This is a genomic window from Rhizobium centroccidentale (assembly GCF_030182565.1).
Lineage (GTDB): Bacteria > Pseudomonadota > Alphaproteobacteria > Rhizobiales > Rhizobiaceae > Rhizobium.
Window position 1 is genome coordinate 56,578 of the sequence record NZ_JAQJCG010000008.1, and the last position, 113,560, is coordinate 170,137.

112 protein-coding genes and 1 tRNA gene are annotated in these 113,560 nt (G+C 59.8%); 64 read left to right on the forward strand and 49 right to left on the reverse strand.

The annotated features are described in order from the left end of the window. The first annotated feature begins 4 nt into the window (after window positions 1-4). On the forward strand, window positions 5-553 hold the full coding sequence (locus PH562_RS12740; protein ID WP_285173437.1) for a CGNR zinc finger domain-containing protein: 549 nt from the start codon (window positions 5-7) through the stop codon (window positions 551-553). Next, window positions 550-1,071, forward strand: coding sequence for a hypothetical protein (locus PH562_RS12745; protein ID WP_285173439.1), 522 nt, complete (start codon window positions 550-552; stop codon window positions 1,069-1,071). Before PH562_RS12740 ends, PH562_RS12745 begins: the two co-directional genes overlap by 4 nt. A gap of 277 nt (window positions 1,072-1,348) precedes the next feature. Here the strand turns inward: PH562_RS12745 and ndk are convergent, their stop codons facing one another. Beyond that, a complete protein-coding gene (ndk, locus tag PH562_RS12750) occupies window positions 1,349-1,771 on the reverse strand; it encodes a nucleoside-diphosphate kinase (protein WP_113229569.1) in 423 nt (140 codons plus the stop codon). A 192-nt stretch (window positions 1,772-1,963) separates the two neighbouring features. On the opposite strand from ndk, the gene PH562_RS12755 reads away from it, so the two are divergent. From PH562_RS12755 to dctP, 6 genes are all read left to right on the forward strand, one after another. Continuing rightward, window positions 1,964-2,473 (forward strand): DinB family protein, encoded by a 510-nt coding sequence (locus PH562_RS12755; RefSeq protein WP_285173442.1) that lies wholly within the window; start codon window positions 1,964-1,966, stop codon window positions 2,471-2,473. A 156-nt stretch (window positions 2,474-2,629) separates the two neighbouring features. Continuing rightward, on the forward strand, window positions 2,630-3,130 hold the full coding sequence (locus PH562_RS12760; RefSeq protein WP_285173444.1) for a hypothetical protein: 501 nt from the start codon (window positions 2,630-2,632) through the stop codon (window positions 3,128-3,130). A 49-nt stretch (window positions 3,131-3,179) separates the two neighbouring features. Then, window positions 3,180-5,069 (forward strand): ABC-F family ATP-binding cassette domain-containing protein, encoded by a 1,890-nt coding sequence (locus PH562_RS12765; RefSeq protein ID WP_285173447.1) that lies wholly within the window; start codon window positions 3,180-3,182, stop codon window positions 5,067-5,069. Between the two features lie 104 nt (window positions 5,070-5,173). After that, the gene (locus PH562_RS12770) at window positions 5,174-6,067 is read left to right on the forward strand and encodes a polysaccharide deacetylase family protein (RefSeq protein WP_285173449.1); all 894 of its coding nucleotides are present in this window, start codon (window positions 5,174-5,176) and stop codon (window positions 6,065-6,067) included. 118 nt (window positions 6,068-6,185) lie between these two features. Further along, on the forward strand, window positions 6,186-8,246 hold the full coding sequence (locus tag PH562_RS12775) for a prolyl oligopeptidase family serine peptidase (RefSeq protein ID WP_285173451.1): 2,061 nt from the start codon (window positions 6,186-6,188) through the stop codon (window positions 8,244-8,246). Window positions 8,247-8,391: 145 nt separating this feature from the next. Beyond that, window positions 8,392-9,501 (forward strand): TRAP transporter substrate-binding protein DctP, encoded by a 1,110-nt coding sequence (dctP, locus tag PH562_RS12780; protein WP_015339378.1) that lies wholly within the window; start codon window positions 8,392-8,394, stop codon window positions 9,499-9,501. Window positions 9,502-9,607: 106 nt separating this feature from the next. On the opposite strand, the gene PH562_RS12785 is transcribed toward dctP, so the two are convergent. Together PH562_RS12785 and PH562_RS12790 are read right to left on the reverse strand one after the other, a co-directional pair. Continuing rightward, on the reverse strand, window positions 9,608-11,377 hold the full coding sequence (locus PH562_RS12785; RefSeq protein WP_285173455.1) for a TRAP transporter large permease: 1,770 nt from the start codon (window positions 11,375-11,377) through the stop codon (window positions 9,608-9,610). Beyond that, window positions 11,377-11,952, reverse strand: a complete 576-nt coding sequence (locus PH562_RS12790; protein WP_113229562.1) for a TRAP transporter small permease subunit — start codon at window positions 11,950-11,952, stop codon at window positions 11,377-11,379. The genes PH562_RS12785 and PH562_RS12790 overlap by 1 nt, the downstream gene beginning before the upstream one ends. Window positions 11,953-12,179: 227 nt before the next feature. On the opposite strand from PH562_RS12790, the gene PH562_RS12795 reads away from it, so the two are divergent. Both PH562_RS12795 and PH562_RS12800 read left to right on the forward strand, forming a co-directional pair. Beyond that, window positions 12,180-13,103, forward strand: a complete 924-nt coding sequence (locus PH562_RS12795) for a Gfo/Idh/MocA family protein (RefSeq protein WP_285173458.1) — start codon at window positions 12,180-12,182, stop codon at window positions 13,101-13,103. A 75-nt stretch (window positions 13,104-13,178) separates the two neighbouring features. Then, on the forward strand, window positions 13,179-13,724 hold the full coding sequence (locus PH562_RS12800; protein WP_015339373.1) for a GrpB family protein: 546 nt from the start codon (window positions 13,179-13,181) through the stop codon (window positions 13,722-13,724). Window positions 13,725-13,750: 26 nt separating this feature from the next. On the opposite strand, the gene PH562_RS12805 is transcribed toward PH562_RS12800, so the two are convergent. Together PH562_RS12805 and PH562_RS12810 are read right to left on the reverse strand one after the other, a co-directional pair. Then, entirely contained in the window at window positions 13,751-14,200 is a 450-nt protein-coding gene (locus PH562_RS12805) for a DNA polymerase III subunit chi (protein WP_285173460.1), read from the reverse strand. Between the two features lie 131 nt (window positions 14,201-14,331). Beyond that, a complete protein-coding gene (locus tag PH562_RS12810; protein ID WP_285173462.1) occupies window positions 14,332-15,828 on the reverse strand; it encodes a leucyl aminopeptidase in 1,497 nt (498 codons plus the stop codon). 211 nt (window positions 15,829-16,039) lie between these two features. Here PH562_RS12810 and PH562_RS12815 point away from each other — a divergent pair, with 211 nt between their 5' ends. The 7 genes from PH562_RS12815 to rsmA all read left to right on the forward strand — a co-directional run bounded on the left by PH562_RS12815 (window position 16,040) and on the right by rsmA (window position 24,704). Beyond that, window positions 16,040-16,822, forward strand: coding sequence for a phosphatase PAP2 family protein (locus tag PH562_RS12815; RefSeq protein ID WP_285173463.1), 783 nt, complete (start codon window positions 16,040-16,042; stop codon window positions 16,820-16,822). A gap of 102 nt (window positions 16,823-16,924) precedes the next feature. Next, window positions 16,925-18,103 carry an LptF/LptG family permease gene (locus PH562_RS12820; protein WP_113229557.1) on the forward strand — a complete coding sequence of 393 codons (1,179 nt, stop codon included), beginning with the start codon at window positions 16,925-16,927 and terminating at the stop codon, window positions 18,101-18,103. Continuing rightward, window positions 18,100-19,185: an LPS export ABC transporter permease LptG gene (lptG, locus tag PH562_RS12825; protein WP_285173465.1), complete on the forward strand. Its 1,086-nt coding sequence runs from the start codon at window positions 18,100-18,102 to the stop codon at window positions 19,183-19,185. The genes PH562_RS12820 and lptG overlap by 4 nt, the downstream gene beginning before the upstream one ends. Further along, a complete protein-coding gene (locus PH562_RS12830; protein ID WP_285173467.1) occupies window positions 19,186-21,591 on the forward strand; it encodes an LPS-assembly protein LptD in 2,406 nt (801 codons plus the stop codon). A 309-nt stretch (window positions 21,592-21,900) separates the two neighbouring features. Further along, entirely contained in the window at window positions 21,901-22,845 is a 945-nt protein-coding gene (locus PH562_RS12835) for a SurA N-terminal domain-containing protein (protein ID WP_483315344.1), read from the forward strand. 6 nt (window positions 22,846-22,851) lie between these two features. After that, window positions 22,852-23,877: a 4-hydroxythreonine-4-phosphate dehydrogenase PdxA gene (gene pdxA / locus PH562_RS12840; protein ID WP_285173469.1), complete on the forward strand. Its 1,026-nt coding sequence runs from the start codon at window positions 22,852-22,854 to the stop codon at window positions 23,875-23,877. Next, on the forward strand, window positions 23,877-24,704 hold the full coding sequence (gene rsmA, locus PH562_RS12845; protein ID WP_285173471.1) for a 16S rRNA (adenine(1518)-N(6)/adenine(1519)-N(6))-dimethyltransferase RsmA: 828 nt from the start codon (window positions 23,877-23,879) through the stop codon (window positions 24,702-24,704). Before pdxA ends, rsmA begins: the two co-directional genes overlap by 1 nt. Before the next feature lie 6 nt (window positions 24,705-24,710). Here the strand turns inward: rsmA and gmk are convergent, their stop codons facing one another. The 7 genes from gmk to fabD form a co-directional block, all read right to left on the reverse strand. Beyond that, window positions 24,711-25,373 carry a guanylate kinase gene (gmk, locus tag PH562_RS12850; protein WP_015339363.1) on the reverse strand — a complete coding sequence of 221 codons (663 nt, stop codon included), beginning with the start codon at window positions 25,371-25,373 and terminating at the stop codon, window positions 24,711-24,713. 3 nt (window positions 25,374-25,376) lie between these two features. Then, complete coding sequence (locus PH562_RS12855) at window positions 25,377-26,264, reverse strand: YicC/YloC family endoribonuclease (RefSeq protein WP_285173473.1); 888 nt, start codon at window positions 26,262-26,264, stop codon at window positions 25,377-25,379. A gap of 110 nt (window positions 26,265-26,374) precedes the next feature. Beyond that, on the reverse strand, window positions 26,375-27,589 hold the full coding sequence (gene mltG / locus PH562_RS12860) for an endolytic transglycosylase MltG (RefSeq protein ID WP_285173475.1): 1,215 nt from the start codon (window positions 27,587-27,589) through the stop codon (window positions 26,375-26,377). 213 nt (window positions 27,590-27,802) lie between these two features. Further along, complete coding sequence (gene fabF, locus PH562_RS12865) at window positions 27,803-29,065, reverse strand: beta-ketoacyl-ACP synthase II (RefSeq protein ID WP_113229550.1); 1,263 nt, start codon at window positions 29,063-29,065, stop codon at window positions 27,803-27,805. A 114-nt stretch (window positions 29,066-29,179) separates the two neighbouring features. Next, window positions 29,180-29,416 (reverse strand): acyl carrier protein, encoded by a 237-nt coding sequence (locus PH562_RS12870; protein ID WP_004122114.1) that lies wholly within the window; start codon window positions 29,414-29,416, stop codon window positions 29,180-29,182. Between the two features lie 286 nt (window positions 29,417-29,702). After that, the gene (gene fabG, locus PH562_RS12875; protein ID WP_047627181.1) at window positions 29,703-30,440 is read right to left on the reverse strand and encodes a 3-oxoacyl-[acyl-carrier-protein] reductase; all 738 of its coding nucleotides are present in this window, start codon (window positions 30,438-30,440) and stop codon (window positions 29,703-29,705) included. Window positions 30,441-30,465: 25 nt separating this feature from the next. After that, complete coding sequence (gene fabD / locus PH562_RS12880; protein ID WP_285173482.1) at window positions 30,466-31,410, reverse strand: ACP S-malonyltransferase; 945 nt, start codon at window positions 31,408-31,410, stop codon at window positions 30,466-30,468. Between the two features lie 194 nt (window positions 31,411-31,604). Between fabD and PH562_RS12885 the strand changes: the two genes are divergently transcribed. After that, window positions 31,605-32,648 carry an aldo/keto reductase gene (locus PH562_RS12885; RefSeq protein ID WP_285173484.1) on the forward strand — a complete coding sequence of 348 codons (1,044 nt, stop codon included), beginning with the start codon at window positions 31,605-31,607 and terminating at the stop codon, window positions 32,646-32,648. Between the two features lie 78 nt (window positions 32,649-32,726). Here the strand turns inward: PH562_RS12885 and PH562_RS12890 are convergent, their stop codons facing one another. Then, the gene (locus PH562_RS12890; protein WP_285173486.1) at window positions 32,727-33,470 is read right to left on the reverse strand and encodes a histidine phosphatase family protein; all 744 of its coding nucleotides are present in this window, start codon (window positions 33,468-33,470) and stop codon (window positions 32,727-32,729) included. A 391-nt stretch (window positions 33,471-33,861) separates the two neighbouring features. Here PH562_RS12890 and rpsF point away from each other — a divergent pair, with 391 nt between their 5' ends. From rpsF to rplI, 4 genes are all read left to right on the forward strand, one after another. After that, entirely contained in the window at window positions 33,862-34,308 is a 447-nt protein-coding gene (gene rpsF / locus PH562_RS12895; protein ID WP_015339354.1) for a 30S ribosomal protein S6, read from the forward strand. Between the two features lie 12 nt (window positions 34,309-34,320). Continuing rightward, window positions 34,321-34,569, forward strand: coding sequence for a 30S ribosomal protein S18 (rpsR, locus tag PH562_RS12900; RefSeq protein ID WP_004122103.1), 249 nt, complete (start codon window positions 34,321-34,323; stop codon window positions 34,567-34,569). A 165-nt stretch (window positions 34,570-34,734) separates the two neighbouring features. Continuing rightward, window positions 34,735-35,709 (forward strand): YybS family protein, encoded by a 975-nt coding sequence (locus PH562_RS12905; protein WP_285173488.1) that lies wholly within the window; start codon window positions 34,735-34,737, stop codon window positions 35,707-35,709. Window positions 35,710-35,729: 20 nt separating this feature from the next. Then, the gene (rplI, locus tag PH562_RS12910; RefSeq protein WP_113229545.1) at window positions 35,730-36,308 is read left to right on the forward strand and encodes a 50S ribosomal protein L9; all 579 of its coding nucleotides are present in this window, start codon (window positions 35,730-35,732) and stop codon (window positions 36,306-36,308) included. A gap of 162 nt (window positions 36,309-36,470) precedes the next feature. On the opposite strand, the gene PH562_RS12915 is transcribed toward rplI, so the two are convergent. Genes PH562_RS12915 through PH562_RS12925 form a run of 3 tightly spaced genes read right to left on the reverse strand, consistent with a single transcriptional unit; the run spans window position 36,471 to window position 39,654 of the window. Continuing rightward, entirely contained in the window at window positions 36,471-37,538 is a 1,068-nt protein-coding gene (locus PH562_RS12915) for an HlyD family secretion protein (protein ID WP_113229544.1), read from the reverse strand. A 17-nt stretch (window positions 37,539-37,555) separates the two neighbouring features. Further along, entirely contained in the window at window positions 37,556-39,202 is a 1,647-nt protein-coding gene (locus PH562_RS12920; protein WP_285173490.1) for an MFS transporter, read from the reverse strand. Between the two features lie 8 nt (window positions 39,203-39,210). Further along, complete coding sequence (locus PH562_RS12925) at window positions 39,211-39,654, reverse strand: MarR family winged helix-turn-helix transcriptional regulator (protein WP_092710521.1); 444 nt, start codon at window positions 39,652-39,654, stop codon at window positions 39,211-39,213. Window positions 39,655-39,984: 330 nt separating this feature from the next. On the opposite strand from PH562_RS12925, the gene PH562_RS12930 reads away from it, so the two are divergent. Beyond that, on the forward strand, window positions 39,985-41,481 hold the full coding sequence (locus PH562_RS12930) for a replicative DNA helicase (RefSeq protein WP_113229541.1): 1,497 nt from the start codon (window positions 39,985-39,987) through the stop codon (window positions 41,479-41,481). A 68-nt stretch (window positions 41,482-41,549) separates the two neighbouring features. Here PH562_RS12930 and PH562_RS12935 read toward each other — a convergent pair whose 3' ends face one another. The 3 genes from PH562_RS12935 to PH562_RS12945 all read right to left on the reverse strand — a co-directional run bounded on the left by PH562_RS12935 (window position 41,550) and on the right by PH562_RS12945 (window position 43,569). Further along, window positions 41,550-41,852, reverse strand: coding sequence for an AzlD family protein (locus PH562_RS12935; RefSeq protein WP_285173498.1), 303 nt, complete (start codon window positions 41,850-41,852; stop codon window positions 41,550-41,552). Beyond that, window positions 41,849-42,553, reverse strand: coding sequence for an AzlC family ABC transporter permease (locus PH562_RS12940; RefSeq protein ID WP_285173500.1), 705 nt, complete (start codon window positions 42,551-42,553; stop codon window positions 41,849-41,851). The genes PH562_RS12935 and PH562_RS12940 overlap by 4 nt, the downstream gene beginning before the upstream one ends. A 194-nt stretch (window positions 42,554-42,747) precedes the next feature. Further along, window positions 42,748-43,569 (reverse strand): AraC family transcriptional regulator, encoded by an 822-nt coding sequence (locus PH562_RS12945; protein WP_285173643.1) that lies wholly within the window; start codon window positions 43,567-43,569, stop codon window positions 42,748-42,750. A 213-nt stretch (window positions 43,570-43,782) separates the two neighbouring features. Between PH562_RS12945 and PH562_RS12950 the strand changes: the two genes are divergently transcribed. Together PH562_RS12950 and alr are read left to right on the forward strand one after the other, a co-directional pair. Next, window positions 43,783-44,283: a GFA family protein gene (locus PH562_RS12950; protein WP_285173503.1), complete on the forward strand. Its 501-nt coding sequence runs from the start codon at window positions 43,783-43,785 to the stop codon at window positions 44,281-44,283. 285 nt (window positions 44,284-44,568) lie between these two features. After that, window positions 44,569-45,732 (forward strand): alanine racemase, encoded by a 1,164-nt coding sequence (alr, locus tag PH562_RS12955; RefSeq protein WP_285173504.1) that lies wholly within the window; start codon window positions 44,569-44,571, stop codon window positions 45,730-45,732. 20 nt (window positions 45,733-45,752) lie between these two features. Here the strand turns inward: alr and PH562_RS12960 are convergent, their stop codons facing one another. After that, window positions 45,753-46,388, reverse strand: a complete 636-nt coding sequence (locus PH562_RS12960; RefSeq protein ID WP_113229536.1) for a LysE family translocator — start codon at window positions 46,386-46,388, stop codon at window positions 45,753-45,755. 149 nt (window positions 46,389-46,537) lie between these two features. On the opposite strand from PH562_RS12960, the gene radA reads away from it, so the two are divergent. The 12 genes from radA (at window position 46,538) to rarD (ending at window position 58,450) form a co-directional block, all read left to right on the forward strand. After that, the gene (gene radA / locus PH562_RS12965; protein WP_285173508.1) at window positions 46,538-47,941 is read left to right on the forward strand and encodes a DNA repair protein RadA; all 1,404 of its coding nucleotides are present in this window, start codon (window positions 46,538-46,540) and stop codon (window positions 47,939-47,941) included. A 91-nt stretch (window positions 47,942-48,032) separates the two neighbouring features. After that, on the forward strand, window positions 48,033-48,638 hold the full coding sequence (locus PH562_RS12970; protein ID WP_285173510.1) for a CvpA family protein: 606 nt from the start codon (window positions 48,033-48,035) through the stop codon (window positions 48,636-48,638). Window positions 48,639-48,801: 163 nt separating this feature from the next. Continuing rightward, the gene (purF, locus tag PH562_RS12975; protein ID WP_285173511.1) at window positions 48,802-50,286 is read left to right on the forward strand and encodes an amidophosphoribosyltransferase; all 1,485 of its coding nucleotides are present in this window, start codon (window positions 48,802-48,804) and stop codon (window positions 50,284-50,286) included. A gap of 71 nt (window positions 50,287-50,357) precedes the next feature. Continuing rightward, the gene (locus PH562_RS12980; protein ID WP_285173514.1) at window positions 50,358-51,098 is read left to right on the forward strand and encodes an SDR family NAD(P)-dependent oxidoreductase; all 741 of its coding nucleotides are present in this window, start codon (window positions 50,358-50,360) and stop codon (window positions 51,096-51,098) included. Window positions 51,099-51,321: 223 nt separating this feature from the next. Further along, the gene (cysS, locus tag PH562_RS12985; protein WP_285173516.1) at window positions 51,322-52,713 is read left to right on the forward strand and encodes a cysteine--tRNA ligase; all 1,392 of its coding nucleotides are present in this window, start codon (window positions 51,322-51,324) and stop codon (window positions 52,711-52,713) included. 200 nt (window positions 52,714-52,913) lie between these two features. Beyond that, complete coding sequence (locus PH562_RS12990; protein WP_285173518.1) at window positions 52,914-53,282, forward strand: endonuclease domain-containing protein; 369 nt, start codon at window positions 52,914-52,916, stop codon at window positions 53,280-53,282. Further along, on the forward strand, window positions 53,279-53,761 hold the full coding sequence (locus tag PH562_RS12995; RefSeq protein ID WP_285173520.1) for a GFA family protein: 483 nt from the start codon (window positions 53,279-53,281) through the stop codon (window positions 53,759-53,761). The genes PH562_RS12990 and PH562_RS12995 overlap by 4 nt, the downstream gene beginning before the upstream one ends. Further along, window positions 53,758-54,249, forward strand: a complete 492-nt coding sequence (locus PH562_RS13000) for a GFA family protein (protein ID WP_285173522.1) — start codon at window positions 53,758-53,760, stop codon at window positions 54,247-54,249. The genes PH562_RS12995 and PH562_RS13000 overlap by 4 nt, the downstream gene beginning before the upstream one ends. Beyond that, window positions 54,242-54,718, forward strand: a complete 477-nt coding sequence (locus PH562_RS13005) for a GFA family protein (protein ID WP_285173523.1) — start codon at window positions 54,242-54,244, stop codon at window positions 54,716-54,718. Before PH562_RS13000 ends, PH562_RS13005 begins: the two co-directional genes overlap by 8 nt. Beyond that, window positions 54,715-55,674, forward strand: a complete 960-nt coding sequence (pip, locus tag PH562_RS13010; RefSeq protein ID WP_285173525.1) for a prolyl aminopeptidase — start codon at window positions 54,715-54,717, stop codon at window positions 55,672-55,674. Before PH562_RS13005 ends, pip begins: the two co-directional genes overlap by 4 nt. A 139-nt stretch (window positions 55,675-55,813) precedes the next feature. Further along, a complete protein-coding gene (cimA, locus tag PH562_RS13015; protein WP_285173527.1) occupies window positions 55,814-57,430 on the forward strand; it encodes a citramalate synthase in 1,617 nt (538 codons plus the stop codon). Between the two features lie 108 nt (window positions 57,431-57,538). Further along, the gene (gene rarD / locus PH562_RS13020; RefSeq protein ID WP_113229525.1) at window positions 57,539-58,450 is read left to right on the forward strand and encodes an EamA family transporter RarD; all 912 of its coding nucleotides are present in this window, start codon (window positions 57,539-57,541) and stop codon (window positions 58,448-58,450) included. Window positions 58,451-58,478: 28 nt separating this feature from the next. Here the strand turns inward: rarD and PH562_RS13025 are convergent, their stop codons facing one another. Further along, window positions 58,479-59,102, reverse strand: coding sequence for an LOG family protein (locus PH562_RS13025; protein ID WP_285173529.1), 624 nt, complete (start codon window positions 59,100-59,102; stop codon window positions 58,479-58,481). 155 nt (window positions 59,103-59,257) lie between these two features. Here PH562_RS13025 and PH562_RS13030 point away from each other — a divergent pair, with 155 nt between their 5' ends. From PH562_RS13030 to PH562_RS13055, 6 genes are all read left to right on the forward strand, one after another. Continuing rightward, window positions 59,258-61,324 (forward strand): LysM peptidoglycan-binding domain-containing protein, encoded by a 2,067-nt coding sequence (locus PH562_RS13030; RefSeq protein WP_285173530.1) that lies wholly within the window; start codon window positions 59,258-59,260, stop codon window positions 61,322-61,324. Window positions 61,325-61,529: 205 nt separating this feature from the next. Continuing rightward, window positions 61,530-63,416 (forward strand): ABCB family ABC transporter ATP-binding protein/permease, encoded by a 1,887-nt coding sequence (locus PH562_RS13035; protein ID WP_113229524.1) that lies wholly within the window; start codon window positions 61,530-61,532, stop codon window positions 63,414-63,416. Between the two features lie 134 nt (window positions 63,417-63,550). Continuing rightward, a complete protein-coding gene (locus PH562_RS13040) occupies window positions 63,551-64,249 on the forward strand; it encodes an acid phosphatase (RefSeq protein ID WP_285173532.1) in 699 nt (232 codons plus the stop codon). A gap of 305 nt (window positions 64,250-64,554) precedes the next feature. Beyond that, a complete protein-coding gene (locus PH562_RS13045) occupies window positions 64,555-65,253 on the forward strand; it encodes a phosphatidylserine decarboxylase (RefSeq protein ID WP_285173534.1) in 699 nt (232 codons plus the stop codon). Window positions 65,254-65,273: 20 nt separating this feature from the next. Continuing rightward, window positions 65,274-66,134, forward strand: coding sequence for a CDP-diacylglycerol--serine O-phosphatidyltransferase (gene pssA, locus PH562_RS13050; protein ID WP_095434375.1), 861 nt, complete (start codon window positions 65,274-65,276; stop codon window positions 66,132-66,134). Between the two features lie 327 nt (window positions 66,135-66,461). After that, a complete protein-coding gene (locus PH562_RS13055; protein WP_168192548.1) occupies window positions 66,462-66,602 on the forward strand; it encodes a hypothetical protein in 141 nt (46 codons plus the stop codon). 75 nt (window positions 66,603-66,677) lie between these two features. On the opposite strand, the gene PH562_RS13060 is transcribed toward PH562_RS13055, so the two are convergent. Then, window positions 66,678-67,442, reverse strand: a complete 765-nt coding sequence (locus tag PH562_RS13060) for an SOS response-associated peptidase (protein WP_285173546.1) — start codon at window positions 67,440-67,442, stop codon at window positions 66,678-66,680. Window positions 67,443-67,485: 43 nt separating this feature from the next. Next, window positions 67,486-67,806, reverse strand: coding sequence for a YnfA family protein (locus PH562_RS13065; protein ID WP_113229520.1), 321 nt, complete (start codon window positions 67,804-67,806; stop codon window positions 67,486-67,488). A gap of 163 nt (window positions 67,807-67,969) precedes the next feature. Between PH562_RS13065 and PH562_RS13070 the strand changes: the two genes are divergently transcribed. From PH562_RS13070 to PH562_RS13100, 7 genes are all read left to right on the forward strand, one after another. Continuing rightward, window positions 67,970-68,389, forward strand: a complete 420-nt coding sequence (locus PH562_RS13070; protein ID WP_113229519.1) for an NUDIX hydrolase — start codon at window positions 67,970-67,972, stop codon at window positions 68,387-68,389. A 94-nt stretch (window positions 68,390-68,483) separates the two neighbouring features. Further along, on the forward strand, window positions 68,484-68,918 hold the full coding sequence (locus tag PH562_RS13075; protein ID WP_113229671.1) for a TIGR02301 family protein: 435 nt from the start codon (window positions 68,484-68,486) through the stop codon (window positions 68,916-68,918). 104 nt (window positions 68,919-69,022) lie between these two features. After that, window positions 69,023-69,280 (forward strand): hypothetical protein, encoded by a 258-nt coding sequence (locus PH562_RS13080; protein WP_034507811.1) that lies wholly within the window; start codon window positions 69,023-69,025, stop codon window positions 69,278-69,280. Window positions 69,281-69,296: 16 nt separating this feature from the next. Beyond that, window positions 69,297-70,055, forward strand: a complete 759-nt coding sequence (locus PH562_RS13085) for a hypothetical protein (RefSeq protein ID WP_285173556.1) — start codon at window positions 69,297-69,299, stop codon at window positions 70,053-70,055. Window positions 70,056-70,231: 176 nt separating this feature from the next. Then, window positions 70,232-71,071: a CAF17-like 4Fe-4S cluster assembly/insertion protein YgfZ gene (gene ygfZ / locus PH562_RS13090; protein WP_285173558.1), complete on the forward strand. Its 840-nt coding sequence runs from the start codon at window positions 70,232-70,234 to the stop codon at window positions 71,069-71,071. Next, complete coding sequence (locus PH562_RS13095) at window positions 71,068-71,685, forward strand: YfbR-like 5'-deoxynucleotidase (RefSeq protein WP_113229517.1); 618 nt, start codon at window positions 71,068-71,070, stop codon at window positions 71,683-71,685. Before ygfZ ends, PH562_RS13095 begins: the two co-directional genes overlap by 4 nt. After that, window positions 71,682-72,200: a tyrosine phosphatase family protein gene (locus PH562_RS13100; RefSeq protein WP_285173561.1), complete on the forward strand. Its 519-nt coding sequence runs from the start codon at window positions 71,682-71,684 to the stop codon at window positions 72,198-72,200. The genes PH562_RS13095 and PH562_RS13100 overlap by 4 nt, the downstream gene beginning before the upstream one ends. A gap of 116 nt (window positions 72,201-72,316) precedes the next feature. On the opposite strand, the gene PH562_RS13105 is transcribed toward PH562_RS13100, so the two are convergent. Together PH562_RS13105 and PH562_RS13110 are read right to left on the reverse strand one after the other, a co-directional pair. Further along, on the reverse strand, window positions 72,317-72,829 hold the full coding sequence (locus PH562_RS13105) for a superoxide dismutase family protein (RefSeq protein WP_113229514.1): 513 nt from the start codon (window positions 72,827-72,829) through the stop codon (window positions 72,317-72,319). A gap of 147 nt (window positions 72,830-72,976) precedes the next feature. Continuing rightward, window positions 72,977-73,315, reverse strand: coding sequence for a hypothetical protein (locus tag PH562_RS13110; RefSeq protein WP_285173562.1), 339 nt, complete (start codon window positions 73,313-73,315; stop codon window positions 72,977-72,979). Between the two features lie 295 nt (window positions 73,316-73,610). Between PH562_RS13110 and PH562_RS13115 the strand changes: the two genes are divergently transcribed. The 3 genes from PH562_RS13115 (at window position 73,611) to PH562_RS13125 (ending at window position 77,950) form a co-directional block, all read left to right on the forward strand. Continuing rightward, on the forward strand, window positions 73,611-76,370 hold the full coding sequence (locus PH562_RS13115) for a DUF2339 domain-containing protein (protein ID WP_483315346.1): 2,760 nt from the start codon (window positions 73,611-73,613) through the stop codon (window positions 76,368-76,370). 68 nt (window positions 76,371-76,438) lie between these two features. After that, the gene (locus PH562_RS13120) at window positions 76,439-77,092 is read left to right on the forward strand and encodes an HD domain-containing protein (protein ID WP_483315345.1); all 654 of its coding nucleotides are present in this window, start codon (window positions 76,439-76,441) and stop codon (window positions 77,090-77,092) included. A 9-nt stretch (window positions 77,093-77,101) separates the two neighbouring features. Further along, the gene (locus tag PH562_RS13125; RefSeq protein ID WP_285173564.1) at window positions 77,102-77,950 is read left to right on the forward strand and encodes an MOSC domain-containing protein; all 849 of its coding nucleotides are present in this window, start codon (window positions 77,102-77,104) and stop codon (window positions 77,948-77,950) included. Window positions 77,951-77,980: 30 nt separating this feature from the next. Here PH562_RS13125 and recO read toward each other — a convergent pair whose 3' ends face one another. The 11 genes from recO to rpoZ all read right to left on the reverse strand — a co-directional run bounded on the left by recO (window position 77,981) and on the right by rpoZ (window position 87,228). After that, window positions 77,981-78,760 carry a DNA repair protein RecO gene (gene recO / locus PH562_RS13130; protein ID WP_285173565.1) on the reverse strand — a complete coding sequence of 260 codons (780 nt, stop codon included), beginning with the start codon at window positions 78,758-78,760 and terminating at the stop codon, window positions 77,981-77,983. A 58-nt stretch (window positions 78,761-78,818) separates the two neighbouring features. Further along, the gene (locus PH562_RS13135) at window positions 78,819-79,190 is read right to left on the reverse strand and encodes a response regulator (protein ID WP_113229509.1); all 372 of its coding nucleotides are present in this window, start codon (window positions 79,188-79,190) and stop codon (window positions 78,819-78,821) included. 329 nt (window positions 79,191-79,519) lie between these two features. Beyond that, complete coding sequence (locus PH562_RS13140; RefSeq protein WP_113229508.1) at window positions 79,520-80,275, reverse strand: Crp/Fnr family transcriptional regulator; 756 nt, start codon at window positions 80,273-80,275, stop codon at window positions 79,520-79,522. Between the two features lie 87 nt (window positions 80,276-80,362). Beyond that, entirely contained in the window at window positions 80,363-81,307 is a 945-nt protein-coding gene (gene era / locus PH562_RS13145; RefSeq protein WP_113229507.1) for a GTPase Era, read from the reverse strand. A gap of 20 nt (window positions 81,308-81,327) precedes the next feature. Further along, entirely contained in the window at window positions 81,328-82,047 is a 720-nt protein-coding gene (gene rnc / locus PH562_RS13150; RefSeq protein WP_285173566.1) for a ribonuclease III, read from the reverse strand. Then, window positions 82,044-82,790: a signal peptidase I gene (gene lepB / locus PH562_RS13155; protein WP_113229506.1), complete on the reverse strand. Its 747-nt coding sequence runs from the start codon at window positions 82,788-82,790 to the stop codon at window positions 82,044-82,046. Before lepB ends, rnc begins: the two co-directional genes overlap by 4 nt. Window positions 82,791-82,904: 114 nt before the next feature. Beyond that, window positions 82,905-83,309 (reverse strand): holo-ACP synthase, encoded by a 405-nt coding sequence (gene acpS / locus PH562_RS13160; RefSeq protein WP_285173567.1) that lies wholly within the window; start codon window positions 83,307-83,309, stop codon window positions 82,905-82,907. A gap of 39 nt (window positions 83,310-83,348) precedes the next feature. Then, entirely contained in the window at window positions 83,349-83,936 is a 588-nt protein-coding gene (locus PH562_RS13165) for a DUF2062 domain-containing protein (protein WP_069616144.1), read from the reverse strand. A gap of 220 nt (window positions 83,937-84,156) precedes the next feature. Then, window positions 84,157-84,306, reverse strand: coding sequence for a DUF3563 family protein (locus PH562_RS13170; protein ID WP_015339295.1), 150 nt, complete (start codon window positions 84,304-84,306; stop codon window positions 84,157-84,159). Window positions 84,307-84,497: 191 nt separating this feature from the next. Beyond that, window positions 84,498-86,729, reverse strand: a complete 2,232-nt coding sequence (locus PH562_RS13175) for a RelA/SpoT family protein (protein WP_113229504.1) — start codon at window positions 86,727-86,729, stop codon at window positions 84,498-84,500. A 100-nt stretch (window positions 86,730-86,829) separates the two neighbouring features. Then, window positions 86,830-87,228: a DNA-directed RNA polymerase subunit omega gene (rpoZ, locus tag PH562_RS13180; RefSeq protein WP_069616142.1), complete on the reverse strand. Its 399-nt coding sequence runs from the start codon at window positions 87,226-87,228 to the stop codon at window positions 86,830-86,832. Window positions 87,229-87,538: 310 nt separating this feature from the next. On the opposite strand from rpoZ, the gene PH562_RS13185 reads away from it, so the two are divergent. Beyond that, window positions 87,539-88,123, forward strand: coding sequence for a LabA-like NYN domain-containing protein (locus PH562_RS13185; RefSeq protein WP_285173568.1), 585 nt, complete (start codon window positions 87,539-87,541; stop codon window positions 88,121-88,123). Between the two features lie 296 nt (window positions 88,124-88,419). Here the strand turns inward: PH562_RS13185 and smpB are convergent, their stop codons facing one another. Continuing rightward, the gene (smpB, locus tag PH562_RS13190; RefSeq protein WP_015339291.1) at window positions 88,420-88,899 is read right to left on the reverse strand and encodes an SsrA-binding protein SmpB; all 480 of its coding nucleotides are present in this window, start codon (window positions 88,897-88,899) and stop codon (window positions 88,420-88,422) included. Window positions 88,900-89,035: 136 nt separating this feature from the next. After that, window positions 89,036-89,920: a 4-hydroxy-tetrahydrodipicolinate synthase gene (gene dapA / locus PH562_RS13195; protein WP_285173569.1), complete on the reverse strand. Its 885-nt coding sequence runs from the start codon at window positions 89,918-89,920 to the stop codon at window positions 89,036-89,038. A gap of 216 nt (window positions 89,921-90,136) precedes the next feature. Between dapA and PH562_RS13200 the strand changes: the two genes are divergently transcribed. Then, window positions 90,137-92,188, forward strand: coding sequence for a lytic transglycosylase domain-containing protein (locus tag PH562_RS13200; RefSeq protein ID WP_285173570.1), 2,052 nt, complete (start codon window positions 90,137-90,139; stop codon window positions 92,186-92,188). A gap of 126 nt (window positions 92,189-92,314) precedes the next feature. After that, the gene (locus PH562_RS13205; RefSeq protein ID WP_285173571.1) at window positions 92,315-93,208 is read left to right on the forward strand and encodes an alpha/beta fold hydrolase; all 894 of its coding nucleotides are present in this window, start codon (window positions 92,315-92,317) and stop codon (window positions 93,206-93,208) included. A 125-nt stretch (window positions 93,209-93,333) separates the two neighbouring features. Here PH562_RS13205 and PH562_RS13210 read toward each other — a convergent pair whose 3' ends face one another. The 4 genes from PH562_RS13210 to PH562_RS13225 all read right to left on the reverse strand — a co-directional run bounded on the left by PH562_RS13210 (window position 93,334) and on the right by PH562_RS13225 (window position 97,504). Next, window positions 93,334-94,401 carry a porin gene (locus tag PH562_RS13210; RefSeq protein ID WP_113229499.1) on the reverse strand — a complete coding sequence of 356 codons (1,068 nt, stop codon included), beginning with the start codon at window positions 94,399-94,401 and terminating at the stop codon, window positions 93,334-93,336. Between the two features lie 447 nt (window positions 94,402-94,848). Next, window positions 94,849-95,910, reverse strand: a complete 1,062-nt coding sequence (locus PH562_RS13215; protein ID WP_113229498.1) for a porin — start codon at window positions 95,908-95,910, stop codon at window positions 94,849-94,851. A 535-nt stretch (window positions 95,911-96,445) separates the two neighbouring features. Then, window positions 96,446-96,703, reverse strand: coding sequence for an Atu4866 domain-containing protein (locus PH562_RS13220; protein ID WP_285173645.1), 258 nt, complete (start codon window positions 96,701-96,703; stop codon window positions 96,446-96,448). Window positions 96,704-96,775: 72 nt separating this feature from the next. Then, complete coding sequence (locus PH562_RS13225; protein WP_285173572.1) at window positions 96,776-97,504, reverse strand: SDR family oxidoreductase; 729 nt, start codon at window positions 97,502-97,504, stop codon at window positions 96,776-96,778. Window positions 97,505-97,623: 119 nt separating this feature from the next. Here PH562_RS13225 and PH562_RS13230 point away from each other — a divergent pair, with 119 nt between their 5' ends. Beyond that, window positions 97,624-98,538: a LysR family transcriptional regulator gene (locus tag PH562_RS13230; protein WP_285173573.1), complete on the forward strand. Its 915-nt coding sequence runs from the start codon at window positions 97,624-97,626 to the stop codon at window positions 98,536-98,538. Between the two features lie 72 nt (window positions 98,539-98,610). Here the strand turns inward: PH562_RS13230 and PH562_RS13235 are convergent. The 3 genes from PH562_RS13235 to PH562_RS13245 all read right to left on the reverse strand — a co-directional run bounded on the left by PH562_RS13235 (window position 98,611) and on the right by PH562_RS13245 (window position 101,309). Continuing rightward, window positions 98,611-98,700: transfer RNA gene (locus PH562_RS13235), tRNA-Ser, on the reverse strand. Window positions 98,701-98,829: 129 nt separating this feature from the next. Then, complete coding sequence (locus PH562_RS13240; RefSeq protein WP_285173574.1) at window positions 98,830-100,047, reverse strand: NAD(P)/FAD-dependent oxidoreductase; 1,218 nt, start codon at window positions 100,045-100,047, stop codon at window positions 98,830-98,832. 143 nt (window positions 100,048-100,190) lie between these two features. Continuing rightward, window positions 100,191-101,309: a Gfo/Idh/MocA family protein gene (locus PH562_RS13245; RefSeq protein WP_285173575.1), complete on the reverse strand. Its 1,119-nt coding sequence runs from the start codon at window positions 101,307-101,309 to the stop codon at window positions 100,191-100,193. Window positions 101,310-101,542: 233 nt separating this feature from the next. Between PH562_RS13245 and PH562_RS13250 the strand changes: the two genes are divergently transcribed. The 5 genes from PH562_RS13250 (at window position 101,543) to iolB (ending at window position 108,362) form a co-directional block, all read left to right on the forward strand. Continuing rightward, on the forward strand, window positions 101,543-102,415 hold the full coding sequence (locus PH562_RS13250) for a MurR/RpiR family transcriptional regulator (RefSeq protein WP_285173576.1): 873 nt from the start codon (window positions 101,543-101,545) through the stop codon (window positions 102,413-102,415). A 179-nt stretch (window positions 102,416-102,594) separates the two neighbouring features. After that, complete coding sequence (locus PH562_RS13255) at window positions 102,595-104,529, forward strand: bifunctional 5-dehydro-2-deoxygluconokinase/5-dehydro-2-deoxyphosphogluconate aldolase (RefSeq protein WP_285173577.1); 1,935 nt, start codon at window positions 102,595-102,597, stop codon at window positions 104,527-104,529. A 25-nt stretch (window positions 104,530-104,554) separates the two neighbouring features. Continuing rightward, on the forward strand, window positions 104,555-106,405 hold the full coding sequence (iolD, locus tag PH562_RS13260; protein WP_285173578.1) for a 3D-(3,5/4)-trihydroxycyclohexane-1,2-dione acylhydrolase (decyclizing): 1,851 nt from the start codon (window positions 104,555-104,557) through the stop codon (window positions 106,403-106,405). A 66-nt stretch (window positions 106,406-106,471) separates the two neighbouring features. Continuing rightward, the gene (gene iolE / locus PH562_RS13265) at window positions 106,472-107,389 is read left to right on the forward strand and encodes a myo-inosose-2 dehydratase (RefSeq protein WP_285173579.1); all 918 of its coding nucleotides are present in this window, start codon (window positions 106,472-106,474) and stop codon (window positions 107,387-107,389) included. 175 nt (window positions 107,390-107,564) lie between these two features. Beyond that, on the forward strand, window positions 107,565-108,362 hold the full coding sequence (gene iolB / locus PH562_RS13270; RefSeq protein ID WP_285173580.1) for a 5-deoxy-glucuronate isomerase: 798 nt from the start codon (window positions 107,565-107,567) through the stop codon (window positions 108,360-108,362). A gap of 62 nt (window positions 108,363-108,424) precedes the next feature. Here iolB and PH562_RS13275 read toward each other — a convergent pair whose 3' ends face one another. Both PH562_RS13275 and PH562_RS13280 read right to left on the reverse strand, forming a co-directional pair. Then, complete coding sequence (locus PH562_RS13275; RefSeq protein WP_285173581.1) at window positions 108,425-109,792, reverse strand: MATE family efflux transporter; 1,368 nt, start codon at window positions 109,790-109,792, stop codon at window positions 108,425-108,427. Between the two features lie 65 nt (window positions 109,793-109,857). Beyond that, window positions 109,858-110,292 (reverse strand): glyoxalase superfamily protein, encoded by a 435-nt coding sequence (locus PH562_RS13280; protein WP_112398188.1) that lies wholly within the window; start codon window positions 110,290-110,292, stop codon window positions 109,858-109,860. A gap of 310 nt (window positions 110,293-110,602) precedes the next feature. Here PH562_RS13280 and PH562_RS13285 point away from each other — a divergent pair, with 310 nt between their 5' ends. Beyond that, a complete protein-coding gene (locus PH562_RS13285; protein WP_207899585.1) occupies window positions 110,603-111,001 on the forward strand; it encodes a PilZ domain-containing protein in 399 nt (132 codons plus the stop codon). 16 nt (window positions 111,002-111,017) lie between these two features. Here the strand turns inward: PH562_RS13285 and PH562_RS13290 are convergent, their stop codons facing one another. Beyond that, on the reverse strand, window positions 111,018-111,926 hold the full coding sequence (locus PH562_RS13290; protein WP_285173582.1) for an AraC family transcriptional regulator: 909 nt from the start codon (window positions 111,924-111,926) through the stop codon (window positions 111,018-111,020). A gap of 97 nt (window positions 111,927-112,023) precedes the next feature. Here PH562_RS13290 and PH562_RS13295 point away from each other — a divergent pair, with 97 nt between their 5' ends. Beyond that, complete coding sequence (locus PH562_RS13295) at window positions 112,024-112,776, forward strand: SDR family oxidoreductase (RefSeq protein ID WP_285173583.1); 753 nt, start codon at window positions 112,024-112,026, stop codon at window positions 112,774-112,776. Window positions 112,777-112,902: 126 nt separating this feature from the next. Here PH562_RS13295 and PH562_RS13300 read toward each other — a convergent pair whose 3' ends face one another. After that, window positions 112,903-113,502: a formyltransferase family protein gene (locus tag PH562_RS13300; protein ID WP_285173584.1), complete on the reverse strand. Its 600-nt coding sequence runs from the start codon at window positions 113,500-113,502 to the stop codon at window positions 112,903-112,905. Window positions 113,503-113,560: the final 58 nt, after the last annotated feature.

Here is a 113,560-nt window from a genome sequence, read left to right on the forward strand (position 1 = left end):
CGTCATGAGCTTTACCTGGACCCCACATCGCTTCTCCGGTGGCGCGCTTGCGCTCGACGTTGCCAACAGCGTGATCCTGCGCCATGACGACGAGCGCCGGATCGACCGTTTCGAGGCGGCAGGGCAGATGGATAGCTTTCCGAAGGCGGCAGCCAATTTCTGCGCGGAGCGGGCGCTCTTCGGCGATATCCTGCCGGTGAAGCGGGAAAATCGCGCCGATTTCATCGCCCTCCGCGAATTGATCGATCGTTATTTCCGGGCGCGTGTTCTCGGAGAGGCTGCGGATCTGCTGCTCGCCGATCTGCTTGCGGCATTGGCTGGGGTCCTGAAGCGCGCCTCATCCGATGGGCTCGATGCCGCGACAGTCCATTCGACCTTGCGCCTCATCGCCATGCCCGATCAGGAACGAATGAAAATATGCCGCAACTGCGGCTGGCTTTTTATCGACCGCAGCAAGAACAGGAGCCGCGCCTGGTGCGACATGGCGGTTTGCGGCAACCGGGCCAAAGCCAGCCGGCACTACCGGCGCAAGAAGGAGGAGACTGCGCCATGACAATAAGAAGGATTGTGCTGACAACGATAAGTGTCGCGATCATCGCCGGCCTAGGACTGGCCGGCTGCCAGCGGAAAGACGATGAGGGACCGACCCAGCTTACCGGTCGCCTCTTCGTCTTCAACTATCGGGTGGCGAGCGCTAGCTACATGATCACACTCAAGAAGATCGCCCCGATCCCTGAAGGAACAAAGGCGATCGCGGAATTTGAAAATCCGGCCGGCGGCGATCCGCTTGTCGTCAACCAGAAGATCTATACGTTCTGGGACAAGATAACGCTGGAAAGCCCGGATCTCCATTGCGTCCGCAAGGACCGCCCTTACTCCGTCTCGATCAAGCTGATCGATGCCAGCGACAAGACGATCCAGACGATCAAGACCGAGGTCAAATCCGATCTCGACCAGACGGTGCTGCCGACGAAGCCGCTGGTCGTCGGCCCGGTCTATACCGCCAATCCAGATGTCTTCAAGGGCGATGGCAGCGCCGATTACGGGCATGATGCCTCATGTCCGGCATGAAGGGTGCGGAATAGTCCCCTCCCCCACCCGCGGGGAGAGGGTTAGGGTGAGGGGCCGTTCGCTGGAGGCAATAAAGGTGCGTGAACAGCTGCTCTTCCCACGCGGAACAGATCACGATCTTCCATCCAGCCGATAGTCTGCTGCCCCTCACCCCAGCCCTCTCCCCGCGGGCGGGGAGAGGGAGTCTATCGTGCCCAGCATGAAAAAAGCCGGGATGCGAAGTCCCGGCTTTCATGAGTCAATTCAAATCGTTCAGCGCAGAAGCTGAAAGGCTGATTCAGCCGACGATTTCGGTTTCGGAGAACCAGTAAGCGATTTCGACAGCAGCCGTTTCCGGAGCGTCCGAGCCGTGAACGGAGTTTTCGCCGATCGACAGAGCGAAGGTCTTGCGGATCGTGCCTTCGGCAGCGTTGGCCGGGTTGGTTGCACCCATGATCTCGCGGTTCTTCAGGATGGCGTTTTCGCCTTCCAGAACCTGAACGATGGTCGGGCCGGAGGTCATGCCTTCGACGAGTTCGCCGAAGAACGGACGTTCCTTGTGAACGGCGTAGAAGCCTTCTGCTTCGCGCTTGCTCATCCAGACGCGCTTGGAGGCGATGACGCGCAGGCCGTTATCTTCAAAAACCTTGGTGATGGCGCCGGTCAGGTTGCGCTTCGTCGCATCCGGCTTGATCATCGAGAAAGTACGTTCAATCGCCATGGGTCCATTCCTTGTAATCAGAGAAAAGTGGGCGGTCTTTACCTGCCCCAAGGCCCGAAAACAAGGGGGATCGGCCAATTTCACGCCGCTGTCACAGTCGGAGCGGTCGATTCGCGATCCGCTGGGCGACGAAGCAGCTGCCCGCCACCGAACTTCGCGATAACATCACCGCCACTATAAGAGGAGACGCATATGCTCAAACATTTCAGGATGCTTGCCGACTATAATCGTTGGGCCAATGTTCAGGTCTACAATGCCGCCGCCGAACTCAGTGCTGCCGAATTCAATGAAAACCGCGGCGCCTTCTTCGGCTCGCTCCACGGAACGCTGAACCATCTGCTGATAGCGGACCGGCTGTGGATGCACCGTTTTAACGGCACCGGCGGGGTGCCGGCGTCACTCGATACCGTCCTGCATGACACGCTTGAAGGACTCTACAGCCTACGGGAGGCGGAAGACCGAAATATCATCACCTGGCTGGAAACGCTCGATGCCGATGCGCTTGCTGTCGACATCACCTATACCTCGATCCTGCGGCCGGGCGCCATTACCGTTCCCCTCCATGCGGCGGTGTCCCATATGTTCAATCACCACACTCATCACCGCGGCCAATGCCATACCATCCTTACATCCATGGGCAAACCGTCGCTGGTGCTGGACCTGCTGAACTTCCTGCGCGGTGAAGGGACACGCTGGATGTGAGCGAGAAGCGAACGGCTATTTTCCGCTTTCGCCAAAGCGTTGAGCACCTGCCTCATTTTGTTGCGACACAGCGTGAATAAGGCATTTTGTTCATGTTCCCTTAACCTGCGAACCTGCAAATTGACGAGATATATCAGCTCACGGTCAAAGGCAGGCATGAAGAACTCGCAGACAAGCGTTTCGGCATATTCCATCGATGATGATGAAACGGAAACCGAGCTTGAGATCATCGGCCGCTTCATGACGCGGCTGAAGATAAAGAACCTGCCGCGAAATTATCAGCTCTTTTACGAGGCGCTTTATGGGCAGGATCGCCGTCTTGCCGAAGAAATCGAGGCGCTTGGCCCCCTTCCCTCGCAAAGCGGGCTCGACGAGATCGGCCTGAAGTATCGCCTCGTCAGCCATTGCGGGCTGGTGGCGCGCAAATCGGAAAGCGATGCGGCCGAAATGCTGCGCGAAGTCGCAGATCAGCTTGCCAAGGGACTGATGAAGAAGCAGCATTTTGCTCGGAAGATCGACGCGACCCCTCATGCCGATGCTGCACTCGACAGTCTCAATGCCTCGCTGAGCAACCTCATGCTCTATGAGACGGAATTGATGGAGCGGCTGCGCAACTGCGCCAACCTCTCGAAATCCTCGCAAAAGGCCGGCACCTAAGCGCCTTCCCACTCTTGCCTTCGGCGCCGAGTTCGGCCAAAACCGCGCCATGATTTCGATTTCAGACCTTTCCGCCCGCATTGCCGGCCGCCTTCTCATCGATCATGCCAGCGTGACGCTTCCGGCGGGCACGAAGGCTGGCCTCGTCGGCAAGAACGGTGCTGGCAAATCCACGCTGTTCAGGATCATCACCGGCGATCTCGCAGCCGAAAGCGGCTCTGTCTCGATCCCTCGCAATGCCCGCATCGGCCAGGTCGCGCAGGAGGCCCCCGGCACCGAGGAGCCCCTGATCGATATCGTCCTCGCAGCGGACAAGGAGCGCTCCGCTCTGCTCGCGGAAGCTGAAACCGCGACCGATCCGCACCGCATCGCCGACATCCAGACGCGGCTTGCCGATATCGACGCACATTCGGCCGAAGCACGCGCCGCCAGCATCCTTGCCGGCCTCGGTTTCGACCACGAGGCGCAAAAGCGCCCTGCCTCCTCCTTCTCCGGCGGCTGGCGCATGCGCGTCGCGCTCGCGGCTGTCTTGTTTTCCGAGCCGGATCTGTTGCTGCTCGACGAACCGACGAACTATCTCGACCTTGAAGGCACGCTCTGGCTGGAGGACTACATCCGCCGCTATCCGCACACGGTCATCATCATCTCGCACGACCGCGATCTTTTGAACACGGCCGTCAACTCCATCGTGCATCTCGACCACAAGAAGCTTACCTTCTATCGCGGCTCCTACGATCAGTTCGAGCGGCAGAAGGCTGAAGCCGACGAGTTGCAGATGAAGGCGAAGGCGAAGAACGACGCGGCGCGCAAGCATCTGCAGAGCTTCATCGACCGCTTCAAGGCCAAGGCCTCGAAGGCGCGGCAGGCACAGTCGCGCGTCAAGGCGCTGGAGCGGATGGGAACGGTCGCGGCTGTCATCGAAGATCATGTGATGGGCTTCAGCTTTCCGGAGCCGGAGAAGCAGCCCGCCTCACCGATCATCGCGATCAGCGGTGGTGCCGTCGGCTATGAGCCGGAAAAGCCGATCCTGAAACGGCTGAACCTGCGTATCGACGCCGACGACCGCATCGCGCTGCTCGGCTCCAACGGCAACGGCAAATCGACCTTCGCGAAGTTCATTTCGGGCCGGCTGGGCGCGGAGAGCGGCGAAGTCAGGCTAGCGCCGAACCTGAAGATCGGCTTCTTCGCCCAGCATCAGCTCGACGATCTCGTCCCCAACCAGACGGCTGTAGAACATGTACGCCGCCGCATGCTCGAAACGCCGGAAGCCAAGGTACGAGCCCGCGTTGCGCAGATGGGCTTGGCGACGGAGAAGATGGACACGCAGGTCAAGGATCTCTCCGGCGGCGAGAAGGCACGCCTTCTGATGGGCCTTGCCGCCTTCGACGCACCGAATCTGCTGATCCTCGACGAACCGACGAACCATCTCGATATCGACAGCCGCAATGCGCTGATCCAGGCGCTGAACGATTATTCCGGCGCCGTCATACTGATCTCGCACGACCGCCATCTGATCGAAGCCACCGTCGACCGGCTCTGGCTGGTGCGCGATGGCACCGTCACGACCTTCGACGGCGACTTGGAAGAATACCGCAGCCTCGTTGTCGCCAGCCCGAAAGCCAAGGACGACAAAGCCAAGGCGAGTGCGGGCGACGATTCCGTTTCAAAGGCGGATCAACGCAAGCTTAATGCCGACCGTCGTGCTTCGCTGGCGCCGCTCAAGAAGAAGATCAACGAAATCGAATCCTTGACCGGCAAGCTTGAGAAACTGATTCAGACTCTTGATGCAGAACTTGCGGATCCCGCCCTCTACGAGAAGACGCCGGCAAAGGCTGCGGAAAAGGCAAAGCAGCGCTCTGATGCTGCTGAAAAGCTCGCCGCGGCCGAGGAGCAGTGGCTGGAACTTTCATCGGAATATGAAAGCGCGATGGCCGGCTGAAACTGACAACTGGTTAAGGAATTCGCGGCCGCTCCTAACCGATCATTAACCATAACTGCAGAAAATGCGCTCAACTTTCATAGACATATTGTTGAGCGATTCTGATGAACTACCGTGTGTTGCTGGCTGGTCTCGCCGTGTCTCTGGCTCTTGGAGGATGCGCCACGAAACCAGGCAATGAAGCGTCGCTCAAGAGCAGCTATGCCGCCGAAGAGCCGCGTCACAAGCCTCTGAAGGCCAATGATCCCATCGAGATGGAGCCGAAGAAATGGCTCGTCGCCGATCTCGAAACCCGGGATGATTTGACAGGTATGAGCGGCCCGCACAATCTTGCCGGCCGCACGCTGGAAGTCTCTTCGCTCAAGGATATCAGGCTCGCCGACAAGGAGGTCATCCTGACCTTCGACGATGGCCCGGCTCCCGGTAAGACGGAGCGCATTCTCGCTACGCTCGACAAATTCGGCGTCAAGGCCGCCTTCATGATGGTCGGCGAAATGGCGCAGGCTCATCCGGCGACGGCACGCGAGGTGCTTGCGCATGGCGATGCGATCGGCAGCCACACCTTCCGCCATCCCGATCTCGACAAGATGACCTTCGATGCGGCGATGACCGAGATCGCCCGCGGCAAGGATGCTGTCACCAAAGCGATCGGCACAGATGTTCCCTTCTTTCGCTTCCCCTATCTTGCCGACTCCAAGCGCCTGCGCTCCGCCATCGCGGCCCGCGACATGATCGTCATGGACGTGGATATCGACAGCAAGGATTACTTCACCTCGACGCCCGCCTCGGTGGTCGATCGCACCATGAAGCAGCTCCATCAGCGCGGCCGCGGCATCGTTCTGATGCACGACATCCATCAGCGCACTGTCAGAATGCTGCCTGTTCTCCTGCGCCGGCTGGAAAATGAGGGCTACAAGGTCGTCACGCTGAAATACAAGCGCGAACCGGCCCCGGCGACCAATCTGGTCGCACAGGCTGATACCAAGATGGTCCGCTAAGGCGGGTCAATACCGAAAAATCCATGGACAATAAGGGCGCGGATGCACGGTTGCTTCTGCGCCCTTATTTTGATTTGCTGATGCCTCATCACTATCAGCAATAGAATCCGGAGCCGCCATGCACCTCCACCTTGAACGCGACGACGATCCGCAAACCTTGCAATTCGTCGCCAAAATGGATGCGGACTCCGAGCGGCTGCTGAAGACGCCGGAATTCGAGGCGGATCGCAACGCGATCAAGGAGATGATCGAACGCGAGGATCGGCTGATCACTACCACCCGGCGCAGCAACTGGCTGTTCGATTTTCATCGCAGCGCCGATCATCCGCTCGGTCGCTGGTATCGGCTACCGGCCGATCTTGCCCCTCTGCCCGATGCTCCCTGGGAACCGATCTTCGATCTCGACGCCTTCTGCGCAAAAGAGGGCAGGAAATGGCTCTGGCGCGGCGCCATCACCTGCCCCTGGGAGCCGACGCGGGTGCTGCTTTGCCTTTCCGATGGCGGCTCCGATCCCATTCGCATGCTCGAATTCGATTGCGAGACGAAGAGCATCGTCGAAGGCGGCTTCGACACGCCGGCCGTGCGCAGTCACGCGACCTGGCTCGGCCGCGACGAAATCGCCTATTTCGGCTCCATCGACCGCGAATCCTCGACGCGTTCCGGCTGGCCGCGCGTCGGCCGCCGCCTGAAACGCGGACAGTCGCCGGCGGATGCGCCGGTGCTCTATGCCGCCGATGACAGCGACATCTATGGCTCCTGTTCGATCTTCGATCCGCAGCTTGCCGGTCTTGCAGCGGAAGGTGAGGCCAAGCCGATCCGGATCTTCAGCGCGGGTCATGAAATCGGCAGCGCCAGCCACTTCATCGAGAACGGGGACGGTTCGCTGCGACGGATCGACCTGCCGAAGGATGCCGAGTTCAGGTTCAACCATTCCCATCTGATCTGGCTTGCCAAGACCGACGAACGGCTTCCAGCCGGCAGCCTGGCCCTGCAGCCCCTACCGCGGGAGGCCGGCGAGACCGATGCTGATGAAAGACGCATCCTGTTTTCGCCCAATGAGCGGCAGTCGGTTTCGCAATTCCTGCTGCTGCGCGAATGGTGCGTCTTCATCGTCTCGGACAATATGCAACCGCATCTCTTCGTTCTCGATCTGACCAGGACCGATGCCGAAATCCGCGAAATCGCGCTGCCTGCGGATGTTCAGACGGTGTCGGTCGCACCGCTTTATTCCGATCTGCATCTCGGCGACGATACGCTGCAGGTCTATGGCGCCGGCTTTCTGCAGCCGCCCTCCTCCTACAGGTTGGATCTTGGCGATCGGCAGACTCCGCTTGAACTCAAGCACATTGCCAGTTCGCCGACCTATTTCGACAGCGAAGGCATGAGTTCCATCCTGCTGGAAGCCACTTCCGAAGACGGCACGAAGGTACCCTATCATATCGTGCTGCCGAAGAACTGGACCAAGGGCGAGTTGCCGGTGCTGATGTATGGCTATGGCGGCTTCGACGTCTCACTTGGCCCCTATTATTCCGGCGTCATTGGCCGCTGGCTGGAGCAAGGCAACGCCTATGTCATGGCCTATATTCGCGGCGGCGGCGAATTCGGGCCGAACTGGCACCGTGCCGCCAAAGGGCACGGGCGCCACAAAGCGTTCGCGGACTTTGCGGCTATTGCCCGCGATCTCGTCGCCCGCGGCTACACCAAGCCATCGCGCATTGCCGGCAATGGCGGCAGCAATGGAGGTTTGCTGACCGGCGTCATGACGACACGCTATCCGCAGGATTTCGGCGCGATTTGGTGCCAGGTGCCTGTCTTGGACATGACCCGCTTCCATGTCTTCCCGGCTGGAAAAGCCTGGATCGACGAATATGGCGATCCCGACAATCCGGCGGACCGCGATTACCTGCTGACCTATTCGCCCCTGCACAATGTCAAGCCCACCTCCGAGATCACTTATCCGTCGATCTACATCGAAAGCTCGAGCAATGACGACCGGGTTCATCCCTCGCATGCCCGGCGGTTTGGGGCCCAGTTGGAAGCGCTCGGCCATCACCCGCTGTTCCACGAATTCGGCTCGGGTGGCCATGGCGGCGACGGCGCTTCGACGGAACGCGCGACACGTACCGCGCTGGGCTACAGCTTCCTGCGGGAAACGATCGTGAAAGGCAAAAACCTCTAGGCCGCCCCTCTTCCGGATTCGAGCAAAAATCAATGGTTGCACGAGCTTCCGATACGCTTGAAACGCGTCGAGGGGCGTGATTAGCTGCAGCCGTGATCACGAAGAGCGGGCGAGCCCGCCCGCTCGTATCCGGGGGGAGTAATAGATGGATCGTCGTTCATTTCTGCGCAAGGCCGGCGTCGCCGGTGCTGGTTCGGTGGCAGCTGCCGCAACGCTTGCTGCTCCGGCCATTGCCCAGAGCAATCCGAAGATCAATTGGCGCCTGACATCGTCGTTTCCGAAATCGCTCGATACGATCTATGGCGGCGGCGAAGTGCTGTCGAAATATGTGTCTGAAGCCACAGACGGCAATTTCAACATCCAGGTGTTTGCGGCCGGCGAAATCGTGCCCGGTCTGCAGGCGGCCGACGCGACCTCGGCCGGAACCGTCGAGGCCTGCCATTCGGTCGCCTATTATTATTGGGGCAAGGATCCGGTCTGGGCCTTGGGAGCTGCCGTTCCTTTCGCGCTCAACGCCCGCGGCATGAATGCCTGGCAATATCACGGCGGCGGCATCGACATGTTCAACGAATTCCTGGCGACGCAGGGGCTGATCGGCTTCCCGGCCGGTAATACCGGCGTGCAGATGGGCGGCTGGTTCCGCAAGGAAATCAACACGGTTGCCGATCTCAAGGGCCTGAAGATGCGCATCGGCGGCTTTGCCGGCAAGGTGGTCGAACGCCTCGGCGTCGTGCCGCAGCAGATCGCCGGCGGCGATATCTATCCGGCGCTTGAAAAAGGTACGATTGATGCGGCCGAATGGGTCGGCCCCTATGACGACGAGAAGCTCGGCTTCTACAAGGTTGCACCCTATTACTATTATCCCGGCTGGTGGGAAGGCGGCCCGACGGTGCATGTCATGTTCAACAAGGCCGCCTATGAAGGCTTGCCGAAGGCCTATCAATCGCTGCTGCGCACGGCCGCGCAGGCGACGGACGCGAACATGCTGCAGAAATACGATTACCTGAACCCGGCCGCCATCAAGCGGGTCGTTGCCGAAGGGGCGAAGCTTAGGCCCTTCAGCACCGAGATCATGAATGCCTGCTTCGACAAAGCCAACGAGGTCTATGCCGAGATGGAAGCCAACAACCCGACCTTCAAGAAGATTTGGGAATCGATCAAGGGCTTCCGCGGCCAGCACTATCTCTATACCCAGGTCGCCGAATACAGCTACGACGTCTACATGATGACGCTGCAGCGCTCTGGGAAGATTTGATCGAATAGCCGATCCCAAAAGAGGAAACCTCGGAGCGGGGTCAGTTCACGCTCCGGGGTTTTTCGTTGTGTTGGGTCGACAAGCAGGCCGATGCGCGCCGTGTGCATCAATTAAAAGACGGAGGTTGGCTGAGATCGTTGGCTGGCGGCTTCGGCTGATTGCCGCCGCCCTGATCCGCCGGCTTGCCGTCAAGGGGATTGCCGCCTGGAAGCTGCAGACCCGGCAGACCGAGGCCGCCGCCATTGTCCTGGCCGGGTACGCCGAAGCCGGGGACGTCGATCTTGATCGTGTTGGGATCGATACCCGTTCCCGCTCCCTTGTAGTGCATGACCATCTGCGGGAACATGATCGTCAATGCCACCATCAGGATCTGGATGCCGACGAAGGGCACGGATCCCCAATAGATCTGGCCCGTCGTGACGGGCGCGATCTGCTTGCCCGTCACCCTGTCGAGATAGGGCACGCGGGCAGCGACCGAGCGGAGATAGAACAGCGCGAAACCGAAGGGCGGGTGCATGAAGCTCGTCTGCATGTTGACGCCGAGCAGGACACCGAACCAGATGAGGTCGATGCCGAGCTTGTCGGCCGCAGGCGCCAGCAGCGGCACGATGATGAAGGCAAGCTCGAAGAAGTCGAGGAAGAAGGCCAGCACAAAGACGAGGAGGTTGACAGCGATCAGGAAGCCGACCTCGCCGCCGGGCAGCGACACCAGCAGATGCTCGACCCAGACATGGCCGTTGACGCCATAGAAGGTCAGCGAAAAGACGCGCGAGCCGATCAGGATGAACAGTACGAAAGCCGAAAGCCTTGTCGTGGAGGTCAGAGCCGAGCGGATGACCTCCATGTTCAGCCGGCCTTTGGCAGCGGCCATCGCCAGCGCACCCACTGCCCCCATGGCGCCACCCTCCGTCGGCGTCGCGATGCCGAGAAAGATCGTGCCTAGAACGAGGAAGATCAGCGCCAATGGCGGGATGAGGACGATGATGACTTGCTGCGCCAGCCGGGACATCACGTTGAACTTCAGCCCCTTGTCCAGGACTGCAATGGCATAGATGAAGGCAACGCCGACGGTGGCACCGAGAATATCCGCATCCCCGCCATAGGTCGGGGTCAGATAGATGTGGGCGGCATAGGCCACGCCGGCGCAGATCAGCAGGGCGACGAGCAAAGAGGTAACGCCGGAGCCGAGCGAGCGAGCCTCCTTCGGCAAGGCCGGCATGGAGTTCGGCTTCACGATCGACATGATCAGCACGTAGAGCATGTAGAGACCGGTCAGCACCAGGCCGGGAATAAGAGCGCCGGCATACATGTCGCCGACGGAACGGCCGAGCTGGTCGGCAAGCACGATCAGGACGAGCGACGGCGGGATGATCTGCGCCAGCGTGCCCGAGGCGGCGATGACGCCGGAGGCGACCCGCCTGTCATAGCCATAGCGCAGCATGATCGGCAGGGAGATCAGACCCATGGCGATAACCGAGGCCGCAACGACACCAGTGGTAGCCGCCAGCAACGCACCGACGAAAATCACCGCATAGGCAAGACCGCCACGGATCGGCCCGAACAGCTGGCCGATCGTGTCGAGCAGATCTTCGGCCATGCCGGATCGCTCCAGCACGATACCCATGAAGGTGAAGAACGGGATCGCCAGCAACGTATCGTTCGACATCACCCCCCAAAACCGATCGGGAAGAGCATTGAGGAGCGGCCATGAGAGATTGATGGTGCCTCCCGAATAGGGGGCGAGCTCGACGCCGATCCAGAAGAACAGCAGCCCATTCGCAGCAAGCGCAAAGGCGACCGGATAACCCAGAAGCAGGAAAATAATGAGCGAGGCGAACATGATCGGCGCCATGTTCACGGCAATGAATTCGATCATCAGCGCGCCTCCCCGGCCGGGGTTTCGACATCGAGCGGCGCATGCGTCGGCACATAGGGTGTCGGATCATCCATATCGCCGCGCATGACTGCGATCTTCTTGATGATCTCCGAGATCCCCTGCAGCGCCAGCAGAAAGAAGCCCGCCAGCAGCAGCGCCTTGCCCGGCCAGATGATCAGGCCGCCGGCGCTCGAGGAAACCTCTCCCGACAGGAAGGAGGTGCGGACATAGGGCACGAGATCGTAGACCATCAACAGCACGAAGGGCATCAGGAACAGGCAGTGGCCGAGGAGATCAATCCAGTGCTGCACGCGGCGCGGCAGCGAGCCATAGACGATGTCGATGCGGATATGCTCGTTTTGGCGCAGCGTATAGGCGGCGGCGAGCATGAAGGCGGCACCGAACAGATACCATTGCGCTTCAAGCCAGGCGTTGGATGAAGTGTTGAAAATCTTACGGACAATCGCGTTTCCGGCGCTGACCAAGACGGCAACCAGGATAAGCCATGAGACTGATTTTCCAATGATCTCAGTTACATAGTCAACGATTCGGCTGAAGCCGAGCAATGTTTTCATGATTTCCCCCCGCAGCGATTCTTCCCGGATCTTTTGGCTGCACAGCGGAAGAGTGCCGATTTCAGGCTGTGAATCAAGAGCCGGTACCCGTTTTCCAAGCATGATGACGCATGGGTACAATGGTCTAAGATTAGACCCGATGCCTGCATTTGCGATTTGCCGCCCTTGCCCACATCAGGCATTCTGATAAAGATCGCTTCAATAATCATACTAATCGAGAGACATCCATGTCCCCCATCAACCTCGCTATCGTCGGTGTCGGCAAGATCGTCCGCGACCAGCATCTTCCGTCCATCGCGAACAACGCGGATTTCAAACTGATCGCCACCGCAAGCCGTCACGGCACCGTTGACGGAATTCCGGCCTTCACCACGATCGAAGCCATGCTGGATGCCGTGCCTGACATCGATGCCGTTTCTCTCTGCATGCCGCCGCAATATCGTTATGAAGCCGCCTACAAGGCACTCTTAGCCGGCAAGCACGTTTTCATGGAAAAGCCGCCGGGTGCGACGCTGAGCGAAGTCGCCGACCTCGAAAACCTCGCCAAGGCCAAGGGCGTATCTCTCTTTGCCAGCTGGCACTCGCGCTATGCCCCGGCAGTGGAGGCGGCAAAGAGCTTCCTCGCCAGCACCAATATCCGCAGTGCTCACGTGATCTGGAAGGAGGATGTTCGCCACTGGCATCCGAACCAGGAATGGATATGGCAGGCCGGCGGGCTCGGCGTCTTCGATCCGGGCATCAATGCGCTGTCGATCGTCACCCACATCCTGCCACCGCTCTTCCTGACCGGCGCGACACTCGAATTCCCTGAAAACCGCGATTCGCCGATCGCCGCCGACCTGCACTTCAAGAGCGGAACCGGCCTTCCTGTCCGCGCCGAATTCGACTGGCGCCAGACGGGCAAGCAGAGCTGGGATATCGTCGCCGAGACGGATGCCGGCCAGATGCTTCTTGCCGAAGGCGGCTCCAAGCTTTCCGTCAATGGCGAGCTCACATTCTCGGCGCCCGAGGCCGAATATCCCTCGCTCTATCGCCGCTTTGCCGAGATCGTCAAAGCAGGGACATCCGATGTCGATCTTTCGCCGCTGCGCCACGTCGCCGATGCCTTCATGCTGGGCAAGCGCAAATTCGTTGAAGCATTTTACGATTGATGAGGCTTTCCCGGTGAAGACAATGCCGCCCGCGGCGTGCTAGCGTGGCGCATCGTCTTCACTGGAGAGATGCCTATGGCATCGGAGCATGAACAATCTTTTGGCCTCGGCGTCGGCAACAAATCCGTCAAACTCGCCGACCCGAACCAGAGCTGGCACGAAGCCTATTTGCTGGAGGAAGCTGCCATTCGCAAGGCTCTCGGAGACCTTGCCGTCGATGTCCAGCATTTCGGCAGCACCTCGATCCCAACGATAAAAGCCAAGCCGATCATAGATATCGCCGTCGGCGTGCGGCGGTTCGAGGATGGGCTTGCCTGTGTCGAGCCGATGGCCTCCATCGGCTACGTCTATGCCGGCAGCAATATCGTACCGGACGACCATATTTTCGGCCGTGACATTCAAGGGGATACGCGCACGCACCTCGTGCATGTGGTCGAATATGGCGGCCCGACCTGGCGCAACTTCCTGATCTTTCGCGACCGGTTGCGTAGGGAACCGGATCTTGCGCATGCCTATGAGGCACTGAAGATCGAACTGGCGGCAAAATATGCCAATGATCGCGCGTCCTATACGGCGGCGAAGAAGGATTTCATCCAGAAGATCCTGTCGGAAGGCGCGTAAAGCTGCTCTTCACGACGGGGGAAAGGTCAGGCCTTCTTCTCCCACCGGCCGTCCTGCGTCTGCTGCCAATAGGTGAGATTATGCCCCTCGCCCTTCAGGCGTTTCCATTGGGCGCGCGCGCTTTCCAACTGTTCCTGATCATAGCCGTCGAACATCAGCACGACGCGCTGATAAGCTCCGACATCCGTTGCCTCGGCGCCGTCGATGAAGAAACGCACCGTGGCGTTATTGATATTGTCAGAGGAAATGGTCAGCAGCACCGGCTGTTGGTCAGCCATTTCCCCTTCATCGGTGCCATGCGGCAAAAAGCTGTCCTCGCGATAGGTCCATAGATGGCTATCGAGGAGATCGCGCCGTGCCGGCTCACGCATCTGCACGGCGACCTGCCAGCCACGTTCGACACTCTTGTCGATCAGCGGCGGCAGGGCGTCTTCAAGTTTCGATTCCGTCAGATGATAGAAGAGAACGTCGGTCATGGCGCCTCTTCTAAAGCAATTCCAGGAAAAGTGCGAAGCGGTTTTCCGTTCGGAATTGCGTCACCAAAAGGATAGAGCGTTTTCGCGATTCGAAGAAAAGCGGAAAGGCTCTATCTTGCAAATCCGGCCGGTCACGATTCGTAATTGGCTCGGACCAGTTCATCGAGCAGGCGCACGCCGAACCCGGAACCCCAGGACTGGTTGATCTCGTCCTGAACCGAACCCATCGCCGTGCCGGCGATATCGAGATGGGCCCAGGGCGTGTCGCCGACGAAGCGCTTCAGGAACTGGGCAGCGGTGATCGAGCCGGCATGGCGGCCGCCGGTATTCTTCATATCGGCGAACTTGCTGTCGATCATCTTGTCGTAGTCTTTGCCAAGCGGCATGCGCCACAGTCGCTCATCGGTCGCAAGACCTGCCGCCGTCAGTTCGCCTGCCAACTTGTCGTCATTGCAGAACAGGCCAGCCTGCAGGTTGCCGAGCGCGACAAGGATTGCTCCGGTCAGCGTCGCCAGGTTGATCATGAGCTGAGGCTTGAAGCGGTCATTGGTGTACCAGAGCGCATCGCAGAGAACGAGCCGGCCCTCGGCATCCGTATTGATGATCTCGATCGTCTGGCCGGACATGGAGGTGACGATATCGCCCGGGCGCTGTGCATTGCCGTCGGGCATGTTTTCCACAAGACCGATGACGCCGATGGCGTTTACCTTGGCTTCGCGTGCGGCAAGCGTATGCATGAGGCCGGTGACGGCTGCCGCACCGCCCATGTCACCTTTCATCTCCTCCATGCCGGCAGCCGGCTTGATGGAAATGCCGCCGGTGTCGAAGACGACGCCCTTGCCGATGAAGGCGACCGGCTTGTCCTTCGCCTTGCCGCCCTTCCATTGCATGACCACCAGCCGCGGCGGCCGGGCCGAACCTTGCGCGACGCCCAGCAAAGCCGCCATGCCGAGCCGGCGCATTTCGCGCTCTGTCAGGATCTCGATCTCGACACCGAGCTTCTCCAATTCCTTGGCCTTCGCCGCAAATTCGACAGGCCCGAGAACATTCGGCGGCTCGTTGACGAGATCGCGCGCGAGAATCACGCCGCCAGCCACGGCTTCGGAGGTCGCATATAGCTTCTTGGCAGCTGCCGCTTCCTGGGTGACGATCGTCACCTTCACCGCCTTGCGGGAGGCACCCTTCTCGTCCTCATCGCCCTTCTTCGTCTTGTAGGTATCGAAACTATAGGCGCGCAACAGCATGCCCAAGGCAAAATCGGCTGCTTGCTTGGCGCCAACCTCGACGGCAGGCGCATCGATGAAGATCGCCACCTTCTCCGTATTGCGGATTTTTGCAGCTGCGGTCCCGCCGAGCTTCAGCCAGTCGTGCGCGGTCAGGCCCTTGGCCTTACCGGCACCGATGACGATGATCCGGTCGACGGGCGAGGCCTCGGGGGCGATGATATCCAAACTGCTCAACGCTTTGCTCTTGAAGCCGGATACCGGCGCCGCCTTGGCGAAAACATTCGCCGGATCGGCGCTCTCGGCACCAGCCGGCAGCTCACTGTCCGTGCCTTTCAGGAGAATGGCCAGACCGCCGCTGAGACGAGCCGACTTGGCGAAGGAAATCTCGAATTTCACAGACATTTCTGCTCCGATAATATGCGTCGTAGTGAGAGAACTTTGCACAACCATCATTCAAGGTCTGACTAAGGAATACAAGCGTTTGGCGCAGCATTCCTTATATATGGCGATAATGGCGGTCAGCGGCTTCAAATCCCTGTCATTTAGTGCGAGTAGGCTGCACGCGATGGTGTTTTAGCCGCCTCGGCGGCACAATTCTTGTCGGAAAGCCGCCTTGATCATAGATTTCAACAGCCTCAATCGCGAAGATCGCTTTCCAGAGATTCTACGACCGCGCACGGCAGGTGATGCCTTCATCGCTCTCTTCTGTCTCTGGTGGGCTTTGCTGGGTCTGTTTTCCCTTTTTCCACAGATCGATCTCGGCGTCGCAAACATGTTCTTCCAACCGCAGCAATGCCTTGGAAGCACCAGGCCCGATCAGATCTGCGGCACTTTTCCTTATAGCAGCGATCAGCACATGCGCCTGTTGAGGGAAATCTTCTTTCAACTCCCCTATGTCGTCGCCTTTCTGCTGCTCTGGATGCTTCTCAGATGCTGGCAGGATCATGGCGCGACCTTCAACGCGCTCAGAGCCCGCAATCTCAAGGTTGCACTGGGCTCTCTGCTCCTAGGCCCTGTGCTGATCGTCAATCTATGGCTGAAAGGCTTCTCCGGGCGCCCCCGGCCACGGCAGACCGATCTCTTCGGCGGCACGCTCGATTTCGTGCATGCCGGATCCTTCGCCGGCAAATGTGTCAGCAACTGTTCCTTCATCTCGGGCGAAGCGGCAGCGGCTGGCTGGCTATTCTGTCTGATCCTCATCATTCCGCAGCCGTTCCGATCGGCGGCTGCCCTGCCGATCGCGGCAGTTTCGCTGCTGATTCCGGCACTTAGAGTAGCCTTTGGCGCACACTATCTCTCCGATGCCGTCCTCGGCTGGCTTTCGTCGCTTGTCGTATTCGCCGCGCTGCTCGCTTTATCCCAAACGACACACGACAGAAGAATCTCCGGAAATTAACGAATTTTTTTCGAGTTGGTTGTCGCCAAAAAAACGTAAACAGCGTAGAGGAGGGTGAATCTCTGTCGGCTCGTTCGGCAGCTGTTGCGTTTAAGGGCCGGCATGAAGTTATTCGAGACATATATCGTACGGCGTGTCGGTATGATGTTCCTGGTAGCGCTGCTGCCGGTGCTCGCCATTATTTGGACCACCCAGGTCCTGCAACGCATCAATCTCGTGACCGATAGCGGCCAGTCGATGGGATCGTTCGCAAAGCTCGCGACGCTCATCCTGCCGACGATCATTCCGATCGTTCTGCCCTTCGCACTCGTCATCGGCATCACGCAGACCCTGACGGCGATGAACAGCGATTCCGAGCTCACGGTCATGGAGGCTGCCGGCGCGAAGCGCAGCATCATCATCCGCCCGATCATGATTCTCGCCATTGCGATCAGCGTATTCTCCTTTTTCGTCGACAATGTCGTCGAGCCGAGAGCGCGTGTCGCCGCCCGCCAGATGGTGGCCGAGGCATATGCAGATCTTCTGTCCACCGTGATCGAAGAGAAGAACTTCCGGCGCATCGAGGATGGGCTCTATGTGCAGATCTCGCAGCGCCTGTCGGGACGAATCCTGAAGGGGTTGTTCGTGGTCGATTCCCGCGACCCGGCCTTTGATCTCATCTATTATGCGAAGGAAGGTGCCGTCGATCCGAGCGGCACGTCGCTGCTGATGAAGGATGGCGAGGTGCACCGCAAAACGCCCGATGGCAGCGTTTCGGTCATCAAGTTCGATTCCTATTCCTTCGACCTGTCGGATATGACGCAAAGCCGCGGCCAAGCAAATGCCCGTGCCAGCGACCGCAGCCTTGGTTTCCTGTTCAATCCGGATACGAACGATCCGGACTACAAACAAAGAGCTGGCGATTACCGCGCCGAATTGCATCGCCGCCTCAACGACTGGGCGCTGCCGGCAATCTTTGCGCTGATATCGTTGGTGATCGCCGGTGACGCGCGATCACATCGTGAGGCACGGCTGCATCCGATGGTGTCGGCGCTGACCCTATCCTTCGCGTTGCGCTGGGCAGATTTCTACGCTGCCAACCAGATCGACCATTCAGCCAAATTCATCGGCGTTCTCTACGGGATCAATATCATCGCGGCGCTTATCGCGATCATCCTCTTGCTGCGGAACCGGAAGATGACGATGCCCGTCTCGATCCGTAACCGCCTCAGTAACTGGCGGCAAAGAGTTCAGGACCGCATGCCGACTGCACCAGGCAGCTCGAACGGGGGCGGTGCATGATATTCGGCACGCTCGGGCGCTACTTCTTCACGCGTTACATCGTGACGACGTTCTGGTTCTTCCTTGGCGTCCTCTCGATCGTTTATCTCGTCGATTTCAGCGAGACCGCCGGACGGCTTGCCGGTCTGCCCGGATATACCGTCTCCGTCGGCTTGCTGATGACGGCGGTCAGACTGCCATTCATCCTGCAGCAGACGGTACCGTTCATCGCGCTCTTCGTGGGCATGACCGTACTGATCGCGCTCAATCGCCGACGCGAGCTGGTTATCGCGCGCGCGGCCGGTATCTCCGTCTGGCAGTTCATGACGCCCTTCCTGATGGGCGCTTTCAGCGTCGGGCTTCTGACCATGCTTGCCCTCAATCCGATAGCGGCATGGGGCCAGCGACATGCCGAAGCGATCGAAGCCGATCTGCGCGGCGACCCGTCCTATCGCAATACACTTTCGATCCCGTGGCTGCGCCAGTCCAACGGAAAAGACGACACGATCATTGGTGCAAAGGCCATTCTGAACAACGGTACGACACTGACGGGCGTCGTGTTTATCCACTTCGATTCACAGGGAAATATCGTCCTGCGACAGGATGCGGAGTCGGCAAAGTTGGAAGATGGTTACTGGCTTCTTAACAATGTCGTCGAACGGCGGCCGGGCGAAATTCCGGATCACAAAAATTCGATACAGGTCCGTACGAATCTGAAACAGGATTTCGTCTCACAACGTTTGGCGCAACCGGAAACCATTGCTTTTTATGATCTTTCTAATCGAATAAAGGTCGCACGCTCCTTCGGCATCTCGACCAACGCACTTGAGACACAGTTTCATTCGCTGCTGTCACAGCCATTCCTTCTTGTGGCAATGACTCTGATTGCGGCAACCGTGTCCCTAAAATTCAGTAGATTCAATCAATCGCGCTCTGTGATTCTGGGTGGAATCCTCTCCGGCTTCGTGCTTTATGTTGTCACCGTGCTTGTAAAGGCATTCGGGAGCAGCGGAGTGGTTCCTCCCTACGTGGCGGCATGGATACCCGTGATCGTCGCATTGGCATTCGGAGCAACGATCCTGCTTCATCAGGAGGACGGCTAAGTGGCGGCAGGCAACCGCAAGAGTATCAGAAAGTATGTGGCTGCCCTCGTTACGGGCACGGCCGCGTGTGCATATATTTTGAGCCCGGTCGTCGCTTACGCCCAGGTCAATAATAATAATGCCAACAGCAACAATGGCGGCGCCGGCGCTGCAACCTCTCCTATCAAGGTGAAGGTGCCGGAAGGCGCAAAGCTAGTCCTTTCGTCCAACGAACTGGTCTACAACAAGGATACACAGATCGTCACCGCGAGCGGTGCGGTCCAGATCAACTATGGCGGCTACAGGATGGTCGCCCAGAAGGTCGAATATAATCAGAAGTCCGGGCGGATGACGGCTCTCGGCAATGTCGAGCTGATCACCCCGGACGGCAATCGCATGTACGGTGACAAAATGGACGTCACCGACAGCTTCTCCGACGGCTTCGTCAACGCCCTTCGCATCGAGATGCCTGACAACACCCGCATGGTCGCCGAAAAGGGCGAACGGGTCGGCGGCAATCAGCTGATTCTCACGAAGGGCGTCTATACGGCTTGCATGGCCTGCTCGGAACAGGGCCGTGCGCCGCTGTGGCAGGTCAAGGCCCAGCGCGTCGTTCAGAATGGCGTGACGCACACGATCCGTCTGGAGCATGCCCGCTTCGAGCTGTTCGGCCTGCCGATCGCCTATGTTCCGTGGGTCACGGTTCCCGACAATACGGTCAAGCGCAAGTCCGGCTTCCTGTTTCCGTCCGTGAGCGTTTCGCAGCGTCTCGGCGTTGGCGTAAGGGTTCCGTACTACTACGTCATCTCGCCGAGCATGGACGCGACAGTCACCGCCACGGGTTTTAGCAATCAGGGATTGTTGCTCGAGGGTGAATTCCGCCAGCGCTTCGAGAACGGAACCCACACGCTGCGTGTCGCCGGCATCAGCCAGATGAATCCGGACGCCTTCACGGCCGGTACGACCGATGCCGAGCACAAGACGCGCGGCATGATCAGCTCCAAGGCGGATTTCAGGATCAATCCTCGCTGGACGTTCGGCTGGGATGTCATGGCGCAGAGCGATAATAACTTCTCGCGCACCTATGGCCTGGATGGTCTCAACCAGAGCACCCATACCAACCAGGCCTATCTGACAGGCATCGGAAAGCGCAATTTCTTCGATATGCGCGCCTTCTACTATAACGTGCAGGACACAGACAATAACGCTACGGCGCAGAAGCAGCAGGCATATGTCTATCCGAGCATCGACTATCACTATGTCGACCCGAAGTCGGTTTACGGCGGCGAGCTCTCGGCAACGATGAACTTCACGCACCTGTCGCGCGAGAAGACATCCGCACTCGACAACGTAGGCAATCTTGGCGACGCCAACTTGAACGACCGCTTCCTCGGCCTCTCCGGCGACTATACGCGCTTGAGCACCGAACTGCAGTGGCAGCGTACCTTTACGACCGATGAAGGCCTTGTGCTGACGCCGTTGGCGGCGGCGCGCGGTGACGTCTATGGTCTGGACATGAATTCGCCCAACTCCTTCGGCGCATCGTTCAGCTATCCAGGCAATTACGACACCAGCGATTATGCCGCCCGTGGCATGGTCACGGCTGGGCTCGAAGCCAAATACCCGTTCCTGATCACGACAAACAACAGCACGCACGTGTTCGAGCCGATCGCGCAGATCTATGTGCGGCCGGACGAGCAGCTTGCCGGTCGGTTGCCGAATGAAGATGCACAGAGCTTCGTTTTCGACGCCACCAATCTCTTCGATCGTGACAAGTTCTCGGGCTTCGATCGCATCGAGGGTGGTACACGCGCGAACGTCGGGTGGCGGTACACGGCCAGCTTCGACAGCGGTTACAAACTGCAGCATATTTTCGGACAGTCCTATCAGCTCGCTGGACGCAACTCGTTTGCGACGGACGATCTGGCCGGAGTCGGTTCGGATTCGGGACTTGAAACCACCCGTTCTGACTACGTTACCATGTTCGGTCTGACGACACCCCAAGGTATCTCGCTCGCGACATCCTATCGCTTCGATCAAAAGGATTTTGCTTTCAAGCGTGGCGATACATCCGTCGGCTTCTCGAACGATGTGTTCCAGACATCCTTGATCTACACGCATATTGCGGCCCAGCCGCAATATGGTTTCACCAGCAATCAGGACGAAATCCAGTCGCGCGCGCAGATCAAGTTCAAGGAATACTGGTCCGTCTTCGGCACGGTCAGCTATGATCTCAACAGCAGTGAGATCACTCGCCAGGGCGTCGGTCTTTCCTACGAGGACGAATGCACGATCTTTACCGTGTCATTCCTCGACAAGAAGGATTCGACAGCCAGCTCGGCAAGCAATTGGTCGATCGGCGCTCGCCTGACCTTCCGTACGCTTGGCGACGTCAACCTTGGCAGCGTCCAGGACGCAACGTTCTGATCTGAATCGAAACTGCAGAGAGCCGGCTTCATCGCCGGCTCTTTTGCATGCATGCGGTTGGCCGCTGCCTACCGCGTAATTCCTTAAATCTGGATCGATTTAAGGAATTACGCGGCAGATTTAAAATACTGCAACGACCTTTGCGAGTCACATGTGACGCGCGGCGCTGTCGTGTCATTGTTTCGCCGCAAGGATTTTGCAATTCATCGCGCTTGATGTAGACATGTGGCGCAAAGTTGCCGTATTGCGCGACAGGCATAGCAAAACGGCGCAATGCTGGCGGGAAATACCTTTGGGAAGGGGTAATTGATGTTTTCTGGAAAGACACCGATGCGCGCTCTGTTGTTCGGAGCCGCGGTCTTGGTTATGGCAAGCTTCGCCGTGCCGAGCAGCGATGTTGCTTTCGCAGCAAGCGAAGTGAAGGTCCTCGTCAATAGCCAGGTGATCACATCCGGCGATATTGCCAAGCGCGTCGCCTTTCTCAAGTTGCAGCGCCAGAAGGGCGATCTGAACAAGCTCGCCAAGGAGCAGCTTGTCGACGAAACGCTGAAGCGCGCGGAGATCTCCCGCCTGCGCATGTCCGTTTCGACGACGGACGTCGATGCCGCCTTCGGGCGCTTCGCCTCCAGCAACAAGATGACACCGGCGCAGCTCAGCCAGATTCTGGAAAAGGCCGGCGTTGGCGTTGATCATTTCAAGTCTTATATCGCCGTATCCATGAGTTGGCCGCGGGTCGTCAATGCACGCTTCGGCGCAAAAAGCCGGATGTCGAACGACGATCTCGTGACCCGCATGACGGAAAACAAGACAAAGCCCGTTACGACCGAGTATTTCCTGAAGCAGATCGTCTTCGTCGTACCGGCTGCGAAGCGGAACGCCATTCTAAACCAGCGCAAGGCAGAAGCCGAAGCGTCGCGGTCGAAGTTCCCGGGCTGCGACCAGGCAAAGGTCTTCGCCGCGACCATGCGTGACGTCTCCGTCCAGGACCTTGGCCGCGTCCTTGCACCGGAAGTACCGGAAATGTGGAAGCCGCTGCTGGAAAAAGCATCCGGCAACACCACCGCTCCAATCGTGACCGATCGTGGCGTCGAATATGTTGCCATTTGCTCGCAGCGCCAGGTCAATGACGACGTTGCCGCCGCTGCCGTATTCCGTGCCGAGGATATCGGCAAGGACAAGGCAACGGGTGTGAGCGCCAATGACAAGAAATACATGGATGAACTGCGTTCCAAGGCGCAGATCGTCTATCGCTGATTGACGATGCCACCGCGCGCTTCCTTCCCCCTTGCGCTCACACAGGGGGATCCGGCTGGCATAGGCCCCGATATCACGCTCGCCGCCTGGCTTCGCCGCGGCGAGCTGGATCTGCCCCCCTTCCTGTTTCTCGGCGATGCCGCCATGCTTGCGGCACGGGCTTCTCAGCTCGGCCTGACCGTACCGCTTGCGGCCGCCGATCCGGCGAATGCGTGCGATATCTTTCCCGATGCGCTGCCGATCCTGCCCATCGAAGCTGGCATGGATGTCATCGCCGGCGAGCCGCATGTAGCGACCGCAAAAGGCACGATTGCCGCCATCGAAAAGGCCGTTTCCCTCAGCATGAGCGGCCAGACATCCGCAGTCGTCACCAATCCGATCGCCAAATCGGTGCTCTATGACGCCGGTTTCGGCTTTCCCGGCCATACGGAATTCCTGGCCGACCTTGCAACGCGCGCCACTGGAAAGCCGGTCATGCCGGTCATGCTGCTTGCCGGTCCGAAGCTTCGCGCGATCCCAGTCACCATCCATATTCCGCTGAGGGAGGTGCCTGAATCATTGACCTCCGATCTGATCGTCGAAACCTGCCGGATCACCGATCACGACCTCCGCGTCCGTTTCGGTATCTCCAAGCCGCGCCTTGCGGTTGCCGGCCTCAATCCGCATGCCGGAGAGAATGGCGCGCTCGGCAAGGAGGACGACGAAATCGTCCGGCCGGGGATCGACAGGCTCCGCTCCGAGGGCATCGACGCATTCGGCCCCCTGCCCGCCGACACCATGTTCCATGACGACGCTCGCCGACGTTACGATGTCGCAATCTGCATGTATCACGATCAGGCCTTGATCCCGGCCAAGGCGCTCGGCTTCGACGATTCCGTCAATGTCACACTTGGCTTACCCTTTGTCCGCACGTCTCCGGATCACGGCACGGCTTTCGGCATCGCCGGCAAGGGTGTTGCCAAGGAAGACAGCCTTGTCGCTGCGCTCAAGCTGGCCAGCAAAATCAGCAGCAAGACCGGAAACAATCCCTGATGGCCGCTCTCGATGGCTTGCCGCCCCTTCGCGATGTAATCCAGCGCCATGGCCTCGACGCGCGCAAAGCGCTTGGACAGAACTTCCTTCTCGACCTCAATCTCACCCAGAAGGTCGCGCGCACAGCCGGATCACTCGAGGGCGTCACCGTCTTCGAAGTTGGCCCTGGACCGGGCGGTCTTACGCGCGCCATCCTGGCGCTCGGGGCGGCCAAGGTCATCGCGGTCGAACGTGATGCGCGCTGCCTGCCGGCGCTGGCGGAAATCGCCGATCACTATCCGGGCCGGCTCGAGGTGATCGAAGGCGATGCGCTGAAGACGGATTTCGCCGCCCTTGCCCCGCAAGGACCGGTCAAGATCATCGCCAATCTGCCTTATAATGTCGGGACGCAGCTGCTGGTGAACTGGCTTCTGCCGCCGCGGTGGCCGCCCTTCTGGCAATCCCTGACGCTGATGTTCCAGAAGGAAGTCGGCCAGCGGATCGTCGCGCAGGAGGGTGACGATCATTATGGCCGACTTGGCGTGCTCTGCGGCTGGCGGACATTGGCTCACATGGCGTTCGACATATCTCCGCAGGCCTTCACGCCCCCGCCGAAGGTGACCTCAACCGTGGTGCATCTGACGCCGAAGGAAAACCCTATTCCCTGCGCCGTCGACAAGCTGGAGAAGGTGACCCAGGCCGCCTTCGGCCAGCGCCGCAAGATGCTGCGCCAGAGCTTGAAGCCGCTTGGCGGCGAAGCGCTTTTGCTGAAGGCCGATATCGACCCGCAGCGCCGCGCCGAAACGCTTTCGGTGGAAGAATTCTGCCGGCTGGCGAATTGCTTATAACCCGCTTTACAGCTTCGGCGTCTCTTCCAGCAAGTCCCGAACGAAATCGAACATGCCGTGCCGACGGTCACGGCGCAGGCGCTCGGCCTTGACGATCGACTGAACGGCATCGAAAGCAACGTTCAGATCGTCATTGACGATGACATAGTCATATTCGCGCCAGTGAGCGATCTCGGCCCGGGAGTTGGCGAGACGCATAGCGATGACCTCTTCGGAATCCTCTGCGCGGCGATGCAGGCGCGACTGCAGCTCTGTCATGGTCGGCGGCAGCACGAAGATGGAAACGACATCAGCCGGCATCTTCTCCTGCAGCTGCTGGGCGCCCTGCCAATCGATGTCGAAGAGCATGTCGCGGCCTTCCGCCATCGCGGTCTCAACGGGCTCGCGCGGCGTGCCGTAGAAATTCCCGTGCACTTCGGCCCATTCGAGCAAGGAGTCGGAATCGCGTAGACGCTCGAATTCGCGCTGCGAGACGAAATGATAGTGCACGCCTTCGATCTCGCTCGGGCGACGCTGCCGGGTGGTAACACTCACCGACAGGCTGACTTGCTTGTCCTTATCGAGCAATGTGCGCGCGATCGTCGACTTGCCGGCGCCTGAGGGCGAGGAGATGGCAAGCATCAGTCCCCGACGGGCGATCGGAATGGATGTGGATGTCGCCGGCTTCATGGCCTACTCCAAATTCTGGACCTGTTCGCGGAACTGGTCGATTACCACTTTCAGCTCGATGCCGGCGGCAGTCACGGCCGCTGCATTCGATTTCGAACAGATGGTATTCGATTCCCGGTTAAATTCCTGTGCAAGAAAATCGAGCTTGCGGCCGACGGGGCCGCCCTTGGATATCAGATCGCGCGCAGCCGCCACATGCGCTTTCAGACGATCAATTTCCTCGCGCAGATCGGCCTTGGTGGCGAGAAGGGCAGCTTCTGCATGCAGCCGGTCGCGGTCGAGGCCGGACGAGCCGTCCAGAAGCATCGAAACCTGCGCCGCCAGTCTCGCGGCAATTTCTTGCGGCGAACGGGAGGGATCACGCTCGACCGTCGATGTCAGCGTCTCGATCGTCGCGACATGACCAAGCAGAACCTTGCCGAGTGCATCGCCTTCCCGCTGGCGCATATCGCGGAGATCACCGAGCGCCGCCTCAAGGCCCGCCATGATATCGGCGTCGCGCGCGGCAACCACCTCTTCGTCTTCCTCGGTCTCTTTGAACTCCACGAGACCGCGCACGGCCATCAGGCTTTCCAGCCGCAGCGGCGCGGGATCGACGATGCCGACTAGCTGATCGCGTAGCGCCAAGACGGCCGCCAGCGCATCCTGATTCACGACGACCTCAACGCGACTCTCTTCGATGGAAAGAGATAGGCTGACCTGCAGGTTGCCTCGCGTGAGCCGATCCGCGATCGACTTGCGGACATCAGTCTCTAGGCGCTCCAGGCCTGGCGGCAGGCGCAGACGAACGTCCAATCCCTTGCCGTTCACGGAACGCAGCTCCCATGCCCAGCGGCCACGACCACTCGTTCCCTCACGCCGGGCAAAGCCGGTCATGGACTGCAACGCCATGCAAGCCTCCGATAGTTCCTATCCCCAATCCATCGAAAATCTTCGGATTACGGATCAATGTAAAGTGAATCCGCGCCGGGCTCTCTATGCTGACCTCGGCGCGGTGAGGATTAGTTGGTCTTCTTCTTCTGCTGCGCGCCCGAACCGGGGGCTATGGCAGCATCGTCCGGCTGACCATCCACGGCAATGGCACTGGGGTCTTCGCCCTTCTCGGCAACCAGCTTGCGCCAGCGTTTGACATTGGCATTGTGCTCGTCCAGCGTCGCGGCAAAGACATGTCCGCCGGTGCCATCCGCCACGAAATACAGGTCCTGCGTCTTCCAGGGGTTGGCGACCGCCTCCAGAGCGTCCTTGCCCGGATTTGCGATCGGCGTCGGCGGCAAGCCCTTGATGAGATAGGTATTATAAGGCGTGTCCTTCTTCAGGTCGGACTGATAGATGGGGCGATCGGACGGTTTTCCTTCACCACCGAAGAGGCCGTAGATGACCGTTGGGTCGGACTGCAGGCGCATGCCCTTGCCCAACCGGTTCAGGAAGACGGAAGCGACATGGGCGCGCTCGTCCGCCAGGCCGGTTTCCTTCTCCACGATGGAAGCCAGCGTGATGAAATCCTGCTTGTTCGCCAGCTGAACGCTCGAATCGCGCTTTTCCCAGATCTGATCGACCAGCTTGGCCTGTGCCGCTGCCATCTGCTGAATGATTTCGGTGCGCTTGGTACCGCGTGTGAACTTATAGGTGTCCGGCCTCAGGCTGCCTTCCGGCGGCAGAGCCGACGGCAGATCGCCCTCCAGCACGACATCGGCCTGCAGCTTGTTGAACATCTGCCGCACCGTAAGCCCTTCCGGCAAAGTCACCGAATAAAGGATCGACTTGCCGGACTTCAGCAACTCCATGATGTCCTTCATGGAAGCGCCGGCCTTGATCTCGTATTCGCCGGCGCGAAGGGTTTCACCATCATGCAGATAGCTGGCCGTCAGCCAGCGGAAGATGCGCTGATCCGTGATGATGTTATTGGATTCCAGACGGTTGGCGATCTCGCTAAGGCCAGCACCATTGCGCACGATGAAATTGGTGTTGGTCGTCAGAGGACCGGGACCCTGATAGATCGAAAACGCATAATAGGCTCCGCCGACGGCGACAACGGCGACGAAAACCGCAAGCGTCATCAGAAAGTTCAGGAAGATGACCATTTGGCTGCGGGCTTTGCGCGAACGCTTCGGCGGATCCGGAACACGCTCCGGACGCAGGGCTTCATTCGCCGATTTCGGGATAATCGGCCCTTTCTGCCCATTCGGAGTTCCGTTGCTCTGGTTCGTATCGCTCACCGGCAATCCCTTCCTTTTTGTGATTGCCTGCTCTTTGGCCAAGCAATGCGGCAAAAAGCAGGTTCAGAAGATAAGGCGGAACTCCAGGCTCCGACTTCGACCGATCAGGCGTTCCCGCACCACATTCCCGAGAAAGACGAAGGCGCAGCAACAATCAAGGATGCGGGCGAGATTGCCACAAGGCACCCTCACCCCAACAGTTACGCGTTGTTATTAAGCCTCATAACGGCGCAGGACAAGCGACGCATTCGTGCCGCCGAAGCCGAAGGAGTTCGACAGCGCGACGTTGATTTCGCGCTTGCGGGCCTTGTGCGGAACGAGATCGATGGCGGTCTCGCGCTCCGGGTTGTCCAGATTGAGCGTCGGCGGGGCGACATTGTCGCGAATGGCGAGCGTGGCAAAGATCGCTTCGATAGCGCCGGCAGCCCCAAGAAGATGGCCCGTCGCCGACTTGGTGGACGACATGGAAATCCGTGAGGCGGCATTGCCGACCAGCCGCTCGACAGCGCCGAGTTCGATCGTATCGGCCATGGTCGATGTGCCATGGGCATTGATGTAGTCGACATCATCAGGCGTCAGGCCGGCGCGCTTCAGAGCCGATGTCATACAGCGGAAAGCGCCTTCGCCGTCTTCGGACGGAGCCGTGATATGATGCGCGTCGCCCGAGAGGCCGTAGCCGACGACTTCGGCGTAGATCTTGGCACCGCGCGCCTTGGCGTGCTCCAGTTCTTCGAGAACGACGACACCGGCGCCCTCGCCCATGACGAAGCCGTCACGGTCGCGGTCATAGGGGCGCGAGGCCTTCTGCGGCGTATCGTTGAAGTCCGTCGACAGCGCCTTGCACGCAGCAAAGCCCGCAAGCGAAATGCGGCAGACCGGAGCTTCGGCACCGCCTGCTACCATGACATCGGCATCGCCGAGCATGATCAGGCGGGCGGCATCGCCGATCGCATGCGCACCGGTGGAGCATGCGGTGACGACCGCATGGTTCGGGCCGCGCAGCTTGTGGCGGATCGAGACCTGACCGGAAACGAGATTGATGAGGCGTCCGGGGATAAAGAAGGGCGAGATACGGCGCGGCCCCTTGTCGCGCAGCGTATAGCCGGCTTCGACGATGCCTTCGAGGCCGCCAATGCCCGAGCCGATCATGACGCCCGTGGCAATCTGATCCTCGTCCGTTTCCGGGTGCCAGTGGGCATCGGCCAGCGCCATATCGGCGGCCGCCATGCCGTAGATGATGAAGGGATCGACCTTGCGCTGTTCCTTCGGCTCCATCCAATCGTCAGCATTGAACGTGCCGTCGGTACCGTCGCCGACAGGAATACGGCAGGCAATCTTTGCCGCGAGGTCTTCGACCTCGAATTCAGTCACGAGGCGTGCACCGTTGTGTCCAGCGAGCAAACGCGTCCAGGACACCTCCGTGCCACAGCCCAAAGGTGATACCATGCCGGTACCCGTGATAACGACACGTCTCATCGCCCGCAGACCCCCGTCTTTTTATGATGATATGCGTATAAATAGGTTTCCGCCGGCTGCGCCGGACGAAATAGGGCGGACTCTTCAGCCCGCCCCGTCAAAAAGCGCGAAAGATTAGGCCTGGGCCTTCTCAATGAACTTTACCGCGTCGCCGACCGTCAGGATCGAGTCGGCAGCGTCGTCCGGGATTTCAACGCCGAATTCTTCTTCGAAGGCCATGACCAGTTCGACGGTGTCGAGCGAGTCCGCACCCAGATCGTCGATAAAGCTTGCGCTTTCAACAACCTTGTCGGCGTCAACGCCAAGATGATCAACAACAATTTTCTTTACGCGTTCTGCGATATCGCTCATGTCGGTTTCCTCGACCTTATATCCTGATGAGAATGCCTTGTGACATCCCTACCCTAATTCAAACCTGCAGCATCTGTTCCGACGCCGCTGGCAAACCCGTTCAACCCGGCATTGAGATCCGGTCCAGCGCCTTGAATGTGGCCCAGTCCGCCTGAATTTTCCGGACGACTGTTCACAGTCATGGCCCGCTTAACACGGTTTAAGTCCGTCGCAAAGCCAGAAAATAGCCGGCTCCGGGTTGCTCAACATGCTATTGGCGGGAAAGTTCCCCCCAACAGCAATTCCTTTAGATCATCGCCATGCCGCCGTTGACATGGATCGTCTGGCCCGTGACATAGCTCGCCTCCGAGGAAGCGAGATAAGCGACGGCGGAAGCAACTTCCTGACCCGTGCCCATGCGCTTCATGGGGATCGCCCCCATGATGGCTTCCTTCTGCTTGTCGTTCAGCTTGCCCGTCATCGCGCTTTCGATGAAGCCGGGAGCAACGCAGTTGACCGTAACGTTACGCGTCGCGATTTCCTGCGCCAGCGACTTGGTGAAGCCGATCATGCCGGCCTTGGAGGCGCAATAGTTCGCCTGACCCGGATTGCCTGTCACACCGACGACGGAGGTGATGTTGATGATGCGGCCATAGCGGCGGCGCATCATCGGATGGGTGAGTTCCCGCGTCAGGCGGAAGACGGCGGTCAGATTGACTTCCAGCACGGCGTCCCAGTCCTCGTCGCTCATGCGCACGAAGAGGCCGTCCTTGGTGATGCCGGCATTGTTGACAAGAATATCGACGCCGCCGAGTTCCTCTTCCGCCTTGGCGCCGAGAGCCTTGACTTCGTCGCGGTCAGACAGGTTGGCCGGGAAGATCTTGACGCGATCGCCGAGTTCGGAGGCCAGCGTCTCGAGCTTTTCGACGCGCGTGCCGTGCAGGCCGACGATGGCGCCCTGCTTGTGCAGGAGCCGGGCAATTTCTTCGCCGATGCCACCGGATGCACCGGTTACCAGGGCCTTCCGGCCGGTCAAATCAAGCATGTGTGTCCCTCGTTCCTTGAATATATCAGCCGAGCAATGCGGCGAGCGCCGTGTCGATATCCGCAGCATTGTTGACGGCGATGCCGTTGACCGTCTTGTCGATGCGACGGGCAAGACCCGTCAGCACCTTGCCGGCGCCAATTTCATACAATGTCGTCACATTGTTGGCGGCAAACCATTCCACCGTCTCGCGCCAGCGCACCTGTCCGGTAACCTGCTCGACGAGCAATCGCGCAATCTCATCAGCATCGGTAACCGGAGCCGCCTTCACATTGGCGATAACAGGCACGACCGGGTTGGTCTTGGCGACGCCGGCAAGCGCTTCCCGCATGGCGTCCGCAGCAGGCGCCATCAATGCGGAATGGAAAGGCGCGGAGACGGGCAGCAGGATGGCGCGCTTGGCGCCCTTGGCGGTCGCAAGCTCGGCAGCCTTTTCGACCGGAGCCTTCTCGCCGGATATGACGATCTGGCCGCCGCCATTGTCATTGGCGATCTGGCAGGCGCCAAGCGTGGAAGCTTCTTCGCAAACCGCGATGACATCGGCATGTTCGAGGCCGATGATCGCAGCCATCGCGCCGACGCCGACGGGCACGGCCGCCTGCATGGCGTTGCCGCGGATACGGAGAAGCCGCGCCGTGTCGGCAAGCGAAAAGGTGCCGGCGGCACAGAGAGCGGAATATTCGCCGAGCGAATGACCGGCGACATAGGCGACCTTGCTCTTCAGATCGAGGCCACGCGCCTGCAGTACACGGATAACTGCCATCGACACTGCCATCAGCGCAGGCTGCGCATTGGCCGTCAGCGTCAGCTTGTCTTCCGGGCCGTTGAAGATGACGTCGGAAAGCTTTTCACCGAGCGCTTCATCGACTTCCTCGAAGACGGCACGCGCCTCGGCGAAATTGTCGGCAAGGTCCTTGCCCATGCCGACGGCTTGGCTGCCCTGGCCGGGAAATGTGAAAGCAACTGTCATTATAAAGCGTCCTTTTGGGGGTCGTTTTGCTTCCCAATGACATTGTTTCCAGCGGAGTCAATAGTGCAAGACCCGCGGCCACAGGCTTTTGCGCCTGCGAAGCGCAATGATTTTTTTCTTGCGCTCGCTCAGATCGGGCCTAAATTTGCGCGACCTCATTCATTTTGACCTTCTCCCATCCCCAAGGTTTTCCCATGAAATATAAGAGATTAGGCCGCACCGATATTTCCGTTTCGCAGATCTGCCTGGGCACGATGACCTGGGGCACACAGAATAGCGAAGGCGAAGCCCATGAACAGATGGATTATGCTGTCCAGAAGGGCATTAATTTCTTCGATACCGCCGAAATGTATCCGACAACGCCTGTGGGGCCGGAGACGCAAGGCCGCACCGAGGAATATATCGGCACCTGGTTCGAGAAGAGCGGCAAGCGCAAGGATGTCGTGCTCGCCACCAAGGTCGCCGGCCCGGGCCGCGAATATCTGCGCGGCGGGCAAGGTCCGGACGCCGCCAATATCAATGCAGCTGTTGACGCCAGCCTGAAGCGATTGAAGACTGACTATATCGACCTCTATCAGGTTCACTGGCCGAGCCGCGGCCATTTCCATTTCCGACAGAACTGGCGTTATAACCCCTTCAACCAGGATCGCGAGAAAGTCATAGCCGAGATCACCGAGATCCTGGAAACGATGGGTGAATTGGTGAAAGCCGGCAAGATCCGCGCCGTCGGCCTCTCGAACGAGACGACCTGGGGCATCCAGAAATATCTGACGATTGCCGAGCAGAAGGGCCTGCCGCGCGTCGCCACCACCCAGAACGAATACAACCTCCTCTACCGCCATTTCGACCTCGATCTGGCTGAACTGTCGCATCACGAAGATGTTGGGCTGCTCGCCTATTCGCCGCTCGCCGGCGGTATCCTCACCGGCAAATATGTCGGCGGCGCCCGTCCGGCCGGCTCGCGCGGCTCGATCAATCTCGATATCGGTGGCCGCCTGCAGCCGCTGCAGGAGCCACCGGTAAAGGCCTATCTCGAAATCGCTGCCAAATACGATATCGACCCGTCGAAACTGGCGCTGGCCTACTGCCTCACCAAGCCCTTCATGACCTCGGTTATCATCGGCGCGACGACGATGGCGCAGCTCGAGACCGATGTGGCGGCCGCTTATGTGACACTGCCGGAAGAGGCATTGGCCGAGATCGAGCAGGTGCATCGCAAGTATCCGATGCCGATGTGAGGCTGGAAAAGCGCCCTGTTTCAGGGCGCCTCAACATCATAAGGTGTACCGGGCCGAACCTGCACGACAGATACTCTATTACTCCGCCTTCGGCGCAATCGCCAATTCGGAACCATGGGCCCCGCGCAACTCGTCCTGTCCTTGCACACGGTCCGCAGACTTGTGAAGCAGGATCGACCGATAGCCGTCCGAACTGCGTCCTTCGATCAAAGTGACATCGGCATTTCCCGGATTGTCGGAGCGCTCGAACCAATCGACCGGGTGGTGCAGGAAGTTCATCTCGAAAGCCCTGTTGGTGACGCCGTGGCCGACGATGATGACATTGTTTCTGCCGTTTTCGGCGTCGTGCATGACGGTCTGCAGGAACAGGCGGACGCGCTGGGCGACATCGGCGCGGCTTTCGCCATCCGGCGGACGCGCGTAGAATTTGCCGTTGTTGTTGCGCAGCCTGGCCCATTTCTCGAACTCATCAGGGAATTTCCGCTTCTGTTCGGCGTGATCGTAGATTTCGGTGAAGAGGCCGAAATCCTGCTCGCGCAGCAGATAATCCTCTCTGGTATCCCCGATGAGTTCGGCAGGCAGAACCTCCAGCAAGGCATCCTTGCTCTGCCGCGTCCTCAGGAAGGGCGAGTACCAGACGCTCAGCTTGCGTAATTCGGCTGATGGCAATGCCTTCAGATAGGCTGATATCGCCTCACCCGCCTCCAGCACCTGCCGATAGCCCCATTCCGTCAAGGGCACATTATGATCGCCGAACTGCCGATAGGACCGATCGTCTATATTGCCGAGGGATTCGCCGTGCCGAACGAGAAAGATGCGCATGAACCATCCCTGTTGCTGCAATTCGCATCCCATCATATGTGAGAGTGTGGCGGGTGCAACGCTGCGGCGGACGGGAGTTCGCGATTTGGCCCGAGCATCAAGGCCGCTCTCGGGCAAAACGGCATAATTTCGCTCGTACCCTTGCCTTTCGGAGAAAAATCCGTATAAGCCGCCCTGTTCGCAACCCGGTCTTCTGGCTGGTGGCTGAACGGAGGGCCGGTTTTCCGCAAGGGGAATCGTTCGGAACGGAAGCGTTCCAGCCTCCCGTGTCTCCGCTCTCGACCGTCTCGGAAACGCTTTTCTTGCTTGGGTTTACCCTCTCAGGAGCAGTCGTTGAGGCTTAGCCGCCGAATATCGGGTTCAGACCAACGCAAGAAAGGCAAAGCTATCCATGGCTCTTTACGAACATGTATTCCTTGCCCGGCAGGATATTTCCGCTCAGCAGGTCGACGCCCTCGTAGAACAGTACAAGGGTGTCATCGAAGCTCACGGCGGTAAAGTCGGGCGTATCGAGAACTGGGGCCTCAAGTCCCTCACCTACCGCATCAAGAAGAACCGCAAGGCTCACTACGCCCTGATGGACATCGATGCTCCGGCCGCTGCGATCCAGGAAATGGAACGCCAGATGCGCATCAGCGAAGACGTCCTGCGTTACATGACGATCGCTGTCGAGAAGCACGAAGATGGCCCGTCTGCCATGATGCAGAAGCGCGACCGTGACGACCGTCCGCGCCGCGATGGCGACCGCCCCGAGCGCAGCTTCGGCGATCGTGGTCCGCGCCCGGATCGTGGTGACCGCGAAGACCGTCCGCGCCGTCCGCGCGAAGACCGCGTATAAGGAGATTTGAGAATGTCTGAAGTTTCCTCCGCACCGGTCCGCCGTCCGTTCCATCGCCGCCGCAAGACCTGCCCGTTCTCGGGCGCCAATGCGCCGCGCATCGACTACAAGGACGTTCGTCTCCTGCAGCGCTACATTTCCGAGCGCGGCAAGATCGTTCCGTCCCGCATCACGGCCGTTTCCCAGAAGAAGCAGCGCGAACTCGCTCAGGCGATCAAGCGCGCCCGTTTCCTCGGCCTGCTGCCCTACGTCGTCGCTTAATATAAGCTGACGCCGACTGAATTAGAGGGAAGGCAGCGATGCCTTCCCTTCTCCCTTTCGCGATGGGCGCGGATCGGAACCTTGAAACCCCATGTTGGGGATAAGCTTTCACGCCCGAGTGGCGAAGGCATCCTCTAACTGCTCGATACGAAGCAGGACAGCGACGTGAAAAAGTTGAACGCAAAAGAGCTTGGCATCGGCGCGCTCGCCGGTCTGACCGCCGCCCTACTCGTGTATGGCGCGCTACGTCAGCCATTTCTCGCTATCGTGTTCATCAGTGCTTCAGCTCTTCCTATTTTGATCGTGGGTCTCGGCTGGGGAAATATCGCTGTCGCAACCGCAGTTGTTGCTGCCGGTATTTTCGGCATCGTTATCGGTCCGCTGCCATTTGCACTGACCGCAATCGTTCTCGCCGCCGTCCCAGCTTGGCTCAGCCATCTTGCAAGTCTGGCGCGCCCAGCATCTGAGCTTGGTGGCCCGGATCATCTAATGGCGTGGTATCCGCTCTCGGACATCATGCTGCATCTCTGTGCAGTTGCCTCCATCGCAATCGTCGCCGCTGGCGTTCTCATGGGCTACGGTCCAGATCTTATTGGCAAGACGATCGCTTTCAATCTGGAACTTCTGAATGATCAGCAGCAACAGGCGTTAGATGCTGCATCGATCGAAAAGTTGAAGACTATCCTGCTTTACGCAGTCCCCTTCGTATGGGGCATGTGCTGGGTCTCTGCTGTATTTGCAGCCTATTATTTTGCAACGCGTATTGTTGTCGCCTCTGGCCGCAGCCAGCGTCCGCGCGAGGACATTCCCTCGGCGTTGCGCATGAACCGCAATGCGATCTTCGTCTTTCTCGTGGCGATCGTCGCTATCTTCTTCGGTGGCGTTCTCGGCCTCATCGCCGCCGCCGTGCTTGGCGCCTTCGGCGCGGGCTTCATCGTTTCCGGCTTTGCTTCGCTGCACTACCGGACGCGGGGCAAGGACTGGCGTCTGCCGGTTCTGATCATCTGCTACCTGGTATGCTTCTTTGTGACGCTGCCGCTCTTCATCGTTCTTGTTCTCGGTCTTTACGATACCCGTAAGGCGATATCGCTCACCCCGAACAAGAATGCCGACACACCCAAACAAGACACGAAAATCTGATATCGAAAGGAACAACGAAAATGGAAGTCATTCTCCTCGAACGCATCTCCAAGCTCGGCCAGATGGGTGAAACCGTCAAGGTTCGCGACGGCTTTGCCCGTAACTACCTGCTGCCGCTCGGCAAGGCGCTGCGCGCCAACGCCGCCAACAAGGCTCGTTTCGAAGCCGAGCGCGCCACGCTCGAAGCCCGCAACCTTGAGCGCAAGAGCGAAGCCCAGAAGGTTGCCGACGTTCTCGGCGGCAAGTCCTTCATCGTCGTTCGCTCGGCTGGCGAAACCGGACAGCTCTACGGTTCGGTCGCTGCACGTGACGTCGTCGAAATCCTCGCTGCCGAAGGCTTCAACATCGGCCGCAGCCAGGTTCACCTGAACACGCCGATCAAGTCCATCGGCCTGCACGACGTTGCCATCGCACTTCATGCCGAAGTCGAAATCCACGTTCAGCTCAACGTTGCCCGTTCCGCCGAAGAAGCCGAACGTCAGGCCAAGGGCGAAACCCTCACCTCCGCCGACGCCATCTACGGCATTGACGAAGACGCGCTGCGTCCGGAAGATTTCTTCGATCCGGAAGCTGACCGCGACGGCGAAGAAGAAGCTTGATCCTCAAGTTTTCGCAGTAATGTGAATGAAAAAGCCTGGGTCTTGCGGCCCAGGCTTTTTTGCTGGTTGGAATGCACGAGCCTTCCTCGTCCTTCGAGGCTTGGCGCTTCGGGGTGAGGATGGAGCGCGCTATGCTGCCTTGCGCAGGACAAAGCGTGATTTTCAGTCGCCGGCCCTCGGCTCCGGCAATGGAGCCGAATCCTTATCGATCGAAACGACGACGGACATGCCGGGTGCCAACTGATCCGCCAGAGGCTGCCCATCCTCGATCTTGATCCTGACGCCAATACGCTGAGCGACCTTCGTGAAATTGCCTGTGGCATTGTCGGGCCTGATGACGGCGAATTCGGAACCTGCTGCCGGGGAAAAGCGCTGGATGCGCCCCTTGATCTCGCGATGCCCCAGCGCATCGACGGAGATCGTGGCGGGCTGATCGAGCTTCATCCCGTCGAGCTGCGTTTCCTTGAAATTGGCAATGACCCAAACGTCTTTCGGCACCAGGTTCATCAGTTGCGTGCCAGGCGTCACATATTGGCCGAGGCGTACGCCGACCTCCCCGAGGCGGCCATCCTGCGGCGCCCTGATGGTCGTATTGTCCAGATCGATATCGGCAAGCTGCACGGCCGCTTCGGCACCGCTGACGCCGGCCTCGAGCGAGGCGCGGTTGACGATAATCGTCGTCAGGTTCTGCTGAGAGACATCGAGACCGGCTTTCGCCTGGTTGAGCGAGGCCTGAGCCTGCTGCAGCGTCGCCTGCGCCTGTTCGGAATCGCTCGTGGTCGAGACGCCTCTCGAAACCAGTGTCGTGACGCGGTCGAAGGCAAGCTGGGCACGCTTCAGCGCTGCATTGGCGCTGTCGATCTGCGCCTGGCTGGAGACGATGCCGGCCTTGGCGGCCTGTTCCTGCTGCTGCGAATTGGCAAGCGCGGCCTTTTGTCCGTCCAGCGTGGCGTGTGCCTGCGCCACCTTCTGCTTGTAGATGCGGTTATCGATCTGGGCGAGCACATCGCCCTCCTTGACGAGCTTGTAGTCCTTGATCGGCACATCGGTGATATAGCCGCTAACCTGCGGGCTGATGGTCGTGACATAGCCTTTGACATAGGCGTCGTCCGTGGTCTCGACCGCGGTCTTGAACGGCGGCAGATGCCAGGCATAGAGCACCAGCATGACGCCGCCGATGCCGGCGAGAACGGCGATGACTTCGATTGGGGAGCGAACGAGCCTCGACATGGAGCTATTTCATATCCTCATGGGTTGGATGTCGCGACCTCTACCCGATCGCCGGCCAGGCGAGCCCTGACGACGCGAAAGAGAACATGAATGGTTAGGCCGGCAAGCGAAAGGAAGGCGATTACGGCGGCAGTGAAGAAGGCATCTCCATAGGCAAGCATGTTGGCCTCACGGCTGACCTGTGCGCCGAGCAGCGCCAGCCCCTCCCCCTTCAGAAGCGCGCTATCCCCGATCACCTTGCCATAGGAGGATGAAAGCTGGCTGACGCGTGCGGCCACATGCGGATCCATCAGCAGCACGCGCTCCGTCAGAACGGCCGAATGGAACTTCTCGCGAATGGTGATCAGCGTGCCGTAGAAGGCCGAGCCGACAAGGCCGCCGATGCTTTGCGTGAAGGTGAAGACGACGAAGAAGGTCACCAGATAGGGCGGCCCCTTCGATATAGCCTCCTTGAAGCCTACGGACATGGATGGCGGCAGAAAGAGAGCAGCGCCCGCTGCCACCAGCGCCTGGCTGAGATACATCTGCTCGGGGCGGGTCAGGTTCGTCACCTGCGAATCCATCAGCGAGCCCGCGCCCATCAGGATGAGCGCGACGAACTGGATCTGCCAGCTGAAGCCATAACTCATGAACACGGTGCAGATGAGGCCCCCGATGATGGAGAAGGCCAGGATGATCCAGTACAGAATGGAGAGCTGATCGTAGAGCAGCCCGACGGCATTCTGATAAAAGGTCATGATGACGGAGGTCTGCTCGGCGGCAATGATGCGGAAGACCAGCAGGATCGCCGTCAGATGCAGAATTTCCGGCCGAAGCAGCCAGCGAACGTCGATCAAAGGCGTCGACCGCCTCAGTTCGACGACGATGGCAACGGTCAGGGACGCGACGGCAATCGCCAGCACAACCCCGAGCCATGGTACCTCCAGCCACCAATAGAGGCGCCCGACGGACAGGGCGACGGCCAGACAGCCGAAACCGATCGCCACGAGAAGATAGCTGAAGATATCGCCCAGCACGATGACCTTGACGCGCGGCGGCGGCGTCAGCGGCAGCAGATAGATGATCGGCATGACGAGCAGCGCCAATGCCATCTCCAGCGTATAGAGGCCGCGCCATTCGCCATAATCCAGCAGCGAAGGCGACACGAGGCGGGTGATGGGCGCAGCAAGCAGCGTGTTCATCATCGCCAGGCTGACGCCGATCGTCATCTTCTTCGCCGGCTCGAAGGCCTCCAGCATATAAAGGAAGCCTAGCGTCGAGAGCGGCGCAGCAGCAATCCCGCTCACGAAACGGACGACGATCGCAGAATGCAGGTCGGAGACGAAGAGGTTGAGCAGCGAGGCGAGCACGAAGCCGAGAATGCTGACCTCGGCGAAATTTCGCACGCCATATTGAAGGCGGATCTTCACCAGCGCGATGGCGAGGCTCACATTGGGCGCCATATAAGCGGCAGACAGCCACGCCGATTCGGTGGTGGTCGCCGCGATGGTTCCCTGGATCTGGGTCAGATTGGCGAAGGCGAGATTGAGACCGAGGCCCTGTGTCAGAAAGAACATGACGGATGCCGCAATATAGAGCGGCACTTTCCAGCCCGGCATAGGCGGTGGAGCGGGCGGGACGGCGTTGGCTTGCGCATTGGCGACCGGGCCCGGTTCCCCGCTCATGCATTACCTCATGATTTGCCAATATTCTGAAGATTGGCAGTCATTGCGCGAATAACCTTGAGCGCCATGCCGACATCCTCGTCCGAAATTCCTTCCAAGATATCCGCGCGCACACCGGTGGCAAGAGCTTCGACCTCGGCGGCGACGACTTTTCCGGATTCCGTCATGAAGATCTGTTTGGCGCGACGATCGGATACGGCGGCACGACGTTCGATGAAATTCTGCGCCTCCATCGCATCGAGGATGCGCACGAGCGTCGGCGTTTCCAGCTCCAGTTCGTCGGCGAGCTCCCTCTGGTTTATTCCGTCCCGGCGCGAGAGCTTGCGAAAAACCCTTGCACGGGAAAGGGTCATGCCGTGTTCGCGAACGAGGGCGTCAAACGCTGCCCTCAGCTTGCGATTGAACGCGGAAAGGTCGTCGAAGAGTTCTTGTCTTGATGGCGCACCTGGCATTATTGCAACTTTATACTATAAGCATCCTACCCTAATTTAAGGGGAATACCCGGATTTTCCCAGCTTTTCAAGCAGGATAGCTGCAACAGTTGATGCGTGCAGCGAAAGACCCGGCTAAAATGTTCCCCACGGATAATTTGCATAAGTGATTCGTGTGTCGGTCTTTGCGTTGCAAAGTGGCCACAAGAGATTTTTTACGTGGCGGAAACTTGTCCCTGTGGACGAGTGGAACAACGTTGATAGGTCGGTATGGCCATCCGTTTGCACGGTTGACCATGACATCGGAACATCGCAAACCAGACGACACCCTAAAGCATGAAGAGATGGAAAATGAACGAAGCTGCGCGCAAGCTCGCCGCCATTGCTCCCGCCGACCAGCATTATCGCGAAGCGCCCAACAATATTGAGGCGGAACAGGCTCTGCTCGGTGCCATCCTCGTCAATAACGATGCTTATTACCGCGTCTCAGACTTCCTGAAGCCGATCCATCTTTACGAACCGCTGCATCGCAAGATCTTCGAGGTCGCCGGCGACATCATCCGCATGGGCAAAACAGCCAATCCGGTGACGATCAAGAGCTTCGTGCCGGCGGATGAGAAGGTCGGCGACATGACGGTCGCGCAGTATCTTGCGCGCCTTGCCGTCGAAGCCGTGTCGATCATCAATGCGGAAGACTATGGCCGCGCCATCTATGATCTGGCGCTCCGCCGCGCGCTGATCACCATCGGCGAGGACATGGTCAACATCGCCTATGACGCGCCGCTCGACATGCCGCCGCAAACGCAGATCGAGGATACCGAACGCCGGCTGTTCGAGCTTGCCGAGAATGGCCGCTACGACGGCGGCTTTCAGTCGTTCAATGATGCTGTCGCACTGGCGATCGACATGGCGGCCGTTGCCAAGGAGCGTGACGGCGGCCTCTCCGGCATCTCCACGGGCATCCACTCGCTTGACAGCAAGATGGGCGGCCTGCAGCGCTCCGACTTGATCGTCCTTGCCGGCCGCCCCGGCATGGGTAAGACCTCGCTTGCGACCAACATCGCCTATAATATCGCCGCTGCTTACGAGGGCGAAGTCCAAGCGGATGGCTCGATGAAGGCGAAGAACGGCGGCGTCGTCGGCTTCTACTCGCTGGAAATGTCGTCCGAACAGCTCGCCACGCGTATCATCTCCGAGCAGACGGAAGTCTCCTCGTCGAAGATCCGACGCGGCGATATCAATGACGCCGATTTCGAAAAGCTCGTTGCCTGCTCTATGATGATGCAGAAGGTGCCACTCTATATCGACCAGACCGGCGGCATCTCCATCGCCCAGCTTTCCGCGCGTGCCCGACGCTTGAAACGTCAACGCGGCCTCGACGTTCTGGTGGTCGACTACGTGCAGCTGATGACCGGCTCCGGCAAATCGAACGAGAACCGCGTCCAGGAAATCACCCAGATCACCACCGGCTTGAAGGCGCTCGGCAAAGAATTGAACGTGCCGATCATCGCGCTCTCCCAGCTCTCGCGCGCGGTCGAAAGCCGCGACGACAAGCGGCCGCAGCTTTCGGACCTGCGCGAATCTGGCTCCATCGAGCAGGACGCCGACGTGGTGCTCTTCGTGTTCCGCGAGGAATATTATGTGAAGAACCAGGAGCCGCGCGACCCGAACGACCCGAAATATGCGGAATGGGAAGCGCTGTTCGATCGCGTGAAGGGCACGGCCGATGTCATCATCGCCAAGCAACGTCACGGACCGACCGGCACGGTGAAGCTGGCCTTCCAGTCGGAATTCACCCGATTTGCCGACCTCGCCGACCCGTCTTTCACGCAGTATGAGGAACATTGACACGAAGCTTGCCGGGTCAATGTTCTGCTGGGACGGAGAACCGCTTCGCACTTTTCCCGGAAAGGACTTCAGAGTCCCGCAGCCCGCAGCAAAGCCACCGTCGCAACGCCGACAACAACGCTTGTCAGCATCGGCAAGCGGCGGGAGGCGATGGCGGTGGCCGCGCAGGCGAGCGTCTCCGCCCAGCCGGTAGTAAAAGCCGTCGGGGCAATGACAGCCATCAGCACGGCCGGTGGAATAGCTTCGATTGCGGTTCGCCGGCGCTCGTCAATCCTGACGTAGTGAATCAGGACGAGACCGCCAACACGGGTGAAGATCGTTGCGGCAGCCATGGCGAGGATGGCGAGCAGAGTGTTGAGATCGAGCGTCATGCCGCCTGCTCCCGCGCCCTGCCTTTCCAGAATGCCATTGCCAGTCCCGCCAGCGCGCCGGCCGCAATATGCCAGACACCGGGCACGAACTGATGGACAGCAACGGCTGCAATTCCGCTTGCGGCAAGCACCGCGCCGGTTTCCGATCCTTTCCAGAAGCCCATGACCAGCACGATGAAGACGGCCGGAAAGGCAAAGTCGAGACCGATGACGGCGGGGTTGCCGAGAAAGGCGCCAAGCAGAGCACCCGCAAGCGACGAGCCGACCCAGGCCAAGTAGAAGGGCGTGACAATGCCCGCATACCAGGCGGGTGTGAGCCGCAACGTGCCGGCGCGGAATTCCGCCATGGCCCAAATCTCGTCGGCGAGAAACAGCATGGCGAGATAGCGTTTGATGCCTGAGAAAGACTGCATCTTCGTGCCGATCGAGGCGCTCATCAGCAAGTGCCTGACATTGACGAGCAGGGCCGCGAAGCCGGCGCCAATCCAGCTTGCGGGATGTGTCCAGATATCCATCGCCACGAATTGCGATCCACCGGCGAAGACGAGCGCGCTCATCAGTGTGGTCTCCAGCGGCGAAAGCCCCTTGGTCGCCGAAACCGCGCCAAACACGAGGCCGATCGGCAGGACGGCGACGATCAGCGGAAAAATGGCACGCATCCCGGCTTTGAATTCGCCGGCCGGCTGGCTTTGCTGCAACATTGGCAACCCCTACTTCAACAATGACGGAGAGGTAGCCGACGGCAGCCGGCGCTGTATTGAACGAAAGTGACTAGAGTTCCATCCGGAATCCGCAAAGCGTTTTCACTATTCGCGGAAAAGCGAAAATGCTCTATATTCTTATTTCCCAGCGCATTCCGGACGTAAAATCGCTGCGCAGTTTTCCTGGAAATGCGCTAGCCAACGCGGAACTGGCCCGGGGTGACGCCGGTGCGCGATTTGAAGTGGCGCGTGAAATGCGCCTGATCGGCGAAACCGCATTCCATGGCGACGTCGGCCGGCATGCGGCCCTCCCTGAGCAATCGGCGGGCAACGATGACGCGCCGGTCGGTCAGAAAGGCATGGGGCGTAATATGATACTCCCTACGGAAAGCGCGGATCAGGTGCGCGCGGCTCAGCCCCGCAACCTTGGCCAACTCCTCCAATCCGATATCGCTGTCGAAATTCTCCATGAGATAATCGCGGGCGCGCGCGACGGCGCTACGCTCCTTCGTATCGACGGGAAGAATGATCGTGCTGCCGTAGCGCGCAAAGAGCGCCGCCAGCACCGAGAACATGCCTTCATCGGATTCCAGCGCGCCGGCGCCGCTCTCGAGTGTGCGGTGCGCCTTGTGGAAGGCGTTGGCAAGCTGAGGATCGCGCAACAACGAACGGGCGAAAGATGGCGTCGCGTTGAAGGCTTTGCCGGTGACATCTTCCAGAATGTCGACGAAGAGCTTCGTGTCCGGGTAGATCATTCGGTAGCGATAGCCTTCGCCGCCCGGAGCGCCGTCATGCACTATGCCAGGATTGATGAGATAGAGATCGCCCGGCCCGGTTTCTTCCCGCCTGCCGCGCAGTGTAGCGATCTGGCTGCCGCTCTCAATCGCCCCGATGCTGAACGTGTCGTGCGCATGCGGCGCATATTCATGCGTCACGAAGCTTGCGCTTAGACATTCCATGCCGCGAAAGCGACCGTCTCGCCAGAAGCGGGTCGATTCCACCTTGGCAAGCGGCATGGCGTCAGCGGCCTCTTTCTGCGAAACATTATGCATATCAGCACATTAGCGTCCCTGCTCCTGCGCGTCTTGAACAAAAGTGATCGCGTGTGGGAAAGACTGGTATCCGCCTGTCCGCGCTTTCTTGAGAAGGCGTGATCGGATCCGTCGTTCTGCTGGACGATCCAAAGATGAAAACCTAAAAAGCGTTAGGCCTTTGAAGGAGAAGACAAATTGAAACGCATCGAGATGAAGGTGAGCGGCGGCTGCCAGTGCGGTGCCGTGCGCTATCACGCAACTGCCATGCATGATAATTCGCATCTCTGCCATTGCCGCATGTGTCAGAAAGCCTCGGGCAACATCTTTGCCGCGCTCGTCGCCGCGCCCGATGATGCGCTCACCTGGACGCGCGGCAAACCGAGCGTCTGGAAGAGTTCCGAGCTTGTCGAGCGCGGTTTCTGCGCCAATTGCGGCACGCCATTGTTCTTCCATCACCTCGAAAACGGCCGCACCAACCTGATGATAGGTTCGCTGGACGATCCGCACGCCTTCCCGCCGCATGCCAACACCTGCACCGAGAACATGGTTAGATGGTTCGATACGATTACGGGCCTAGAAAATACCGGTATGACTGAAAATAACGGTGCCGAATGGGCTGCGGCGATCAAGACGAGCAACAACCAGCACCCTGATCGCGATACCGCCTCATGGGCGGTGAGAAGGCGTGACGACTGAGTCCTATCCGGCGATCACCCGCGGGGCACTGTCCGTTGCCGCTATTCCGAAATAACCACCATCCCGGAAACTAAAGGCCGCAACAGCCTACTTTCAGGATGATGCGCGCAGAGTGTCTGAAGGGCAGCCCTGCAGCTCATTCGTGCCTCGAAGCAGCCTCTGGTGTGGCGGCAGTTTCTGCCTAATTCCGCATACATGCCTCGCAGCACTTTTTCTTTTCATCGACGGCCAGTATCCTGATCCAAGCCAAATCACCTCCGGCCACTTCCTTATTCAGGGCGCCCCATGACAGATAATTTCAATGACGATGATGCTTTCGCTTCCGCCGGCCTGCGACTGACGGTGGATCTCGGCGCGCTCGTCGAAAACTGGCGCGACCTCGCGCGCCGCTCGGGGAAGGCCCGCACCTCAGCCGTCGTCAAGGCCGATGCCTACGGCCTGGGGATCGAGGATGTCGGCGAAACGCTTTATGCTGCAGGTGCGCGCGATTTCTTCGTCGCCACCGCCGATGAAGGCGCGACATTGCGGCTCTATGCTCCGGAAGCGCGCATCTTCGTCTTGAGCGGTATCTGGCCGGGCATGGAGCGGCGGTTCTTCGAAAACGACCTCGTACCGGTCATTGCTTCGGAAGAACAGTTGACCTTCTGGATGTCGGTTCTGTCGGATTATGGCGACTATCCCTGCGCGCTGCAGGTCGACACCGGCTTCAACCGGCTCGGCCTGCCGATGGACGATGCGATCGCGCTTGCCGATGACGTTTCCCGTCCCGCAAGCTTTGCGCCGGTTCTCGTGATGAGCCATCTCGCCTGCGGCGACGATCCTTCCAATGCAATGAACAGCCAGCAGCTCGAGGCCTTTCGCAAGGTCAGCGCTGCCTTCGAAGGCATCGAGGCAAGCCTTGCCAATTCGGCCGGCATCTTTCTCGGCGCCGACTATCATTTCGATCTCACGCGCCCGGGTATCGCCACCTATGGCGGAGAGGCCATTCCCGGCATCGCCAATCCGATGCGCCCGGTGGCAACGGCGGAAGCACGGATCATCCAGACCCGGTCCGTCAAATCGGGCGAAACCGTAGGATATGGCCGCGCGCTGCAATTGACCCGCGATAGCCGGTTGGCGATTGTCTCTGCCGGCTATGCCGACGGCTATATGCGCAGCCAGTCGAGCGGCGGCGTGCCGCTGCGCCAGACCGGCATTGCGGGCGGTCATGGCTTCATTGCCGGTCATAAGGTGCCCGTTGCCGGCCGCATCACCATGGACCTCACCATTTTTGATGTCACCGACCTGCCGGAAAACCTGGTCAGAGCCGGTGACTATGTCGAGCTTTTCGGCAGCAATATCTCGGTCGACGAGGCCGCAAGATCGGCCGGAACGATCGGCTACGAGATGCTGACCAGCATGGGGCTGCGGCACGAGCGCCGGTATATCTCGGAAGAGACCGAAGAATAGCCCGGCTATTCTCAGTTTATTTAGCGGGCGCTGATCGCCAGCCGGACGCCAAGGGCGACGAACAGCGTGCCGAGACCGCGATCGAGCCACAGGCCCAGGCTCCGATTGCGCCGGAGGGCTTCGCTCAATCGGCCGCCCAGCAGGATCAACGGCGGTTCGATGAAGGCGGCGACGACGATGATCAGGCTGCCATGCAGCAGAAGCTGCGCCCAGACCGGGCCGGCGCCTTCGACGACGAATTGAGGCAGGAAAGCCAGGAAGAAAATCGCGACCTTCGGGTTGAGCAGTGAGACCATGATGCCTTGCCGATAGATGCGGCCCCAGGAGAGCGTCTTGGCCGCCTCCTTGATCCATGCCCCCTCGCCTTTCGAGCGCAGCGCCTGAATGCCGAGCCAGATCAGATAGGCCGCGCCGATCCATTTGACCGTCGAAAAGGCCAGCGCAGAGGCAGCAAGAATCGCTGAAAGGCCGGCGGCCGCCATCAAAACATGCAGGCACGCGCCACTCCAAATCCCGAAAAGCGCCGCAAAACCGGAGCGCATGCCGCTTCGGATCGTATGGCCGAGAATGAAGGCTATATCAGGCCCCGGCGACAGATTGAGGAGGATTGCAGCGGTCAGAAAGCCCATCCAGTGCGCAAGCGAATAGTCAAACATCGGTCATCATCCATAAAACCCGGCATAAAAGCTGACACGATCGCCATTGATACGGAAATCATTAGTTTTGATAGGCCGGGAAAGACATTATCTGACTGCCCAAGCGATTCGTCGCGAAAAGCAACGCATTCGAAGTTTGAGAACATCCGATGGCCAAAGCCCGCACACAATTCATCTGCCAGAACTGCGGCACGGTCCACAATCGCTGGGCCGGCAAGTGCGACAGCTGCGGCGCGTGGAACACCATCGTCGAGGAAGATCCGATGGGCGGGATCGGCGGCGGACCGGCCAAGACGCCGAAGAAGGGCAAGCCCGTCGCGCTGACCACGCTTTCGGGTGAAATCGAGGAAGCGCCGCGCATCCATACCGGCATATCCGAACTCGATCGCGCCACTGGCGGCGGTTTCGTGCGGGGATCGGCCGTTCTCGTCGGCGGCGATCCCGGCATCGGCAAATCGACGCTGCTGATGCAGGCGGCAGCAGCCCTCGCCCGCCAGGGCCACAAGATCGTCTATGTGTCCGGCGAAGAGGCCGTGGCACAGGTTCGTCTGCGCGCGCAGCGGTTGAAGGCGGCCGACACGGAAGTGCTGCTCGCCGCCGAAACCAATGTCGAAGACATCCTGGCGACGCTTTCCGAGGGCAAGCGGCCGGATCTCGTCATTATCGATTCCATCCAGACACTGTGGAGCGAGCTCGCCGAATCCGCGCCCGGGACGGTGACGCAAGTGCGTACCGGCGTGCAGGCGATGATCCGCTTCGCCAAGCAGACGGGAACTGCGATGGTGCTGGTCGGCCATGTCACCAAGGACGGCCAGATCGCCGGGCCGCGCGTCGTGGAGCATATGGTCGATGCCGTCCTCTATTTCGAAGGTGATCGCGGCCATCATTACCGCATCCTACGCACGGTGAAGAACCGTTTCGGCCCCACCGACGAGATCGGCGTGTTCGAAATGTCCGACGCCGGGCTCCGCGACGTGCCCAACCCGTCCGAGCTCTTTCTCGGCGAGCGCAATGAAAAGTCGCCGGGTGCGGCCGTCTTCGCCGGCATCGAGGGAACACGCCCGGTGTTGGTCGAGGTGCAGGCGCTGGTCGCGCCAACATCGCTCGGCACCCCGCGCCGCGCCATCGTCGGCTGGGATTCGGCGCGCCTTTCGATGATTCTCGCCGTTCTGGAAGCGCATTGCGGCGTCAGGCTTGGCCAGCACGATGTTTACCTCAATATTGCCGGCGGCTACCGCATTTCCGAGCCGGCTGCGGACGTTGCCGTCGCTTCTGCACTGGTTTCCTCCCTAGCCGGTCTTGCTCTGCCCGCCGATTGCGTCTATTTCGGCGAAGTCAGCCTGTCGGGCGCCGTCCGGCCGGTCGCGCACACCGCCCAGCGCCTCAAGGAAGCCGAGAAGCTGGGATTTTCCGGGGCTGTTCTGCCTGCCGCTTCCGCCGATCTGCCGAAGGTCAACGGCGGACGCTGGAGTGAGATCGACAGCCTGCCGGATCTGGTGGCGCGCATTGCCGGATCGAAAGGTACGCTCAAGCGCGCGGAAGACGAAGACTGAGCCTTGCTTCAGCCGTTCTTGGCGAAGAAGAGGCTCCTGATTGAGGCCGATGCCGACCAAAAGGTCCGGCAAGTCTTGAAGTGGATTATAGATGCCCATTACGATTTTCGACGGTATTGTTATCGGCGTTCTTCTCTTCTCCGCCGTTCTGGCCATGGTTCGCGGCTTCTCGCGCGAAATTCTCTCGATCGTGAGCTGGGGCGGCGCCGCAGTCGCCGCCTACTATCTTTATCCGCTGCTCGTTCCCTACGCCCTGCAATACAAGGCCGACACCAAGATCGCGACGATCGCGTCCGCCGCCGTCATCTTCCTGCTGGCGCTGATCATCATTTCCTTCATCACCATCCGGATTGCCGATTTCATCATTGACAGCCGCATCGGTGCGCTCGACCGCACGCTTGGCTTCCTCTTCGGTGCGGCGCGCGGCCTGCTCCTGATGGTCGTCGTCGTGGCCTTCTGGAACTGGCTGGTAGCACCGGCCGCCCGTCCGGACTGGGTCAACAACGCCAAATCGAAGCCATTCCTCGATTCAATGGTCGAGAAGCTGACGGCAGCGCTTCCGCAGGACATTCAGGCAAGGCTGCCGGCCGAGATCCTCAACAAGATCGCGCCGAAGCAGCAGGGAAGCGGCGAAAACGCCACGCCGAACGATACCGCACCGTCGGATGACGCGCCTGCGCCGCAGACAAACAATTGACAGTGCGTTTACAGGCTTGACCTGCCGCCCGAGAATCGCCATTTGAGCGGCGTGACATTAGAAGATCCGGCCCGATATTTTTTCCGGCCGGATTTTGAGCTATTTTATGGTCACTCGTGACGCCGCCCCGATCCGCCCACGTTGAGAGCAAAGGCCCGCAGCCATGAACCATTCCGTTTCCTTCGAGGACGATATCGACGGCGACACGCTGCATGAAGAATGCGGCGTCTTCGGCATTCTGGGACATCCGGATGCGGCTGCCTTGACGGCCCTCGGCCTGCACGCCCTACAGCATCGCGGCCAGGAGGCGGCCGGCATCGTTTCATTCGACGGTCAGCGCTTCCATTCCGAGCGACGGATGGGTCTCGTCGGCGATCACTACACCGATCCCGCAACTCTTGCCCGCCTGCCCGGCGACCGCTCCATGGGCCATGTGCGTTATTCGACGACGGGCGACGCCGTGCTTCGCAACGTGCAGCCGCTATTCGCCGAACTGGAAGTCGGCGGCATCGCCATCGCTCATAACGGCAACTTCACCAACGGCTTGACCATGCGGCGGCAACTGATCGCCGATGGTGCCATTTGTCAGTCGAATTCGGATACCGAAGTCGTTCTTCACCTTATTGCACGTTCCAAGCAGGCTTCCTCTTCCGACCGCTTCATCGATGCCATCAGGCAGATGGAAGGCGGCTATTCGATGCTCGCCATGACGCGCACGAAGCTGATCGCAGCGCGCGACCCGATCGGCATCCGGCCGCTTGTCATGGGTGAACTCGACGGCAAGCCGATCTTCTGCTCGGAAACCTGCGCGCTCGACATCATCGGCGCAAAATACATTCGGGACGTTGAAAACGGTGAAGTGATCATCTGCGAGATCCAGCCCGATGGTTCGATCACCATCGACGCACGCAAGCCGGACGTTTCGCAGCCCGAGCGTCTCTGCCTGTTCGAATATGTCTATTTTGCCCGTCCCGATTCCGTTGTCGGCGGCCGCAACGTCTATGTTGCGCGCAAGAACATGGGCATCAATCTCGCCAAGGAAGCTCCCATCGAGGCCGATGTCGTCGTGCCTGTGCCGGACGGCGGCACGCCGGCGGCGATCGGCTATGCGCAGGAAAGCGGCATTCCCTTCGAACTCGGCATCATCCGCAACCATTATGTCGGCCGTACCTTCATCGAGCCGACGCAGCAGATTCGCGCCTTCGGCGTGAAGCTCAAGCATTCCGCCAACCGTGCCATCATCGAAGGCAAGCGCGTCGTGCTGGTCGACGATTCCATCGTGCGCGGCACGACGTCCGTGAAGATCGTGCAGATGATCCGCGATGCCGGCGCCAGCGAAGTGCATATCCGCGTCGCCAGCCCGATGATCTTCCATCCGGACTTCTACGGCATCGACACGCCGGACGCCGACAAGCTGCTCGCCAATCAGTACAGCAACCTGAAGGCCATGTGCGATTTCATCGGTGCGGATTCGCTGGAATTCCTGTCGATCGACGGGCTCTACCGTGCCGTGGGCGGCGAGCCGCGCAACAATGCGCAGCCGCAGTTCACCGATCATTATTTCACCGGGGATTATCCGACCCGCCTGCTCGACAGGGAAAGCACCAGCAACGTGCGCAAGCTTTCCGTTCTCGCCAGCAACGGCTGACACGCCCAAGTAACGGCCGAGAGGGGCATTTCGCCCCTTTCCCTTCCCTTACATATCCGGATCCAGGCAGCATGAGCGTCAACCTCAAGGACAAGATCGCCCTCATCACCGGCGCATCGCGCGGTATCGGCTATTTCACGGCGTTGGAACTGGCCAAGGCCGGCGCGCATGTGATCGCCTGCGCCCGCACGGTCGGCGGGCTTGAAGAGCTTGACGATGCCATCAAGGCTGTCGGCGGCTCGGCAACTCTGGTGCCCTTCGACCTTGCCGACATGAATGCCATCGACGCGCTCGGCGCCTCCATCTTCGAGCGCTGGGGCAAACTCGACATCCTCGTCGCCAATGCCGGTGTTCTCGGCGTGATTTCGCCGATTGGCCATGTGGAGGCCAAGGTGTTCGAGAAGGTGATGACGATCAATGTCACCGCCACATGGCGGCTGATCCGTTCCGTCGAGCCGCTGCTGATGCGCGCCGATGCCGGCCGCGCCGTCATCCTCTCCTCGGCCGCCGCCCATCGCTGCCGACCGTTCTGGGGTCCCTATTCCGCCTCCAAGGCGGCTGTCGAAGCTTTGGCCCGCACCTGGGCCGGGGAAACACAGAGCACGCCGCTGCGCATTACCAGCGTCGATCCGGGCGCTACCCGTACCGCCATGCGCGCCCAGGCGATGCCCGGCGAAGACCCGGATACGCTGCCGCATCCGCGAGAGGTCGCCCAGGCGATCGTCCCGCTCACCGGCACAGACGTCACTGAAACCGGCAAGCTTTTCGTCGTGCGCGAGAACAGGCTCGTCGACTACCGGATGCCGGAATAAAAACATCCCAGGCCTTTACCTGAGGCGCCTTATCCCTACTTGACCAAATTCATCCGGCGCGCGATAAAGCCGCCCATGAAAACGGTTATCTGCATTATCTGCCGGAAGATTATTCACTAGCGTTTCGCTGGCCTGGCCGTTTTCGTCTCCCAAAATCCAAGATGACAAACGTCCGGCCTGCCGGTGACGGTATTTTTTCGGATTTATGCCTTGGGAGAGTGATATGGCCGCCGAGCCGCAATTGAAGTTCTACAACACGCTGACGCGCGAAAAGGTCGATTTCCAGCCGATCGACCGCGACAACGTCCGCATGTATGTCTGCGGCCCGACGGTCTATGATTTCGCCCATATCGGCAATGCCCGCCCGGCGATCGTTTTCGACGTGCTGTTCCGGCTGCTGCGGCATGTCTACGGCGAGAGCCAGGTCACCTATGTCCGCAACATCACCGACGTCGATGACAAGATCAACGCGCGCGCGCTCCGCGACCATCCCGGCCTGCCGCTGAATGATGCGATCCGCCTGGTGACGGAAAAGACCGAGCGGCAGTACCGTGAGGATACGACGGCGCTCGGCTGCCTGGAGCCGTCGGTACAGCCGCGGGCGACCGACAATATCGCGCAAATGATCGCGATCATCGAAACGCTGATCGAGAAGGGCCACGCCTATCGCGCGGCCGGTGAAGTGCTGTTCGACACCAAGTCGATGGCCGACTACGGCCAGCTTTCGAAGCGCAATCTCGATGAGCAGCAGGCTGGCGCCCGCGTCGCCGTCGACGAACACAAGAAGAGCCCTGGCGATTTCGTGCTCTGGAAGCTGTCGGATGAAAACGAGCCGGGCTGGGAAAGCCCCTGGGGCCGCGGCCGTCCGGGCTGGCATATCGAATGCTCGGCCATGAGCGGGCGCTATCTCGGCAATGTCTTCGACATTCACGGCGGCGGGCTCGACCTGATCTTCCCGCACCATGAAAACGAAATCGCCCAGTCGCGCTGCGCGCATGGCACGCATGCCATGGCGAATGTCTGGATGCATAACGGCTTCGTGCAGGTCGAAGGCCGCAAGATGTCGAAATCGGAAGGCAATTTCGTCACCATCCACGAATTGCTGCAGACGGACAAGCTCGGCGGGCGGACCTGGCCGGGCGAGGTGCTGAGGCTTGCCATGCTGATGACGCATTATCGCGAGCCGATCGACTTCTCAGTGAAGCGCCTGGAGGAGGCCGAACGGCTGATCGCCAAATGGCCGTCTGCCGACCTGAGCGGCGCGGCTCCGGATGAAACCGTGCTTGCCGCACTCGGCGACGACCTTAACACCGTCGCCGCCATCCAGGCACTGCATGCCCTGGCACAGACCGCCAATGCCGATGCCAGCCTCCTGCCGGTCTTCGCGGCCAGCGCCGATCTTCTCGGCCTGCTGCCGAAGAAGGCAGAGATCGACGAAGCTGTGGTCGCAGAGATTGATGCCAAGGTGCGCCAGCGTCTGGAGTTGCTGAAGGCAAAGAACTTCGCCGAGGCTGACAAGCTTCGTGAGGAGCTGACGGCCATGGGCATCCAGCTCAAGGACGGCAAGGATGCGGCGACGGGCGAGCGCATCACGACTTGGGAGATCAAGCGGTGAACCTGGTTACCCCCCTCTGTCACTTTCGTGACATCTCCCCCACTAGGGGGGAGATTGGGGGGAGTTTGCCGCGCCTCTTCTCAAAACCAAGGAGCATAGTCTCCACGGATTCGATCTTCGTTTGTGCTGGGCGAGTGCTACGAGTTAACAATCTCCCCCCTTGTGGGGGAGATGTCCCGGCAGGGACAGAGGGGGGTAACTTGCCGCATACTCCAGTCCCGCCGAAGATCCGCAGCAGTGCCCGCCGCATGCGCAAGGTGATGACGGACGCGGAACTTCGGCTCTGGAATGAATTGCGCGCCCACCGCCTCATGGGCCTCGGCTTTCGCCGTCAGCTGCCCATCGCCGGCTATATCGTCGATTTCGCCTGCCCTTCTGAAAAACTCATCGTCGAAGTCGATGGCTCCCAGCATGGCAATGACCACGATCAGACCTATGACAAGGTTCGCACCCGCCGTCTCGAAGCCGAGGGCTGGACTGTCCTGCGCTTCTGGAATGACGATGTTCTGAAGGATATCGATAACGTCTGCATGCATATTCTCATCGTCGGCGGAAAGGATAGGTCATGACCGCCTCGACCTACACCGGCGGCTGTCAGTGCGGCGCGGTTCGCTTCCGGGTGCGGGGTGAGCTGACGGACGCCTCCATCTGTCACTGCCGCATGTGTCAGAAGGCCTTCGGCGCCTATTATGCGCCGCTGGTTTCGGTGCGCGGCACCGAGCTTACATGGACACGTGGGGAGCGGAAGGCATTTCAATCGTCCAACTTTGTGAAGCGCGGCTTCTGCGGGGATTGCGGCACGCCACTGACCTATGAGGCGCCCGATGGCATCGCAGTTGCGGCCGGCGCGTTCGACGATCCCTCGCAACTGCCGCCTGTCGTGCAATATGGTACGGAAGCCAAGATCGGCTTCGTCGATCGGCTGCATCTGCTGCCTGGACACCGGACGGAAGAGGACGCCGAGCAAGCGCCCTTCGTGCTTGAACTTGTGTCATATCAGCATCCTGATCACGATACGGCAGCATGGCCACCGGAGGGCGGCAAATGACGATGACAGCGGGACATAGCGGCGGATGCCAATGCGGTGCGGTTCGCTATCGCACCGCCAGTGCGCTCGGCTATCCGCATCTTTGCCATTGCCGCATGTGCCAGAAGGCCTCCGGCAATTACGCCCTGCCGCTGGGGAGTGCCAAGCGTGTCGATTTCGAGCTGACGCGCGGCGAACCCTCATGGTTTCATTCGTCCGATCTCGTGCGCCGTGGCTTTTGCGGCACTTGCGGTACGCCATTGCTCTATGACGTTCCAGGCACGGATTCCATCAATGTGACACTTGGCTCGCTGGACGAGCCAGCGGCGGTCCAACCCATCGCGCAATCGAACCGCGCAGGAAAAATGCCCTGGTTCCAGGCGCTCGATACGCTGCCGATGGAACCCGATGAGGATAGCTCAGATCGTGCGATATCGATCAAGCTCTCCAATCATCAACATCCCGATCACGATACCTCAAGCTGGCCAGAGGAGAAGCACGATGAGTGAAGCCATCAGAAGCGGAGGATGCCAATGCGGCGCTGTGCGGTTTCGCATTCGCGGCGAGCTCGGCCGCCCGTCGATCTGCCATTGCCGCATGTGCCAGAAGCAGTTTGGCAATTTCTTCTCCGCGCTTGTTACCGCCCCTGAAGACGGCGTGGAATGGACGCGCGGCGAGCCGACCTATTTCCAGTCCTCCGTTAACATCGATCGCGGCTTCTGCAAGAACTGCGGCACACCGCTGACATACCGTCATCCCGGCGGCCTCGAAATTGCCATCGGCGCCTTCGACGAGCGCGATGATCTCGCCCCGCAGATCCAGGTCAACCATGCTTATCGCCTGCCCTGGGTGGAGACGATCTTCGAAAAACCCGCCTATCAGGATCCGGACTTCTACTCGCGGCAGGAGCAAATCATTTCCTTCCAGCATCCCGACCACGACACGGATGTCTGGCCGGCGGAAGGGCTGAAAATATGACCGAGCTCCTGCGCACATTTTATCCGGAAATCGAACCCTATGCCTCCGGTCACCTCGATGTCGGCGACGGTCATGTGATCTATTGGGAACGCGTGGGAACGCCCGGCGCCAAGCCCGCCGTCTTCCTCCATGGCGGCCCGGGCGGCGGCATTTCGCCCAGCCATCGTCGCGTATTCGATCCCACGCTTTACGACGTGACCCTATTCGACCAGCGCGGCTGCGGGCGCTCGACGCCGCATGCGGGCCTGGAGGCCAATACGACTTGGCATCTGGTCGACGATATCGAGCGGCTGCGCAAAATGGCCGGTGTGAAGAAATGGCTTGTATTCGGCGGCTCCTGGGGCTCGACGCTGGCGCTCGCCTATGCCGAAACGCATCCGGATCGCGTTTCCGAGCTGGTGGTGCGCGGCATCTATACGCTGACCAAAGCCGAACTCGACTGGTATTATCAGTTCGGCGTCTCCGAGATGTTCCCCGACAAATGGGAGCGCTTCATTGCCCCGATCCCACCGGAAGAGCGTCATGAGATGATGGCCGCTTACCATCGGCTGCTGACGCATCCGGACAAGGCTGCCCGCCTGGAAGCCGCGAAGGCATGGTCGATATGGGAAGGCGAGACGATCACGCTTCTGCCGGAGCCGGCGGTCGGCGCCCAGTTCGAGGATGCAGAATATGCACATGCCTTCGCTCGCATCGAGAACCATTTCTTCGTCAATGCCGGCTGGCTCGAAGAGGGCCAGCTTTTGCGCGACGCCTACAAGCTGAAGGACATTCCCGGCGTCATCGTCCATGGCCGTTACGATATGCCCTGCCCCGCCAAATATGCCTGGGCGCTGCACAAGGCCTGGCCGAAAGCGGAATTTCATCTGATCGAGGGCGCAGGCCATGCCTCGTCGGAGCCTGGCATTCTCGATCAGCTGATCCGCGCGACGGATAAGTTTGCCGGGAAAGTATAATGCCGAAAAAAGCCCCTCACCCTAGCCCTCTCCCCGCTCGCGGAGAGGGAATAAGCTCACAAGACGTTCGCCCCGTGGAAACGGGGAGAGGACGGATGAGGGGCAACCCACGATCAAACCGGTTCGCCGGAGGAACAGTATGACACGCGAAAAAATCTATCTCTTCGACACGACGCTCCGCGATGGCCAGCAGACGCCCGGCGTCGATTTTTCGGTCGAGGACAAGATTGCCATTGCGACCATGCTGGATGAGTTCGGCCTGGACTACATCGAAGGCGGCTATCCCGGCGCCAATCCGACGGATACGGCTTTCTTCAACGAGAAGCGCACGACATCGGCCTCCTTCGTCGCCTTCGGCATGACGAAGCGCGCCGGCATCTCCGCCTCCAACGATCCCGGCCTTGCGAGCTTACTGCAGGCGAAATCCGACGCGATCTGTTTCGTCGCCAAGAGCTGGGACTATCACGTCAAGGTGGCGCTCGGCTGTACCAATGAGGAGAACCTCGAAAGCATCGCAGAAAGCGTCAAGGCAGCCGGCAATGCCGGCAAGGAGGCTCTCGTCGATTGCGAGCATTTCTTCGACGGTTACAAGGCCAATCCGACCTACGCGCTTGCCTGCGCCAAGACGGCCTATGATGCCGGAGCTCGCTGGGTCGTACTCTGCGACACCAATGGCGGCACGCAGCCGCCGGAGATCCGGGCTATCGTCGAGGCCGTCATCGCCTGCGGCGTTCCCGGGCACTGTCTTGGCATCCATGCCCATAATGACACCGGCCAGGCCGTTGCCAATTCGCTTGCTGCGGTCGAGGCCGGCGTTCGGCAAATCCAGGGCACGCTGAACGGCATCGGTGAGCGCTGCGGCAACGCCAACCTGATCACGTTGATCCCGACGCTGGCGCTGAAAAGAGCCTATAGCGAACGTTTCGAAACGACGATCGACGCCGAACGGCTGGTGGGCCTAACCGGCCTTTCACATGCCTTCGACGAGCTGCTGAACCGCTCACCTGACCATCAGGCTCCGTATGTCGGCGCCTCTGCCTTTGCCACCAAGGCCGGCATCCACGCCTCGGCGCTGCTGAAGGACCCGCGCACCTATGAGCACGTGCCGCCGGAGAGTGTAGGCAACTTCCGCAAGGTTATGGTCTCCGACCAGGGCGGCAAGTCGAACTTCATCAACGCGCTGAAGCGGCGCGGCATCGAGGTCGGCAAGGACGACCCCAAGCTCGACCAGCTGATCCAGATCGTCAAGGAACGTGAAGCGACAGGCTATGCTTACGAAGGCGCGGACGCGAGCTTCGAGCTTCTGGCGCGGCGCACGCTCGGCACCATCCCGGAGTTCTTCGCGATCGATGGTTTCCGCGTCATGGTCGAACGCCGCTTCGATTCCCACGGCCGGGTGAAAATCGTCTCGGAAGCGGTGGTCAAGATCATCATCGATGGCGAGACCATCATGTCGGTGGCCGAAGGTGATGGCCCGGTCAACGCGCTCGACCTGGCGCTGCGCAAGAATTTCGGCAAATACCAGCATGAGATCGACGACCTGGAACTGGCGGACTTCAAGGTGCGTATCCTCAACGGCGGTACGGAGGCCATAACCCGAGTCCTGATCGAATCCACCGATAGCGACGGCGTGCGCTGGTGGACTGTCGGCGTTTCGGAAAACATCATCGACGCGTCGTTCCAGGCGCTGATGGATTCCGTCATCTATAAGCTGATGAAAAACCGCCATATGGCAGGCAGAATAGCGGCGGAGTGATCCGCCGCCCATCAAAAAGCTTGACGATGCCGTCAAGGAAATGAATTAGCCATGCCGCATGCATTGGAGTAATCCCGTCTCAAATAATTGTGAAAGACGGGAAAATTCATGGCCACCGACGCGGTCGAACCTGAAATCAAGAACAACGACGCTATCCGCGGCTTCGGCTTTGCGATGACGGCCTATCTCTTCTGGGGCATCCTGCCGCTCTATATGAAGGCGCTGGCGCATATCCCGGCTTTCGAGGTCATTGCCCATCGCATCGTCTGGTCGGTCCCCGTCGCAGGCATCGTGCTGCTGGCGCTCGGTCGCCTGGGTGACGTGAAGGCGGCGTTTCGCAATCCGCGCACGATCGCCATGGCATCGCTGACGGCAGCGCTCGTCACCATCAACTGGGGAACCTATGTCTGGGCGATCGGCGCCGGCCATTCGCTCGATGCTGCCCTCGGCTACTTCATCAATCCGCTATTCAGCATTGCGCTCGGCGCCATCCTGCTCAAGGAAAAGCTTGCGCCGACGCAGATCGTCGCGATCTGCCTTGCAGCCGCCGCCGTCATCATCCTGACGGTGAAAGCCGGCACCCTGCCCTGGGTCGCGTTGTCACTGACCTTCTCCTGGGGCTTCTATGCCTTTTTCCGCAAGACCCTGCCTGTGGGAGCCAATCAGGGCTTCTTCATCGAGGTGCTGCTGCTCTGCATCCCGGCAGCATTTTACATCCTCTATCTGGAAGCGCGCGGCGAAGGCCACTTTTACCAGACCGGCATTTCGGATACGGCGCTTCTGCTCGGCTGCGGACTCGTGACGGCGCTTCCGCTGATGATCTTCGCCAATGGCGCGAAGCTTCTGAGAATGTCGACCATCGGCATTATGCAGTATATCGTGCCGACCATGGTCTTCCTGATCGCCGTCTTTCTGTTCAAGGAACCCTTCGGAACGACGCAGCTCGTTGCATTTTCGCTGATCTGGGCCGGTCTCGTGCTCTACAGCTGGTCGATGCTGCGTCAGAGCAGAGGAGGCTAACCAGCGGGCCTGGTTAGCAGATCCCCAATCAAAGCTTGGAAATGACGGCCTCTTCGCCGCCGCGGTCGCCATGCGTCTCGGCGGCGTGTTTGCGGATGGCCGGAATGATATCGGCGATCTTGTCGATGACGAGAGGCTGGACGCGATGGGCGGTATGGACGAAACCTTCTTCCGTCATATGGCGGATAAGCTCCATCATCGGGTCCCAGAAACCATTGATATTGGCGAAGACCATCGGCTTTTCGTGACGGCCGAGCTGACCCCAGGTCATGATCTCGACGATCTCTTCCAAGGTGCCGATGCCGCCCGGCAATGCCACGAAGGCGTCGGCGCGCTCGAACATGCCGTGTTTGCGCGCATGCATATCAGGCGTTATGATGAGTTCGTCGAGTTGACCGAGCGAATGGCGCGTCGCTTCCATATCGACCAGAAATTCCGGAATGATGCCGGTGACCTGACCGCCGTGCGACAGCACGCCGCTCGCGACAGCGCCCATGATGCCCTTCGTTCCGCCGCCATAGATCAAACGCAGGCCGTTTTCGGCAATGCTTTTGCCCAGTTCGCGGCCGGCAGCCATGTGGGACGGATCGCGCCCCGGCCGCGAGCCGCAATAGACGCAAATGGTTCGAATTGGCGTGGAATCGTCGGTCATGAATGCAAACAACTATGCTGCAGATGCTCAGTCAAGATTTTTCAAAGGAAAACTTGTGCCGGGACATGCGAAAATGGCTTAGAAAGCTTGTAAAAGCAGGCGAAATCGCTAGCAATTTCAGGAGTTGCGACGACTTCGCCGCGTGGAGATGAATGATGATGAAGAACCGTGCCGGTTGGCTGGCTCTGTTGGTATTGGCAGTGGCGACCTTGTTGATGGTCTTTTTCGTGATGCCACGCATCAACGGCGACAAGACTCCGATCGGCAATGTTGTCAATCAGGCCGGCAACGCGGTGAAGAATACCATCGACCAAAACGCGCAAAAGGCCGGCGAGACCGCCGAGAGCGCGACCAAGGCCACGCAGAATGCCGCATCGACCGCCGTCAATACTGCAGACCTCGCGAAGAAGCTGACCGACCTGACGGGCGCGGCGACCGCTTCGCTGGCCGATTTGAAGGCACTCTTCAAGGACGGCAATGCACCGGCCCAGGATGCCTTCACGGCTGCGAAGACGAAAGCGATTACCGCGCTGCAACCGATCGTCGGCTTCGCGCTCCCCGAAGGGATCGACGCAACGACGACGGGACTCGTTAAGAAAGCGCAGGACGGTGCAGGCAAGGCGCTCGCCATCATCCAATCTCTTCCGGAAAACCCAGCCGAAGCCAGTGTGGCGATCGACAAGGCTTTCGCAGCGTTGACAGGCAAACAGGCGCCCGAGACCGACGCGGCTGCCAATCCTCGCGTACCGTCATTCGACGTGTTGCGCGTCGAGCCGGATGGCTCGACGGTTATCGCCGGTTCGGCCGAGCCAAATGCCAAGCTGGAAATCGTCGACGGCGAAAAGGTCGTCACGACGATCAATGTCGGCCCGAGCGGCGACTTTGCCGCCGTACTCGACAATCCGCTGCCACCTGGAGACCACGAACTGGTACTGCGCGCCACCGGCAAGGACGGCAAGGCCGTCAATTCCGAGGAAGTCGCCACCGTCTCCGTGCCGAAGGACAATTCCACCCAGGTCCTTGCGATGGTGTCGAAGCCAGGCGCTGCAAGCCGCATCATCACCGCGCCTTCCGCCAAGCAGGGCCGCGTGACCGCCGGCGAACAGGACGCGTCGGCAGCCGACGCACAGGCCAAAGCGACGGATAAGCCGGCAGCCACGGCAGATGCCAAGCCGCAACAGGATGGTACAGCGATCGCATCCGCCAATCCTGCGGCAGGCGCGGCAACACCGCCCGCAGCGAAGGTGGAGGCGGATCAAGACGTCATGGTCAACGCGGTGGAGATCGAAAACAACCATATCTTCGTTGCCGGCACCACGAAGCCAAATGCAAAAGTCCGTGCCTATGCCGACGACAAGCTGATCGGTGAGAACGTCGCGGGTGCAGACGGTCACTTCGTCGTAGACGGACCCATGCCTCTTGCTGTCGGCGATCACAAAATCCGCGTCGATGTACTCGATGGAGCCGGCAAAGTGGTGGTGCGGACCAGCGTCAACTTCACGCGCCCCGAAGGCAATCAGGTGACGGTCGCGGCGCAGACACCCGCCGCCGCCAATGGTCAGGCGCAGGCGACCATGGCAAACATGGTACCGCTTGACGAGGGTGAGCTTACCAAGCTCAAGGAAGACGCTGGCAAAGCTTTTGCGCTGCTCAAGGGCCTCTTTACCGACGGCAAGCAGCCGAATGCAGAACAGCTCGCAGCCGCCCGCTCCGGCACGGAAATAGCGCTCAAGTCGCTGTCGGAATTCCGGCCGACCATCAGCGCCAGTGCTATGCTGAAAAAGGCTGCGGCCGACGCTTCAAGCGCGGCCTCCAGGGCGCTTGCCACCTTGGTGGCTTTGCCGAAAGATCCGAAATCGGTCGGCGCGGCGCTGCCTGGGCTCGAACAGATGATCGCTGTTATCACGGAGCCTGTTCAGACGGCACCGGCACAGCCGAACACAGAGGTCTCATCCAACGACAGCGGCCCGAAGACGATCGAGCAGGCACCGCTGTCGCAGGACACCAATGCCGTCATCATCCGTCGCGGCGATACGCTGTGGCAGATCTCGCGCCGCATCTACGGTGCGGGTGTGCGCTATACAACCATCTATCTGGCCAACGAGGACCAGATCAACAATCCGGACCGGATCCTGCCGGGACAGGTCTTCGGCCTGCCAAAGGACGCATTGCCGAATGCCGAGGAGCTTCATCGCAAGCGGCTTTCGGGTGAGCATCTCTAGCGGCAACGACCGTCCATCGTGAACATTGGCCGCGGCCAGGCTCATCAGCGACTGGCCGCTGCTTTTATACGGTATGAAAATAGTATAAGCGTCGCCCGACCCCCATAGCCTTCGCGTAATGGCCATGTCTTGGCTATGAAGGCTTGCCAGTCGGCTGTGCAAAGACTGTCACGCCCGGCTGCCCAATCATTCGCCGGAGACGGACATGGCAGGCCAGAAGAAAACCATATCGGCGGATTCCAGCAATCCATTGAACACCATCGTCAATCTCTGGCCCTATATGTGGCCGAGCGGGCGCATGGATCTGAAGATGCGGGTGGTCTGGGCGACCGTTTTCCTGCTGGTCTCGAAATTCTTCCTGCTGCTGGTCCCCTACTTCTTCAAATGGTCCGTCGATGCGCTGAACGGCAAGCTCGACATGCAAGGCATACTGCCTGCGTTCCTCGTCGGCGCTATCGCCTTGATCATCGCCACGAACGCGACACGCCTGATCCAGCTCGGCCTCAACCAGCTGCGCGATGCCCTGTTTGCAAGCGTCGGCCAATATGCGGTGCGCCAGCTCGCCTACAGGACCTTCGTGCACATGCACGAGCTCTCGCTGCGTTTCCATCTGGAGCGCAAGACAGGCGGCCTCTCGCGCATCATCGAGCGCGGCACGAAGGGCATCGAGACGATCGTCCGCTTCACGATCCTCAACACCTTTCCGACCTTCATCGAATTCCTGCTGACCGCCATCATCTTCTGGCGCGGCTATGGCTTTTCCTATCTCGCGGTCACGGCTGTCACGGTCTGGCTCTACATCTGGTTCACCGTCAAGGCGAGCGACTGGCGCATCTCCATCCGCCGGACGATGAACAACAGCGACACCGATGCCAACACCAAAGCGATCGATTCGCTGCTGAACTTCGAGACGGTCAAATATTTCGGCAACGAGGAGATGGAAGCCAGACGCTTCGATCAATCGATGGAGCGATATGAAAAGGCAGCCACCAGCGTCTGGACGTCACTTGGCTGGCTGAACTTCGGCCAAGGTTTGATCTTTGGCCTCGGCACGACAGTGATGATGGTCATGTCCGGCTGGTCGGTCCTCAACGGCCAACACACGGTTGGCGATTTCGTCTTCATCAACGCCATGCTGCTGCAGCTCTCCGTGCCGCTCAACTTCATCGGCTTCGTCTATCGCGAAATACGCCAGGGCCTGACCGATATCGAGGAAATGTTCGACCTGCTCGAAGTCCAGCCGGAGGTGGTCGATGCACCTGATGCCAAAGAGCTCGTCATCGGCAATGGCGCGATCGCGTTCAAGGACGTGCATTTCGCCTATGATCCGGCGCGACCCATCCTGAAGGGCATCTCCTTCGAGGTGCCGGCCGGCAAGACGGTCGCCGTCGTCGGGCCTTCGGGCGCCGGGAAATCGACGCTGTCGCGCCTGCTCTATCGTTTCTATGATGTGCAGAGCGGCACGATCACCATTGACGGCCAGGATTTGCGAACCGTCACGCAGAAAAGCCTGCGCAAGGTCATCGGCATGGTGCCGCAGGATACCGTGCTCTTCAACGACACCATCGCCTACAACATCCGCTATGGCCGGCCGGGCGCGAGCGAAACGGAAGTGACTGGAGCAGCGGAGATCGCCCAGATCGGCGATTTCATCCGTCAGCTGCCTGAAGGTTTCGAGACCAAGGTCGGCGAACGCGGTCTTAAATTGTCCGGCGGCGAGAAACAGCGCGTGGCGATCGCGCGCACCGTTCTCAAATCGCCGCCGGTTCTGATCCTCGACGAGGCGACCTCGGCGCTCGATACGACGACCGAGCGCGAAATACAGGCCGCCCTCGACGTCGTCTCCAAGAACCGCACGACGCTCGTCATCGCGCATCGGCTGTCGACCGTCATCGGCGCGGATGAGATCATCGTGCTGAAAAGCGGCGTCATCGCCGAGCGTGGCACACATGCCGATCTTCTGGCGCGAAACGGCCTCTACGCCTCCATGTGGAACCGCCAGCGCGAGGCGACGCAGGCCGAGGAGCATCTGAAGCAAGTGCGTGAGAGCGACGATCTGGGCGTTATCGACCGGCTGGCACCGGCAAAGTGAGAAAGCCCGAGAGACGTTGCATTCTGCGCCTCGATGGCAAGCGGGGGAACGCGGCGGTTATGCACCGATTGTTGTCACGAGACTGAGATGACAGCTTGCTAGGTACGAGGGTCTTTTTCAACGGAGCCCCCCAAATGCGTACTTTTGCCAAAGCTTTAAGCCTGTTGCTCGTTGTCGGCCTGGCCTCGCCGGTTTTCGCCGAGGATGCCAAGCCTTTCGCCGATGCCAAGGAGATCAACCTCCTCGATCTGCTGCCGCCGCCGCCCGCCAATGATTCCGCGCAGATGAAGGCGGAACTCGGCGAAATCCTGACGATCCAGGTGACCCGCACGCCGGAAATGGCGGCTCGCGCCGTGGCGGACGCCGAAGAGAACGTCTGGCGCTTCTCAGACGTCATCGACAATCCGAAATTCACCAAGGAAAATCTGCCGAAGTTCTCGGCCTTCTTCGATCGCGTCGTCGAGACTGAAGGCGCCGTCGTCGATCCGGCCAAGGATGTCTGGAAGCGCCCGCGCCCGCATCTCTACAGCGATCTGGTCAAGCCGATCGTACCGCTCTCCAAGTCCGGCTCCTATCCGTCCGGCCACACCACGGTCGGCACGCTGATGGGCATCGTGCTTGCCAACATGGTGCCGGAAAAGCGCGCCGCCATCATGGCTCGCGCCTGGGAATACGGCCATAATCGTATCGTCGGCGGCATCCACTATGCTTCCGATATCGAAGCCGGCCGCATTGCAGGCACCGTCATCGCCGAAACCATCATGACGCATGAGGACTACAAGACCGAGTATGAGGGCGCCAAGGCTGAACTGCGCGCCGCTCTCGGCCTCTGATTTCCGATCGGCCGACGCAGTACACAGGAGGCCGCCGCCATCGGCGGCCTTTTCATTGCGTCCCACACGGGTTTCCACAGGCCGCACTTTTCAAGTCAGGGGAACGTTGGCATCTTGCTCGACGCGGATTGCATTGAGGACGAGCGCGCGAAACCATTGCCCATGACAGAGTTTGCCTGTAGTCACGCTCGACTGGTATTCAGAGCAAGACCGCTTATCTTGTTCTCATTCTTTTGACTGGCATGATCTTGTCGAGGACCGAAAGTCGGTTCCTGACGGGAATGCCCTAACGGAGTAGGCCATAGATGAGCTTGATGAACAGCGTACGCAATGTCATCGTTCCCGTACACAAGGAGGGCTATCCCTTCGTTGCAGGCTTCTTCGTCGCGTCGCTGGTGCTCGGTTGGATCTTCAAGCCGCTCTTCTGGATCGGCCTGATCCTGACGCTGTGGTGCGCCTATTTCTTCCGCGATCCCGAACGCATGACACCTCAGGACGATGATCTGACGATATCGCCGGCAGACGGCAAGGTTTCGAGCGTGCAAATGGTGACGCCGCCGGCCGAGCTCAACCTCGGCAGCCAGCCGATGCTGCGCATCTCGATCTTCATGAACGTCTTCGATTGCCATGTGAACCGTTCGCCGATGCGCGGCCGCATCACAAACGTCGCCTATCGCCAGGGCAGCTTCCTCAATGCCGAACTCGACAAGGCCAGCGAACAGAATGAACGCAACGGCCTTGTCATCGAAACAAAGCATGGCGAAATCGGCGTCGTGCAGATTGCCGGCCTCGTTGCCCGCCGCATTCTTTGCTTCGTCCATCCGAACGAGCCGCTGGATGCCGGCGAGCGCATCGGTCTCATCCGCTTCGGCTCGCGCCTCGATGTCTTCCTGCCGGAAGGTGCTTCGCCGCGCGTTGCCGTCGGCCAGCGGGCGATCGCCGGTGAAACCGTCATTGCCGAATTCGGTTCGGCCAAAGGCGCAACCATTAGCCGCCGTAGCTGAAGTGTAGGAATACGAGCGAGATGAAGACGCCTTTTCCGCCTTTCGAGCCGCACGGGCCCAACGACGAAGCGCGCGGACCGCGTCTCCGGGAAATTCCGTTGCGGCTGATCGTGCCGAACATGATCACCGTGCTGGCAATCTGCTCGGGTCTGACGGGCATTCGCCTCGCTTTCGAAAATCGCTACGAACTCGCCGTCGTGGCCGTGCTGGTCGCTGCCTTCCTCGACGGCATCGACGGGCGCGTCGCGCGACTGATGAAGGCCACCTCGAAATTCGGCGCGCAGATGGATTCGCTCGCCGACATCGTCAACTTCGGCGTTGCCCCGGCGCTCGTCGTCTACGTGTTCCTCCTCGATCAGGCCCGCTCGCTCGGCTGGATCGCGGCGCTGATCTATACGATCGCCGCCGGACTGCGGCTTGCGCGCTTCAACGTCATGGCCGAGCGCGAGCATAAGGCGTCTTGGCAATCGGAATATTTCGTCGGCGTCCCCGCGCCTGCCGGCGCCATGCTGGTGCTGGCACCTGTTTATCTCGGCTTTCTCGGCCTGACGCCGGACCGCACCTTCGCCTTATGGGGTGCAGCCTACACCGTTCTCATCGGCTTCCTGCTGGTCAGCCGCCTGCCCGTATGGTCCGGCAAATCGGAAGGCAATGGCGTAAGGCGCGATCTGGTGCTGCCGATCATGCTCGGCCTTGTCGTCTATGTCGCGTTGCTGATGAGCTATACGTGGCATGTCATGGTCGTGACCGTCGTCATCTATTTGCTGTCCCTGCCCTTCGGCGCACGCTCCTGGGCGAAGAAATACGGCACCTACACCATCAATGGCCCCGCCGATCCCAATGTCGACGATTCCAACGACGATATCGGCCGGCATATCTAGCGCCGGCATATCAAACCGCTGCACAACAGTCCTCTGGCGGCACCGCAGCGCTGCAACCGCTAGTCTGTAAGTCTCCCTTATCAATCAGAGACATGACGATCGCTGATCGGCGCAATGGGAAGCCGGCTCGGCGGGATATTTCCGCAGATTCAAACATTGCGGCAGTGCGGATTCTACACGAGGTTTCGGCGCTAATCTCTCGAAATATGGTCGTTGTTTACAAAAGCTGATTGGAAAACGCCTTCGATTTGTCATGATTTACGACAAAAAGCACTACTCGACTGTGAATCGAAAAATGCTCCGAGGGAGCATGGTGAGGAGTGAAACATGACGCAGAAGAAAGACCCGCCGGCACAACCGCAGGCAAAGATCGATCCCAGCAAGCACTATCGTCCGCTGGGCCTGAAAGCCGTTCTTGCAGCCCATCTGATGCTGAAGACGAAGCCTCTCAAGAAGAAGATCGCCTGAAACTACAGTTCTGCCCGCCGCCGACCGATACCGGCAGGCAGCATTTCCGGTCACTGGCCGCCGAATGGCGGCCGCTCAGAGAAGGCTTAGCTGGCCATCATCCGGATCCGCCTTCTTCGGCGGCTTCCCGATCGGATCGAGCGTCACGGGTGTCTGCACATCCGGCCCCATATTGGCAACCTTGTTGACGCGATCCGAAACGGGGATCGCCTCGAAAAAATCCTCCTGGACCGGCTTTATCAGATCGAGGACATCGCGAGGCTCTTGAGTCTTGCAATCGAGCCAGCGGGCGAAATCTTCCGGCTTGATGACGACGGGCATGCGGTCATGGATGGACCGTATGGCGCTGTTTGCCGCCGTCGTCAGGATCGCACCCGTATCGACCTCGGAACCGTCGGCCGACGACCAGGTTTCCATCAGCCCTGCAAAAGCGATGACGCCGCCGCTGCGAGGCCGAATCCAATAGGCTTGCGACTTCTCGCCGCTTTCCTTCGACGGTCGATGCCATTCGTAGAAACCGGATGCCGGAACGAGGATACGACGATGGCGCATGGCCGCGCGAAAGGAGGCCTTGCCGATCGCCGTCTCCGCCCTCGCATTGATCAGCAGCGGGAATTCCTTGGGATCCTTCACCCAGTCGGGCATAAAGCCCCAGCGCACGAGCAGGGCGCGGCGATCCGGCAGGTTGCTGCCTGGCCGCTGCCTGTCGCCAGAGATGACAACGAGGATCGGCTGCGTCGGTGCGATATTATAGCGCGCGGGAAACCCGTCATTCAGCAGGACGCCGAGCGCTTCGCCCACCTGGTCTGCCGTCGATGTCAAAGCGAAACGTCCGCACATTGGGTCTGTTTTGCATCCGAGAAGCGGCGGGTCAAGCCCAAGGTCAGCCGCGTGGACCGAAGAGAATGATCCCCGCGCCGGCAAGGCAGATGGCGGCTCCAGAAATATCCCACCGGTCCGGCAGCCGCCCTTCGGCGAGCCAGAGCCAGAGAATGGAAGCAACGATATAGACGCCGCCATAGGCAGCAAAGGTGCGCCCGGCCGCCTCGCTCGGCACCAGTGCAAGCAGCCAGGCAAAGAGCGCCAGCGAGACGAGGCCGGGTGCGAGCCACCAGACGGGCTTCGACAGACGCAACCACGCCCAGAAGGCAAAGCAGCCCGCTATTTCGGCGAGAGCCGCCAAAGCATATAGCCCGTAGATCATCCCCGATCGTCCTTATATTCGGCGCATTGAGAATCGTCGCTTCGGCCGGGAGCGAGTTAAGGGGCTTTCCCGTGGGACAGCAAGTGCCGTTTCCTGTAGAAATGGCCGCAGATGGCTCATCGCCATCGCGCATCAATTTTCCTATCCGAATGTAAAGCGATCCATGACCTCCAATCCTCGCCCCGCGTCCTCTGCCATTCTCGAACGCAATGGTCGCTTCCTCTTGGTGTTGCGCAGCAACCCGCCGTCCGCCGATATGTACGCCTTTCCGGGAGGGCGGGCCGAAGAAGGAGAGACACCGGCCGAGGCGGCGCTGCGCGAATTCAAGGAGGAGACGGGCATATCTGCGCGCAATCCTCGCCTGTTCGAGACTTACGACCTGCGCTCCCATGCGGCAGACGGAACGCTGACGAGCCATTTCCTGCTTTCGGTCTTCCTTGTGGACGCCGATGAGGATGCGGTCGCCGAAGCCGCCGACGATGCGGCTGCCATCGGCTGGTACACGCTGGAGGAGTTGCGCACCCTGCCCGTTCCGGCCAGTGTGCTCGAATGTGTGGAACGACTTGCTGCAAAAAACGCATAGCTCGGCGCCGAAATTAACGATGCTGAGCAATATCGGCGTGGAAACCACCTGCCGCGCCTTGTTCCCGTCATGCTTGTCCGGTCAACATGGTTACATGATTCATAACAGCCTTGGCCGACCGCTTCTGATCTGCATCGCGCTTGCCGCAGCCTTCCCGGCTGCGGCACAGCCGGCAGCAAGCGCACCACCGGCACAGGCGGCCGATAATGCGAATGCCGAGCAGCCTGCGCCCTATGATGAGCAGCTCTCCCGGCTCTCCGAAATTCTCGGCTCGATCGACTATCTGCGCAATCTATGCAGCCCGACGCGGGAAGACGGATGGCGCGGCGACATGCAGCACTTGCTCGACACGGAGACCAAAAGCGAGCCGAAACGAAAGGAAAGGCTCACTGCGGCCTTCAACCGTGGATATCGGTCCTTTGCATCGGTTTACACGAATTGCACGCCGCAGGCCCGCACCGCGGAAGAGCGATACCGTAACGAAGGTGCAACACTGGCGACAGAAATCACCGCACGCTTTGGAAATTGACGATTTATTAACCTCTTTTCATAGCGAGCCGTGTCGTTTTGGGAAAAGGCTGATAGAGTTATTAAGCAAGTGGTAAGGACATGAACGTCTCGAGGAAAGAAACAATGGAAACCAGCCTGAACGAAATCGACGACATGATCGTTCATGAAAAGATGCAGGCAGCGCTGGAATACCAGAATGAAGCTTGGGCCGATGGCATGGCAGATGGCATCGAGCCCGAAATCATCGCCGACGCAGCCATCGCACACGCGATTCGCGAGACGATCCGGATTCAAGGGGAACAGGGCGCTGAAGCCTTGCTCGAATCACTGCGTGAACGCATGCTCGCTGGCGAATTCTCTCCGAACCGCACCCTGCAATAACAACCAGAGATTGCTAATGCGTATCTTTTCAGGCAATGCGCTCACCTGTTCCATTGCCTCCTTCGCTGCCGTAACCCTGTTTTTGGGCAGCACGGTCCTGCCGCTACCGGCCAGCGCCTTTTCTCAGCTCAATCCGCCAGCCCCCCAGGCGAAAGATACAGCACAGTCCGTACAGCAGAAGAACGAGAAGCCGATCGAGCAGGCGTTGGAAGCACCCGCCAACAATGCGCTGCCGGCGCCCGATCCATTGATCAACAAGCAGGCCGCCCAGAGCAGTAGTGGCGCTTCCAGTACCGGCAAATCGGTCGAATTCCTCTACGATATCGACAAGGCGCCGGAGCCGGTAAAGAAGCTGCGCGCGGCGATCGTCGAGGCCGCCGCTTCCGGTGATTTAGAACGCCTGCGCCCGCTGATGAATATCGGGGCGGGCCTGAAGCAGACGCAGGTTACCGCCGACGACCCCGGCGAAGATCCGATCAAGACGCTGCATGACCTTTCAGGCGATCCAGACGGCATCGAGATCCTGTCCATCCTCCTCGATATCATGTCGACGGGCTTCGCCCATGTCGGCCAGGGAACCCCTGATGAGGTCTATGTCTGGCCTTATTTCGCCGAGAAGGACATCAAAACGCTCTCCACGCCGGAGAAGGTCGATCTGATGCGCATCGTGACGGCCGGCGATTATGCCGACATGCTGGAATTCGGCGGTTATAATTTTTATCGCGTCGGCATCACGCCGGACGGCCGCTGGAAATTCTTCACCTCGGGCGAATGATCCGAAGGGGGAACTTGCGGTTCCCCGCCGAAGGCCCTACCTCTGCGTGATGAAGCATGTCGCGCAAAAGTGCGCAGCGGTTTTGCGGCAACGACATGCGCAAGATCAAAGACCTGAAGCGCAGGAAGCGATCTGAAAGATCGCAACGTGCTTTAGGTCAAATCAGCGGAACCATCATGTCAGCCGTATTCCTGAGAGAGCGCTCCTTCATCCGCATTGCCGGCGCGGAGGCGGAGACGTTCCTGCACAATCTCATCACCACCGATCTTGCCTCGCTCGGCACCGACGAGGCGCGCCCGGGCGCGCTGCTGACCCCGCAGGGCAAGATCCTGTTCGACTTCATGATCTGGCGAGATGGCACAGGATTTCTACTCGAAACTGACACGGCACAGCGGGAGGCTCTGCTGAAGCGTCTCACCATGTATCGCCTGCGCGCCAAGGTCGATTTCGTCGCGGAGGATACCCAGGGCGTTACGGTCGCGTGGGGAGATGACGCAACGCATGGACCGAAGGACAGCCGCTTCGCCAAGGCGGAAATTGTGCTGACCCGGACGCCCGGCGAGCACGGCAGCGACCCCGAGGCACTTTATGATGCGCTGCGGATCGCCAACGGCATCGCCGTTTCCGGCCGCGATTTCGCATTGCAGGACGCGTTCCCGCATGATGTGCTGATGGATCTGAACGGCGGGCTAGGCTTCCGCAAGGGCTGCTATATCGGTCAGGAAGTGGTTTCCCGCATGCACCATCGCGGAACGGCGCGCAGGCGTGTCGTCATCGTCAACGGCAGCGCCGAGTTGCCGCCTCCCGGTACGGAATTGATTGTCGGCAGCAAGCCGATCGGAACGCTCGGCTCGACCGCCGGCAATATGGGCCTTGCCATCGTCCGCATAGACCGGGCCGGCGAAGCCATCGCCGAAGAGGTTCCGATAAAGGCTGGCGAGGTCGACGTCACCGCGTCTCTTCCGGTCTGGTCCGGCCTCTCCTTCCCCACCCGCGCCGACGAGGCGTCGGCATGACATCGGCGACGGCCGCGCGCGCCTGGCAGCGCATGTTATCCGGACGCAGGCTCGACCTGCTCGACCCCTCGCCGCTCGATGTCGAGATCAGCGACATCGCGCATGGACTTGCCCGTGTCGCACGCTGGAACGGCCAGACCTCCGGCGACCATGCCTTTTCGGTGGCGCAACACAGCCTTGTGGTGGAGGCGATCTTTCGCCATCTCAATCCGGCAACGCCTGACGAACTGCTTGCCGCCTTGCTGCATGACGCACCGGAATATGTGATCGGCGACATGATCTCACCGTTCAAGTCCGTCGTCGGCGGTGATTACAAGCTCGTGGAGAAGCGGCTCGAAGCAGCCATCTACCGGCGCTTCGCCCTGCCTCCGCATTGCGCGCCGAAACTCAAGGAAAAGATCAAGAAGGCCGATACGATCTCTGCCTATTTCGAGGCGACACTGCTCGCCGGCTTCACGCCCGATGAAGCCCGCAAATTCTTCGGCCAGCCGCGCGACATCACGCGCGAGATGCTGCCGATTGACCCTATGCCGGCAGTCGAGGCGCAGCGGTTGTTTCTCAAGCGCTTCGAAGCGATCGAGGCAGAGCGCGCTACCATGAGGGTTGGAGCGTGACCGCGATCGTCATATCGCCGCTTGCGCGCATCGCCGAAATAGCCGTGCGCCATGGCGCGCGCGAGATGATCAGCCTGATGGCCAAGGAGCACAGCTTTCACCGTCCCGCGGTCATCCAGGCGGACCGGCATCTGCTGCTCAATATGAACGACATCAGCTTTGCCGGAACCGGCGATCTCGTCGCCCCGCAGGAAACGCATGTTCGCGCCATCATCGATTTCGCGACTGGCTGGGATCGTAGCGCGCCCTTGCTCATCCATTGCTGGATGGGCGTCTCGCGGTCGCCCGCGGCAGCACTGATCGCGGCTCTGTCCGTTCACCCGGAAGAAGACGATCTAGTGCTGGTACGCCGCCTGCGCGCGAGCTCGCCATTCGCCACGCCGAATGCCCGACTGGTCGCCATCGGCGACGACATGCTTGGACGCCGCGGGCGTTTGGTTGCTGCAGTCAAAGAGATCGGCCGTGGCGCAGATGCTGACGGCAATGCGCCTTTCATGTTGCCCTTGGACAGCTAGCACGTCGACGGCCATCAAATCATCGCCAGCAGGCACGCCCTCGGCAGAACAATCGCTGCTGGACACCGACCGCGTCGATAGCTGGATTCACCCTCGATTGTCTGGCCGCCGGCCTTCTATTGAATGACGGCACATGCCAGGCGCTTGCCGGCGCCGCCGACGGGCTGGCTGCGATAATCATCCGAGTCGGCATGGATCATTAGCGTGCGGCCGCGGATGCCGTTCTTGCCGTTCAGCGATACCATGCCATTGAAGACCTGGGCGCGCAGCTTGCCATCCTGATCGACATATTGGTTGGGCATATCGCCGGCATGCGGGCCGTTGGCGGCCAGAAAGCCATGTTCCGCCTTGGTGGGATTGAAATGACCACCGGCTGACTCGAAGCCGTGCGTATGGTCGCAACGGCTATTTTCATGAATGTGGAAGGCGACCCAGCGATTGGCGGGCATGCCGGACACTTCCATCTCGATCAACACGCCCTTTTTGCCCTCGGTCAACGTCGCTCGACCGGCTTGTTTACCGTCGATGCCGACGAAATCAGCAGTGGCGGTGTTTTGACTTTGAGTTTGCGCTGCCGCGGGCGCGGCTGCAGCAAGGGCAAGAATTGCAACGATCGTCATCCGCTTCATGGAACACCCTCCCTGTTCTGCGTGGCAATTGCCCAACGCGCGGCGGGCATGAGGGTTCCGGCGAATGGAAAAAATGGCCCTAATCAAAAAGATAAGGCGACTTGCCGGCATTCCGGCAGGTCGCCCTACATCGGATGGACGTGCTTGTCAGGCCGCCATGCTGTCGACGTCATACTGGCCGTATGTGCTGTTGTAGGCCTCCATCGGCGACAGCAGATCCAGGTCGAAATTGACACTGGATTCCGGTGACTTGACCGCAGAGGCGGTATCGGCGCTCGGCAATTGCATGAGCTTGGCAATCAGGCCGCTCAATGCACCGCTCGAACCATCGGCAGCAGCGTCGGTATTGTTAGCCTCGAGAATGCCGGGGCGCTCGTCCACCGCGCGTTCCTCTTGGCTCAAAAGGCCATCGCCATTCGAATCGAGACGCGAAAGCGTGCCACGATACGGGTAAGAGTTGTTGGATACGGAAGAAACATGGGACATACAAACCTCCTAGGGTAGGAGCCGCCTCATGCGACGTCGTTTGTACACAATACATTCAGAGTTGGACTATGAACTCGCTTTTAAGCTGCTTCGCGCTGCCGGTAAAGACAAATTGTTAATGAGTATTAACCATAGTCCCCAGGTGGCAAATCTGAATTTCCTAATGTTTCCCTTGCAATCCGTTATAAGATAATCCGGCATAATCCACTGGAATCATAGGGGAATCTGACCATCCGACCTTACCCGGCGGGCGGTTTCGTATATGCTACGGATGATCGCCCATGGAGAAGGCATGATGGAATTGTTACCGCTCGTCATCCTGGTCGTCGGCATCCTGGTACTGCGGGGCCACAACCTAAGGATAAAGCAGCTGGAAGCGCGCGTTCAGGAGCTGCAAAATGCTCTCGCGGGCAAGGTGCTGACGACGGAAACGGGCGAATCGGCTCCCGCGACGGATTCGATGGCTCTTGCTGCCGCGCAGCCTGTCGAAGAGGAGCCGAAAGCGGCGATCGAAGCCACTTCCGCGCCTGATATCGAGCAGCCGGTCCTCGCCGCAAACAATGTCGCCGATGCGGTCGAGGAAGAGGCCGACCCTCTTGCCGCCCAGACATCCGTGCAGACCAAGGAAAGCCTGGAGAGCACGATCGGCGCGCGCTGGGCCGTCTGGGTCGGCGGCATTGCGCTGGCGTTCGGCGGCATCTTCATGGTCAAATATTCGATCGAGAGCGGTCTTCTCAGCCCCGGTGTCCGGCTTGTTCTTGCGGCGCTCTTCGGTCTCGTCCTGATTGCCGCCGGCGAAGTGATCCGTCGCCGCGCCGCGCCGGTTCTGAACAATGCTTTCCAGAATGCGATGATCCCCGGCGTCTTGACGGCGGCCGGCGTCGTCGCCCTGTTCGGCTCTACCTATGCGGCGCATGCCGTCTACGAATTCATCGGCCCCACAACCGCCTTCATTCTTCTCGCGCTGATCTCGCTCGTCACCCTCGGCCTATCGCTGCTGCATGGGCAGGCGCTTGCCGGCCTCGGCCTGCTGGCGTCGATGGCAACTCCCGCCCTGATCGCATCGACTGCGCCAAGACCATGGATTCTCTTCGGCTATCTCGTTCTGACCTGGCTTGCGACCCTGCTGGCGTCGCGCCTGCGCCGCTGGGTGATTGTCCCATCCCTCGCGAATGGGCTACTGAGCCTCTGGCCCCTGCTCTACATCACCTTCAGCACCGCCGTTGATCTGACGCCGGTTACGCTTACCATGCTGGCCATGATCGGCGGTACCATCTTCCTTTGGCCGGGGCGCTATCCGATCTCAGAAGCGGAGAAAGAAGACGCAACAACGACACCGGCCGAAGATATGCCCCAGCGAGTAAGCGCCGGCATGGAATGGGCGGCATTTCTCGCCCGACAGCCCCTCGGCATGACGCTGACGGCCGCGATCGGTGCGCTCACGGTATCTCTCTGCCTCATCACCTACAGCCTTCAACAGGGATATCCTATTGTCGACGCCACGTTCATGTTCGCAGCGATCGTTGCGGCGGTTGCGGCCTTCGGTGCCGGTCGCCTGCACGCGGCCTGGGCAACGATCCTGTCCGCGCTTGTCGCCGTCGTCGGCGCGTCCGGCATTCTGACCAACTGGATTGCCGGGATCGGATCCACGGGTACGGATGGAACTGCCAGCCTGCAGAGCACGGTGCTCTATGAGGTCCTCGGCCTCGGCGCCCTCTTTGTACTGATCGGCGCCTTCTTCCTCCGGCGTTTCGCCGCGCATGAGAAACCCTATGCCGCGCTTTGGAGCCTTGTCATGGCCGCCACGCCGCTGGCGATCGCGACGATCAGCTTCGTCAATTTCGGCAACTGGACGCTCGACTGGCTGCATGGGCTCTACGGCATCGGACTGGCACTAGTTCTTATCGGGCTTGCCGAATGGCAGGATCGCCGCGGCGAAGAGGGGCTGAACCTGCCGACGAACATCCTCGCGGCCGGCTCGTTTGCCGCGGCCGTCTTCGCCGTGCATACGCTTGCACATCATGCCACCGCGACGATCCTGCTGCCGATTCTCGGTATCGCCTATCTTTTGGCGGGGCGCTTGCGCAATTGGCTCGTTCTGCCCTGGACCATGGTTGCCGCGCTCGTCATCGCCATGGGGCGCATCGCCTGGCAGCCGACGATCGTCGATCCGTCGGAACTTGGGACGACGCCGGTCTTCAACATGCTGCTTGCCGGTTACGGCATTCCGGCCGCCCTTGCCGTCCTTGCGGCGTTCATCACGCGTGATTCGCCGAGCCTGCGGCTGCGCAATGCTTTGCAAGCGCTCGCCTGCTTCCTCGTGTTGTCGACGATCGCCATCCTCGTGCGCCACGCCATGAACGGCGGCGTTCTGAACGATGCGGCTCCAACGCTCGGGGAACAGTCGATCTACACGCTGCTGGCAATCGGTGCTTCGGCAACGCTGATGGCGCTCGATCTCAGCGCCGCAAGCCCTGTCTTCCGTTACGGCGGCATGGCCCTCGGCGTCGCTTCGGTCTTAATGATCCTCACCCTGCATCTGCTAAGTCTGAACCCGTTCATGACGGGCGAGAGCACGGGTCGTATCCCGCTCTTCAACCTGTTGCTGCTCGCCTATCTCCTCCCTGGTATCGCTTATGGCGGCCTGGCGCTCTTTGCCCGCAATCGTCGTCCTCTGCCCTATGTCGGCATGCTGGCGGTCGCGGCGGCCGTGATGGCCTTCGCATGGGCAACCTTGTCAGTGCGCCGCTTCTGGCAGGGTGAGTACATTCCCTTCTGGAACGGCTTCATTCAGGGCGAACTCTATTCCTATTCCGTCGTCTGGCTGCTGATCGGCATCGCGCTTCTCGGGCTCGGCGCCCGTTTCGAGGCCCGGACCCTGCGCATCGCCTCGGCGGTGCTGGTCTTCATTGCCGTCGTCAAGGCCTTCCTGATCGATATGGCGAATCTCGAAGGCTTCCTGCGGGCGCTGTCGTTCATCGGCCTCGGCGCCGTGCTGATCGGTATCGGCCTATTCTACCAGAGGATCCTGACGCGCAAGAAGAAGACGCAGTGATTGCGGCGAATCCTTTCGCCGGGTAGGACGGAAACCTACCGACTGATCACTCCGGAGCAAGCGCAACAATGGATACTGACAAGATGGCGCGGGCATTTGCCCCGTTCGAAGCGCTGGCTGCGGATCTCATCCCCTACGCAGCGGATGGCGATGATGGTTCGCATGATATTGCCCATATTCTGCGCGTCTTCCGCAATGCCATGGCCATCCAGGCCGAAGAAGGCGGCAATGCGCGCATTCTCGCCGCGGCCGTGCTGCTGCATGATTGCGTCGCCGTCGAAAAGAATTCGCCGCATCGCGCGCAGGCCTCGCGGCTTGCGGCCGAGAAAGCTTCGGGCATCCTGCGACAGCTCGGCTGGTCGGAAGAGGATATCGCGGCCGCCGCGCATGCGATCACCACGCATAGTTTCTCCGCCAACCTGCCGCCGGAAACACTGGAAGCGAAGACCCTGCAGGATGCCGACCGGCTGGATGCGATCGGCATGGTCGGTGCGGCACGTTGCTTCTACATTGCAGGCCGTCTCGGCTCCGGCCTTTACGACCCCTTCGATCCGCTTGCGAAAGAGCGGTCGCTTGACGACAAGCGCTTCGCCATTGACCATTTCGAGACAAAGCTGTTCAAACTGGCGGATGGATTCCAGACCGAGACCGGAGCCAGGTTTGCCGGTGCACGGCATGACCGGCTGAAGACCGTGCTGGCAATGTTCATCGACGAAATCTGAGGGCCACCCATGCGCGTCAGCGATCTTTTCATCTATCCCCTCAAGAGCGCCCGCGGCATCGCCATTCCGTCGGCGGCCATCGATGCTTTCGGTCTTGCGGGTGATCGCCGCGCCATGCTGGTCGATCCCTCGGGCAACTTCATCACCCAGCGCGAATTGCAGGCATTGGCGCGGATCGATATCCAGCCGGCGCCTTCCCATCTGCGTCTGAAGATGGAGGGCAAATCCGACATCATCGTGCCGCCGCCACACCCCGACAACCGCATGGACATCATCGTCTGGAAATCGGCCGTCAACGCATCCGTCGCGGATGAGGAAACCAACAAGGCCTTGTCGGCCTGGCTGGATCGCGAGGTCAGGATGGTCTTCTTCGACAGGCTCGCGAAGCGCATCGCTAACCCGGAATGGGCCGGCGAGGATACACCTGTCACCTTTGCCGACGGATACCAGATTCTCGTCACGACGACCGGCTCGCTGAACGCGCTCAACGCCGAGCTCGCCGCTCACGGCGAAGGCGCGGTCGGCATGGAACGCTTCCGGCCCAACATCGTCATCGATATCGACGAGGAGTGGCCGGAGGATCGCTGGGCCGCCATCGAAATCGGCGGCATCCGTCTCGATCTTGTCAAGCCTTGCTCGCGCTGCATCATGACGACGCAGGATCAGCAGACCGGCTCGCGTGACGTACCGAACCCCATGCCCGCCATGGGCCGCATCCGCATGTCCGCCGACCGGCGCGTACCCGGCCCGCTCTTCGGCTGGAACGCCGTACCGCGCGGCGAAGGTACCGTGAAGATCGGCGATACCGTGACGGTGCTCGAGGAGCGGTCGGAGGGCTGGGCGCTCAAGCGGCGCTAAAACTGATCCTATGTGCAGGTCTTTTCCAGCTCAGCCTTTGGCGACAAGGCCCGGCGATGCGATACCCTCGTTCAGCGAAGCAACAGCAACCGCCTTCAAGGCGGCCTGCATGAAACCGTCGCGCGCCGCGGCGATCTCGATGCCACGCGGCTCGTAGACGTGGCGATGCAGAAAGTAGCCGGTCAGCCGGAAGGCGGCGGAAAGGCTTTCCCGATCCGCGGCTATCATGGCTCCGGTCGTCAAAAACGGCGGCAATGCCAACATCTTGTCCGCCCAGGGCATGCCGGCCGCCCGGCAAACGGCGCGGCCGGACTTCGGCGAGACGAAAGCCAGATCCTCGCGCACGCCGGTTGCCGCACATTCCGTCAAATCGAGGCCGAAACCAAGATCGTTCAGCACGGCAAGCTCGAAGCGCACGAAGAGTTCGCCGGCATCTGCGGGATTCTGCAGGTTTTCAAGGATGACATCGAGCGCATCGTAGAGATGTGGATGCGGATCACGCTCCGGCAGCAGCCGCAGCAAAGCGGCCATCGCCTGCACGCCATAGACGGCGGTCGCTGTCTCCATCAGCCGTGCAGCCCTCAGTGTCACCGGCTCCATGCGAAATTCGCCGAGATGCTCATGCAGTCTCGCCCGCCAGGTGACTTCGACGAGATTGCCGGCCTGCAGTACCGGCTGCATGGCACGCGAGCGGCCGGACCGCACCAGTCCCATATGGCGACCACGGGCACGCGTCATCACCTCGGCGACGACGCTGGTCTCGCCGAGACGTTTGACACCCAGAATGATCGCATGGTCCTGCCATTGCATTGGCCGGCTGCCCCGAAAGATTTCTGCGATTCGAGTTTAGGACAAATGGCTGCCGCTGTCACATGGCGAGCGGAGAGTTGCCGGCCAGCGTCTCGACGAAGAGGCGCATGGATTGCTCATCGAAAGGCTTGTTCAAAAGCGGCACATGCCGCAGATCAGCCGGAAAATCGAGCGTATCGGAATAACCGCTGACGAAGCCGAAGGAAATGCCGCGTTCCATCAGCAATCGGGCGAAGCCGAAACTCGTCGACTCCCCGAGATTCACGTCAAGCATCGCAAAATCATAATGTTCGGAATGGATCGCGTTGACCGCCTGTTCCAGATTCGAAGCAATCTCAATCTGCTGAATGCCTACAAGACGAAGGATTTCCTCGGTCTCCATTGCAATAATGAGATTGTCTTCCAGTATAAGCACGCGCTGAAACGTCATATCAGCGCCATCCCTGTACGCATACGCCCACCGGCGCCGCCCGTAAAAAGTCCCGCATCTATCCCTCCGGCGCCAATCATCGGCCCGTATTGAATGGATGGTTTGCTCCATCCGTCTTGGCTCAGTCTCTTGTGGCATGACTTTGCCTCCAACCCGCTTCGCACTTTTTGCACTGCGGTACTATGGGCTCGTCACCATGCTCCAATCGCTTCTTCAGCCGGGGTTAGTAAAAGGTGAAACTGGTAGAAAAGTGACGATGACGATAGTCTATGCTGATACAGTTATTGTCGGCATTTAAAAAAGACATGCCGTCTGTCAAAAGACCGAGCTCAGATGAAGGGGCGCTTGCCCGAATCAAAACCGTCCCAGCCTGCAAGTTCTGCAAGCCCCTTCCCATCCAGAACCTCGCAGCCCCTCTCCTGCCAAAGGAGCAACCCTCGAGCCGCCAGCTTTTTCAAAGTCTTATTGGTATGGACGACCGAGAGGCCGAGCGTATCGGCGACATGCTGCTGCGTGATGGGGATGACCTTGCTGCCGTTGAAAAGGCGCAGAGTGCTGGCGCGCTGGTGCAGATATGCAATGAGATAGGCTGCCCGCTCCATCGCGGAGCGGCGGCCGATGCTCAGCAGATGCTCATCGAGAATCCGCTCCTCGCGCGATGCGATCCAGGTCAGATCATAGGCCAGCGAGGCATGAGAATTATAGAGCGTCATCAGCTCCGTGCGCTCGAAAACACAGAGCGATATTGGCGAGAGTGCTTCCGTCGAATGCTGCATCTCGCCCATGATCGACCCCTGCAATCCGATGAGATCGCCGGGCATTACGTAGTTCAGGATCTGGCGGCGGCCGTCTTCCAGTGTCTTGTACCGGAAGCCCCAGCCGGAGAGGATGGTGAAAAGGTGAGCGCTATGCGCGCCTTCGAGGAAGATCGTGGCACCGGCATCGACAAGAAGCTCACCCTTCTTGAAGCCGCTGATGAAATTCAGCTCGTCACGCTCGAACTCTCGGAAATGAGGCAGGGATCTCAGCGGACATTGCTGGCAAGGCGTGCGCCGTCCATGGACCGTCCCGGCTGCCTTCGCCATGATACAACCCCTCAAATTACAGCGGCAAACAGAATATGCCCCTATAAGCCACTGTAATATAAAGCGTTCGAGGAACGCAAGCGCAGATCAATGCGGGAAGTCGAGGCCCATTTCTCGGAAGCGCTCGGGGTCATCGCCCCAGTTTTCGCGGACCTTGATGAAGAGGAAGAGGTGCACGGGCTGCTCCAGAATTTCGGAGAGTTCCTTGCGCGACGCGGTCGAAATCGCCTTGATCGTCTCGCCACCTTTGCCGAGCGCAATCTTCTTCTGGCTATCGCGCTCGACATAGATCACCTGTTCGATGCGAACCGAGCCATCCTTTCGCTCTTCCCATTTCTCGGTCTCGACATGCGAGGAATAGGGAAGCTCCTGGTGCAGGCGCAAAAACAGCTTTTCCCGGGTAATTTCGGCGGCGAGCTGGCGCATCGGCAGGTCCGAAATCTGATCCTCAGGATAATACCAGGGACCTTCCGGTAGGGTCTTTGCCAGATAGTCCATCACGTCGTCGCAGCCAGAGCCGTTCTCCGCCGAGATCATGAAGGTCTGCTCGAAAGCGATCTTCTCATTGGCGGCGGCAGCAAGCGCCAGCAGGTCCTCGCGGCGGACGCGGTCGATCTTGTTCAAGACCAGGATCTTCGGCTGGGAAACGTCCTTCAGTCCTTCCAGGATGGCCTCGGCATCGCCGCGCAGACCACGTTCGCTGTCGATCAACAGCATGATGAGGTCGGCATCCTTGGCTCCGCCCCAAGCGGACGTCACCATGGCGCGATCAAGCCGGCGGCGCGGCTTGAAGATGCCGGGCGTGTCCATGAAGACGATCTGCGCGTTGTTGTGAATGGCAATGCCGCGCACGATGGCGCGCGTCGTCTGCACCTTGTGGCTGACGATCGAGACCTTTGCGCCCACGAGCCGATTGACCAACGTCGACTTACCGGCATTAGTGGGGCCGATAAGAGCGACGAAGCCCGAATGCGTTGGGCCAATATGTTCAACCGCGCCGTCTTCGGCGGGCGTGTCCTGCTGATTGGTCATTTTCCACTATTCTCCGGCAGTCACTTCTCAGTCAACTGAGGCTGCCATATACCTTCGCGTTCCAGGATCCGTGTCGCCGCCATCTGTTCGGCCGCACGCTTGGAGCGTTCTATTCCCGTTTCAGGCGCTGTTCCCTTCACTTCTACCGTCACAGTGAAGCGTGGATCATGATCCGGTCCGCTACGATCATCAACCCTGTAGACCGGAGTGACGCCGAATTTCGCATGCGCCCATTCCTGCAATTCCGTCTTCGCGTCGCGCCTTGCGCCTTCCGGCCGAATAGCGCGGCGCTCCCAGAAACGCAGGATGAAGGCGCGGGCGACTTCGAGCCCGCCATCCAGATAGAGTGCTGCAATCAGGCTTTCGACGACATCGGCGCGCACGTTGAGCATGCGCTTGCCCGTCAGTTTCTTCACGTCAGCGCCGGTGCGGATATAGAGATGCAGCTCCATCTCATCGGCGACTTCGGCGCAGGTTTCTGCACTCACCAGCTGGTTGAGACGTACCGAAAGCTCGCCTTCCGTCGCTGCGCCGAAGGTCTTGAAAAGCAACTCTGCGATGCACAAGCCGAGAACACGGTCGCCGAGAAATTCCAGCCGTTCATAGTTGCCCGTCTTGTGCGTCCGCGCGCTGGCATGGGTCAGCGCGCGGTCGAGACGCTCCTTTTCGGCGAATTCGTGGCCGATAACGACCTCAAGCCTGGCACGATCCGCCTGGGAGAGCGTCTGCGCCTTACTCATTCGACAACCTTGAAAATACGGTCCCAACGCATGTTGGTCGGCCATTTCCAGATTTCACGGAACGAGGTATCGTGACCCAGCGAGAAGAAGATGATGCTGGCGCGGCCGATCAGGTTCTCGGCAGGGACATAGCCGACATCGAAACGACTGTCGTCGGAATTGTCGCGATTGTCGCCCATCATGAAATAATGGCCCGGCGGAACGACATATTCCTGAGTGTTGTCGCCACGCGAATTCGGCGAGAGATCCAGCGTGTCAAAGACCTTGCCGGTATCCGGCAGACGCTCGCTATAGACGGCGATGTTGTCGCCCGGCTCCTGGCTATAGTCCGACGAGAAGGTGCCGTGCGGCTCGCGCGGAACGGCCTGACCGTTGATGTAGAGGATGTCGTTCTTGACCTGGATGCGGTCGCCCGGCAGACCGATCACGCGCTTGATGTAGTCGACATCAGGATTTGGCGGGAAGCGGAAGACCACGACGTCGCCACGCTTTGGCTCGCTGCCCAAGATGCGGCCGCTGAACAGATCCGGCGAGAACGGCATTGAATACTTGGAATAGCCGTAGGCGAACTTGTTGACGAAGATGTAATCGCCGACAAGAAGCGTCGGCATCATCGAGCCTGACGGGATGGTGAATGGCTGAAAGAGAAATGTGCGGATGATCATGGCTAGGACAAGCGCCTGAACGATGACCTTGATGTTCTCCCACAGGGCGTTCTGCTGTTTTACGGCTTTCTCGGACACGCAGTCTTATTCCTTTTTCGCACCCCACCGGCGCACTTGCATTCAGGCACTCTCTACTCGCTTCATATCATCGCGGCAATGGCGCGGATGCCAAAAGCGACATACAGTCGTGATTCAGGCATCTAGCGGCAGTGCTTCGATGATCACAAAGGCCTGAGCAAGAGGAAAATCATCTGTTATCGTCAAATGAATGGCGGCGCGATGATTTGGCGGCAACATAGCTGCCACTCTTTCGGCGGCACCGCCGGTCAATTGCATCGTCGGCTTGCCGCTTGGCAGATTGACGACCCCCATGTCGCGCCAGAAGACACCCTGCGCCAACCCGGTACCCAGAGCTTTGGAGCAGGCTTCCTTGGCGGCAAAGCGCTTGGCATAGGAAGCCGCCCTGTTCTTGCGGCGCTCGGACTTGGCGCGCTCGATATCGGTAAAGCAGCGCTCGGTGAACCGGGCGCCGAAACGCTCGATCGTCTTCTCGACCCGGCGGATGTCGATAAGATCACTGCCTATGCCGATGATCATGGGAAGGCCCTCCTGGCGGTCCGAACGAGGTCAGGCACGTCAGACGCTCGATGCGTTTTCGGCGAGCGCCAGCCGCTCGCGGGCACGTTCCATCAGGCGCTCCTTGCGGCGCGTCTTGAATGTCTTCACACCATAATAGGTCAGCGCATAGACAATCACACCCGTCACGATGGCGGGCGGAATGCCGCCGATCAGCATCGGCTTCAAAACCGGATCCCAGATTTGCGTGAGATCGCCCTTGTGCCACAGCGCCGGCAGATCGATGCTGCCGCCCTGGCCGCCGCTGTCACGCGCCAGGATCAGATGACCGATTTCCCAGGTCAAAGCCCAGATGAAGGGATAGGTGATCGGATTGCCGGCAGCCAGACAGCCGAGCGCGGAGGCAATGACATTGCCGCCGACGAGATAGGCTATGATGATCGCCATGACGAAATGCACACCGATGAACGGTGTCCAAGACACGACGATACCAGCTGCAAAGCCGGCTGCAACCGAATGCGGTGAAGCGGCAAGGCGAACGAGGCGCTTACCGAAATATTGGAACGAGCGGACAAAACCCTTGCGCGGCCAAAGGTGCTCCCGCAACTTTTCCTTGAATGTCAGTGGTTTTCGGCGACGAAACAGCATGCGGCTTATCTAGTGCAATGGGGGCCGTCGTGACAAGAGCGACCGAACGTATCATGCACCGATTAAGAACCGAAAGTGCGGCTCTTTTTGGAACGTCATCTGCGCGACGCGCAGAAAATGGGCGCTCTCTTCATTTACCGGAAGCAATCCCGCAAGATCGGGATGCTCCAAGGGCGCAATAACGACGCGCCCCTCTTGGTCTTTCAAGTATTAGCAGCGATTAACGCGTGCGGAACAGACCGCGGTCGACCTGACGCTGACGATACTCAAGGTCAAAACGGTCATGCGAGCCATTCAGGTAAGCCATTTCGCGCTCTTCAACACTCGGAACACGCAGGGCACGGGCGATTTTCTTGATCGGGCTAAACATTGTCTTCTCTCATCTCAGTTTCGTTTCTTCGATGACCAGAAGATAGGCGCGACAAAGGTTAATTACCACCGCTCTAAAATATACACAGCCATGCATAGACTGCATATCTATCCGAAAAGACGCTCGAATTTGGTCATAAAATGATCACAAAATATGCAGCCTGCCTCAGACCGACAGCAATCCGGCAGATCTCACTCGTAGAGGCGTTTTACCGTCGCAATGCAGTCGAGTTCCTTGAGCTGCACCAGAAGCTGGTTGAGCTGACGCAGATCCCAGACTTCGACGTCGAGAGCCATTTCGGTGAAATCGGCCGCAACCCGAACGGTGTTGAGCACGCGGATATTGACGTCCACATCCGCCACGGTCTGCGCCACCTTTGCAAGCGTGCCCGGCTCATTGAGGGCATTGATCAGAATGCGGGCGGCGAAGCGGGACTTGTTGGCTTCGTCCAGATCCCAGCGCACATCGATCCAGCGTTCCGGCTCATCATCGAACCGCTGCAGGACAGGCGACTGGATCGGATATATGGTGATACCCTTGCCCTTCTCCATGATGCCGACGATACGGTCGCCAGGAACGGCGCCGGTCGGCGCGAAATGCACCTCGACATTCGAGGAGATGCCGCGGATCGGCGGCGCATCGAGATCGCCGCCGTCGGAAATCTCGGCCTTGTTCTTGCCCGGGATCTTGAAAATCATGCCCGAGGCGCTGCGGACGTTGAACCAGCCCTCGTCGCCGGCGGGCTTCACGGTCACGCGTTCATCCTGATGATCGGGATAGACGGCGCGCAAAACGTCGAGCGACGACATCTCCCCTCGCCCGACAGCAGCGATCGCATCCTCGACGTCCTTCTGGCCAAGGCGGTGTAGGGCCGGCTTCAGGGCATCGCGCGAGAAGACTTTGCCGGCGCGCTCGAAGGTGCGCTCCAGAATGCGATGGCCGAGGCCGGCATATTGCTTGCGGATGGCAAGGCGGGTCGCGCGGCGAATGGCGGCACGCGCCTTGCCTGTCACGACAATCTCTTCCCACGCGGCCGGCGGCACCTGCACGCCGGAGCGGATGATCTCGACTTCATCGCCGTTGTTCAGCCGCGTCACCAGCGGCATGATGCGGCCGTTGATCTTGGCGCCGACTGTGGTGTCGCCGATATTGGTGTGGACAGCATAGGCAAAGTCGATCGGCGTCGCGCCGCGCGGCAGGGCGATCAGCTTGCCTTTGGGCGTGAAGCAGAAGACCTGATCCTGGAACAGTTCGAGCTTCGTGTGCTCGAGGAATTCTTCCGGGCTGTCGCCTTCGGCCAGCGCTTCGATCGTGTGGCGCAGCCAGGAATAGGCATTGCTTTCCCGCGACAGGAGCTCACCATCCGCACCGTTGCCGTTGCTATTTGTACCATCCTTATAGAGCGTGTGGGCGGCAATACCGAATTCGGCGATCTCATGCATACGCTTCGTGCGGATCTGCAGCTCGATGCGCTGGCTGGAGGGGCCGACGATCGTTGTGTGCAGCGAGCGATAATCATTCTGCTTCGGCGTCGAGATATAGTCCTTGAACCGTCCGGGAACGACGCGCCAACGGGTATGCACGATGCCGAGCGCACGGTAACAGGACGGGATATCGTCGACGAGAAGGCGGAAGCCGTAGACATCGGAAAGCTGCTCGAAGGAGAGCGACTTTGACTGCATCTTGCGAAAGACCGAATAGGGCTTCTTCAGCCGGCCCTTGACCATGGCGTTGGCAAGGCCGTTGGCAACAAGCAGATCACGTAGTTCGGTCTCGATCTTCTTGACTAGGCCCTCGTTGCGCCGCGAAAGCTCTTCCAGGCGCTTGGTGACGGTGTCATGCGCTTCCGGATTGATATGGCGGAAGGAAAGCTCCTCCAGCTCCTCGCGCATGTCCTGCATACCCATGCGGCCGGCAAGTGGCGCATAGATTTCCATCGTCTCTTCGGAGATGCGAGCGCGCTTTTCCGGCGACATGTGATCGAGCGTGCGCATATTGTGCAGGCGGTCGGCAAGCTTCACCAGAAGCACGCGCACGTCGTCGGAAATGGCGAGCAACAGCTTGCGCAGGTTTTCGGCCTGCTTGGCCTTCTTGGTGACGAGATCCAGCTTCTTGATCTTCGTCAGGCCCTCGACCAGACGGCCGATGTCCTCGCCGAACATCTCGTCGATTTCCGCACGCGTCGCCGTCGTATCCTCGATCGTGTCGTGGAGAAGAGCGACCGCGATGGTCGATTCATCGAGGCGCATGTCCGTCAGGATGGCAGCAACTTCCAGAGGATGGGAAATATAGGGGTCGCCGCTGGCACGTTTCTGCTGGCCATGCTTCTGCATCGCATAAACATAGGCTTTGTTGAGGAGAGCTTCGTTGGCATCGGGCTTGTATTTCTGCACGCGCTCGACAAGCTCGTATTGCCGCATCATTCCAAAGCTACTCCAGCAAAAACAAAAGCGCGCCAGTCATATGACCGGCGCACGCATTTCCACATCATATCGCTCCTGCCCGGAGCATCAAGGTCGACGATCAGTAATCGTCGCTTTTTTCGGGCGGAACCAGACCTTCGATACCGGCCAGAAGTTCTTCTTCCGACATCTGATCGAACGTAACGGTTTCCGGCAGATCTTCTTCCTCGTCGCTGGAGGCGGAAGCGCCGGCGGCGAGCAGGCTTGCAGGATCGGGCTCGGGCTCATCCACTTCGACATGCTTCTGCAGCGAATGGATGAGATCTTCCTTGAGATCGTCCGGCGACAGCGTCTCGTCGGCGATTTCGCGCAGAGCAACGACTGGGTTCTTGTCGTTGTCGCGATCGATGGTGATCGACGAGCCCTGCGAAATCAGGCGGGCGCGATGGCTGGCGAGCAGCACGAGCTCGAACCGGTTCTCTACTTTATCAATGCAATCTTCTACTGTGACACGGGCCATTGCCTGTCCTTTGCGGTCGTGATGTCGTCATCATGTCTCGGAGTAGCACGCCGATACAAGCAAACGATGGCAAATTCAAGTTTTTCCTGTTTCAGCGCCTTTGCACCCTCTGGGAAAGTGCTAAAATTCCCCTAGACAAACGGTGTTTTCCACCTGAGGTTGCTTGGAATATCGCATTTCGTGCCCTAAATCTCGATTATATGAATAATTCATAAAGTAATACGAATTATTCTGCAATGCCTTACAAGGCCTTGTTTTAGCTGCTTTTAAATGAAGTGATTACGTTTTTATAACAGTGGATATGTAAGCGATGTTTGACCCACGCGAAAAAATTGCACTCTTTATCGACGGCGCCAATCTTTACGCTGCATCCAAGAGCCTCGGTTTCGATATTGATTACCGTAAGCTCCTGAAAGCATTTCAAAAACGCGGATATCTCCTGCGCGCCTATTATTACACCGCACTTATCGAAGATCAGGAATATTCCTCGATCCGCCCGCTGATCGATTGGCTCGACTATAACGGCTACAAGGTCATCACCAAGCCGGCCAAGGAATTCACCGATTCCATGGGACGCCGGAAGATCAAGGGCAATATGGATATCGAGCTGGCGATCGACGCCATGGAGCAATCCGAAACCGTCGATCATCTGGTGATCTTTTCCGGCGACGGCGATTTCACGACCCTCGTTGAAGCTCTCCAGCGCCGCGGACGCAAAGTGTCCGTCATCTCGACCATGTCGACCCAGCCGCCGATGATCGCCGACGACCTGCGCCGCCAGGCCGATCATTTCATCGATCTCGTATCACTGAAGGCGGAAATCGGCCGCGAGGCTTCGGAGCGCCCACAACGTCCCGCCGAACCGACACCAGCCGCTTCGGATGCCGAAGAATAATTGGGACTGGCTGCATCAGATAGGTGCGTTGTTTACCGAAGACTAGTTGCGCAGCGGAAGCGTTTCGTCTTTGCCGCAGCAGCCGGCTCTTCGCTAGGGAATCCTGAGCCTGCGGAAGGAGCGTTCGTCGCTGCAATCGATTCACGTGCAGCTATAGTTGCCCAGGGATAGCTGTGCATGGCGGAAGCGTTCGCGTTTGCCGCAGCAGCCGGCCCTTCGCTAGGGCTCAGGGCGTTCGTCGCTGCAATCGATTCACTGGATCGATTGCTCGGGCTTTGCCCGATCGCTCCTCACCCTCACCCATTGTCCTTGAGCAGGCGGCTCTTCTGCCTGTTCCAATCGCGTTCCTTCTCGGATTCGCGTTTGTCATGCAGCTTCTTGCCCTTGGCAAGGGCCAGTTCCAGCTTGGCGCGGCCACGGTCGTTGAAATAGATTTTCAACGGTACCAGGGTCATGCCCTCACGATTGATCGCCGAACGCAGGCGGCCGATTTCGCGACTGGAAAGCAATAGCTTACGGCGGCGGCGCGGCTCGTGGTTGAAGCGGTTCGCCTGCAGGTACTCCGGCAGATAGGAGTTAATCAGCCAGATCTCGTCGCCTTCGTCCGAAGCGTAGGATTCGGCGATATTGGCCTTGCCCTCGCGCAGCGATTTGACCTCGGTGCCCATCAGCACGAGCCCTGCCTCATAGGTATCGATGATCTCGTAGTTGAAGCGAGCCTTGCGGTTTTCCGCCACGACCTTGTTCACCACGCGCTGGCTGCCTTTGGGTGCCATGATTCTTCTTCTTTTTTCTTGCGTCATTCCGGCAGCGACTAAGGGCGCGCCAGATTCCTGCACCCTAAATAAGCGAGACCGCCCTCCTTGTGAAGAGAGCGGCCCTGCAGAGTTTCGGCAGCAGGCTTGTGAAGTCTCAGTTCAAGAGGCCGGCGTGGCGCAAGGCCGCATCGATCGCCGCCTCGGTGCTAGGCTCCAGGGTCGACAGCAGCGGCGAGCGCACATTGCGGCTCATGCGGCCAAGGCGGGAGAGACCGTATTTGGCACCGCAGAGGCCAGGCTCGAGAAAGATCGCCTTGTGCAGCGGCATCAATCGATCCTGATATTCGAGAGCCTTGGCATAGTCACCAGCAAGTGTGGCCGCCTGGAATTCCGCGCATAGACGCGGCGCGACGTTGGCCGTGACCGAGATGCAGCCGACACCGCCATGGGCGTTGAAGCCGAGCGCCGTCGCATCCTCACCGGAAAGCTGGCGGAAATCGCGGCCGCAGGTGATGCGCTGCTCGGACACGCGCTCGATCTTGCCGGTCGCATCCTTCACACCGACGATATTGGCGTAGGCCTTGGCAAGCGCGCCCATGGTCTCCGGCGTCATGTCGACGACCGAGCGGCCGGGAATGTTGTAGATGTAGATCGGCAGCTTCACGGCTTCCGCGATTGCGGCGAAATGGGCGTAGAGGCCCTTCTGCGTCGGCTTGTTATAATAGGGCGTCACAACCAGCACCGCATCAGCCCCGACCTTTTCGGCGTGCTGCGCCAGCTCGATCGCCTCACGTGTGTTGTTCGAACCAGCGCCTGCCATCACCGGGATGCGCTTGTTGGCGATCTCGATGCAGAGCTCGACGACGCGCTTGTGTTCATCATGCGAGAGGGTGGGAGATTCACCCGTCGTACCCACGGGCACCAGTCCCTTGCTGCCCTCTTTTATCTGCCAATCGACATGCGAGACGAAGGAAGCCTCGTCCACCTTGCCGGCGTCAGTAAAGGGCGTCACGAGAGCGGGAATGGATCCCTGGAACATGCAAGTCTCCTAGCGGCGCGGCATTCATGCTTCAGCCGCAATCCATGGTTATGAATCCGCGCACCATAAAGCGCCGGCTTGACGGCGACAAGCACGCTTTGAATGGTTAAGGGCAGTTTCCGATATCATAATTGATTGAAATTCGGGCCACCGGTAAGGTTTCGTTAATATTGCATTTGGCAAATGGAAGGGGCCTTTTGTTTTGTGAGTAGCCGGATGAAGAGACCTGTCATGATCTGGACCGCCGTGGGCTTGGCGGTCGCCTGGGGCGCGGTTGCCTCGCAACTTCCCGGCCAGCAGATACCGACGAGCGCCAATGCCTATGTCGCCATGGCGCCGGACCCCATGAGCACGGCCGCGATCCCGCGTAGCGGCGCTATCGCCCCCGTCAGCGGCGACCTGAAAGCAGGCCTCGATGCCCTTTCCAACAAGAACCCGATGGAGGCGCTCGCCATCCGCAACGGCATGGACGAAGGCACGCTCGATCGCCATATCCTGACCTGGGCAATCGCGACTTCGGGCCAACCGGGCATTCCCTCCGGCGAGATTGCCGCCGCCGCCCGCGAGCTTCAGGGCTGGCCGGGCCTCGGCAGCCTGCGCGCCAATTCCGAGCGGGCGCTCTACACAGAAAATCCGGCAACGGATCAAGTCCTTGCCGCCTTCGGCAACTCGCAGCCGGAGACCGTGGAGGGCAGCATCATCCTCTCGCGTGCCCTTATGGCACGCGGCGCGTCGGCGCAGGCCGCAAAGCTGATCCGCAAGATCTGGCGCGATGAGCCATTGGACAAGGCTCTCGAAGACAAGATCCTTGCGGAATTCCCCAGCCTGCTTTCGCCTGCCGATCACAAGGCGCGCATGGATTATCTGCTTTATCGCGACCGGACCGCGCAGGCCAAACGCTTCGGCGACCTCGGCAGGGCGCAATCGCTCTACAAGGCGTGGGCGTCGGTCAATGATCGCTCGCCGAAGGCTGATGCACTGATTGCATCCATCGACGCGCAATGGCGCAGGGACCCCGCCTATCTCTTCATGCGGATCGAAAACCTGCGTCGCCAGAACAAATATGACGATGCCGCCAATCTTCTGGCGCAAATGCCGCGTGACCCGAATGTGCTCGTCAGCCCCGGCGCATGGTGGGCCGAACAGCGCATCGTCAGCCGCGGCCTGGTGGATCAAGGTGAATTCAAGGCCGCCTATCGCGTCGTCGACGCCAGCGTCGCGGAAAGCCCGCAGGATGTCGGCGAGGCCGAATTCCATGCCGGCTGGTACGCTCTGCGCGGGCTGCAGGACGGCACAAACGCGTCAGCCCATTTCCGCAAGATCCTGCAGGTCTCGAACGGACCGATCTCGCAATCGCGCGGCTGGTATTGGCTCGGCCGCGCCGCCGAAGCGGGCGGACCGGGCAAGGCTGCCGATTTCTTCGCGAAGGCCGCCTCCTATCCGAGCACCTTCTACGGTCAGCTTGCCGCCGAGAAACTTGGACGCCGCACCCTCAACGTCACCTATCCCTCGCCCTCGGCCGCGGATCGTCAGCGCTTTCAGGGACGCGAGGCGGTACAGGCGATTTCGCGGCTTGAGGCCGCAGGGCACGGATGGCGCGCCGACGCGCTCTATCGCGCGCTCGCCAAACAGCTGGATAGCCCCGGCGAAGTCGCCATGCTGGCCGCCCGTGCCGAACGTTCCGGCAATCATCAGCTTTCGCTGCAGATCGGCAAGATCGCGTATGGGCGCGGCATCGACGTCGCTGCACTGGCCTTCCCGATCGGCGTCATTCCGGACAACGCCAATATTTCCGGCTCGGGCAAGGCACTCGCCTATGCCATTGCCCGGCAGGAGAGCGCCTTCAATCCGGCCGCAGTCTCCTCTGCCAATGCCCGCGGCCTGCTGCAGTTGCTGCCGAAGACGGCAAAGGCCGTTGCCGGCCGGCACGGCATAACCTATTCCGCCGACAAGCTGACGCAGGATGCCGGCTATAACGCCACGCTCGGCGCCCATTATCTCGGCGAGCAGATCGACACCTTCGGCGGCTCCTACATCCTGACCTTCATCGCTTACAATGCAGGGCCGAACAAGGTGCCGGAATGGATCAGCCGCTATGGCGATCCGCGCGGCAAGTCGCTCGACGATGTGATCGACTGGATCGAGCGCATCCCCTTCCCCGAGACCCGCAACTACGTGCAGCGCGTGATGGAAAACTATCAGGTCTACAAGGCGCGGCTGGGACAGAAGACCGACATCGTACACGATCTGGTCGACGGCCGCGGCTAAGGCCCATCACTATCGCGAAGGCGCCGCCCGGCCTTGCGCGATATGCTTCAGCCAACAACCGTAGTTGTGTAGGCTGCGGAAATGACGTTACATCCCTCGCGACAGCCGAGGTACGAGGGATGGCGCATGCGCAGCGACGACGAAAGCGGTTTTCTTGCCAGAACGATCGCAGCGGAAGATGGCCTGAAGCTCCATGTGCGGGACTATGCCGGCGATGAGACGATCGCGAAGGCCAGAACACCCGTCTTCTGCCTGCCCGGCCTGACGCGCAACTCGCGGGACTTTCATCAACTGGCGCTGCTTTTGTCACAGGACCCGGCAGCCCCGCGCAGGGTGATTACGCTCGACGCCCGCGGACGCGGGGCCTCCGAATGGGGTAAGGACAAATCCCGCTACAATCTCATCGTGGAAGGGCAAGATGTCCTCACGGTCTGCGCTGCGCTCGGGATTCATCAGGCGATCTTCATCGGCACGTCGCGCGGCAGATTGGTTCTGCACATGCTCGCAGCCAGCCGACCGGATATCCTCAAGGCGGTGATTCTTAACGATATCGGTCCAGTCCTTGAGAAGATGGGATTGGCGGATATCCGCGATTATCTCAATCGGGACAAGAAACCCGCCAATTGGGACGAGGCGATCGAGATCCTACGGGAGAATCATGGCGGCGCCTTTGGCGCGCTTGACGAAGAGGATTGGCAGGACATGGCACGGGCAATCTATGCCTTTCGCGACGGCAAGCCGGTTGCCGATTACGATCCTGCCATCGCAGCGCAGATGCAGGCACTCGACATGGAAGCGCCGATTCCAGACCTGTGGCCGCAATTCCAAGCGTTTCAGGATATTCCGCTGATGGTGATTCGTGGCGAGAATTCGAAGCTTCTGACACAGATCACAACGGACGAGATGGCAAGGCGCCATCCGGAGATGGTCATTAAGATCGCGAGAGGGCAAGGACATGCCCCGATTTTACATTTGGGCGATGTCCCGGATACGATCCGGCATTTCATCTCGGAGTTTTGACAACAGGCACCCGCGCACTGTTCGACACCTGCCCAAAGCAAAAGGCCCGGTTGGGAAACCGGGCCTTTCCTCTTCTGATCGGAGGTCTGACCAGAAGATTTGTCAAACTTGTTCGGCGAACCGAATTAGAACACACGCTGGAAGCGAAGGATACCAGCCCAGGTGTCCTTGTTGACGGCGTCGTAGTTGACGTAGGTCACTTCCGGCTCGATCAGCAGGTCCTTGACGGGGTTGAACTTGACGTTCGTCGTCGCGGCGAAAGTCTTCAGGTCGTCGTAGGAAAGCTGCAGGTTCCACTTCAGCTTTTCGTTGATCGGAACGCCAACACCGCCCCAAACAGCCCAGTCACCCCAGCCGAGACCAGCACCGCCGGCACCGGCATACTTGTTGAGCTTGTCGCCATCCGTGTTCCAGCCGCCCATAACGAAAGCGGTGAGAACGCCGAAGTCGGCATCGACGCGAGCCTTGACGGCGCCTTCCTCGACGATGGAGTCGTAGCCGCCGACGACGCGGAACTGCCAGGCACCGGCCTTGTAGCCAACACCGGCAACGACGTCAGGCAGGTAGTGGTTCGTGCTATCTTCGCCGTTTGCACCGGTCGCGCCCGTGCCGGAATTGGAATCTTCCAGCGAGATCACAGCCGTGAAGCCGTTGCCGGCGTCATACTTGTAGGTCAACTGGTTCAGTTCGTCGGTGCCGTTGATGCCGTATTCGATCACGTCGTCGTTGATGACGTCGCCGGCGTAGCCGAGGAAGGTCGAGTAGACCGAATCGGCCTTACCGACGAGGAAACCGCCCAGGCTGATGTTGGCCCAAAGCAGCTTGGTCGTGGTCGCATTGCCGTCATTCCAGTCCCAACGAACAACGGTATTGGTCTTCAGCGGGCCGTATTCGGTGTCGGTGGCAGTGTCGAGAGAGAGTTCAGCGCGGGTATGCCAATAGGTACCGCGGCCACCAGCGTCCTGGCCAGCCTTGTAGGCGTTGTACCAGCCGCCTTCGGTACGGACACGGCCGCCGATCTTGAGGCAGGTTTCGGTGCCCGGGATGAAGAAGTAGCCAGCGCCATATGCATCGCAGATGCGGACGTATTCCAGCGGCTCCGGCTCAGCAGCGACGATCGCGTCAGCAGCATGAGCACCGGATACTGCTGCCAGCGCAGCAGCGGAGCCGAGAAGAAGGCTCTTGATGTTCATAGTAACTCCAGTTCCAATATCGATCAGGTATGACAATTCGCGCCGAGAAAATCGACGCGCCCTACCCCACCTGGTTTTAAAAGTTGACCCCTGATCTGGGAGAACCAAGACACTAAGTCTCGTTTCCGATTTGGAACCTACAGATCGTTTTTTTCAGAGCAATATCAGAGATAAACTATGAACAATTGTGACGGCGGTTTCAAACGAGTGCGTTGCACAAAAATCACGTCGCAAAACTGTCATATTGCCGACACGTCCCAGCTCACAGTTACTTAAGATTACGCTAAAAATACACGCGACCACGGGTCGATCGCGTCGAAAAAGAGTATAGAGCACTCTCAAGACTGCATTCTAATTTGTCGATATTCTCAAATTAAGAAAGCCCGGCCATTGGCCGGGCTTTCCATCACCGTAGTGAGAAATCTAAATGACCGAAGTCAAATCAGATTAGAACGAGCGCTCGAAGCGGAGGATACCAGCCCACTGGTCCTGATTGATGGAGTCCCAGTTGGTGTAGGAGACTTCCGGCTCGATGAGCAGGTTCTTAACCGGGTTCCACTTGACGTTGGTGGTAGCGGCAAAGATCTTGGAGTCGGTGTAAGCGAGCTGGAGGTTCCACTTCAGCTTTTCGTTGACCGGAACGCCAACGCCGCCCCAGACAGCCCAGTCACCCCAGCCGATGTTGGAAGCCGGACCAGCGCCGTTTGCACCGGCGTACTTGTTCAGCTTGTCGCCATCGGTGTTCCAGCCGCCCATCAAGAAGGCCGAGAACGCACCGAAGTCAGCATCGACACGAGCCTTGATAGCACCTTCTTCGACGATCGAGTCGTAACCGCCAACGACCTTGAAGCCCCATGCACCAGACTTGAAGCCGGCACCTGCAACAACGTCAGGCAGGTAGTGGTTCGTGCTGTCTTCGCCGTTTGCACCGGTCGCGCCCGTGCCGGAGTTGCTGTCTTCGAGCGAGATCACAGCCGTGAAGCCGTTGCCGGCATCATAGTTGTAGGTGATCTGGTTCAGTTCGTACGGGCCGTCATAGACCACGTCGTCGTTGATGACGTCGCCGGCATAACCGGTGAAGACGTTAAACTCCGAGTCTTCCTTACCAACGGTGAAACCACCGAGGCTGATGCTGGCGTGCAGCAGGTTGGTCTTGGTGGCGTTGCCGTCGTTCCAGTCCCAACGAATTTCGGTGTTGGTCTTCAGCGGGCCGTATTCGGTATCGGTTGCCGTCTGCAGGCGGAGCTCAGCACGAGTGTGCCACAGCGTGCCCAGGTGGCTGTCAGGATTGTAAGCGTCATACCACTGACCTTCGGTACGAACCTTACCGCCGATCTTGAGGCAGGTTTCCGTGCCCGGGATGAAGAAGTAACCAGCACCGTATGCGTCGCAAATGCGGACGTATTCGAGCGGCTCCGGCTCAGCAGCGACGATAGCGTCAGCCGCGTGAGCACCGGAAACTGCCACGAGCGCGGCAGCGGAGCCGAGAAGAAGGCTCTTGATGTTCATATTGACCTCCAGTCAAAGTTTTATATCGAGAATGAGAACTACCCGAAGGTATTCCCTGTCCCATCCTCGTGTTTCAAGAAGTGGACGATCAATCGCCCTCGCTTCCGAGAGTGAAAATACAAGACGTGCACTGTCACGCAATCGACATTTTCGCGGAACGGGGGATTTGCGTAAGCCTTCCGCAAGCCCTGTTGCCGAAAGGACACAAGTCAGCAACACGGCGGCCGCAATTATTTAGACTTCATTAAGAAACTCCTTAATCTACCGGCACTTACGTGCGCAGTGAAAACGGTCGCCGCTAATTGGAAAAAGGCACTCGAATGGCCTTTCCATGGCTAACCGGCGGATTTTGCTGGTTTTGGTAAGCTCTGTATGACGCTTGCTTCGCCGGCCTACCCGGTATCGACAGCCACTGTTGGGCCCGGCCCGCGTCCCAAAACGACGCAAGGACGCGGGTGATTCCCTGAAATGGCCGATTCGACCGCGACGTGCAGGCATCGAGCAAAGGCCAAACCGCCAGCGACCAGATATCGCTCTACACGTCATTCCTTCGATAGAGGATCATTCCGGCGTGATGGAGCACGCCATCGATGAAATCGCCATCGGCGGTGAAACCTGTATCGTCCCAATAGTCGATATGATCGCCCGTCACCGCGTAGCGCCCCTGATAGGCACGCTCACGGCTTCCCCGCGCTTCGATATATCGGCCGTGTGGCAGGAGTTCATGACGGATATGATTGTCGGCAGTCGTCCACATGCCGACGTAAGCATGTATCGGTTTCTTCATTTCAATTCGATCCTCGGAAAGCGCAGGCGGCGCGAATACGACGCGGGCCGGCCAGGGTGAGAGCAAAGAGACCGCGAATCAATGTGTCGCCCGCGTCGGGCGAACGACGATCTCATTGACATCGACATCATCGGGCTGCTCGACGGCGAAACGCACCGCCCGACCGATGGCATCGGGCGCCAGCGCCACGGCTCGATAGGATTTCATCGCTTCGACTGCTACCGGATCGGTGATCGTATCGGCCAGCTCGCTCTCGACGACGCCCGGATGGATGCAGGTGACCCGGATATCGCGGCATTCCTGGCGCAGCCCATCGGAGATCGCCCGAACGGCATACTTGGTCGCGCAATAGACGGCGGCGGTCGGAGAGACGGCCAAAGCCCCGATCGAAGCGATGTTGATGATGTGGCCGGAGCCGCGCGCCGTCATTTCCGGCAGGACCGCCGCAATGCCATGAAGCACGCCCTTGATGTTGACGTCGACCATTCTGTCCCATTCCTCGACTTTCATCGAAGCCATCAGGGAAAGCGGCATGATGCCGGCATTGTTGACGATCACATCAACGCTTCCCCAAGCCGCGCGTGCCGCCTCTGCAAAGGCGGCAACGTCAGCCCTGTCGGTGACATCGAGCCGGCGGGTCATAACCGTGCCGCCCATTTCCCGAATCTCGGCTGCCAATGCTTCCAATCTGTCGATGCGCCTGGCGCCGAGCATGACCTTTGCGCCGGCGGAAGCGAGTTCGCGGGCGATGCCCGCACCGATGCCGCTGGAGGCACCTGTAATGAGAACGACTTTATCGATAGGCATGCGATCACTCCTTGCTATGTGAACGGTTCTCTCCTGGAACCGGCTATAGGGAGGATACAGAGCCTCATTGTCGTGATAAGCCATCCATTCAGTGACAACTTGGAAAGTAGTAGTTACCAATGTGGCCCGATCTCAATGCTCTCGCCGTCTTCATCCTTGTCGCTCAGGAGCGCAATTTTCGCGCCGCGGCCGATAGGCTCGGCGTCACCCGCTCGGCAGTCAGCCAGACCATCCGGCGATTGGAGGAGAGCCTGGGTATCGCGCTGCTACAGCGCACAACCCGCAGCGTCAGCCTGACGGAGGCCGGCGAACGGCTCTACGCGGAGGTGGAGCCGGCAGTCTCTGACATACGCACCGCGATGGAAAAGACGGACACTTTGCGGACGCGGCCCCGCGGTCAATTACGGCTTGCCGTCTCGTCGATCGCGGAGCGATTTCTCTCCGGCGATTTTCTCGCGGGCTTCGCGGCCGCCAACCCCGAAATCCAACTCGATATTACTGTCACGGACGAGGAATTCGACATCGTCTCGGAAGGCTATGACGCCGGCGTCCGGCTTGGCGAAGTCATCGAGCAGGACATGATTGCCGTACCGGTCGCCGGCAACGAGCGGCAATTGGCCGTCTGTTCCCCGGCCTATCGCGACCGATTCGGCATCCCCAAACATCCGAAGGAACTCTCCATGCATCGATGCATAAGCTGGCGCCCCTCGCCAAAGGCTGTCCCCTATCGGTGGGAGTTCGCGGAAGAAGGCAAGGAATTCCGGGTAGAAGTCGCACCGGAAGTAACGACCAATGACATGAGAGTGATGATCAAGCTGGCTGTCGCCGGAGGGGGAATCACATTCGGGATGGAGGAAAGTTTTCGTGCCTTCATAGAGAGGAATGAGCTAATGCCGATCCTGGAGGAATATTGCCCCTATTTCCCTGGCTTCTACCTCTATTATCCCAATCGACGAAACATGGCTCCGAAGCTGCGGGCGCTCATAGCATACCTGAAGCGCTACGAAGGCTTTGCAGGCCGAAACTCCCAATAATGATTGGCCTTATCCGGTCTGGCAGCGCCAAGATCGTGGACCGTCGTCTGTAGGGTAGGATAATTGGGAAAATGGCGGAGAAGATGGGATTCGAACCCACGATACCATTTCTGGTATACTCCCTTAGCAGGGGAGCGCCTTCGACCACTCGGCCACCTCTCCGGTGCGGCCCTGATAGGGCCATTCATTTATCGACGCAAGCGCTTTTTCGCGCTTGTGTACGTTCTTTCCATGATTCAGCAACAGACGATTGTCGACCGAACCATGCTCCGGCCGGCTCGAAAATTCACATCAAGCCAGCAGCTGCTTCAAATCCGCGGCCGGGTCGGCAAGGATCTCCCTTGACGGGCTGGCGCCGGTTTCCAGCAGCTTCTTGCCGGTCACATAGGCCTTTGCGTCGTTTATCGCGTCGACGGCGATGAAACGGCCCTGCTTGAAATACCAGACGGAGGCCGCGCCCTCGCGAGCACCGGGACGCAGAAGGGTCTCGTCGTAACCCAGATTGAAGCCGGCGATCTGCAGCTTGACGTCATATTGATCCGACCAGAACCACGGCTTTGGATCATAGGCTTTTTCGCCGCCGGCTATGATTCCCGCCGCGGCCTCAGCCTGATCGACGGCATTCTGCACCGATTCGAGCCTGATACGGCCGCCCTCCCAGGGCAACTCCACGCAATCGCCCATGGCGAAGATCGTGGGATCGGAGGTGCGGGCAAACGAATCGACGACGATGCCGTTGCCGACCTCGAGGCCGGCCTCCTTGGCAAGCCTGTCATTGGGAGCGACGCCGATGCCGACCACGACGAAATCGACATCGATGGTAGACCCGTCGGACAATTCGGCAGCGGTGACATGATCGTTGCGACCGATGAGCTGCTTCAGGCCAGTCTTTTCGCGAATGATGACATCGTGCTTTTGATGGATAGCCCTGAAAATATCGGCCGTTTCCTTGGCCGCCACACGCTGCAGTATCCTGTCGCCCATCTCGATGAGTGTGACCTCAAGGCCGCGATGGCGCGCCACTGCGGCCGCTTCGAGCCCGATATAGCCGCCGCCGATGATGAGCACCCGGCGCCCAGGGCGCATTTCGCCGGCAAGAAGATCGGCATCGCGCTTGTCACGGGCGAGATAGACACCTTCGAGCGCGCCGCCGACGGAGGGCGGCAGGCGGCGGGGCGTCGAGCCCGTCGCAAGCGCCAGCGTCTCGTAATCCAGCCTGGAGCCGTCCTGCATGACGATCTGCTTTGCGGCGCGATCGATCTGCTCGACCCAGGTGGACAGGCGGATCTCGACATTATTATCGGCATACCAATGTTCAGGCCGGAACAGCAGACGATCGAAAGTCATCTCGCCCAGCAGATACTTCTTGGTCAGTGGCGGTCGCTGATAGGGAAGGTTCTCTTCGGCACCGACGATGGTGATCGGCCGCGAATCACCCAACCCGCGCAATTTGGCAGTGAGCGCGAAACCCGCCTGCCCGGCCCCGACAATGACCAATCTGCCCGTCACAATCCGTACTCCATTGTTATTATGGCGCTCCTTCCGCGGTGCGCGGAAGGCTGCCTATGGACTTCAGGGGTAACGCCTGCATCCGCAAGCGTCAATCACGGCTGACCCTGCGCCCCGGATCGGGAGAAAATTAGGCCAAACGCTCAGCTTGATATTTCGACCCAACGCCGTTCGTGGAAGGATTGCGCCATGGCGTGCACTGATTTTTCGATGCGCAGGCCGTCTTTGAAAGACACGACTGACCCAGCTTCGCCCGCTATGGCGCGGATCAGTTCGCGGCATTCGATGATCTTCAGATCGTTGAAGCCGAGGCCGTGGCCAGGCGCCGGGATAAAGCGGTCATAGGGTTTGTGCGCCGGTGCGGCCAGCACCTTGCGGAAGCCCTGCTCGCTGTCCCTGCCCTCGGCCTGATAGAGCTCGAATTCGTTCATGCGCTCCTGGTCATAGGAGATCGAGCCTTTAGAGCCGAAGATCTGCAGCGCGATCCGGCCCTTGCGGCCCCAGGCCGAGCGATTGGCCATTAGCACGGCGGAAATGCCGCCGCCGAGGCGCATCAGCACATTGGCAAGATCGTGGTTTTCGACGGCGCGGCTGCCACCATCCTTCAACGGCCGTTCGGCATAGGGCTTCACCATGTCAGTGATCACAGCTTCGACATGGCCGAACAGGAACCAAAGCAGCGAAAGCGGATGCACGGCGAAATCATCGAGGGCGCCATAACCGGAGGCAAGCTCGCTCTTCCAATAGAACAGGCCGTTCGGATCCGCCATGAAATCCTCGTCCATCTCGACGCGGACGTGATTGACCGTACCGATTGCCCCTTCTGCGATCAGCGACTTGATATGCCGCATCACCGGGTTCTGGATATAATTGTAACCGAGGATGGCGACTTTGCCCGAGGCCTTGGCGGCCGCCAGCATGCGTTCGGCATCGCCATAGGACGGCGCCATCGGCTTCTCGCACCAGACATGCTTGCCGGCTTCAAGGGCTGCGATCGCCATTTCCGGGTGGAACTGGTTGGGGGTCGTGACGGAGACGACGTCGACATCCGGGTCTGCGATGAGATCGCGCCAGTCGGCCGTTGCCTGTTCGAAGCCGAATTCGTCGCCGCGCGCCTTTGCCAGATCAGCATTGGCTTCGGCGAGATGCACCAGGCGCGGCCGCGCGACATCACCGAATACTGTTTTGACCGCATTCCAGGCCAGCGCATGACATTTGCCCATATAACCGGTGCCGATCAATCCGACGCCCAACGGCTTCATTTGCCCTTCCTCCTCAAATCCGCTCCCGAAGTTGCGCGATTTTTGGAATATTTAGACCGTTTTGACAAGCGCACTTATGGCATCGGCATCTTTTCCGCCGGCAAGAATTCAAATTTATCTATTTAGAATCATAAGCTTAAAATTATTCGTGCCGAGCGATTCAAAATCCGGTATCGTTAGAAATATGGAACGTTTGTTTCATTACGGGCATTGGGGGAGCTGAAGGACGGTGCATGGACAACAATATCGAGACGCAGACCAAGGTACCACGCGACTTCGAAAGCCTGCGCAGCACCATCATAGAGCGCAAGAATGCCATGCCCAAGCGATTGGCCCAGGTTGCCGCCTTTGCGCTCGGCAATCCCGATGAGATCGCCTTCGGCACGACAGCCAGCATTGCCGCGGCCGCCGAAGTTCAACCCTCCACGCTGGTGCGCCTTGCCCGTCACCTCGGCTATGAGGGCTTTTCCGATCTTCAGAGTATCTTTCGCGAACGGCTGCGCGACCGGACGCTGAGCTATGAGGAGCGGCTGGTAACGCTAGAACGCTCCGGCGTAGAGAACGAAGAAGCCAGCATTCTCTCCGGCTTCCTCTCTGCGGCGAGCCAATCCGTCAGCAAGCTCGCCGCAACCATCGAGACCGACACCTTCGCCAAAGCCGTCGACGTGCTTGCAGCGGCCGAGACGATCTATCTGATCGCCAAGCGCCGCTCCTATCCGCTGACGGCACATATGACCTATGCCTTTTCCAAGCTCAACATACGTCACCAGATCGTCGCCTCGCCGAACGGCATTGACGGCGAGATAACCCGCTTCGCCACGGAGAAGGATGCCGCGATCGCCGCAAGCTTTTCGCCCTATGCAGCCGATAGCCTGGCGCAGGCACAGGATCTCGCCTCGCGCGACGTGCCGGTCATCGCCATTACCGATTCGGCTTTTTCGCCGCTTACCGCTTGCGCGGACTACTGGTTTGAAGTGGCGGAAGCCGATTTTGCCGGTTTCCGCTCGTTGTCGGCATCGATGGCGCTGATCATGGCCTTTCCGGTTGCCATTGCCGAGCGCCGGCGAAAAGCTGCAACAAAAGCCGATAAAACGAAAATGGAATAAACATTCCGAATTGACAAAATCTCGGAACCAATGTTTCACTACAACCAAGATCACGGCCGCGGGAGATGGCCGCTAGATCCATAGCAGCCGGGACGAAACGAGCACCGGCACTTTCAATAACGCATGATCTCGGCGCGGGCTGAAAAGCAGAAGAGGTCATGCCCCGACGGGAGGACATTATGGCACACGACAATCCGGGCGGTCAGCCGGAGACAAAACTCGATGTGATCACTATCGGCCGATCCTCCGTCGACCTTTACGGCCAGCAGATCGGCTCGCGCCTGGAAGACATAGCCTCTTTTGCCAAGTCGGTTGGCGGCTGCCCGGCCAATATCGCCATTGGGACCGCGCGGCTCGGCCTGAAATCCGGCCTCATCACCCGTGTCGGCGACGAGCAGATGGGCCGCTTCATCCGCGAACAGGCGGCACGCGAGGGCGTGGCCGTCGATGGGATCGCGACGGACAAGGAGCGGCTGACAGCACTGGTGCTGTTGGCGGTCGAGGCCGAGGGCGTCTCGCCGATGATCTTCTATCGCTCAGACTGCGCCGACATGGCGCTGAATGAAGACGATATCGACGAGAATTTCATCAAGTCCTCGGGCGCCGTTCTGGTCTCCGGCACGCATTTCTCCAAGCCCAATACCGAGGCGGCACAGCGCAAGGCGATCCGCATCGCCAAGGCGCACGGCCGCAAGGTGATCTTCGACATCGATTACCGGCCGAACCTTTGGGGCCTCGCCGGCCACGCCGAAGGTTTCGAGCGCTATGTGAAGTCGGAACGCGTGTCCTCCAAAATGAAGGAGACGCTGCCGGATTGCGACCTGATCGTCGGCACCGAAGAAGAGATCATGATCGCCTCCGGTGCCGACGACGTGCTCGGCGCGCTCAAGGAAATCCGCCGCCTCTCGTCCGCCGTCATCGTACTGAAGCGCGGCGCCATGGGCTGCATCGTCTACGACGGTCCGATCTCCGACGATCTCGAAGCCGGTATCGTCGGCCAGGGTTTCCCGATCGAGGTCTTCAACGTTCTCGGCGCGGGCGACGCCTTCATGTCCGGCTTCCTGCGCGGTTATCTCCGCGGCGAGCCCTTGAAGACCTGCGCCACCTGGGCGAATGCATGCGGCGCCTTTGCCGTTTCCCGCCTGCTCTGCTCGCCGGAATATCCGACGTGGGCTGAGCTCGATTTCTTCCTGAGGACGGGCAGCAAGCACCGGGCGCTGCGCAAGGATGAGGCGATCAACCACATCCACTGGGCAACGACGCGCCGCAGCGACGAAATCCCGCTGCTGATGGCGCTTGCGATCGACCACCGTTCGCAGCTCGTCAGCGTCTGCGACGAGCTAAGCGTCGGTTACGACAGGATCGTCGCCTTCAAGCGGCTCGCGGTCGAGGCTGCGGCGCGTGTGGCCGACGGCCGCCCTGGCTATGGCATGCTGATCGATGAACGCTTCGGGCGCGACGCCTTCTTCGATGCGGCAACCAAGAATTTCTCCTGGATCGGCCGCCCTGTGGAGTTGCCGGGATCGAAACCGCTGAAATTCGAATTCAGCCAGGATATCGGCTCGCAGCTCGTCGAATGGCCGCTCAATCATTGCATCAAATGCCTATGCTTCTACCATCCGGACGATCCGAAGGAGCTCAAGGCGGAACAGCAAGAGAAGCTGCGGACACTGTTCGAGGCCGCGCGCAAGGTCGGCCGCGAACTGCTGGTGGAAATCATCGCCAGCAAGAACGGTCCTTTGACCGACGACACGATCCCGACGACCATGGAAGAGCTCTACGCGCTCGGCATCAAGCCGGACTGGTGGAAGCTGGAACCACAGGAATCGACGGCTGCCTGGAAAAAAATCGATGCCGTGATCGCCAAAAATGATCCATGGTGCCGCGGTATTGTGCTGCTCGGCCTGGAGGCGCCGGCGGAGGAATTGATCCGCAGTTTCGAGGCGACGCTGGCAGCCCCTTCAGTCAAGGGCTTCGCCGTCGGGCGAACCATCTTCTCCGATGCGGCCCGCGCATGGCTGTCGGGCGGCATGAACGACGAGGAAGCGATTGCCGATATGGCCGGCCGCTTCCGGCAACTGACGCAAGCGTGGCTTAAAACCCGCGGCGTGTAAGTAACAAGCATTTGGGAGGCGCCCGATGGGCAAGACGATCCGATTGACGATGGCACAGGCCGTCACGCATTTCCTCAAGAAGCAGATGACCATCATCGACGGGCAGAAGCAGCCGATTTTCGGCGGCGTCTGGGCAATCTTCGGTCACGGCAATGTCGCCGGTATCGGCGAGGCGCTTTATCAGGTACGCGAGGAGCTGCCCACCTTCCGCGCCCACAATGAGCAGGGCATGGCCCATGCCGCCATCGCCTATGCCAAGGCGAGCTTTCGTCAGCGCTTCATGGCCTGCACGACCTCTATCGGTCCCGGCGCGCTGAACATGGTGACGGCCGCCGGCGTCGCCCACGTCAACCGTATTCCGGTCCTCTTCCTGCCCGGCGACGTCTTTGCCAATCGCGCGCCCGATCCGGTACTGCAGCAGATCGAGGATTTCGGCGACGGTACCGTTTCGGCCAATGACGCCTTCCGCCCGGTCTCCCGCTATTTCGACCGCATCACCCGCCCGGAACAGATCATATCGGCGCTGAAGCGCGCCATGCAGGTGCTGACCGATCCCCTCGATTGCGGCCCGGTGACCCTCTCGCTCTGCCAGGACGTACAGGCCGAAGCCTATGATTATCCCGAAAGCTTTTTCGAAGAGCATGTCTGGACCCAGCGCCGACCGCAGCCGGATGCCGACGAACTCGCCAGCGCCATCTCGCTGATCCGTCGTTCGGAAAAGCCCGTCATTCTCGCCGGCGGCGGCGTGCTCTATTCGCAGGCGACGAAGGAACTCGCCGCTTTCGCCGAAGCCCATGATATTCCCGTCGTTGTCACGCAGGCCGGCAAATCGGCCATCGACGAGACGCATCCCCTCGCACTCGGCTCGGTCGGCGTGACAGGCACTTCGGCCGCCAATGCCATCGCCGAGGATACCGATCTGGTGATCGCCGTCGGCACACGCTGCCAGGACTTCACCACCGGCTCCTGGGCGCTGTTTAAGAACGAGAAGCTGGCCATGATCGGCCTCAATATTGCGGCCTACGATGCGCTGAAACACAACAGTCACCCATTGGTGACAGATGCGCGCGAAGGGCTGAAGGCGCTTTCCGCCGGCCTGACCGGCTGGCGCGCGCCGGCATCGCTTGCTGAAAAGGCGACACGGGAAAAGAAGGTCTGGATGGAAGCCGCCGCCAAGGCGATGGCGACCACGAACGCTGCGCTGCCCTCCGACGCCCAGGTCATCGGAGCGGTAACGCGCACGCTCGGCGGCAAGGACAGCATTCTGGTCTGCGCAGCTGGCGGCCTGCCCGGCGAATTGCACAAGCTCTGGCCGGCGACCGCACCTGGCAGCTACCACATGGAATATGGCTTCTCCTGCATGGGTTACGAGATCGCCGGCGGCCTTGGCGTCAAGATGGCGCGGCCGGAGAAGGATGTCGTCGTCATGGTCGGCGACGGCTCCTACATGATGCTGAACTCGGAACTGGCGACATCAGTCATGCTCGGCCTGAAGATCACGGTCGTTCTCCTCGACAACCGCGGCTATGGCTGCATCAACCGCCTGCAGATGGCGACCGGCGGCGCGAACTTCAACAATCTCTTGAAGGATGCCCGCTACGAAGTGATGCCGGAAATCGATTTCCGAGCGCATGCAGCCAGCATGGGCGCGATAGCCGTGAAGGTCTCATCTATCACCGAGCTCGAACAGGCCGTCGAAGCCTCGAAGAAGAACGACCGCAGCTCGGTCATCGTCATCGACACCGACCCGCTGATCACCACGGATGAAGGCGGCCACTGGTGGGATGTCGCCGTTCCCGAAGTCAGCCCTCGCGCCGAGGTCAACAAGGCCCGCGCGGCTTACGAACAAGCCCGCGCCGCCCAGCGCATCGGCTGATCCATTTCCGTCCTGTTTCTGGAGGAGCTTTCGGCTCCTCCGACAGCTTTTTCAAGGAGACCATTGATGAAGGCCAAACTCGGCATGTCGCCCATCGCCTGGTGGAACGACGATCTTCCTGAGCTCAGCGACGACGTATCTCTGGAAGAATGCCTGCGCCAGTCGCGCGGCGCGGGCTTCACCGGCATGGAACAGGGCCGGCGCTTCCCTAGCAACCCTGATGAGATGCTGCCGATCCTGCGTGCCGCCGACGTGACGCTTTGCGGCGGCTGGTTCTCCGGCACCCTCGTCAACGAGGAGCTTGCCGCCAACAAGGATCGCATCGCGCCGATGATCGAACTGTTCAAGGCGGTCAACGCGCCTTGCATCGTCTATGGCGAAGTCGGCCGCTCCATCCAGGGCGACCGCTCCAAGCCGCTCGCCACCAAGCCGCGCCTTTCGGATGACGAGATGAAGGCCTACGCCCGCCGCGTCACCGAGTTCGGCGAATGGTGTGCCGACCAAGGCATGCCGCTCTCGTATCACCATCATATGGCAGCCGCGGTCGAAACCGAGCCGGAACTCGATGCCTTCATGCGCAATTCCGGCGTGGGCATTCCGCTGCTGCTCGATGCCGGCCATCTCGCCTTTGCCGGCGGCGACGTGCTGCGCGCCATCGACAATCACCACGCCCGCATCAACCACGTTCACGTCAAGGATATCCGCAAGTCGGTCGTCGATGGGCTGGATCGCAGCCGACAGTCCTTCCTCGATGCCGTCGCGCTCGGCGCATTCACGGTGCCGGGCGATGGCTCGCTGGATTTCGGAGCGATCGTCCAGCGCTTCGCTGATTATGGCTATGAAGGCTGGTTCGTGGTCGAGGCCGAACAGGACCCGCGCAAGGCGCCGCCGCAGAAGATGGCGGAGATCGGCCATGCCGAGCTAATGCGCGTCATGACGGCAGCAGGCTACACCGTGGAAACCGAAGGCTTTCCCAAGGGATAACTAGAGCGCTTCCGCTTTTCTTCGAATCGCGAAAACGCTCTAGCTCTTTATTTTCTCGCAATTCCGGACGGAAAACCGCTGCGCACTTTTCCTGGAATTGCTCGAGAGACGAGCGCCCCTCGCCCACATCGAAGACAGCGAGGAGCGTTCTCCCAAGCAATGGAGGAACATACCCATGCCCAATCTGAAGGTTAAACCTAACGGCTCGCATGGCCGCGTTACCCATGTCACGCCTGACAGCGCCGGCTGGACCTATGTCGGCTTCGACCTGCATCGCTTGAAGCCGGGCGAAACCGCTTCGGCCGAGACCGGCGATCGCGAAGTCTGCCTCGTCTGGGTCAGCGGCAAGGGAAGCGCCAAGGCGGGTGCAAAGGATTTCGGCTCGCTCGGCGGGCGCATGAGCCCCTTCGAGGGCGCACCCCACGCGCTCTATATTCCAGCAGGCTTGAGCTGGTCGGTGACAGCCGAGACCGATCTGGAACTGGCCGTCTGCTCAGCACCGGGCGGCGGCTCCTATGAAGCCCGCTCCATTCCGCCAGGCACGCACCCGGCGCTGACGCGCGGCAAGGGTACCAATGTCCGCCACGTCAACAACATCATGCCGGAAGATGACGGTGCGGCGCATTCGCTGCTGGTCGTCGAAGTGATTACGCCGGGCGGACACACCTCGTCTTACCCGCCGCACAAGCACGATCAGGACAATCTCCCGCACGAGAGCTTCCTGGAGGAGACCTATTACCATCGCCTCAACCCGCCGCAGGGCTTCGGCTTCCAGCGCGTCTATACGGACGACCGGTCGCTCGATGAAGTCATGGTGCTGGAAGATGGCGATGTGACGCTGGTGCCTAGGGGATATCACCCCTGCGCCGCCTGCCACGGCTATGATCTCTACTATCTCAACGTCATGGCCGGGCCTAAGCGCATCTGGAAATTCCACAATGCCGTCGAGCATGAATGGCTGCTGAAGTCCTGAATGACTGATGAAATAGGCTCATAACAAAAAGGCTGCGCCCGAAAGCGCGGCCTTTTCCATTCTCATGCCGGCAACAAGCCATAGCGCCATTTGCGATCCCTGGCGTTGCGCGACAATACCAGCCAGGTGAGCAGGATCATCCCGGTCTCAGCGAAGATCGGCGTCATCCAGATTCCGCGTTCGCCGAAGACGAGCGGCAGGAGGAATGTCAGCGGCAGGGTGAACAGATAGGACCGTGACAGACCGAAGATCGCACCACGCTTCGCATCACCGATGGACTGGAAATAGGACGACAGGATGATCGCCTGACCAAAGAGGAAATAGGCGCCGATCGTCCAGGGCAGGATGCGGCCGACTTCCGTCACGATCACGGGATCGCCTACGAAAATCGAACCCATATGCCCAGCCAGCAACTCGACGATGAGTTCGACGGCTGCGCAATAGACGAGAGCCGAAATCAGGGCGATCAGAACGCTATGACCGACGCGGGCTAGAAGGGCGGCGCCATGATTATGGCCTGATATGGTCTGCAACGCGATGCTCAAGCCCAGCAGCGGCAGATAGGCGAAGGTCATTACTCTTGTGACGATTCCATAGGCGCCGACGGTCGCAACATAATCCCCCTCATGCCAGATCGACACGTTGAAGAGGATCGCCGCCGAGCTCAGCGAAATGCCGATGAAACCGAGGCTCATCGGAGCGCCGAAGGCAAAGATGCCGCGCCACTCGCGAACATGCAGCGCCATGTCGACCCAAAGACCATTCGGCCGACGCAGGCGATAGATGATGACGATCATCAGGCAGATGAATTGCGCCAAGACGGAGCCGCCGGCGGAGCCGACCACGCCCCAGTGCGCAACGGCCATCAGCAGCCAGTTTGCCAGAATGTTGAGCAGCGTCGAGGCAAGCGTCACCAGCGTCATGAAGCCGAGCTTCCCTTCGCACCGCAGCCCGTCGAGATGGATCGAAAGAAAGAAGCTGATCGGCGCGAAGGCGACCATGACGCCCATGAAGGCCTCGGCGCTGCGGGCGACATCGACATTTCCCGCCGCTGCCACGGCAATGAAACGCCGGGCGACAAGCCAGTAGATGAGGTTGACCACCACCACGACGGCAAGCGCCAGCGTATGGGCGCCGGTAAACACGGACTTCGCGGCGTCGCGATTTCCGGCGCCGAGACGGCGGGCGAGAATGCTCGCCATGCCGTTTGAAACCAAGGTCTGCAGCGCGATCAGCAGCATCAGCGCGGGAAAGATGAGGCTGACGGCGGAGAGCGCCTCGGCGCCGACATAGACGCCGAGGAAATAGGCGTCAACGACGGCAAAGAGGCCGCTGACTGTCGTGATGATGACGATCGGCGCGGCTGTCTTGACAAAGACGCCAGGCAGCCAGCCGGTGAGAAACATATTGTTTTCGAGGGTGTGCGTCATGGTGGTATCCGGACGAAATCGCTCGCGAGCGGCAAAGATAGCGGCTTAACAAGCAGGGATGAAGATTAAAGGTCGAGAACCAGATGCGGCACGCCGTTCGATGTCCTGCGCGGCGAAATGCCGTCAGCATCGACCTGGGCGTTGATGCGCTGGCGAAACGCCGAGAAGCTCTCGAACTCGACCACATCCACCGGTTCGTCGAAGTGGATCGTTATCTTGTAGAGTCCGCCAGACTTCGCCGACATCGCCAGAACCTTGCCGGTGAAGGGTTTGTTCAGATAGCGCCCGCGAACGGCGGAGCCGACATCGAAGGGCGCATCCGGCCCGTCATTCGGTTTTGCCGCCAGCGCCGAGAGCGTGTTCCAATCGCGCAGCCCGTGTTGTTTGGCGATGAGTTCCAGCGCCGTCGAGTGGCTCATGTCGTCGCCGCGCTCGGCCATGGCCTGACGCAGACGCCGGGCCTGAGCCTTCAATTCATCTATGGACGGATACGTCGTCATAGGATCAGCCTTTGCTAAGGCACGCATTTACGACTGTGAAACGGAGCTCGCATTACCGTCAGTCAGCATGCCCTGAATGGCTGTGACCAAGAACAGCGAGGAATTCACCTTGGATTTTCATCCGCGAGCGGCAGGCTCCTCGAACCGCTCGTTCGTATGATCGAAGCCGATGCGCCTGTCAAGACGCGCCCAAATCGGTACAAAAGACGAACCCGTTAAAATTCTACCAATGCAATTGACGCTTCTGCAAAATCTCCGTGCAAGGTTCATGCTGTAACCGAGATGAATTCGGTCTGTTTTGCAACAGGGAATGACAATGCTTCGCGCAACCCATCTGGCGAAAGTCAAATCCGAAGTCTACGAACGCAGCTGGGAACGGTTCTACGTCCAGAGGCCGGCGCGTCTCGTGGCTGTTCGTCCCTGTCTGACAGGCATTTCGGTGCGCAGCGCCGAGATTACCGACATCTCGCGCGGCGGCGCCAGCTTCACGGTCGCCACGACCGTCGGGCTGCCGACCCATTACTATCTAAACATCCTCGGCCTCGCCTACCGCATCGCCTGCGCCGAGGTCAGCCGCATCGACAACCGCGTCCATGTCCGCTTCATCAACCTGATCGAGCCGGAAACCCTGCGCCGCGTCGTGCGCGCCGATTTCATGATCGGCAATGTCGAAGCGCTGGCGGCACGCGGCAGGCGGCGGCCAGTATAAATTCGGCTTCACGTCCTCAATCGCTTGGCACGTCCCCGCGGGCATATCGTGCAGGCGGCATGCCTGCGTATCGCGCAAAGGCGACGCTGAAGGTGCTTGCCGATCCGTAGCCAACGCGTTCAGCTACCTGATCCATCCCCAATTCGCGGCTGCGCAATAGCTGCTTTGCGAGGGCCATGCGCCAAGCCAATAGATATTCCATTGGCGGCAGGCCAACGACGCGGCTGAAACGCGCAAAGAAAGCCGATCGGGACAGGGCCGCTTCGGTCGCAAGATCCGCGACAGTCCAAGGATGGGCAGGACGCGCATGCATCGCGTGAAGTGCTGCGGCTAGGCGTTCATCGGCAAGGCCGCGACTCAAGCTCGACGTGACGGTTGTTTCCGTGCCGGATCGCAATGCCTCGATCAACAACACCTCCAGCAGCCGCTCCAAAACGAGTTCGCGCGCCGGCCGGCGCTCGCGCGTTTCCTCACCGACCAATTGCATCAGCGTCGCGAGTCGAGGCTCGTCACGAACGATAACGACATCAGGCAATAGGGAAACGAGCAAGGCCGCGTCCGGCGCGCCGAAACTGCAATGCCCTATGCGCATGCGCAGATCCGCCGACCCTTCGAGGCGGCCGACACGGAAATGGCCGCCGCTCAACTGCGTCGGAACCGTGGCAGGCAGATCGGCCGGTGCGTCGACGCTCTCGTTGACAAGGTCGCGCATGGCCGGCACGAGCACGAAATCACCGGCCTGGAGGATGAAAGGCTGATGTCCTCCAAACGTTACGCGGCAACGCCCCTCAAGGATTGCGCAGTAAAATGGTTCGCCTGTGGCCTCCCGATGAATTCGCCAGGCGCCAGCGCATTCCACCAGCTTCGAAAAGCGTGCGGCCGGCTGTAGCAGCGTGACGATTTCGGCAAGGGGATCGACGGTCATAATCAGGACTAACGCTAAAGAAATGGAGACTGTAGCATATATAAAGTCTCTCGCTAGGTCACTACCATGGCATCATTCCTTTTGTTTGGAGAAGCTTATGTCTACGATATTGATCACCGGTTGCTCGTCCGGCTTCGGCCTGGAGACTGCGAAACTGTTTTTTGAACGAGGGTGGGATGTCATCGCGACAATGCGCACGCCCAAACCCGAGCTACTACCGGTTTCCGAACGCCTGCGTATTCTCGCGCTCGACGTCACCAATCCGGCAAGTATCGCGCAAGCTGTGAAGGCTGCCGGTCCGATAGACGTATTGGTCAACAATGCCGGTTTCGGAGCGCCCTCACCGATCGAGCTGACTGCTCCGGAGACGGTGCAGTCGCTGTTCCAGACAAATACGATCGGCACATTGGCGATGGTTCAGGCCGTATTGCCTCAGATGCGTCAACGTCGGGCCGGAGTCATCGTCAACGTCACCTCTACGGTGACGGTCAAGACTCTGCCGGTGATTGGAATCTACCGGGCGAGCAAGGCAGCGGTGAACGCCTTCACCGAGTCCTTATCGGTGGAGATGGAGCCATTTGGCGTGCGGGTGCATATTGTCCTGCCAGGCCGGTCGCCGGAAACTCGCTTTGGGGAGAATGCGCGTCCACATTTGCGTGGTCTGGACGATCCGGATTATGCTCCGCTCATTCAGCAATTCATCAAGAATGTGCAGGACGACACCGGCCCCGTCACCTATGCTCCCGACGTAGCGAAGGCGGTGTGGCGGGCAGCCACCGATCCATCCGCCCCGCTGCGAATTCCGGGCGGTGCGGATGCTGAACTCTGGATGGCTGAGGCAGATTTGTAACCGGAATCGGTGCAGCCCAAAAGCTGCTGCCGTTCCGACTCGACCGCGCATTAGAGAGAACACGCAGCCGTCGGCCCCGGGAGCGCGGGCCGGCGGCTGCGTTCGGCCTTTTGCGAACGTCTCATTTCATAGTGGCAGGCGCAGTCTGCCTATTGATATGCGGCGTATGAGATCGGTGAAAAGATCGCATTCCGCAGCCATGACCCGTCGTTCCAGCGAAAGTACGTTATCGTCGGGATGAATCTGAACGGTCGTTGTGGCCACAGTTCTTCCGTGGTCATACTCTCCGTCTACGAGGTGGATCGTTGCGCCTGTTTCGGTCTCGCGATTGTCGAGCACGGCTTGATGAACTCTTCGCCCATACATTCCCAAGCCGCCGTATTTGGGTAGCAACCCCGGATGAACATTCAATATTCGCCCATCAAACGCGGCTAGCGTAAGCGGGCCAAGTTTCTTGAGATAGCCAGATAGAACCACGATTTCAGCGCCATAGGCGATTAGAATGTCGCGAAGCTGTTTATCCGCATCAGCTTCCCTGTCCTTCGTCGGAATATGAAACGATGGAATACCGTTGGCCTCAGCATAGGCTAGTGCTGCGGACGAGGCCCTATTGCTAACCAGCACGACGGCGGCGGCATTCATTGTGTTCGCTCGAATGGCCTCGTTGACCGTCCCAAATGAGGTTCCATTGTTTGATGCAACGAACGCTATTGCGAGCTTATCCATCAGGGACCTCGTTGATCGATGCTATCGCGATGACCGAAACTCCCTTTAATGGCACCTG

Bases quoted from the DNA above. Each gene is read 5' to 3' on its own strand.
- PH562_RS12740 (WP_285173437.1), top strand. From the start codon at position 5: ATGAGCTTTACCTGGACCCCACATCGCTTCTCCGGTGGCGCGCTTGCG.
- PH562_RS12745 (WP_285173439.1), top strand. From the start codon at position 550: ATGACAATAAGAAGGATTGTGCTGACAACGATAAGTGTCGCGATCATC.
- ndk (WP_113229569.1), bottom strand. From the start codon at position 1,771: ATGGCGATTGAACGTACTTTCTCGATGATCAAGCCGGATGCGACGAAG.
- PH562_RS12755 (WP_285173442.1), top strand. From the start codon at position 1,964: ATGCTCAAACATTTCAGGATGCTTGCCGACTATAATCGTTGGGCCAAT.
- PH562_RS12760 (WP_285173444.1), top strand. From the start codon at position 2,630: ATGAAGAACTCGCAGACAAGCGTTTCGGCATATTCCATCGATGATGAT.
- PH562_RS12765 (WP_285173447.1), top strand. From the start codon at position 3,180: ATGATTTCGATTTCAGACCTTTCCGCCCGCATTGCCGGCCGCCTTCTC.
- PH562_RS12770 (WP_285173449.1), top strand. From the start codon at position 5,174: ATGAACTACCGTGTGTTGCTGGCTGGTCTCGCCGTGTCTCTGGCTCTT.
- PH562_RS12775 (WP_285173451.1), top strand. From the start codon at position 6,186: ATGCACCTCCACCTTGAACGCGACGACGATCCGCAAACCTTGCAATTC.
- dctP (WP_015339378.1), top strand. From the start codon at position 8,392: ATGGATCGTCGTTCATTTCTGCGCAAGGCCGGCGTCGCCGGTGCTGGT.
- PH562_RS12785 (WP_285173455.1), bottom strand. From the start codon at position 11,377: ATGATCGAATTCATTGCCGTGAACATGGCGCCGATCATGTTCGCCTCG.
- PH562_RS12790 (WP_113229562.1), bottom strand. From the start codon at position 11,952: ATGAAAACATTGCTCGGCTTCAGCCGAATCGTTGACTATGTAACTGAG.
- PH562_RS12795 (WP_285173458.1), top strand. From the start codon at position 12,180: ATGTCCCCCATCAACCTCGCTATCGTCGGTGTCGGCAAGATCGTCCGC.
- PH562_RS12800 (WP_015339373.1), top strand. From the start codon at position 13,179: ATGGCATCGGAGCATGAACAATCTTTTGGCCTCGGCGTCGGCAACAAA.
- PH562_RS12805 (WP_285173460.1), bottom strand. From the start codon at position 14,200: ATGACCGACGTTCTCTTCTATCATCTGACGGAATCGAAACTTGAAGAC.
- PH562_RS12810 (WP_285173462.1), bottom strand. From the start codon at position 15,828: ATGTCTGTGAAATTCGAGATTTCCTTCGCCAAGTCGGCTCGTCTCAGC.
- PH562_RS12820 (WP_113229557.1), top strand. From the start codon at position 16,925: ATGAAGTTATTCGAGACATATATCGTACGGCGTGTCGGTATGATGTTC.
- lptG (WP_285173465.1), top strand. From the start codon at position 18,100: ATGATATTCGGCACGCTCGGGCGCTACTTCTTCACGCGTTACATCGTG.
- PH562_RS12835 (WP_483315344.1), top strand. From the start codon at position 21,901: ATGTTTTCTGGAAAGACACCGATGCGCGCTCTGTTGTTCGGAGCCGCG.
- pdxA (WP_285173469.1), top strand. From the start codon at position 22,852: ATGCCACCGCGCGCTTCCTTCCCCCTTGCGCTCACACAGGGGGATCCG.
- rsmA (WP_285173471.1), top strand. From the start codon at position 23,877: ATGGCCGCTCTCGATGGCTTGCCGCCCCTTCGCGATGTAATCCAGCGC.
- gmk (WP_015339363.1), bottom strand. From the start codon at position 25,373: ATGAAGCCGGCGACATCCACATCCATTCCGATCGCCCGTCGGGGACTG.
- PH562_RS12855 (WP_285173473.1), bottom strand. From the start codon at position 26,264: ATGGCGTTGCAGTCCATGACCGGCTTTGCCCGGCGTGAGGGAACGAGT.
- fabF (WP_113229550.1), bottom strand. From the start codon at position 29,065: ATGAGACGTGTCGTTATCACGGGTACCGGCATGGTATCACCTTTGGGC.
- PH562_RS12870 (WP_004122114.1), bottom strand. From the start codon at position 29,416: ATGAGCGATATCGCAGAACGCGTAAAGAAAATTGTTGTTGATCATCTT.
- fabG (WP_047627181.1), bottom strand. From the start codon at position 30,440: ATGCTTGATTTGACCGGCCGGAAGGCCCTGGTAACCGGTGCATCCGGT.
- fabD (WP_285173482.1), bottom strand. From the start codon at position 31,410: ATGACAGTTGCTTTCACATTTCCCGGCCAGGGCAGCCAAGCCGTCGGC.
- PH562_RS12885 (WP_285173484.1), top strand. From the start codon at position 31,605: ATGAAATATAAGAGATTAGGCCGCACCGATATTTCCGTTTCGCAGATC.
- PH562_RS12890 (WP_285173486.1), bottom strand. From the start codon at position 33,470: ATGCGCATCTTTCTCGTTCGGCACGGCGAATCCCTCGGCAATATAGAC.
- rpsF (WP_015339354.1), top strand. From the start codon at position 33,862: ATGGCTCTTTACGAACATGTATTCCTTGCCCGGCAGGATATTTCCGCT.
- rpsR (WP_004122103.1), top strand. From the start codon at position 34,321: ATGTCTGAAGTTTCCTCCGCACCGGTCCGCCGTCCGTTCCATCGCCGC.
- rplI (WP_113229545.1), top strand. From the start codon at position 35,730: ATGGAAGTCATTCTCCTCGAACGCATCTCCAAGCTCGGCCAGATGGGT.
- PH562_RS12915 (WP_113229544.1), bottom strand. From the start codon at position 37,538: ATGTCGAGGCTCGTTCGCTCCCCAATCGAAGTCATCGCCGTTCTCGCC.
- PH562_RS12920 (WP_285173490.1), bottom strand. From the start codon at position 39,202: ATGAGCGGGGAACCGGGCCCGGTCGCCAATGCGCAAGCCAACGCCGTC.
- PH562_RS12925 (WP_092710521.1), bottom strand. From the start codon at position 39,654: ATGCCAGGTGCGCCATCAAGACAAGAACTCTTCGACGACCTTTCCGCG.
- PH562_RS12930 (WP_113229541.1), top strand. From the start codon at position 39,985: ATGAACGAAGCTGCGCGCAAGCTCGCCGCCATTGCTCCCGCCGACCAG.
- PH562_RS12935 (WP_285173498.1), bottom strand. From the start codon at position 41,852: ATGACGCTCGATCTCAACACTCTGCTCGCCATCCTCGCCATGGCTGCC.
- PH562_RS12940 (WP_285173500.1), bottom strand. From the start codon at position 42,553: ATGTTGCAGCAAAGCCAGCCGGCCGGCGAATTCAAAGCCGGGATGCGT.
- PH562_RS12945 (WP_285173643.1), bottom strand. From the start codon at position 43,569: ATGCCGCTTGCCAAGGTGGAATCGACCCGCTTCTGGCGAGACGGTCGC.
- alr (WP_285173504.1), top strand. From the start codon at position 44,569: ATGACAGATAATTTCAATGACGATGATGCTTTCGCTTCCGCCGGCCTG.
- PH562_RS12960 (WP_113229536.1), bottom strand. From the start codon at position 46,388: ATGTTTGACTATTCGCTTGCGCACTGGATGGGCTTTCTGACCGCTGCA.
- radA (WP_285173508.1), top strand. From the start codon at position 46,538: ATGGCCAAAGCCCGCACACAATTCATCTGCCAGAACTGCGGCACGGTC.
- PH562_RS12970 (WP_285173510.1), top strand. From the start codon at position 48,033: ATGCCCATTACGATTTTCGACGGTATTGTTATCGGCGTTCTTCTCTTC.
- purF (WP_285173511.1), top strand. From the start codon at position 48,802: ATGAACCATTCCGTTTCCTTCGAGGACGATATCGACGGCGACACGCTG.
- PH562_RS12980 (WP_285173514.1), top strand. From the start codon at position 50,358: ATGAGCGTCAACCTCAAGGACAAGATCGCCCTCATCACCGGCGCATCG.
- cysS (WP_285173516.1), top strand. From the start codon at position 51,322: ATGGCCGCCGAGCCGCAATTGAAGTTCTACAACACGCTGACGCGCGAA.
- PH562_RS12995 (WP_285173520.1), top strand. From the start codon at position 53,279: ATGACCGCCTCGACCTACACCGGCGGCTGTCAGTGCGGCGCGGTTCGC.
- PH562_RS13000 (WP_285173522.1), top strand. From the start codon at position 53,758: ATGACGATGACAGCGGGACATAGCGGCGGATGCCAATGCGGTGCGGTT.
- PH562_RS13005 (WP_285173523.1), top strand. From the start codon at position 54,242: ATGAGTGAAGCCATCAGAAGCGGAGGATGCCAATGCGGCGCTGTGCGG.
- pip (WP_285173525.1), top strand. From the start codon at position 54,715: ATGACCGAGCTCCTGCGCACATTTTATCCGGAAATCGAACCCTATGCC.
- cimA (WP_285173527.1), top strand. From the start codon at position 55,814: ATGACACGCGAAAAAATCTATCTCTTCGACACGACGCTCCGCGATGGC.
- rarD (WP_113229525.1), top strand. From the start codon at position 57,539: ATGGCCACCGACGCGGTCGAACCTGAAATCAAGAACAACGACGCTATC.
- PH562_RS13025 (WP_285173529.1), bottom strand. From the start codon at position 59,102: ATGACCGACGATTCCACGCCAATTCGAACCATTTGCGTCTATTGCGGC.
- PH562_RS13030 (WP_285173530.1), top strand. From the start codon at position 59,258: ATGATGAAGAACCGTGCCGGTTGGCTGGCTCTGTTGGTATTGGCAGTG.
- PH562_RS13035 (WP_113229524.1), top strand. From the start codon at position 61,530: ATGGCAGGCCAGAAGAAAACCATATCGGCGGATTCCAGCAATCCATTG.
- PH562_RS13040 (WP_285173532.1), top strand. From the start codon at position 63,551: ATGCGTACTTTTGCCAAAGCTTTAAGCCTGTTGCTCGTTGTCGGCCTG.
- PH562_RS13045 (WP_285173534.1), top strand. From the start codon at position 64,555: ATGAGCTTGATGAACAGCGTACGCAATGTCATCGTTCCCGTACACAAG.
- pssA (WP_095434375.1), top strand. From the start codon at position 65,274: ATGAAGACGCCTTTTCCGCCTTTCGAGCCGCACGGGCCCAACGACGAA.
- PH562_RS13055 (WP_168192548.1), top strand. From the start codon at position 66,462: ATGACGCAGAAGAAAGACCCGCCGGCACAACCGCAGGCAAAGATCGAT.
- PH562_RS13060 (WP_285173546.1), bottom strand. From the start codon at position 67,442: ATGTGCGGACGTTTCGCTTTGACATCGACGGCAGACCAGGTGGGCGAA.
- PH562_RS13065 (WP_113229520.1), bottom strand. From the start codon at position 67,806: ATGATCTACGGGCTATATGCTTTGGCGGCTCTCGCCGAAATAGCGGGC.
- PH562_RS13070 (WP_113229519.1), top strand. From the start codon at position 67,970: ATGACCTCCAATCCTCGCCCCGCGTCCTCTGCCATTCTCGAACGCAAT.
- PH562_RS13075 (WP_113229671.1), top strand. From the start codon at position 68,484: ATGATTCATAACAGCCTTGGCCGACCGCTTCTGATCTGCATCGCGCTT.
- PH562_RS13080 (WP_034507811.1), top strand. From the start codon at position 69,023: ATGGAAACCAGCCTGAACGAAATCGACGACATGATCGTTCATGAAAAG.
- PH562_RS13085 (WP_285173556.1), top strand. From the start codon at position 69,297: ATGCGTATCTTTTCAGGCAATGCGCTCACCTGTTCCATTGCCTCCTTC.
- ygfZ (WP_285173558.1), top strand. From the start codon at position 70,232: ATGTCAGCCGTATTCCTGAGAGAGCGCTCCTTCATCCGCATTGCCGGC.
- PH562_RS13095 (WP_113229517.1), top strand. From the start codon at position 71,068: ATGACATCGGCGACGGCCGCGCGCGCCTGGCAGCGCATGTTATCCGGA.
- PH562_RS13105 (WP_113229514.1), bottom strand. From the start codon at position 72,829: ATGAAGCGGATGACGATCGTTGCAATTCTTGCCCTTGCTGCAGCCGCG.
- PH562_RS13110 (WP_285173562.1), bottom strand. From the start codon at position 73,315: ATGTCCCATGTTTCTTCCGTATCCAACAACTCTTACCCGTATCGTGGC.
- PH562_RS13115 (WP_483315346.1), top strand. From the start codon at position 73,611: ATGGAATTGTTACCGCTCGTCATCCTGGTCGTCGGCATCCTGGTACTG.
- PH562_RS13120 (WP_483315345.1), top strand. From the start codon at position 76,439: ATGGATACTGACAAGATGGCGCGGGCATTTGCCCCGTTCGAAGCGCTG.
- PH562_RS13125 (WP_285173564.1), top strand. From the start codon at position 77,102: ATGCGCGTCAGCGATCTTTTCATCTATCCCCTCAAGAGCGCCCGCGGC.
- recO (WP_285173565.1), bottom strand. From the start codon at position 78,760: ATGCAATGGCAGGACCATGCGATCATTCTGGGTGTCAAACGTCTCGGC.
- PH562_RS13135 (WP_113229509.1), bottom strand. From the start codon at position 79,190: ATGACGTTTCAGCGCGTGCTTATACTGGAAGACAATCTCATTATTGCA.
- PH562_RS13140 (WP_113229508.1), bottom strand. From the start codon at position 80,275: ATGGCGAAGGCAGCCGGGACGGTCCATGGACGGCGCACGCCTTGCCAG.
- era (WP_113229507.1), bottom strand. From the start codon at position 81,307: ATGACCAATCAGCAGGACACGCCCGCCGAAGACGGCGCGGTTGAACAT.
- rnc (WP_285173566.1), bottom strand. From the start codon at position 82,047: ATGAGTAAGGCGCAGACGCTCTCCCAGGCGGATCGTGCCAGGCTTGAG.
- acpS (WP_285173567.1), bottom strand. From the start codon at position 83,309: ATGATCATCGGCATAGGCAGTGATCTTATCGACATCCGCCGGGTCGAG.
- PH562_RS13165 (WP_069616144.1), bottom strand. From the start codon at position 83,936: ATGCTGTTTCGTCGCCGAAAACCACTGACATTCAAGGAAAAGTTGCGG.
- PH562_RS13170 (WP_015339295.1), bottom strand. From the start codon at position 84,306: ATGTTTAGCCCGATCAAGAAAATCGCCCGTGCCCTGCGTGTTCCGAGT.
- PH562_RS13175 (WP_113229504.1), bottom strand. From the start codon at position 86,729: ATGATGCGGCAATACGAGCTTGTCGAGCGCGTGCAGAAATACAAGCCC.
- rpoZ (WP_069616142.1), bottom strand. From the start codon at position 87,228: ATGGCCCGTGTCACAGTAGAAGATTGCATTGATAAAGTAGAGAACCGG.
- PH562_RS13185 (WP_285173568.1), top strand. From the start codon at position 87,539: ATGTTTGACCCACGCGAAAAAATTGCACTCTTTATCGACGGCGCCAAT.
- smpB (WP_015339291.1), bottom strand. From the start codon at position 88,899: ATGGCACCCAAAGGCAGCCAGCGCGTGGTGAACAAGGTCGTGGCGGAA.
- dapA (WP_285173569.1), bottom strand. From the start codon at position 89,920: ATGTTCCAGGGATCCATTCCCGCTCTCGTGACGCCCTTTACTGACGCC.
- PH562_RS13200 (WP_285173570.1), top strand. From the start codon at position 90,137: ATGAAGAGACCTGTCATGATCTGGACCGCCGTGGGCTTGGCGGTCGCC.
- PH562_RS13205 (WP_285173571.1), top strand. From the start codon at position 92,315: ATGCGCAGCGACGACGAAAGCGGTTTTCTTGCCAGAACGATCGCAGCG.
- PH562_RS13210 (WP_113229499.1), bottom strand. From the start codon at position 94,401: ATGAACATCAAGAGCCTTCTTCTCGGCTCCGCTGCTGCGCTGGCAGCA.
- PH562_RS13215 (WP_113229498.1), bottom strand. From the start codon at position 95,910: ATGAACATCAAGAGCCTTCTTCTCGGCTCCGCTGCCGCGCTCGTGGCA.
- PH562_RS13225 (WP_285173572.1), bottom strand. From the start codon at position 97,504: ATGCCTATCGATAAAGTCGTTCTCATTACAGGTGCCTCCAGCGGCATC.
- PH562_RS13230 (WP_285173573.1), top strand. From the start codon at position 97,624: ATGTGGCCCGATCTCAATGCTCTCGCCGTCTTCATCCTTGTCGCTCAG.
- PH562_RS13245 (WP_285173575.1), bottom strand. From the start codon at position 101,309: ATGAAGCCGTTGGGCGTCGGATTGATCGGCACCGGTTATATGGGCAAA.
- PH562_RS13250 (WP_285173576.1), top strand. From the start codon at position 101,543: ATGGACAACAATATCGAGACGCAGACCAAGGTACCACGCGACTTCGAA.
- PH562_RS13255 (WP_285173577.1), top strand. From the start codon at position 102,595: ATGGCACACGACAATCCGGGCGGTCAGCCGGAGACAAAACTCGATGTG.
- iolD (WP_285173578.1), top strand. From the start codon at position 104,555: ATGGGCAAGACGATCCGATTGACGATGGCACAGGCCGTCACGCATTTC.
- iolE (WP_285173579.1), top strand. From the start codon at position 106,472: ATGAAGGCCAAACTCGGCATGTCGCCCATCGCCTGGTGGAACGACGAT.
- iolB (WP_285173580.1), top strand. From the start codon at position 107,565: ATGCCCAATCTGAAGGTTAAACCTAACGGCTCGCATGGCCGCGTTACC.
- PH562_RS13275 (WP_285173581.1), bottom strand. From the start codon at position 109,792: ATGACGCACACCCTCGAAAACAATATGTTTCTCACCGGCTGGCTGCCT.
- PH562_RS13280 (WP_112398188.1), bottom strand. From the start codon at position 110,292: ATGACGACGTATCCGTCCATAGATGAATTGAAGGCTCAGGCCCGGCGT.
- PH562_RS13285 (WP_207899585.1), top strand. From the start codon at position 110,603: ATGACAATGCTTCGCGCAACCCATCTGGCGAAAGTCAAATCCGAAGTC.
- PH562_RS13290 (WP_285173582.1), bottom strand. From the start codon at position 111,926: ATGACCGTCGATCCCCTTGCCGAAATCGTCACGCTGCTACAGCCGGCC.
- PH562_RS13295 (WP_285173583.1), top strand. From the start codon at position 112,024: ATGTCTACGATATTGATCACCGGTTGCTCGTCCGGCTTCGGCCTGGAG.
- PH562_RS13300 (WP_285173584.1), bottom strand. From the start codon at position 113,502: ATGGATAAGCTCGCAATAGCGTTCGTTGCATCAAACAATGGAACCTCA.